Source organism: Afipia sp. MLSD5-FHT05B12 (genome assembly GCF_058793355.1).
The window spans coordinates 281,524-387,728 of record NZ_JBXAFS010000004.1 but is presented as its reverse complement, the minus strand read 5'-3'; the positions used below and the strand labels follow the sequence as shown (position 1 = coordinate 387,728).

Below are 106,205 nucleotides of genomic sequence, written 5' to 3'. Positions count from 1 at the left end.
TCTGCGCAAGCTGGGCCTCAGAAGTTTTTTCCGAGCATCTCCTTCAGTGTCGACACGTCCAGCATCGACTCCGCCAGGAGCTTCTTCAGCTTGCGGTTCTCCTCCTCCAGCGCCTTCAACTTGCGCGCCTCGGAGACCTCCATCCCGCCGTAGCGCGAACGCCACTTGTAGAATGTCGCATCGCTAATGCCGTACTTCCGGCACAGATCGCCGGCCGACAACCCGGCGGCGTGCTCCTTCAGCATCTTGATGATCTGCTCTTCCGTGAACCTGCTCTTACGCATCGTCCGTCTCCTCGATTGGAGAACAGAACCCTAACTTATAATCGGGGGCGATTCAGGGGAGCAGGTCATCACCATTAAAAAAACCGATTGAGTTATTCCATCAATACAACCTTCTAAAGCTAGAGCAGTTCTTGCAACAGAGTCAAAGGCGATCTTGTTCTTAACAACCGGCGCATTCGACGAAATTTGAGTTACCCATTCTCCGGTGCCTACTTCCCCTTCGCCCCGTTTTTCGCGGCCTTCCTTGCATCCGCGATCGCCAGCTTGAACTGCTCGGCGGTCAGCCCGCCCGGCACGCGGAAGGTGCCGACCACGAACGCGGGCGTGCCGCGAAAGCCGAACGCTTCGGCCTGCGCGTTGTTGCGTTTGAGCAGCGCATCGATCGACGCCCTGTTGGCCGCGAGATCGGCCTTGGCCCTGGCGAGATCGACGCCGGCCTGCGCCAGCGTGTCGTCGATCACCGCCTCGGTGAGGCGGCCGACCTTGACGATCAGCGCACGGTGCGCGGCCTCATACTTGTTCTGATATTTCGCGGCCAGCACCAGACGCGCGGCGTATCCCGACGGATCGCCGAGGATCGGCCAGTCCTTCAGCACCAGCCGCACCTTCTTGTCCTCGTTGACCACCTGGTCGAGCACCGGCGAGATTTTCTTGCAGTAGGGGCACTGGTAGTCGAAATACTCGACAATGGTGATGTCGCCTTGCGGATTTCCCAGCACGGGATTGTCCGCGTCGCGCAGCACGGCATCCTTGCTCAGCACATCGGAGGCAGTGCCCTGCTCCTGCGCCGGCGCGGTCTGCGCGGACTCGAAGGCCAGCAACGTCACCGCGAGCATCGCGGCAACGAGGCCGGCAAAATATCGCTTCGCGAAACTCATCATGTTCAGCTTTCAAAAAACGGCTGCGTCGAGACCGGCGCCGTCCCCGCCAAGGCGGGGACCCATAGTCCCTGGATTTCCGGTAAGCAGAGGTCTGTCATCAAGCCCATTTCGGCCAAACGCCAGGTCAGGTGGTTATGGATCTCCGCTTTCGCGGGGGTGACACCCTGTGTGTCGCGGCGCAGGCACGCACTCAAGACATCACGCCTTCTTGAGGAATTCCGTGCGCAGCACGAGGCCCTTGATCTTGTCGGTGCGGCCTTCGATCTCGTCTTCATTGTCGGTGAGGTGGATGTTCTTCACCACCGTGCCGCGCTTGAGGCCGCTGGATGCGCCCTTCACTTTCAGATCCTTGATGACGACGACAGTGTCGCCTTCTTTCAGTTCGTTGCCGTTGCTGTCCCGGACCGCCATGCCATTTCTCCATCACGCGCAGCATTCGTGCCGCGCCGCCAGTGTCCCGTCCTTACGAATGTCAGAACCGGATTACCGGACAGCATTAGCGCGGATTGTTGAGCATGTCTTCCGCGAGATTGCGGTGGGAGCGCTCGATCCGCGAATTGCTGCCCGACGCACGGCTGCTCTGGACGTCGCGGTTCTTGCGGCAGGCCACATAACCGGGCGAACCGGGTTCACCCTCGGCGCGGCAAACCGCGTCGTCATCCACAGTGGCCTGTGGCGACGTGTTTCGTTCGAACTGGGCGCAACCTGCCAACAGCAGGGCGGCGGCAAGAGCTGTCGATAGCCGGAGTTTCATCCGCGTCATACCCGCCACGTTATGTTTCCCAAAATTCGTCATGGCCGGGCTCGTCCCGGCCATCCACGTCTTTGACCTCGACAACTGGCAAAAGCAAGGCGTGGATCACCGGGTCATACGCCAGCGAAGCGACGCCGTCCTTCGGACGGCTAGACCCGGTGATGACAACTGTGATTGCCGCCCCTCCCAGAGCCTATCCGAGCTCGATTTCGCCATCGACCGTAAAGGAAAGCGCGACCCCGCCCACGGTGAGCACCATTTTGGCGGGCAGTTTCTCGCTGCCTTTCAGGCCGCCGCCGGCAACCGCGTCGCGCACGGCTTTTTCGATCTCGCGCTGCGAGGTCACGCCGACCTGTTTCAGAAACTTCCGCACACTGGTGTTAAAGACGTCTTCGTTCATGGGAAACTCCTCCTGTCAGGTTCGGCCGCTGAGTGCTGTCTTGATTTCCTCCAGCACCGCCGGGTCTTCGATGGTCGCGGGCATGGTCCATGGTTCGTTGTCGGCGATCTTCTTGATGGTGCCGCGCAGGATTTTCCCCGAGCGGGTTTTCGGCAGCCGCGCCACGGTGATCGCGAGCTTGAACGCCGCGACGGGCCCGATCTTCTCGCGCACCAGCGCGACGATCTCCTTCTCGATCTCCGCCACCGGCCGCGTCACGCCGGCCTTGAGCACGAGGAAGCCGCACGGCACCTCGCCCTTCACCGTGTCCCTGATGCCGAGCACGGCGCATTCGGCGACATCGGGATGCGAGGCCAGCACCTCTTCCATGCCGCCGGTGGAGAGCCGATGCCCGGCGACATTGATGATGTCGTCGGTGCGTCCCATCACGAAGACATAGCCGTCCTCGTCCTTGTAACCGGCGTCGGAGGTTTTGTAGTAGCCGGGAAACTCCGTGAAATAGGCTTCCCTGCAGCGCTCATCCTGCTGCCACAGCGTCGGCAGGTTGCCGGGCGGCAGCGGCAGCTTGATGACGATCGAACCCATGGTGTTCGGCGGCAGCGGCTTCGCCGCCTCATCCACGACATCGACCTGATAGCCCGGCATCGGCACCGTCGGCGAGCCGTGCTTCACCGGCAGCGTGCCGAGGCCGACCGGATTGCCGGCGATGCACCAGCCGGTCTCCGTCTGCCACCAGTGATCGATCACCGGCACCTTCAGTTGCTGCTCGGCCCATTCCACCGTCGGCGGATCGGCGCGCTCGCCCGCGAGAAACAGCGTGCGGAATTTCGACAGGTCATACTTGCGGATGAAGTCGCCGCCCGGATCTTCCTTCTTGATGGCGCGGAACGCGGTCGGCGCCGTGAACAACGCAACGGCACCATGCTGCGAGATCACCCGCCAGAACGCGCCGGCATCCGGCGTGCCGACAGGTTTGCCCTCGTACATGATCGAGGTCGCGCCGTGTAACAACGGCCCGTAGATGATGTAGCTGTGGCCGACCACCCAGCCGATGTCGGAGCCGCACCACCACACCTCGCCCGGCTTCACGCCATAGAGATTGAACATCGACCATTTCAGCGCGACCAGATGCCCGCCGTTGTCGCGCACCACGCCTTTGGGTTTTCCGGTCGTGCCGGACGTATAGAGAATGTAGAGCGGATCGGTCGCCAGCACGGGCACGCAAGGCGCCGACTTCTTCGCCTTGATGGCGGCCTCGCGCAATTCGCTCCAGTCGTGATCGCGGCCCTTGACCAGATCGCAGGTTTCCTGCGGACGTTGCAGGATGATGCAGGCCTGCGGCTTCGCGCTTGAAAGACTGATCGCCTCATCGAGCAGAGGCTTGTACTTGACGATGCGGCCCGGCTCGAGGCCGCAGCTCGCGGAGAGAATGAGTTTCGGCTCGGCGTCCTCGATCCGAGTCGCAAGTTCTTTCGCAGCGAACCCGCCGAACACCACGGAGTGAATAGCTCCAATCCGCGCGCAGGCCAGCATCGCCACCATCGCCTGCGGCACCATCGGCATATAGAGAATGACACGGTCGCCCTTCACCACGCCGAAATCCTGCATCACGGCGGCAAGCGTCTGCACCTCGTGCAGGAGCTCAGCATAGGTGAACCTGGTGACGGTGTTGGTCAGCGGCGAGTCGTGAATCAGCGCGGTCTGGCTGGCACGGCCGCCCGCGACATGACGGTCCAGCGCGTTGTAGCAGGTGTTGACCACGGCGCCCGCGAACCAGCGGCCATAAAGCCCCTGCGAGGGATCGAAGATCTTCTTCGCCGGCTCGATCCAGTCGATCTCGCGCGCCGCTTCGGCCCAGAACCCTTCCGGATCGCGCAGCGAACGCGCGTGGACCTCGGCATAGCGGCTGTTCAATATCGCAGTCATATTTCGTTGCCTCCCGGCGAATGAATTCTTGTTGTCCTCCCGCTTGCGGGAGAGGCAAATGCGTCTCGTATTTTCGTTGAAGCATACAAGAGTTTTTGTCCCTTGAGCTGCGTCAATTTCCCTTTCCCTTCAGCGGCATCTGCGCGCCAAGGCGCTCAATCTCGCTGAACAGGCTTTTGCGGTTGGCCCGCGCGGCCTCATAGTCCGGCTTCAGCTTGAGCGCCGCGTCGAAATCCGAAAGCGCGCGGCGGCGATCGCCCTTGGCGCGCCAGGCCATACCGCGGCTGTTGAGCGCCTCGGCAAGCGCCGGTTCGGCCTTCAGCGCGGCGTCGTAATTGGCGATGGCGCGGTCGAACTCGCCTTTGATGTTGAAGCCGTCGCCGCGTGCGAGCAGCGTTTTGGCGTCCAGCGCCTTTGTGGCCTGATCCGGCTTGCACACGCTCATGGTGGTGACGCTGGTGCCGACCGGCCGCCCGAGAATGGCGGACAGATCCTGGCATGCGCCATCGCGGCACACCCGCCACTCGCCCGCCAGTCCGGAATTTCCCAGCGCGACGTCAGGCAATATCGGGAGCTGCGGCTTCCAGCGAAACCAGCCATCGGCCAGCCGTGCCTCGGACGGCGGCTCCATGCCCGCGCCCGAACCCTTGACGCGGGCCTCGACGATTTCGAGTCCCTGCGGCGTGACGCGCCAGTCCTCCTGCCATTCGATCTTCTCGACCGAATGGGTCCATGACAACGTGAACGCTGCAACCGCCAGCGACTTCACGACGCCGGCGGTGGCAAGACACAGACTCACACCAGCACCTCAGACATTACGCTTAAGCGGCCGCCGTCACCGGACCCGGTTTCTTGCGCCATTGCCAGAGCACGACAAGAATCGCGACCACAAAGCCGACCCCGTCGCTGTAGTGGAATTCACCGAGCAGACAACCTGCCGCGATGAATGCCACGACCCGTTCGGTGACGCTCATCCGCGCGAACAGGAAGCCGATGGCGACCATGCCGAACAGGCCGATAGCGACCAGTGCCTTCACCGCCGCATACGCCACCGCGCCGTAGAAGCCGAGCTGCGCCTGCATCGGATCGCCGTTCTGCAACATCAGCGCGGGCGAATAGACCGCGATGAACGGGATCACGTAGCCGGCGAGCGCGATGCGCATCGCTTCCCAGCCGATCTTGTCGGGATTCTCTTTCGCAATGGGCGCGGCGGCCAGAGCCGCGAGCGCAACCGGGGGCGAGAGGTCGGCCATGATGCCGTAGTAGAATGCGAACATGTGGCTGACGATGAGCGGCACCCCGAGCTTGGCGAGCGCGGGCGCCGCCAGCGCGGCAACAATGATGTAGGTCGGGATTGTCGGAATGCCGGTGCCGAGCAAAATCGATAGCAGCATGGTCATGATGAGCGCGAGGAAGAGACTCTTCTCCCCGAGGCCGATGACCCAGCTTCCGAAAATCGTGCCGACGCCGGTCTGCGTCATCATGCCGATGATGGTGCCGACAATGGCGCAGGCCATGCCGACGGTCAGCGCCGACTTGGCGCTGTCCGCCAGCGAGTCGCGGCAGGCCGTCAGCGTCGCGCGTCCGCCTTGCGTCAGTGCCGCGATAAGAACCAGCGCGCCAACGATGGCGGCGACATAACGGATGTCGACAGAACTGCCGTTGCGGAACAGCGATCCCGCCACCAGCGCGAGGCCGATCCAGAAGACGTAGCGCAGCGCGATGCTGGAAAAGCCGAGTACGATGCTGGCGCCGAGGATCAGCGCAACCGTGAGCGCAAGGCCCATCGAACCGGCATAGAGCGGCGTGAAGCCCTCGAACAGCATGAACACCAGCGCGGCCAGCGGCAGCACCAGGAACCAGCCCTTGGTGAGCGCCCGGATGGCGCTTGGAATTTCGTCCTTCTTCATGCCGGTGAGGCCGTACTTGCCGGCCTCCAGATGCACCATCCAGAACGCGGAGGCGAAATACAGAATCGCTGGAATGACGGCGGCCTTGACGATCACCGAGTAATCGACACCCAGCGTCTCCGCCATGATGAAGGCGACCGCGCCCATCACCGGCGGCATGATCTGGCCGCCCATCGAGGCCGTGGCTTCGACGCCTGCTGCGAACGCGCGGCGATAGCCGAACTTGATCATCAATGGAATGGTGAACTGGCCGACGGTGACGACATTGGCGACGCCCGAGCCCGAGATCGTGCCCATCATGCCGGAGGCAACGACGGCGACCTTCGCCGGACCGCCGCGCGTGCCGCCGAACAGGCCGAGCGACACGTCGGTGAACAGCTTGATCATGCCGGCGCGTTCGAGGAACGAGCCGAACAGAATGAAAAGGAAGATATAGGTCGCCGACACGTAGATCGGCACCCCGTAGAAACCTTCGGTGCCGTAGGACAGATGGGTAACGATCTGGTCGAAATCATAACCGCGATGATTGAGCGGCGACGGCAGATATTGCCCGAAGAACCAGTAGAGCAGACACGCGCCGCACATCAGCGGCAGCGCCAGACCCATCATCCGGCGCACACCCTCGAAGATCAGGATGGCGAGCACGGTGCCCACCACCAGATCGAGCCGCGTCGGATCGCCGTCGCGCTGGATCAGTTCGGCATAGAACAGGTATTGATAGAGACCGCAGAAAAATCCGATGCCGCCGATGATCCATCCCACGGCGCGCTGGAAATTCGTCCGAGCGGTGAAGTTGGCGATCAGGCCGAATGTCAGCAACAGCAGGAATCCGACATGGATGCCGCGCACCGCCTGACTCGGAAGGAAATTCCATGCCGCGATGATGAGCTGGAACACCGCGAAGACAATGCCTATCACATAGGCGAGATGGCCCCACATCCCCGGCCCGAAGCCTTCGGGAAAGCCGTGCTCGAAATTGTCGAGTTCGACTTTGATTTTTTCTTCGGTGCCATGCTCGTAAATCATTGGCTTAAATCCCCGCGCGCCTGGTCGCGTTCATGTCCCAATATTCAAACTTGTCATGGCCGGGCCTGTCCCGGCCATCCACGCCTTGCCTGACCGTCGATTAAAGACGTGGATGCCCGGGACAAGCCCGGGCATGACGTCTCTTTCAAATCCCAAACAAAAGTCCTGACCGCTTACTTGATCAGGCCTTTTTCCTTGTAATAGCGGATCGCGCCCGGATGCAGCGGCGCCGGACTGCCGGCCGCAGCGGTCTCAAGCTTGATGTCCTTGCCGGCGATATGCGAATTGGCCAGTTCCGGCAGCGACTCGAAGATCAGCCTGGTCATCTGATAGGCAAGATCATCGGACACCGCCGAACTGGTGACGAGATAGTTCACCACCGCCGCGGTCGGCACGTCTTCCTTCTGGCCGGTATAGGTGCTGGCCGGAATGACGACCGAGACAAACGGAGGTCCGATCTTGTCCACCGTGGCCTTCGGGACCGACACGACGTTGATCTGTGTCGAGCTGGAAAGATCCTTCAGCGACGCGACGCCGAGGCCCGCTGACTGCAACGTCGCGTTGAGCTGGCGGTTCTTCATCAGGTCGACGGATTCGGCGAACGGCAGGTATTCGACCTTGCCGAGATCCTTGTACGCCATGCCCGCGGCTTTCAGGATCGCGCGCGCGTTGAGTTCGGTGCCGGATTTCGGCGCACCGACAGAGAGCGTCTTGCCCTTGAGATCGGCCAGCGTCTTGATGCCGCTGTCGGCAGTGGCGACGATCTGGATATAGTTCGGATAGATCGCGCCGATGGTGCGCAGCTTGCCCAGCGGCTTCTTGAAGCCGGCCTCCTCGTCGCCATCGACCGCCGCCTTCAGCGAGTCACCCAGGGTGAACGCGAGTTCGCCGCGCCCCTGCTCGATCAGATTGAGATTTTCGACCGACGCCTTGGTGGCCTGCACCTGGGTCTTCACGCCGGAAATCTTGTCGCCGTAGATTTTTCCGATCGCAACGCCGAGCGGATAATAAACGCCAGACGTTCCGCCGGTCAGGATATTGATGAATTGCTGGGCACGAGCAGCGGGAGCGGACAGCGACATCGCAGCAACGGCCGCGGCAACGAACAGTTTCTTTTTCATTGGAGTCCTCGTTTGAATTCGCGGGAAAGTGGACGGATGAGCGGTCGCGGTCAACCCGCCCGATCGGCCAGGCGCCGCGTTCAGCCTCTCAGTTAGACGTAGGTATGAGGAACCTTCCGCCGTCGCGCAGGCGGCGCTACCGCCCGTCACATAATTTGCTGCACTGCGATAAGAAGAAGGGCGGCGCTTGCAGACCAACCTCCTCGCGACGGGTATGGAATAGTCAACGCGCTGAGCTTGCTCTAGAACCCTGGCACTAGCCGGCCAGCGGCGATCAAAAACAAGGCCCGCAGAGCGGGTAAACCTGGGAGATTTTACCGATATGACGAAACGACCTGCTTCCACGCCCGCAGCCGCGCACCTTACCCGCCGCACTCTTCTTGCCGGCGCAGCAGCATTCGGCGCGACGCCATTCCTGAGCCAGACCTCGAAGGCCGCCGCCTGGCCGGATCGCCCGGTCAAGTTCGTTGTGCCTTTCGCCGCCGGCGGCACCACCGACATTCTGGGACGTCTCGTCGCGCAGAAGCTCTCGGAAGAATACGGCCAGCAGGTCGTGGTCGAGAACAAGCCGGGCGCCGGCGGCAACATCGCCGCCGATTTCGTCGCGAAGTCCGATCCCGACGGATACACCTTCATCGTCGGTACGCCGGGCACCCACGCGATCAACAAGTATGTTCAGAAGAACATGCCCTACGATCCGATCAAGGACATCCAGCCGGTCACCATCATCGCCCGCGTTCCCAACCTGATGTCGGTCTACCCCGAGGTCCCGGTAAAATCAGTCGCCGAATTCATCGCGCTGGCGAAGTCGAAGCCGGGGCAACTGTTCTACGGAACGCCAGGGCTCGGCAGCACGGCGCATCTGTCGACGGAGCTGTTCAAGTCGATGACCGGCATCGATATCGTGCATGTTCCCTACAAGGGCAGCGCGCCGGCGCTCACCGATCTGGTGGCAGGCCGGGTTCATGTCATGATCGACAACCTGCCGGCGGTGCTTCCCTTTGCCGAGAACAACAATGTGCGCTCGCTGGCGGTGAGCACCGCGAATCGCTGGCCGCTGTTGCCGAACATCCCGACGATCGGCGAAACCGTGAAGGGTTACGACGCGGCGTCGTGGTTCACCGTCGCCGCCCCGGCGAAGGTATCGAAGGACATCGTGATGAAGCTCAACGCGAGCATCATCAAGTACATCAAGTCGCCCGACGGGGTCGATCGCATCCGCAAGCTCGGCGGCGAGCCGATCGGCAATACGCCCGAGGACATGCAGGCGTTCGTCGTCGCGGAGACAGAAAAGTGGGGCAAGGTGGCCGAGTTCGCGAAGATCAAGCCTGAGTAAACCCATTGTGCCCTGTCGCCGAGGCGGATGTCTGATCCGCCGCGGCGTCAGGGAACATTTCCGTCGGCAATGCGAGTGATCCGGTTCTGACATTCGTATCACATCTACCGCAGGCACTTTTACGAATGTCAGAACCAAAGGATCACTCGAGTAATAATTTGCTAGTGTCCTTTCGTATCCGACGTTCGCTCAAAGGGTGCTGCAAAGTAAAGCGAACGTCGGATACGGGACACTAGTATTAAGTTCATGTCGCAGGCGAACCGAGCAGAAGCTGTCAGGCGTCCCCGGCTGATCTGGCCGGTTATAACCGGCGTTGTCCTTGCCGCGCTGCTCGCAGCGGCTGCGATCTTGCTGTCCTATAAAATCGAACCGCCGCCGGATAACGCCAAGGTCATCGCGGATGAGCAGCGAATGACCTACGCCAGCACGCCATGCGTGGTGTTCAACACGCTGGACCGGGAACTGATCGCCAATCGCACTGAGATCAGCGACCCGTCAAAGCCGCTTCAGCTCTACTCCTACGCGAGCGAGAAAACCTTTGCCGATGTCAGGGCCGAGGCGAAGTGGACGCGCGACAAGGCCTGCGACTACGTGACCGGGTTCGACCAGATCGTCACCCGCTGGATGCGCCTGATCGGCTACCGGTCCCGCTGGACCGCCGACGGCCAGTGGCGCTGGTAGCAAATCCCTGTTCAAGCCGCCTCATTGGAACACATTCCCGCTTCATATCGTTTGCCTGCCGGTTCATTAATAGCGAAGCAATCTCGGGGATTCCTGTCTTGAACACGACGACCGACAAGCCCGCCAAACGATCGCTGCTGTCGGCCGACGGTATCGCAGCGCCCTTGAGGCACGCGGTGTTCCGCAGAATCTGGCTGGCAAGCCTGCTCACCAATCTCGGCCTGATGATCAACGGCGTCGGCGCGGCCTGGGCCATGACCCAGATGACGTCATCGGCCAGCATGGTGGCGCTGGTGCAGACCGCATTGATGCTGCCGATCATGCTGCTGTCGCTGGCGGCGGGTGCCATCGCCGACATGTACGACCGCCGCATTGTCGGGCTTGTCGCGCTGTCGCTTGGTTTTCTGGGCGGGGTGACGCTGGCCGTGCTCGCCTATCTCAATGCGATCACGCCCAACAGCCTGCTGCTGTTCTGTTTCATGATCGGCAGCGGCATGGCGCTGTTCGGCCCGGCATGGCAGGCCTCCGTCAGCGAGCAGGTGCCCGCCGAAACGCTTCCCTCGGCGGTGGCGCTGAACGGCATCAGCTACAATATCGCACGCAGTTTCGGCCCGGCGCTGGGCGGCATCATCGTCGCGGCGGCGGGCGCGGTGGCCGCGTTCATTTGCAACGTGCTGCTTTATATCCCGCTGATCGTCGTGCTCTATCTCTGGCAGCGCACGCTGGAACCGTCGCGGCTGCCGCCGGAGCGGCTGCGCCGTGCCGTCGTCTCGGGCGTGCGCTATATCGTTCACTCACCACCGATCCGCATCGTGCTCTACCGCACACTGGCGACCGGCATCGCGGGCGGTTCGGTGCTGGCGTTGCTGCCGCTGGTGGCCCGCGACATCCTGCACGGCGGCGCCCAAACCTACGGCATCATGCTGGGCTGTTTCGGCATGGGCGGTGTGCTCGGCGCGCTCAACATCTCAAGCGTGCGCGCGCATCTCAGCGGTGAATACGCGGTTCGCCTGTGCGCGCTGACCATGGGCCTTGCGATCGGCGTTCTTGCGCTCAGCCGCTGGCCGGCGCTGACCGGCGCCGCGCTGGTCGTGGCCGGCGCGTCATGGATGATCGCGGTGACACTGTTCAACATCGGCGTGCAGCTCTCGACGCCGCGCTGGGTCGCGGGACGCGCGCTGGCGGCGTATCAGGCTGCGATCGCGGGCGGCGTCGCGATCGGAAGCTGGCTGTGGGGCTATGTCGCCAACGGCGTCGGCCTGGACAAGGCGCTGCTGATTGCTGCCGCTGTGATGTTCGTCTCGCCGGTTCTCGCGATCTGGCTGCGCATGCCCTCGACCGAAGGCGCCAACAACGACGCGGTCGATGCGCTTGAAGAGCCGGAAGTCAATCTTTCGATCTCGCAGCGAAGCGGGCCGATCGTTGTCGAGATCGAGTATCGCGTCAGCCAGCAGAAAGCCCGTGCGTTCTACACCACGATGCTGCAACTCCAGGCCATCCGCCAGCGCAACGGCGCCTATGACTGGTCGATCGCGCGCGACATCGCGGACCCCGAACTGTGGATCGAGCGTTATCACTGCCCGACCTGGCTCGATTATCTGCGTCAGCGCAACCGCTCGACCCAGTCGGAGCGCGAGATCCAGCTCAAGGCCATCGCGTTTCATCTCGGGCCCGAGCCGATCAAGGTTCATCGCATGCTGGAACGGCCGCTGGGATCGGTGCGGTGGAAGGACGAGACGCCGGACCGCACCAAGGCAACCGACGTGCCGATCGAAACGCCGGCCAGCAGCGGCGTTTGAGCGCGCCTAGTCACACTCCTGCAATGACAGGCAGAATGTCAGTCCCTCGATGGGGACGACTTGGTTTCGTGCCAACGGTTGGCGCGTTCGAACATGCGCCAGTGAATGGCTTCGGTCTCAGCGAATTTTTCCGGACTGAGCCAGGGCTTGAGCGCCTTGAGTGTCTTCTCCCACTCGGCGCGGTCCGGCTTCGGTACATCGCCGAACAACTTCGACAACTCGCTTGAAACAAGACCCTTCGGCGAAACAATTTTGTTCATGATCGTCGCCCCGCACGCGAACGCTACAGTCACGCAAGCGTCACATTTGAAACCAACTCGTATCGCGAAGCGAGAATGATTCGAAAGAGTCGCTCAAACGCCTGTTGATAACTTGATTCGGTCAGCTTTACTGACAGATTGAGTCTGCGGTGAGTCCGCGCGAAGTTCCACGGCGCGAGCAGCACGAGCTGCGATCATCCACAGTCATGGCAGCCATGATTGTTGTTCTTGTGCATCGCACAGATAAAGCTGCGGAAACGGATTTCAGGAGCAGGCACTGCACGATGATCGAATTCACCGCACTGATGGAAAGCATGACAGCCGATGGCGAGACCTGTTCGGTCACGGCGACGGAGGACTGGCTTCAGGGCCGCACCATCTACGGCGGTCTTTCCGCCGCCTTCTGCCTCGAAAGCGTGGCGCGCCGGTTCGGCGAGCTGCCGCCGTTGCGTTCCGCACAATTCGGCTTCGTCGCTCCGGCGGCCGGTACGGTGACGATCAAGCCGACCGTTCTGCGCAAGGGTAAATCGACGGTGTTCGTCGGCGTCGACCTTTTCGGCGAAGCCGGTCTCGCGACGCGGGCCACGCTTTGCTACGGCATGGCGCGCGCCTCTTCCGCCCTGTACGGCGCCCTGCCCGCACCCGCGGTGCCGGAACCGGAGACGTGTCCGCCGTTTTTCCGCAAGATTCCCGGACTGAATTTCATCCAGCATTTCGACGGGCGGTTCGCGCGCGGCCACGCACCGTTCAGCGAGGGCCAGGATCCGGAGTTTGGGATGTGGCTGCGCCATGCCGACCCGGCGCGACCGGCATCGACGGCCGCCCTGGTCGCGCTGACCGACGCGCCGCCGCCCGCGGCACTTGTGCTGTTCAAGACGCCCGGACCGATCAGCACGATGACCTGGGCCATCGACCTGTTGACCGACAGGCTTGAGACCAAAGACGGCTGGTGGCTTATGCAAACCAGGGCCGAGAACGTCGCAAGCGGCTATTCCAGCCAGGCGACGACTCTCTGGAATGCTGATAGACAGCCGGTATTGGTCAGCCGTCAGAACGTCGCGGTGTTTATGTGAGATCTCTTCGATGGACGATGTCGTTGATATCTGCCGCCGCGCTGGCGGCGACGCTGTCGTCCATATCCTTGTCGTCCATGTCCGTCGCGCAGACACCGCAGGCGATGGCGGAGTATCGCCGCAAGCTCGCCGAATACAACGCCGTCCGCCAGCCATTCGATGAAAAGGCGTCGGCCTACTGGACATCGATTAGCGACAAGCGGCGGGCGCGGAACGCCAAGCGGCGCAGCGGCGAGACCATCGCCGCCGAGGATTATGTGCTCACCCACCCGCCGGTCTATAGCGGGCCGCCAAAACCCGTCGATCCGTCCGCGCCCGCCAAGCCGCCGTCGGAACGCAAGCCGCTCCCCGTGGTGGCGGACTTTCTGAGCAATGCGCAGGAGCATTTCCAGTTCACGCCCCGCAAGCCCGCCTCCGAGATCGACTACAAGCGCGCCTATGCGCAGGTGGCTGCGAGTTTCGGCCTGACCCGGGATCAGGCGGTGCGGATCTACAGTTTCGAATCCGGCGGCAACGGCAAATACGATGTGCAGGCCGGACTGGAAGGCACCCGCCCCGGTGCCCGCGCGATCTCCACCGCGCTCGGCTACAACCAGCTTCTGACCACCAACACCATCGATCTGCTCGCCGAACACGGCGGTCTCATCTTGAAGACCCTCGGCGAAAAGATTCGTCAGGCGCCGGGACCGCAGAAGGCCGCGCTGGAGCGCAAGACCGCCATCGTCCAGCAGATGATTACGTTCTGCAAAACCGTGCCCAATGAATGGAGCGCCCATGAAAAGCTCGGCGTCACGCCGCGCGGCATCGCCGTTCATGCGCTCAATCTCGACATCGATGTCGGGCCGTTGTTGCAGACGCTGAAGCTGATGGACTCGGTCAACTTCGCCAGGCGCAAGGGATACACGAGGCCGCTCAGCGCCGCCGAGCTCGAGATGATGAACCTGACCGGCGACGGCAACGGATTCGACATGGTGTCGATGCCGCAGGCGATGCGCACAGTGGTGCCGACCTCGAATTTCTTCCAGCGCAACGGCTACGAGCGCAATCCGGTGGCGATCCGCAACAACACCGTCGCCAAGCTGCTGGCGGCGACGGATGCGCGGATGGACAACCAGGTCAATCTTCAGGGCGCCAAGGATCTGGCCGCGGCGTTCTAGGTAGGCCCGTCGCCCTTCGAGGCGCGGCAAGCCGCGCACCTCAGGGTGACGAAACAACAAAGACTTCATCCTGAGGTGCGAGCCGCTTTCGGCGAGCCTCGAAGGATGGAAACCTCAAACCCCATCCAGAATAATCACCGTCGGCTTTTTCGGCAGCGTGTCGCGCGAGACCGAGAGCGATCGCTCGGGCCGGATGTCCATCTCGAACTGTCCGTTCATGCGCGCGATAAAGTCGCTCAGCGGCGTCGCGAAACGATGCATCGGCAGCACGATCGAGGAGCGCAGCCGCCGCGTAATCTCCGACATGCCGTCAAGCGACAGCGTGTACGTGCCGTCGATCGGCACCATCACGATGTCGAGGCGGCCGATCGCGGCATAATGCGTCTCATCAAGCGGATGATGCAGATGGCCGAGATGGCCGATGCAGAGACCCGCCACCTCGAAAATGAAAATCGAATTGCCGTCCTTCTGCATCACCGTGTCGGGCCCGGAGCGCCAGCCGCCGCGAATATCCGTCGGCACGTTGCGGATCAGGGTATCGCCGACGGTCAGCGCATGACGCGCCGGACCTTCGCCGTCGTTCCAGCCGCGCAGCACGTGAGCGATGCGCGGATCGGGATTGAGCGAATAGTGTGTCGAGTGCGCTCGGTTCATTGTCACAACGTTGGGCGATTTACCCGCAGTGTAGGCGCCACTGAAATCGGTGGCGATGGTGACATTGCCAGGGGTCTCGATGATGTAGGTCGAGTGACCGGCATAGGTGATGGTCACCTCGCCCTTCTCCGCCGCGACGGTGGACAGGCTCGCGAACATCACGCGCGGGATCGATTGCGCGATCGCAAGACACTCGCTCGGCGGCGGCTTGACCTGCGCGGTGCCGGCATCGATTGGCAGAACGATACCAATGAATGCGAAGATCAGGCGCAATCGAACCATCGAAAGGCTCCCGTCGAGACCCGGAGATTCCGCCGATCTTTTCAGGAAGCCGCCATCATCGCAATAACGACGGATTGGTCCGGTGCCGCCGGCCGGGCTGGCTGACAGGCAAGGCCTCCTAACCGTCTCGTGCCGGGTTCAATGATCCTCAATATGCTGTCCGTGTGGTTTGCGGTGTCAGGGATAGGGCTTATTGTCCTGATGGCCGGGGCGCGGAAGCGCGATGCGCAGATGTCTTGACGGAGGCCCGCATGCGAACGTTCGTTACGCAAGCAATAGCGATCGCACTGTCCGTTGCGCCGGTCCATGCCCTGCCTCCCGACAACGCGGATCCGGCATTGGCCCCCTGGTTCAAGAGTTTGAAACAGCCGGGAACGGGCGCGGAATGTTGCTCAATCGCGGATTGCCGCACCGCCGAGGTGCGGCGGGATGGCCAAGGCTATGAGGTCAAGGTTGACCACAAGTGGCACGTCTTTTCGACTTTCTGGCTCCGGGTGCCAACGGAGAGAATTCTCGACGAGCGCCGCAATCCGACCGGAGGCGCGGTTTTGTGCTACACGCCGGAGGCTGGCATCCTCTGCTTCGTTCCCCCTCCCGAAAGCTAGGAATCCCTGGAGCGCGGCATAATCCTCGCAAACGAGGTCGCGTCCAAACCCTCAAGCCACGCGCGCAAGCAACATTGCCTGCTGTCTCCGCCTCGAAATGAAACTGGCAGGCAAGCACGTTCGCGCCAGGAGCGCGACGCGCGGTGCGCGTTTCAAACGCATGGTGCGATGTCCGTGAATGGCGAACGCCGTTTGGCGCTCCTTCGCCAGCGCAACTCTGCTCACACCTATCAAGCAGCTCGTTCGTGCTTTATGAGTTTCAGCGAAGGAAACACCCACGGGAGAAACTTTGTATGAAACAAGCTTACGCTTACGTGCCGCGCGCGACCAGTTACGGCCTCAATCCGGGCGATGATCTGAATGATCTGCGCATGTCGGATCAGGTGCGGCCGCTTTATGAGCACGTCAAGAAGTTCATCCGGGAAACCGTCGATCCGACACTGGTTGAATACATCCGGCATGGTGAGGGCAACAAGGATCGCTGGAGCTTCACGCCGGGCCAGATCGACGTGCTGGAAAAGGCCAAGGCAAAGGCCAAGGAAGAAGGCCTGTGGAACTTCTTCCTGCCCGACAGCGAAACCGGCGAAGGCCTGAAGAATCTCGATTACGCCTATATCGCGGTGGAGCTCGCGAAAAATCCGCTGGCATCTGAAGCCATGAACTGCTCCGCGCCGGACACCGGCAACATGGAGGTGCTGGAGCGCGTCGGCACCAAGGAGCAGAAGGAAAAGTGGCTGAAGCCGCTGCTGAACGGCGAAATCCGCTCGGCCTACGCCATGACCGAACCGAATGTTGCATCTTCCGATGCCAAGAACATCGCGACCACGGCGAAGCTCGACGGCAACGAATGGGTGATCAATGGCGAGAAGTATTACATCTCCGGTCTCGGCGATCCGCGCTGCAAGATCATGATCGCGATGGTGCTGACCAATCCCGACGCGCCGCGGGGCAAGCAGCAGTCTCAGATCCTGGTGCCGAAAGACACGCCCGGCGTCGAAATCATCGGCCCGATGCATGTGTTCGGTGCTGACCATGCCCCACGCGGGCACATGCATATGCGCTTCAACAATGTCCGCGTGCCGAAGGAGAATATCCTGCTCGGCGAAGGCCGTGGTTTCGAGATTTCACAGGTCCGCCTTGGGCCCGGACGAATCCATCACTGCATGCGCACGATCGGCAAAGCCGAAAAGGCGCTCGACCTGATGGTGTCGCGCGGCCTGACACGGGAAGCCTTCGGCAAGCAGATCGCGCATCTCGGCGGCAACCTCCAGATCATCGCTCAGGCGCGCTGCGAGATCGAGGCGATGCGGCTGATGGTGCTGAAGGCAGCCAAAGCCATGGATGTACTCGGCAACAAGGAAGCCCGCATCTGGGTCAGCATGGTCAAGGCCATGGTGCCGGAGCGGACCTGCAAGATCATCGACCAGGCGATCCAGATGCATGGCGCAACCGGCATTTCCGAATGGACGCCGCTCGCCGACATGTACGCCGACGTCCGGCATCTGCGGTTCGCCGATGGTCCCGATGAGGTGCATTGGATGGTGGTTGGCCGGCACGAACTGAGCATGTCGTAGTCCGGCGCCGGAGCGCGGTGATGCTACCGTCGCCGCGCTCCGGTGTTGCTTGAGGAAACAAAGCAGCCTTTAGACTGGGCGGCACGTCCGCCACTGTTTCACGCAGTCCCCGGCCAGCGATAACTTTTCTGTGATGCCGTAACAAAACGCATTCTTGCTCCGAACCGGGGGTTGATGGCGGGTGCCTGCTTGCTGCCGGCATCCGAGCCAGGAGTGCTTCAGTCGGATCAGAGAGGATCGTCCTATGACTAAATCTGCCTTCACCGCCGCAACGCTCGCCGGTTCCCTCGCTACCGCCCTGACGTTGATCGCCTCGCAGGCGACAGCGCAACCTGCCCCGGTGCAGGCCAACGCCGAGAAATGCTACGGTGTATCGCTCGCAGGAAAGAACGACTGCGCCGCCGGCCCAGGCACCACCTGCGCCGGAACATCCAAGGCCGACTATCAAGGCAATGCCTGGAAGTATGTCCCCAAGGGCACCTGCGTTTCGATGAAGACACCCAAGGGCACGGGCGCGCTTTCGGCGATCAAGTCCTGATTGTCCTGGGGGTGCGCCTTCAAGGCGCATCCCCGTTCCCCTTGGGGGGCGTCTGTCATGTCAGCTCTTACCCGGCTTCCCGTCTCTTCGGGCATTGGGTTCAAACCGCAACATTTCCCTGCGATCATGGCTTCTGATCCGCCGGTCGGATTCTTTGAGATTCACGCAGAGAACTACATGGGTGATGGCGGCGTTCCGCATGCGCAGCTTCACGCGCTGCGCGGGCGATATGCCCTTTCGCTTCATGGCGTCGGCCTCTCGATCGGCTCCATGAGATCACTTGACCGCGATCATCTTGCGCGCCTCAAACACCTCTGCGAGCGTTACCAGCCGCACAGCTTCTCGGAGCATCTTGCATGGTCATCGCACGGCGGCGTTTACCTCAACGACCTGCTGCCCTTGCCCTATACGGAAGAGACGCTTGAGCGCGTTGTGGAGCATGTCGATCTCGTTCAATCCACGCTTGGACGGCGAATGCTATTGGAGAATCCATCGACCTATCTGGTATTTTCCGAAAGCGTTATTCCCGAGACGGAATTTCTCGACGCAGTCGCACGCCGCACCGATTGTGGCCTGCTGCTCGACATCAACAATGTTTTCGTATCGGCACGTAATCACGGCACGGATCCTCTCGCCTACCTCGCACGATTTCCGATGCACCGCGTCGGCGAGATTCATCTTGGCGGCCACGATGAGCAAACCGACGAACATGGCGACCAACTCCTGATCGACGCGCACGGCGCACCAGTAGCGGAGCCGGTCTGGCGCTTGTACGAGTATGTGATCGAGAAGACCGGCCCGCCGCCTACATTGATCGAATGGGACAACGAGGTGCCGGAATGGCCTGTCCTTGCCGCCGAGGCGCAGCGCGTAAATACAATCCTCGCCCGCCAGCGTCTGGCCGTCACGGTCTGAGAGCGAACATGTTTGCCGATATGCAAGCCATTTTTGTCGAAGCGCTGCTAGACCCCGACAAGCCGGTCCCCGCTTCGGTCACGTCCTATCGGACTGGCGTGCCCGTGAAGCGTTTTGCGGTTTACCGCAACAATGTCGTTGCGGGCCTCGCCGAAGCTATGCGCGCGGGATTTCCGATCGTGGAGCGCATCGTCGGCGCAGATTTTTTCGCGGCGACGGCGCGGCTCTATGCGATCAGCCACCCACCGCGTTCACCAATGATGCTGCGCTATGGCGACGATTTCCCGGAATTCCTGTCGCACTTTCCGCCGGCAGCAGAACTTCCCTACCTCGCTGACGTAGCGCGACTGGAACTGGCGCGTCGGCATGCCTATCACGCAGCTGACGCAGAACCGCTGCGGATAGAACCTATAGTGGCACTTACCCCGGATGAGCTCGCCGAATCCCGGCTAACGATTCACCCCTCCGTATCAATCATCAGATCACGGCACCCCATTTTCACTATCTGGGCGATGAACAGCGGTGACATGGAACTCACGCCGATCGATGAAGGCCTCGCCGAAGATACGCTCATCACGCGCGTCAATCTCGAAGTCACTGTTCACAGGATGTTTTCTGGCGGCGCGGCGTTTCTTCAATGTCTTATGGCTGGAAATTCATTCAGTGCCGCAGCCAGCGCGGCTCACAAGAATGACGCCGGCTTCGACTTGACTGCCAGTCTCGCAATGCTGATCGGCTGCGGCGCGATCATCGACGTTCAGCGCACGATGGAAGGGACTCCGAATGACCAGAGCACTTAATGGTCGAGCTCTCTGTGCCCGCTCTTCTGATTTAGTGGAAAAGTTCGTCGGATTGCTGGATCAGATTCCCAACTGGCTCATCGCGCTGATTGCGCGACTGTCAATTGCCGGCGTTTTCTGGCGGTCAGGGGCGACAAAAGTCGAAGGGTTTCGCGTCACCGAAAGCGCGATCGAACTGTTTCGCAGTGAATATCGACTGCCGCTGATTGATCCAGCACTTGCGACTCATCTCGCCGCGATCAGCGAACACCTTTTTTCGATTCTGCTGGTCATCGGCCTCGCGACGCGACTGTCGGCACTGGCTTTACTCGGCATGACGCTCGTGATCCAGGTTTTTGTTTACCCCGACGCCTGGCCAACGCATGGTACATGGGCGGCGTGCCTGCTGATTTTAGTTGCTCGCGGCGCCGGATGCCTTTCACTGGATCACCTGATCTCTCGCCGTCAACGGGCGACGTAGACGCCGCTCGCCGACATATACGCCGACGTCCGGCACCTGCGCTTCGCCGATGGTCCCGATGAGGTGCATTGGATGGTGGTTGGCCGGCATGAGCTGAGCATGTCGTAGTCCGGCGCCGGAGCGCGGTGATGCTACCATCGCCGCGCTCCGGTGTTGCTTGAGGAAACACAACGCGCCTCTGGGCCGGACTTGTATTGGCGCGGCGGTGACAATGGCTGTCACCTGCCGGCACCGTGTTATCAGATTTCCCCTGTACTGGATTCGACGTGGAAACCTTTCGACGTGATCAGCCACTTGCCATCGATTCGATGCCACGTCAGGTAATCCACGAACACCATCGTGTTGACCCTGACCCGCACCTTCGTGAAAGCCTGGGTCGTGGACGCAAAATCAATCAAAAGGATCTCATCCGCCCGCACTGCATTCAGTGATTTCGGCGATTGACGCTTGTCGAGGATGTCCCGGTATTCTTGAGCGGGCCACGCAACCATCTGCCCCTCGCGAAATCCATGTAGCTGGACGGTCGATCGGAAAACCTGATCAAAGTGCGAAGTATCGCAATCGTATATGATGTCGAAATATTTCTGAACAGCTTCGATCAGGCCAACAGCACAAGCACGGTCGAGGGATGCGGATTCATTGCGAGTCGCGATCATCAAAAATTCCTTGGCGGTTGAGAAGTAAGTTGAGGCACCTCTAACGCATCATATAGCTGTGATGCCTATCAATCGTGAAACAGCATATGGACTCAGTCTCGAGAGAAAAATGCACATCGATTGAAAAAAATCACCAACGGGCGGAGACGCGGGACTGCATTTCACGCGGAGCACGCCAGCACATTTTGGCTGAGAACGCTTTCGCCGCACACGCCGGCCGATGTGACCCGCTCGGGGACCAAAAATCCCGGTGGGACACAGGATGCCGATTTAGCGGCGGATTTTACTGATGAAAATAATGAAATGGTGCCCAGGGGCGGGATCGAACCACCGACACTGCGATTTTCAGTCGCATGCTCTACCAACTGAGCTACCTGGGCGCCGCCCCGAACGCTGCCAAAACAGCTTGGAGGGAGAGCGCCGGTTTATAGTGAGACGCGGCGGCGCTGTCCAGCCACCGGGCGAATTTTGCGAGGACCGGCGCGCCGCCCGGCAACCGCTCGAAATCCTTCCGAATTCAAGGGCTTCCTCCCGGCCATAAAATGCCCAAACGGCCTATTTCGGCTCGTCCGGGTCATCCTCGGCGTCGCTCTCGCGCGCCGGGATGGCGTAGGACCCTGACAGCCAGCGATTCAGGTCGACGTCGCGGCAGCGTTCCGAACAGAACGGCCTGGACGCCTCGACCGGCGGCTTGCCGCAGATCGGACAGGGCCGCGCGGCGCGCGCGGATTTCGCGCCATCAACTGGCATTCAGCCAGCCGAAACGGATCGGAAAACCTTCGCCGCCGAGAAGCGCGGTCGATTCATAAAGCGGCAGGCCGACCACATTGGAGTAGGAGCCGACCATCTTCACCACGAACGAACCCGCGATGCCCTGCACCGCGTAACCGCCGGCCTTGCCGCGCCATTCGCCGGAGCCGATATACGCCTGGATGTCGTCCTCGCTGAGCCGCTTGAACCGGACCCGCGTTTCCACCAGCCGCTGACGGAACGACTCTTTCGGAGTCACAAGGCAGATCGCGGTGTAGACGCGGTGATTGCGGCCCGACAGCAGCCGCAAACATTGCGAGGCCTCGTCCACCAGTTCCGCCTTCGGCAGAATGCGGCGGCCGACCGCGACCACGGTGTCGGCGGCAAGAATGTAGGACCCGCGAAGATCGTCATCGAGCTGCACGGACTTGAGCGCCGCGTCGGCCTTGGCGCGGGCCAGACGATTGGCGCAGGCGCGCGGCAGCTCGCCGCGCTTCGGCGTCTCGTCGACATCGGCGGGGCGCAGCGCATCGGGTTCGATACCGGCCTGATTGAGCAGGCTGAGGCGCCGCGGCGAGCCGGAGGCGAGAACAAATTTGGGACGGCCTAACATGCGAGATTTATCGTTCGGTCAGGGGTCAATGGGCGCGGAAACTATCCGAACGGCGTGGCTCCGACAACAGCGCGGCGGCTGCAATCTTCACTTCCCTCTCCCCTTGTGGGAGAGGGTGCTGAGCGGCAAAGCCGCGAAGCGGGTGAGGGGTCAGGCTCACCGTGGAGCAACCCCTCACCCGGTTTCTCGCTGCGCTCGAAACCACCCTCTCCCACAAGGGGAGCGGGGAAAGCGGCGCTCCAACGTCCCTCGCATTCTTCATTCGTTCCTGATGGCCGCGGGCGCGAAACGCTCGCGGATGCGCTTCTGCAAACTGTCCCGGACATGCCGGTAGGCATCGAGCTGCAACTCGCGGCGGCCCTCGACGCCGACCGGATCGGGCGTCGGCCAGTATTCGACCTCGGTCGCCGAGGTCGCGGTCAACTGAAGCGCCTTGTGATGCGCCTCCGGCGACAGCGTCACGATCAGATCGAAGTTCAGGCCTTCCCAGTCTTCCAGATCGGCGACCGTCCATGGCTTGTGATTGGAAATATCGAGGCCGATCTCCTTCATCACCGCGACCGCGAAGGGATCGAGGTCGGCCTTGCTGACGCCCGCCGACTGCACATACAGCCCGCGCGGAACGAGATGGCGCAGCAGACAGGCCGCTGTTGGAGAGCGAACGCTGTTCTGCCCGCACATGAACAGAACCGCTTGCGGAGAACGCGCGGCCATTCGTCAGGCTCGCCCGCAAATTTTGCGCATGACACATTTCGGGGTCATGGGTTTTATTTGGCACATGATCTGATCCGAAAACCGGTTCCCACTTTTCGGGATCATGTGCCCCCCTCGCCCTTCCAGTGCAGCACCGAGATCAGCGTGAACAGCCGGCGCGAGGTTTCGAAGTCGATGCGCACTTTGCCCTCAAGGCGCTCCATCAAGGTCCGCGAGCCTTCGTCATGGACGCCCTTGCGGCCCATGTCGATGGCTTCGATCTTGTCCGGCGTCGCGGTGCGGATCGCCTGATAGTAGCTGTCGCAGATCATGAAATAGTCCTTCACGATCCTGCGGAACGGCGTCAGCGACAACAGATGCACGACGCAGGGCGTGCCGTCCGCGCGCTTGATGTCGAACATCAGGCGATTGCCGGTGATGCCGATATGCAGCGTGAACGGCCCGGTATGGCCGCCTTCCGGCGCGAACAGGTTCTGCTCCACGAGATCGTAGATCGCGATCGCGCGTTCATGCTCGATGTCCGGCCCAGACCGCCCGATCGATTCCTCATCGAGCGTGACCGCGACAACGCGGTTGTTTGGATCCTCACCTTGCGGGGACTTGGTCATGTGAGGTTGAGCCGCAATCCGACCGAGCGCGCATGGGCATCCAGCCCTTCGGCCTTGCCGAGCGTCATCGCCGCCGGTCCAAGGGCGCGGAGCTGATCCGGCCCGCACTTCAGGATCGAGGTCCGCTTCATGAAATCGAGCACGCCAAGGCCCGACGAGAACCGCGCCGAACGCGCCGTCGGCAAAACGTGATTCGAGCCGCCGACATAATCGCCGATCGCTTCCGGCGTATGGCTACCCAAGAAAATCGCGCCGGCATTGCGGATGCGCGCGCTCAAGGCTTCGGGATCGGCGGTGATGATTTCCAGATGCTCGGCGGCAATCGCGTCGGCGAGCGCGACCGATTCATCGAGCGACTTCACCAGAATGATCGCGCTGAAGTCGTTCCACGAGGCGCGCGCGATCCCGGCGCGCGGCAGAGTCGTCAGTTGGGCTTCGACTGCACGCGCGACATCGTCCGCAAGCATCTCGTCATCGGTAATCAGGATTGATTGCGCATTGGCGTCGTGTTCGGCCTGCGCCAGGAGATCGGCGGCGATCCAGTCGGGATTCGCAGTGCGATCCGCGATCACCAGCACTTCCGACGGCCCGGCTATCATGTCGATGCCGACCTTGCCGAACACCAACCGCTTGGCGGCGGCGACATAGGCGTTGCCGGGGCCGACGATCTTCGCCACCGGCCTGATGGTGGCGGTGCCATAGGCCAGCGCCGCCACGGCCTGCGCGCCGCCGACGCGATAGATTTCCGACACGCCGCCGAGCTGCGCTGCCGCCAGCACCAGCGGATTGAGCTTGCCGTCCGGCGACGGCACCACCATCACCACGCGCCCGACACCGGCGACCTTCGCCGGCACCGCGTTCATCAGCACCGATGACGGATACGCCGCCGTGCCGCCGGGCACATAAAGCCCGACCGCCTCGATGGCGCTCCAGCGCCAGCCGAGTTCAACACCCGCAGCATCGGTGAAGCGCTCGTCCTTCGGCAACTGCCGCTTGTGAAAAACCTCGATCCGGTCGCGCGCGAACTTCAGGGCATCGAGCGTCGCGGTGTCGCAGGCGTTCACCGCTGCCTCGATTTCGGCCGGTGTGATCCGCAATCCGCTTGCCGTCACATCCAGCCGGTCGAACTTCTTCGTCGCCGCGATCAGCGCCGAATCGCCGTGCTTCGCCACATCGTCGACGATGGCACGCGCGGACGCATCGATATCGGCGGAAACCTCCCGCTTCATGTCGAGAAAGGCGTTGAAGCGCTCAGTAAAGTCGGCGCTGTGGCTGATGAGGCGGATCGGCATTCCAGGGTCCGGCAGGGATCAATTGAAGGCGTGGTGATTGGCGCGATGCTAGCGTCCTGAATCCGAAGTTCGCCTCATTTTGCGGCACACTCCATAGCGAATTTCGGATTCAAAAGGACACTAGAAATTATAGTTTCTAGTGTGGTTTTGGTTCGCAAGTCCGCAAATGGACGTGCTGAGAAAATATTGCGGACTTGCGAACCACCACACTCGTCACCGTCAACCCATAACATTCCCGGAATGAAACCGCGAGCGGGACCGCCCGGATTGGTTGCTAAATGTCTGTGGCCGCAGGCAGATTAGGTGGCTGCGGCCTGGTCGACCGGATCGGCGTCAAGATTGTCCGGACCGAGGTCGGCCAGTTCGCATTCGAGGCACTCAACCTCGAGCCGGAGCACCCCTCCGCTGGCGAACAGCAACATCACCTGACCGCCCGGTTTCTTGCCCGGATGGAATTCAAGTCCGAGCAGGGTCAGCGGGAGTTCCGGGGCGGTCATGTCGATCTCGCGCGACTGGCACGACAGCACACGGTCAAAACGGAGCGCGGAAATCAGGCGGCGCGGAACGCAATCGCCGGCGAGAATGTCCTCGCAGTCCATCCGCCGCATGGCGACGACCAGACGCTTCTCGTTCTGCCGCCAGAGAATGTCCCCCGCGACCACCGCCGCATCCTGGATATGGGCGGAAATCACCGCGAGATCGTCTTCATCCAGCGCGGCCAGCTTGCGCCGGGATGTATTTTGCTGAGCCGTTTTGCTCTGAGACATGGCCCCCGCCGTTGTTTCAATCGGGCATGATCTTTTCCGAAAACCGGCTTCCACTTTTCGGGATCATGCCCTGCATTACCCGCTGATCCGTTCGATGGTCGCGCCGCAGGCCGAGAGTTTTTCCTCGAGCCGCTCGAAGCCGCGATCGAGATGATAGACGCGATTGACGGTGGTTTCGCCTTCCGCCGCCAGCGCCGCGATCACCAGCGACACCGAGGCGCGCAAATCCGTCGCCATCACCGGCGCGCCCTTGAGTTTGGAGATGCCGTCGATGATCGCGGTCTCGCCATCGAGGGAAATACGCGCACCGAACCGCGCCAGTTCCTGAACATGCATGAAACGGTTTTCAAAAATTGTTTCGGTGATGTGCGACGAGCCCTTGGCGCAGGCCATTAGCGCCATGAGCTGCGCCTGAAGGTCGGTCGGAAAACCCGGGAACGGCGCGGTCGTGACCTTGACCGGGCTGATGCCCGCGCCGTTGCGCGCAACGCGGATGCCTTCGTTATTCGGCGTGATGGTCGCGCCGGCTTCCGTCAGCACATCGAGCGCCGATTGCAGCAGTTCAGGCCGGGCACCCGCGAGCTGGACATCGCCGCCGGTCATCGCCACCGCCATGGCATAGGTGCCGGTCTCGATCCGGTCCGGCAGCACGGTGTGACGCGCGCCGTGCAGCTTCTTGACGCCCTCGACCACGATGCGCGTCGTGCCTGCGCCGGAAATCTTCGCACCCATCTTGTTGAGGCAGTCGGCAACATCGACGATCTCGGGCTCGCACGCCGCGTTGGTGATGACCGTCGTGCCCTTGGCGAGCGTCGCGGCCATCAGCGCCACGTGGGTGCCGCTGACGGTGACCTTGGGGAAATCGATCTCCGCGCCGACAAGTCCGTTCGGCGCGCGCGCGATCACGTAGCCGCCGTCGATCTGCAATTCCGCGCCGAGCTTCTCCAGCGCCATGATGAGCAGGTCCACCGGACGGGTGCCGATGGCGCAGCCGCCCGGCAGCGAGACCTTGGCTTCCTTCATGCGCGCGAGCAGCGGCGCGATCACCCAGAAGCTGGCGCGCATCTTCGAGACCAGTTCATAAGGCGCCGTGGTGTCGATGATGTTGGCAGCGGAAATATGCAGCGTCTGGCCCTGATACTCATGGTCGCCCGGGCGCTTGCCCGCCGACATGATGTCGAGGCCATGATTGCCGAGAATGCGCTGAAGCTGCGCGACGTCGGCCAGGCGCGGCACATTGTCGAGAATCAGGGTCTCGTCGGTGAGCAGGCTTGCGATCATCAGCGGCAGAGCCGCGTTCTTCGCGCCGGAAATCGGAATGGTGCCGTTGAGTTTATTGCCGCCGACAATGCGAATGCGATCCATGCCAAACCTGCCCTGTTGCGGATTAAAATGGCTTTTAGCGTGTTTCGGAGGGGGTGGAAACCGCGCGCCGGACGCCCTGGAACCCCGGCGCTCCAGCTTAATACCGCAAAAATCGCTCGAATTGTGTCACGAAGGCCGCCGGAGCTTGCTGTTTTTCACCTCTCCCCGCCGGGAGAGGGAGCACATTGCGGCTGATGTTCAATCTCAGACCGGACAAATCGTTGGACTGCCGGGTTGCGCTTCAGTCGGTCTCAGGCTCCAGCCTTGTGGATGTCTTCCATTTCAAGGATCGGTTTCGGATAGCCGCGCTTGGCGACACTCAGCATGGCGCGGCCAACCTCCTCGGTGGTCGTGACATAGTTCGGGGCGACCCGATGCAGGAAACTCAGCAGCGGACCGGTCGCAACATAGAGCGCCTGAACCCACGGCGTTTTCGACCGGACGCCGTGCAGCGGCTGGATCGCACCGGGACGGAACATGAAGGCCGCCTTGAACGGCAACTTGAGCAGATCGTTCTCGGTCTTGCCCTTGACCCGCGCCCACATCACGCGGCCCTGCCCGGTGCTGTCGGTGCTTGCGCCCGTGACATAGACGAAGGTCATGCCGGGATTGAGCCGCGCCAGCGGCCGCGCCGCCGCCAGCGTGATGTCGTAAGTCAGATGGCGGTAACGCTCTGCGTCCATTCCGATCGAAGACACGCCGAGACAGAAAAAGCAGGCGTCATAGCCCGTGATGTCGTTTTCAACGGCGGAGAAATCGAGAAAGTCCTTATGCGCGATCTCGCGCAGCTTCGGATGCTGCTGACCGGTGGCGCTGCGGCCCACGGTCAGCACCTGCGTCACATCGGGATCGCGCAGGCATTCGCGCAGAACGCCCTGCCCCACCATGCCGGTCGCGCCGAAGACAATGACTTTCATCGACGCTCCAGTCCTCCTGGTAGAATCGGACCACTGGCGTGTGTCACGCCGCCCTGAAACGCTTGATGCCGAGGATGATCAAGCCGATGAAAAAGAGCAGCACGATGCCTTGGGTGATCGCAAACGGCGGCTCGGCGCCGGTCGGCGCATAGACGTTCAGCAACGCGACCTTCTGGAACGACTGCGCGATCAGGACAAAGACATTGAACCAGAGCGCCAGCATCGCGGTGACGACGTAGACCGTGCGCCAGATCCCCGCGAGACCCTTGCCGTACACCGCATAGACCGCGATCGCCAGCAGCACCAGCGAGATGATCGCGACCATGTGCGACGGCAGCAGCTTTGTGAAGGGAAACAGAAAGCCGGTCGCGCTGGTAAGGATGGTCAGGACCAGAAACCAGAGCGTCCAGCCGGGCAGCCTGTTCGAAGCAAGCATCCCGCCCGCCACCACGAAGCCAAGGCCGATGGCGATCATGCTGATGATGAGATGGAAAACCGTGAAACCCGCTGACGACATGCCTAAAATCATGATGCACCCCCGTTCAGAATGAATCCAACGCTACATCATACGCATGTCCGTGCAACAGAAGCTCCATTTCGCACGCTGCGCGCTCACAAATTTTCGCGCTGATCAGCGATTGAGAAAATCCACCAGCTTCGGAATCACCTGTCCGGGCGCTTCCTCCATCAGCCAGTGCCCCGAGCCCTTGACGATCACCCCCTCGACACTGGTCGCGACCAGCTTGCCCTGTTCGATCAGGAAGACACCTCCCGCCTTCTCGCCGGAGAGAACGAGCATCGGCATCGGCAGCTTGGTCTTTGCAAAATCCGAAAAGTCGTCGGCGTCTTTCTCGAAGGCGCGGAAGACCTCCATTCCCGCCTTTATGTGGCCCCGCTGCGCATAGGCCTTGGCATAGATTTTCCGGTCCTTCTGTGAAATGGACCTGGCCGGATCGGCGGCAAAATCATTCCAGAAGTGCTCGAGATAAATGCGCTCGCGGCCCTGAACCAGCGCCAGCGGCGTTTTGCCGTAGAAATGGAAGTGCCAGAGATCGCGCAGCAGCCAGACGCTCTTCCAGTCGCCGACGCCGGGCAGGAAGGCATCCATCAGCACGATGCGATCGACCTCGGCCGGATACTGTGCCGCGTAGGCATAGGCGACCATCAGCCCGATATCGTGGCCGACGATCTTGACCTTGGTGTATCCGAGGCTTTTCACCAGCCCGTGGATGTCCTGCGCCATTTCCTTCTTGGTGTAGCCGCCCTCGGGCGCACTGGATTTGCCGAATCCGCGCAGATCCGGCGCGATCACGGTGTGCTTGTTGACGAGCCCTGGAAACAGCGGCCGCCACATGTGGCTGGTTTCGGCATAGCCATGCAACAGCACGATGGGATCGCCCTTGCCGGCAATCAGGTAGTTCAGTTTCACGCCGTTCACGTCAGCCGAGCGGCTCTGCGGTGCCGACTGCGCAACCGCATGGCCGAACGACGCGAGAAAGATGGATGCCGCCACTATGCCGGCGCAGATCGCGCTCCGAGTGACTTGTCGAAAACATTGCATGCTGAAATTCCTTTTGGGGATCGGCACGATCCTGACAACACAAGGAGGCCTGATAACAAGAAGACCTAACAACAAGAATATTTGGCAAGCTCAGATCATCGGCTGGCGCGGTTCAACCATACCGCGGGATCGGACCGTTATGCGGGGTCTTGCGTTTCGACAGGTCGAACATGACTTCGTCGACATAACACCAGCCCCACCCTTCCGGCGGATCATACCCTTCGATAACGGGATGCTGCGTGGCGTGGAAATGTTTCGTGGCGTGCCGGTTCGGCGAATCGTCGCAGCAGCCGACATGGCCGCAGGTCCGGCAGATCCGCAGGTGCAGCCAGACGCTGCCGGTCTTCAGGCATTCCTCACATCCGAGCGCGCTCGGCGTCACGTCCTGAATCTGCGCGATGTGCTTGCAGGGCATGGTCGCAGCCTCTCAACGGGCGCGTGGTCCGGTGCCACGCAGGCTAGTGCGCCGATGCCGGTTTGTCGCCAAGAAAACCATGCAGCGCGGCCACGACCTGCGCACCTTCGCCGATCGCCCCGCCCATGCGCTTGACCGAACCCGAACGTACATCGCCAACGGCGAAGACGCCCGGCACCGATGTCTCCAGCCCCGAGACCGGCTTGCCTTCCTCACACTGCGAGCCGGTCACCACGAATCCGGTGCGATCGAGCTCAACGCCGCATCCTGACAGCCAATCTGTCGCCGGATCGGCGCCAATGAACAGAAACACGTTGCGGATATCGCCCGCCGTCTCGATGCCGGTCCGGCGATTGCGCCAGTATACGCGCTCGAGCCCGCCTTCCGCGCCCTCCAGCCCGACGATCTCGGTGTGGATCATCAGCTCGATGTTCGGCGTCGCCATGATGCGGTCGATCAGGTAGCGCGACATGCTGTCGGCGAGACCGCCGCTGCGGATCATCATCCGCACCTTGCTGGCATGACCTGACAGAAACACGGCGGCCTGCCCCGCGGAATTTCCGCCGCCGACCAGAATGATCTCCTGCTGCGCACAAAGCTTTCCCTCGATCGGCGACGCCCAGTACCAGACGCCGCGTCCCTCGAACTTGTCGAGATTTTCGATGGCGGGACGCCGGTAGCGCGCACCGCTGGCAACGACGATGGATTTCGCCTTCAGAAAATGACCACACTCGGTCGTCAGCCCGAATGCGCCGCCGCTTTTCGAGCAGTCCAGCGACTTGGCCTCGACCGGAATCATCAGGTCCGCGCCGAACTTCTGCGCCTGATTGTAAGCACGCCCCGCGAGAGCCTGACCTGAGATGCCGGTCGGGAATCCGAGATAATTCTCGATGCGGGCGCTGGCGCCGGCCTGTCCGCCGAAATGCCGCGCGTCGAGCACCGCCACCGACAATCCTTCGGATGCCGCATACACCGCGGTCGCAAGACCGGCGGGGCCGCCGCCAACGACGGCGACGTCATAGAGCTTGTCCCGTATCGGCCCGCCGATCATGCCCATCGCATAGGCGAGATCGACTTCGCTGGGATTGCGCAGCACAGTGCCGTCCGGGGCGACCACCAGAGGCAAATCAGCGGGCGATGGCGAATAGCGCGCAATCAGATCCGCTGCGTCCGTATCAAGAGCGGGATCGAGCAGGTGGTGGGGAACGCCGTTGCGTGACAAAAAGCCCTGCAGCCGCACGACACCACCCAGCGACGGCGAGCCGATCAGCACCGGGCCTCCGACGCCAGCCTGGATCAGGGCAACGCGGCGCAGAATCAGCGCGCGCATGATGCGCTCGCCAAGATCGGCTTCGGCCACAAGCAGCGCGCGCAGGCTCTGGGACGGGATGAGCAGCGTTTCGACATCACCCTCGGCGGTGCCGTCCACCAGCGCATGACGGCCGGACAACTGCCCGACCTCGGCCAGAAACTGACCCGGTCCCTGCTCGATCACCGGAGTAATGTGGCCCATGCCGTCGCGCTGGGTGATGGCGACATGGCCTGAAAGAATGACAAACATCCCGGGGCCGACCTTGCCGGTCTCGAACAGCCGTTCGCCGTCCTTGTACTGACGCACTTCGCCAAACCGGCGCATACGGTCGATCTCCGTCTCCGACAATTTCGGAAACGTCTGCTCGAACCGGGGAAATGCTGCACGTACAGCGTCCGATTGCAGGGCGTCCGTCCCATTTGCTGCTGCCTGGTCCGCCGCCATCTCACGTATCCTTATGTTGTTCGAACAGATCAGCGATCGCCCTCGTTGGAGATTGCTTTCAAGCTAGATTGTGTCTGTCCGCCAAACAATCAAGCGATGGTTGAATGGCAGTAAGTTAGTGGTCGCTGTCGTGTCTGTGCGGACCCATGCCCGGTGCATCGTCCCGCACCCTGGCATCGTCATCGGGCGTGACGATCGCCATTCCGGCGCGGCCGCGCGCCTGCGTCTTCCGGCGTTTCAAATTGTCGCGCAGCGCCGATTTCAGCCGCTCGTTGCGGGCCGATTTGGCGTTGCTCTCATTTGTGACGTCGTCCGTCATGACAGGCCTGCTTGCAGGTTTCCTTGACCGGGTATCGCCGGTGTGAAGAACTATTTTATATCGGATACGGCAGGCGATGTGGCGGGGAGAATGTGATGATGGCTGACGCACCGGGACTGGCGCCCTCGGCGCAGGAGACGCTCAAGGGCTGGCATCGTTTCGTGGAGACCAAAAGCGAGGACGTGCTGCGGCCGTTGTTCGCCGAAACCACCGTGTTCCGTTCGCCGTTCGTCCATCTGCCGATTCCGGGGCGTCCGGCCAGCCTGCTGATTCTCGGCGCGGTCGTGCAGATTTTCGAGAATTTCCGCTATCACCGCACCTTCGCGGCCGGGACGCACGACGTGGCGCTGGAATTCAGCGCCAATATCGGCGACCTGCGCCTGAAAGGGGTCGATCTGGTGAAATTCGATTCCGCCGGAAAAATCATCGAGTTCGAGGTGATGATCCGTCCCTTCAAGGCCCTGGAGGCGTTGAGCACCCAGATGAGCGCCCGGATCGGCCCCGAACTGGCAAAATACAAGCCCGCCAAGGCTGTTTCAGCCTGAGTTCCGGCGGCTCGGGACAAGAACGGGCCGCTCGGTGCTTGCACCGCCAGTTGCCTTATGGCAAAGGAACGCGCGCCTTTAGAGGCTCTTTAGCTGATTCACGTACATGGTACGGTTCTGGCTCTTTCTTGTCTGGCGTTCGCTGCCGTAGCTCAGTGGTAGAGCACTCCATTGGTAATGGAGAGGTCGACAGTTCAATCCTGTCTGGCAGCACCAGCCCTCTTAAAAGCCTCGCATTGCAGCTCTGCACGAAATTTTTGGCAGAAACGCCCCCAGTTCCCGAAATTTTTAACCAGGCATCCGGATACTCCGCCCGCGCGTGGTTTTACGGGGAATCGGGGGATTCGGGTTATGGCTTTGCGGTTCAAGGTCGGAAAAAATCAGTTTCGTTTTAAATTGCCAAGCCTGAAGCTTGGCGTCCGGGGAAGTCTCTTCCTGGCCTTCGCGGTCATCGCCGGCATGGCGATCGTCATCAGCATTAGTGCGAGCGTCCTGCTCAGCCAGCTCGGCGGCATCATGAATGCCCTCAGCGGCAACGATATCCCGCGGCTTGCTGCAAGCCTCCAGCTCTCGGCGCAAAGCGCCAGCCTGTCCAATCAAGGCCAGGCCTTGCTCGCATCCGACAGCGACGCCACGCTGAAGGAGCGCGCGGCCGAAATGCAGAACACGCAGCGGATCGTTGCGGAGAAACTCGCAGAGATTGCCCGGCTCGGGGCCGACAAGCCCGTCATGGACGCGATGAACGAGATCAGCAAAAGCATCGGCGACATGGTCGGCAGCATCGGAGCCGCCGCCAAGGAACGGCTCGAAGTCGCGGCCATGCGCGAGACGCAGGCCGCGGCGCTGCGCAAAGCCCATAACGAATTTCTCTCCGCCGCGGCGCTCGCCATGCTCGACGCCCAGACCCAGATGAACGCCATTCTGGGGTCCGCCAATTTCTCGCAAAACGATGCGCTGGATGCCGCCCGCGCCGTCGACCTGCTTGGCAATATCATTACCGACGGCAACCTGATGGCGTCCGACATGACCGCGGCACTGGCCGCGCAAAGCAGCGATGCCTTGTCCACGCTTCAGGAGTCGTTTGACTCCAAAAAGAAGAATGCACTCTACAAACTCGACAGCATAAAGAAGGGCGATGCCGGCGAAACGATTCGCGAGCCGCTGCTCAAGGTCGTCGCGCTGGCGGACGGCAAAACCGGCACTTTCAAGGTTCGCCAGAAGGAAATGGACGCGAACGAATACGGCCAGCTTATTGTCGACGAAACCCGCAAGCTCAATCGCGGCCTCGAAATGAGCGTCAAGAAGCTCGTGGAGGACGTGCAATCCCACACCACCGCCGTCACCACGATGGCAGGCAGCAAGATCACCCTGGCGACAATGGTGATGCTCGCGCTCGGCGCACTGACGCTGATCGGATCGGCCCTGTTCGTCTGGCTTTATGTCGGCCGCAACATCCTTGGCCGCATCGGCAACCTGCAAGACGTGATGCACCGGCTGTCCGAAGGCGATCTCGACGCCGAGGTGAAGCGCGGCCGTCAGCAGGACGAAATCGCCGTGATGGCCGGTTCGCTGGAGGTGTTCCGCGACAGCATGATCCGCTCGCGCACGCTGAGCAGCGAACAGGACCAGGACCGCCTCGCCAAGGCCGAACGTGCATCGCGAATCGAAAAGCAGATCGTGAACTTCGAGGACAAGGTCCGCGCCGCGCTCGAAAGCCTGATGACCTCCGCCAACGTGATGCAAGCGACGGCGGAGAGCATGTCGACCTCCGCCGAACATTCCAGCGCGCTGGTGAACACCGTCGCGTCGGCCGCCGAGGAAACCTCGGTCAACGTGCAGACGGTTTCCGCCGGCACCGAGGAGTTGTCATCGTCGATCCAGGAGATCAGCCGACAGGTTACGAGTTCGACCAGGATCGCCGCCAACGCCGTGACCGAGGCCGGCAAGACCGACACCACCATGCAGGGCCTCGCCGACAATGCAAACCGCATCAGCAGCGTCGTCGATCTCATTCAGGAGATCGCATCGCAGACCAACCTGCTCGCGCTCAACGCCACCATCGAGGCCGCGCGCGCCGGCGAAGCCGGGCGCGGTTTCGCCGTCGTGGCGTCGGAAGTGAAAAGCCTCGCCGAGCAGACCGCGAAGGCGACGGACGAAATCCGCACCCAGATCGCAAGCATGCAGAACGTCACGGCATCGGCGGTCAGCGCCATCCGCAACATCGGCTCCACCATCGGCGAGATCAACGAGGTCACCACGGCCATCGCCGCGGCCGTCGAGGAGCAGGGTGCGGCGACCCGCGAGATCGCGCGCAACATCCAGCATGCCGCGAGCGGCACTTCGGAAGTGTCGAGCAACATCGTCGGCGTGAGCCGCGCCTCGAGCGAGGCTGGAACCGCGGCCGGCGAAGTGCTGAACGCTTCGAGCGAACTTCGCCGCGAAGCCGATACGCTGCGCGCTGAGGTCGACGCCTTCCTGCTCAACATCCGGGCGGCGTAACCGCATTATTGCGTTTACGCGCTATGCCGTGAGGCATAGCTGCGTTCGCCCGGCGGCCCGGGTCCAGATTGACTCTTCCTGGTCCCCATGGTCCTTGTTTATCTCTCAGGACATCAAAATGCGGGTTGCCTCAGGGCATCTCGTGCTGTCCGCCAGAACGAGACTTAGGGTTTCGCACGCAAGGGGTTAGCGCATGAGCATGGTGCCGGGTTCGGATGTGAAGGGCGGAGTTTCGGTTGGGCGCGATGCGTTGATCGAGCCGCGCAACGACTGGACCCGCGCCGAAGCGCAGGCGCTTTACGATCTCCCCTTCGCGGATCTGATCTTCCAGGCGCAGAGCATTCACCGCCGCAACTTCGATCCCAATCACGTCGAAACCGCGAGCCTGCTCAGCATCAAGACCGGCGGCTGTCCGGAGGACTGCGGCTACTGTTCGCAGAGCGCCAAGTACGACACCGGCCTCAAGGCCACGAAGCTGATGGATCACGACAGCGTCGTCGAGACCGCAAGGCGCGCCAAGGAAGCCGGAGCGGAACGCTTCTGCATGGCGGCGGCGTGGCGCAATCCAAAGGACAAGGATCTCGACACGGTCTGCGACATGGTCAGCGCCGTGAAGGATCTCGGCATGGAGACCTGCGTCACGCTCGGCATGCTGACCGACAAGCAGGCGAAGCGGCTGCACGATGCCGGCCTCGACTTCTACAATCACAACGTCGACACCTCGCCGGAGTTCTACGGCAAGATCATCACCACGCGCACGATGCAGGACCGCATCGACACACTGGCGTCCGCGCGCGAAGCCGGCCTCAAGGTCTGCTGCGGCGGCATCATCGGCATGGGCGAGCAGGTCGATGACCGTCTCGGCATGCTGGCGCTGCTGGCCAATCTTCCCGAGCATCCGGAGAGCGTTCCGATCAACATGTGGAACGAGGTCAAGGGTGTGCCGGTTAACGACACCGCCGAGCGTCCCGATCCGATCGCGCTGGTGCGCATGATCGCGGTTGCGCGCATCATGATGCCGTGCAGCGTCGTTCGCCTGTCGGCCGGCCGCCAGTACATGACCGACGAATTGCAGGCGCTTTGCTTCGTGGCCGGTGCGAATTCGATCTTCATCGGCGACGTACTGCTGACCACGAAGAACCCGCAGACCGAACGCGACGCCAATCTATTGGATCGCCTCGGCATCAAGTCGAAGCTCGACGATGCGAAGCAGCACGGCCATGCCCGCGTGGACGCCAAGCCCGCCGCAGCCACCGTGTCTGGCGCAGCCGCCTCCTGACGCTGTTTCAAACGCCAAGGAAACGCGAAGGAAACGCCAAGGCATGGCTGCCTGCATGGCAACCATGCCGGCGCGCCTCGTAAAACGAGAGTTTTGGCTGGCCGGAACACTAGCGCAGCGAGGTTTGCCGCGTTAAGCCGGGCCTGAAAAACACGATTGCGAGACGATGCATACCAAAACCGCCCCATTGACCGCAGCTCCGGATGGCCTTCGCTATCCGATCGAGACGCCGCCCAGGCCAGATGAAGCGATCGAGATCGCGCCTGGCTTGATGTGGGTGCGGCTCACCCTGCCGTTCCGCCTCAACCATGTGAACATCTACCTGCTCGCGGACGGCGACGGCTGGACCATGATCGATACCGGCATCGGCAACGAAGCCACGATCGCGGCATGGACAGTGCTGTTCGAGGGCCCGTTGAAGGGTTTCAGGATCACGAAGCTGATCGTGACGCATGCGCATCCCGATCACGTGGGACTCGCGGGCTGGGTCGTCGAGCGCTTCAACTGTGAGCTTCACATGTCGCAGGTCGAATACCTGCAAGCTGCGTATCACCAGCACCGCGGCTCACCCGAGCGCAAGATGGCGCAGCGGCTGTTCTTCCGCCGCCACGGCATGGATGAGGAAATCACCGAAGCGCTGCTCGGCCGGGGCATGGATTACCTCGCGCGCGTGTCGATCCTTCCGGCCTCCTTTCACCGCCTGTCGAAGGGCGACGAGATCACCATCGGTTCGCGAAAGTTCAGGGTCATCACCGGCGGCGGCCATGCGCTCGATCAGGTCATGCTCTATTGCGCCGCCGACAACATCTTCCTGTCGGCGGATCAGGTGCTGAGCAAGATTTCTCCGAATGTCAGCGTGTGGGCGGTCGAGCCTGAGGCAAATTCACTCGGCGAGTACCTCACCTCGCTCGCGGAGCTTACAGGCCTGCTGCGCGACGACGTTCTCGTTCTGCCCGGTCACGGTGTTCCGTTCTACGGGGTGAAGACCCGGATCAAGCAGCTTGCGGATCATCATGAAGAGCGCTGCCAGCTGATCGCCGATGCCTGCCGCGCGTCGCCGAAGACCTCGGCGGAACTCGTGCCCGTGGTGTTTCACAAGCATGTTCTGGACGCCCACCAGACCGGCTTTGCCGCCGGCGAACTGATCGCGCATGTCAATCACATGCTGGCCCACGGCCGTCTGAAATCCAATCTCGGCGCGGACGGCGTGCTGCGCTTCACGGCGGCCTGATCTCGGTACCGGCGCACCGGACTGGCTGGATGATCCCGATCAACTCCTCGCCAGCCGCATACAAGACCGGCGAAAACAGCCTCGACATTAAACCTGGAAAAGCTCTAAAAAGACCCTGCGCGCGACAGAAGACCCCTTGGTAAACCCCCGGGCCGGCTGCCGTAATCCGGGTCCCTATCCAGGGTTTTTGTGATGGATTACAACAAGTTCTTCGATGACGCCCTCAGCCGCCTCCATGACGAGCGGCGTTATCGTGTGTTCGCCGATCTGGAGCGGATCGCCGGCCGTTTTCCGCATGCCGTGTGGCACTCGCCCAAGGGCCAGCGCAACATCGTGATGTGGTGTTCCAACGACTATCTCGGCATGGGCCAGCATCCCAAGGTGGTGGGCGCGATGGTCGAGACCGCCACCCGCACCGGGACCGGCGCCGGCGGCACCCGCAACATCGCGGGCAACAACCATTCCCTGATCCAGCTTGAGCAGGAGCTCGCCGATCTGCACGGCAAGGAAGCGGCGCTGGTTTTCACCTCGGGCTATGTTTCCAACCAGACCGGCATCGCGACGCTGGCGAAGCTGATTCCGAATTGCCTGATCCTGTCGGACGCGCTGAACCACAATTCGATGATCGAGGGCATCCGCCAGTCGGGCACCGAATACATCGTGTTCCGTCACAACGACGTTGCGCATCTCGAGGAATTGCTGCGCGCCCATCCGGGCCGACCGACGCTGATCGTGTGCGAAAGCCTTTACTCGATGGACGGCGACGTGGCGCCGCTGGCGAAAATCTGCGACCTCGCCGAGCGCTATGGCGCGATGACTTATGTCGATGAGGTTCATGCGGTCGGCATGTACGGCCCGCGTGGCGGCGGTATCGCGGAGCGCGACGGCGTGATGCACCGGATCGATATTCTGGAGGGCACGCTGGCCAAGGCGTTCGGCTGCCTCGGCGGCTACATTGCCGGCAGCGCCAAGCTCGTCGACGCCGTCCGCTCCTATGCGCCGGGCTTCATTTTCACCACCGCACTTCCGCCTGCGATCTGCTCGGCCGCGACCGCCGCGATCAAGCATCTGAAATCATCGAGCTGGGAGCGCGAGCGTCATCAGGACCGCGCGGCGCGGCTCAAGGCCATTCTGACTGCGGCCGGTTTGCCGGTGATGTCGAGCGACACGCATATCGTGCCGCTGTTCGTGGGCGATCCGGAACGCTGCAAGAAAGCGTGCGACATCCTGCTCGAGGAGCACGGCATCTACATTCAGCCGATCAACTACCCGACCGTGCCCAAGGGGTCGGAGCGGCTGCGCATCACGCCGTCGCCGTATCATGACGACGTGCTGATCGATCAGCTCGCGGAAGCGCTGGTCCAGGTCTGGGAGCAGCTCGGTCTGCCGCTGCACGCCAAGCCCATGGCTGCTGAATAGTGGCCGCTGAATGGTGGCCGCGGAATAAGACGGCGGCTCAAGAGACCACGCCCTTTTGACGCTAACCGGCCTTGACGAGCTGCCGTGCCATTGCCGGCGCGTTCGACAATACGATCCGCATCAGGTCGGCCGCATTCCGCGCGCCCAGCTTGTCCATGATGCGCGCGCGGTGAACCTCGATGGTACGCGGACTGATGCCCAGCCGCCGACCCGCCTCCTTGTTCGATGCCCCGTGGGCGACCTGCCCCAGCACGTCCCGCTCGCGCCGGGTGAGAAGCTCGATCCCCGGGAAGTCGGCGAGACCATCGATGTGACCGGCAGCCGACCGGCGATAAAGCAGGACAGCCTCGCGAACGCGTTCGATCATGGCGCCGGCGGAAAACGGCTTTTCAAGAAAATCCATCGCGCCGAGCTTCATGGCTTCCACAGCCATCGCGACATCAGACTGGCCGGAGATCACGAAGACCGGCGGCGCAAACCGTATGTCGGCAAGCTGCCTCAGCACCGCGAGGCCGGAACGGCCCGGAAGCTGAAGATCGAGGATGACGCAAGACGGCGCGGACGATTGCAGCCACCCGAGAAACGACTCTCCGTCTACGAACGCCTCCGGGGCAAAGCCTTCGATTTTCAGCAACAGCGACAGCGCGTCACGAACCGAAGGGTCGGCGTCGATAATGGCGATCGGAGCATCCCGGATAGGTAGCATCTGGCCCATGACCCGCGAGTGCGTTACATTGGTAACACAACCATTACGTGTAGTACCTGATTCGGCCTGAGGCGCCAATATTTTTATCCGCTCAGCGGGACCAAGCCTCACTCCGGATGCGTGCGGCAGCGGACCGGGTTAAGGTCCACCGGCGTTGCCAGGCATGATCCCGAAAAGCCGGAACCGGCTTTCGGAGAAGGTCATGCCCTGATGTCAGGGATCAATTCGATGCTGCATGACTGGGGCGTGATCGCTGCCGCTTTCGGCTACATCGGCCTGCTGTTCGTCGTCGCGAGTTACGGCGAGCGGCTGACGCAGGTTCAGCGCGGCCGCCTCGGCACCTTCATCTACCCGCTGTCGCTTGCGATCTACTGCACGTCCTGGACGTTCTTCGGCTCGGTGGGCCTCGCGACCCGGACCAACGTCGAGTTTCTCGCGATCTATGTCGGCCCGATCCTGATGATCGCGTTCTGCACGCCGCTCCTGATGCGCATCATCCAGCTGGCGAAGTCGCAGCACATCACCTCGATCGCCGACTTCATCGCCGCGCGCTACGGCAAGAGCCAGGCCGTCGCCGCCACCGCCGCCGCCATCGCCATCATCGGCTCGGTGCCCTACATCGCGCTTCAATTGAAGGCCGTCGCGTCGTCGCTGGAAACAATCCTCAATCAGGATCAGGACGTCTCCAGCATTCCCTATATCGGCGACATCGCCTTCATCGTCACCGTTACACTCGCCGCTTTCGCGGTGCTATTCGGGACGCGTCAGACCGACGCCACCGAGCACCAGCACGGCCTGATGCTGGCGGTCGCGACGGAATCGCTGGTCAAGCTGGTGGCCTTCATCGCGGCGGGCGCGTTCGTGACCTTCGTCATGTTCGGGCCATCCGATCTTTGGGATCGCGCCATGAAGACGCCGGAGGCGGTGCGCGCCATCGAAGCCGTGCCGTCGATCGGCAACTTCCTCGCCATGACGCTGCTGTCGTTTCTGGCGATCATGCTGCTGCCGCGTCAGTTCCATGTCAGCGTCGTCGAGAACTCGACCGAGGCCGAGGTTCGCCGCGCACGCTGGCTGTTTCCGCTGTATCTCGTCGCGATCAACCTGTTCGTGATCCCCATCGCCATTGCCGGCCTTGTCACCTTTCCGTTCGGCTCATCCGACAGCGACATGTACGTGCTGGCGCTGCCGATCCATGCCGGCGCGACATGGCTCAGCGTGATCGTGTTCATCGGTGGCCTGTCCGCCGCGACCGCCATGGTGATCGTGGAATGCGTGGCGCTCGCCATCATGGTGTCGAACGACATCGTGGTGCCGCTGGTGCTGAAGCGGCGCCCCGCCGCGCAGGCCGGCAAGGCAAACTTCGGCGGCTTTCTGCTTAAAGTACGCCGCGCCGCCATCTTCGCCATCATGGCGATGGCGTATCTCTATTACCACGCGCTCGGCAATGCGCAGCTCGCCGCCATCGGCCTGCTGTCGTTCGCCGCCGTCGCCCAACTGGCGCCGGCCTTTCTCGGCGGACTGTTCTGGCGGCGCGCCACTGCGCGCGGCGCGATGGGCGGCATGCTGATCGGCTTCGCGGTGTGGGCCTACACGCTGTTCCTGCCGAGCTTCGCCGACGTCGATCCGCGCGGCGTGATCTGGCTGAATGAAGGACTGTTCGGCATAGCGGCGCTGCGGCCCCGGGCGTTGCTCGGCACCGAAATGGCGCCGCTGATTCACGGCGTGCTGTGGAGCCTGTCACTCAACCTGCTGACCTATGTCGTGCTGTCGCTGGTGCGCGAGCCGACATCGATCGAACGGGTTCAGGCCGATCTGTTCGTGCCCAACGAACTGGCGCCGATCGCACCGAACTTCAGACGCTGGCGCACGACGGTGACGGTCCAGGATCTGCTCACCACCGTCGCCCAGTATCTCGGCCCGGAACGCGCGCAGCAATCGTTCGAAACTTTCGCGGCCAGTCACCACATCAACATTGATCGCGCGGCGCCCGCGGATTTCCGCCTGCTGCGCCACGCCGAACATCTGATCGCCTCGTCAATCGGCGCGGCATCGTCGCGGCTTGTGCTGTCGCTGCTGCTGCGCAAGCGCGCGGTGTCCGCCAAGGCCGCGCTCAAACTGCTCGACGATGCCCACACCGCGCTGCATTTCAACCGCGAGATGCTGCAAACCGCGCTCAACCACGTCCGCCAGGGCATCGCGGTGTTCAATCCGGAGCTGCAGCTCATCACATCAAACCAGCAGTTCGGCGAGATTCTCGACCTGCCCGCGCAGTATTCGCAAATCGGCATTCCGCTCGCCGAGATTCTTGAATTTATCGGCAGCAACGGACAGGGCGCGAATGCCGATCCGGCCATGCTGCAACACAGGCTCGCCGCCTACACCACCGAGGGCGAGCCGTATCTGGAGCGGCTGACCGATCGCAACATGGTTGTGGAGGTCCGTGCCAACCGCATGCCGGGCGGCGCACTGGTCATCACCTTCACCGATATCACACCAAGCTTTGAGGCGGCGGAAGCGCTGGAACGCGCCAACGCGACGCTGGAAAAGCGCGTCCGTGAACGCACCGAGGAACTGACGCGGCTCAACAGCGAACTGGCGCGGGCCAAGAGCACCGCCGAGGAAGCCAACATTTCCAAGACCCGCTTTCTTGCCGCGGCCAGCCACGACATTCTGCAACCGCTCAATGCGGCACGGCTTTACGTCACCAGCCTGGTCGAGCGGCAGGACGGCGGCGAAGACGCGCGTCTTGTCGGCAATATCGACGACTCGCTGGAAGCCATCGAGGAGATCCTGGGCGCGCTGCTCGATATCTCGCGGCTCGATTCCGGCGCCATGACGCCATCGATCTCAAGCTTCCGCATGAGCGACCTGATGCGATCGCTGGAAGTCGAGTTCACCCCGATCGCGAAGGCAAGAAAGCTGAAGCTCACCTTCGTGCCCTGCTCGCTGCCGGTTTCTTCCGACCGTGTGCTGCTGCGGCGGCTGCTGCAAAACCTGATTTCGAACGCGATCAAGTACACGCCCAAAGGCCGGGTTCTGGTCGGGTGCCGCCGGAGAGGCAAGTCGCTGGAAATCGGGATCTACGATACCGGCCTCGGAATTCCGGTTCCCAAGCGCGCCGAGATCTTCAAGGAGTTTCACCGGCTCGATCAGGGCGCCCGGATCGCACGCGGCCTCGGGCTCGGACTGTCCATCGTCGAACGGCTGGCGCGGGTTCTGAACCACCGCATCGTGGTCGATTCGAACCGCGATGGCGGGTCGCGTTTCTCCGTGACAATGCCGATTGCGAAAACCGTCACGCATACGGCAACGCTGTCCGGCACCAGCATATCGTCCAAGACGCCGATAAGCGGTACCCTCATCGTCTGCATCGAGAACGACCGCGCCATTCTCGATGGCATGAAGACGCTGCTGACCGGGTGGGACGCCAAGGTGATCGCCGCTGTCGATCCGGTGACCGCAGCGGAGGCCATTGCCGTGACCGGTGAGCGGGTGACAGGACTGCTGGTCGACTATCATCTCGACCGCGGCAACGGCATCGCCGCGATCCGCGATATCCGCCAGCGATTTGGCGAGGGAATCCCGGCCATTCTGATTACCGCGGACCGCAGCCCGCATGTGCGCGACGCCGCGCGCGAGGACGGAATCGTCGTACTCAACAAGCCGGTCAAGCCCGCGGCCCTGCGGGCGCTGCTCGCACAGTGGCGCGCGCAGCAGACGGTGGCGGCGGAGTAGGTCATGTCATTTGATGAAAGCATCGCGGCATCCCCGACCTACACCTCTCCCGTTAGGGAGAGGTGTAGCGAAGTCATCTCAAGGCGATGCGTCTACCGCTACCCAGCCCTAACGTCTTAAAATGATTCGGTCTCGCGCAACGCCAATCCGGTCGCAACTTCCAGTTCCGCGATCGCCTGCGGGCCGTCGATCACCTTGATGGTGGTCATGCCCATTTCCCGCGCGGGCTTCAGATTGACGCCGAGATCGTCGAGATAGACGCAATTGTCCGGATCGACGCCAAGCGCTTCGGCCATCATCCGATAGATACGCGGATCGGGTTTGCGCAAGCCGATCTTCGCCGACTCGATGACATGATCGAACAGCGCCATCGTCTCCGCGACATAGAGCGCACGGCCGCCGGAACTGCCGATGGCGTTCGCGGGAAGATTGTTGGTGATGCAGCCGGTCTTGAAATGCCGTTTCACGCGCCGCAACGCCTCGACCATCTCGGGCCGGGGATCGCCCGACAGCAGCGGCACGACATCGCGTCCCCGCACTTCGGCCCCGAGCGCCAGCGATTCGGCGGCGAACAGTTCATCGAAGGTTGCAAGGTCCACTTCGGCGCGCTCGAATTTCGCCCATGCATTCTCGAAGTGGTTCGCGGCGTTGGTCCGCCGGATGATATCGAGGGGAAGACCGCGCTCTTTTTCAAACCGCGCAAAGGCCTCGAACGGCGACGTGGTGAGCACCCCGCCAAAATCCCAAATCACTGCCTCAATCATGATCCATCGCTTTACAGAAGCTGTTTCGCGCACGGCCAATCTGTGCCGCGCTACTTCGCGGGGTCGGGCTGTTTCCATTCTCCGCCCGCGATTTTCGCGGCGGCGATCACCGCCTGGGTCCGGCTTTCAACGCCAAGCTTTTGCAGAATGGCGGAGACGTGCGCCTTGATGGTCGCTTCCGACACCCCAAGCTCGTAGGCGATCTGCTTGTTGAGCAGGCCCTCCGACAGCATCATCAGCACCCGGACCTGCTGCGGCGTCAGCGTCACCAGGCGATCGCGCAACCTGGTCATCTCGGGATCAGCCGCGGCGGAGAGATCGACATCGGCCGGAACCCAGACATCGCCGTTCATCACCCTGCCGATCGCGTCGCGCAATGTCTCGACGCCAAATCGCTTGGGAATGAACCCTGACGCGCCGAAATCCATCGACCGGCGAATGGTGCCGGCATCGTCGCTGGCCGACACGATGACGACAGGAATCGCCGGGAATTGCGCGCGCAGATAAATCAGTCCGGAGAAGCCGCTGATCCCCGGCATCGACAGATCGAGCAGGATCAGGTCGACATCGGATTCGCGATCGAGCAGCGCCGTCAGCTCCTCAAACGACCCCGCTTCATCGACCCGCGCCGATGCGACAACGGTCGCGACGGCTTGCCGCAAGGCGTCGCGAAAGAGCGGATGATCGTCGGCGACAACAAGATGCGTACTGGAAGCGATGGTCATCTATCCCGCTTGCGACAACTGAGTGAGCCGGATGGCTAGGTTGGATTCTAGTGTTCACCTTAGTCTTTAGTCTTGCAACCCGCCGCGCGAAACGACAAGTGCCTGATCGCGAAATACTGCGATTGTGCATTGCAAGGACCCGCGCCGTCCAAGCTGGGCCGAAAGTCTTATGGGTGAACTTTCACGCCGATGTTACCTTGCGGCCAACTTCACGCTTATGAGCCGGCGAAAAGAACCGGCGCGAGAAGAGTTTTTCAGCAAAAAATCTGGGAGCATCGGAATGTCCATTACAACTTCGACTACGACCTCGCCGCGGGCGGGCGGCATGACGAAGGACGAGCGTTTCGTCATCTTCGCATCGTCACTCGGCACCGTCTTCGAATGGTATGACTTTTACCTTTACGGTTCGCTCGCCGCGATCATTGGCGCGCAGTTCTTCAGTGCCTATCCGCCGGCGACCCGCGACATCTTCGCGCTGCTGGCTTTCGCCGCCGGCTTCCTTGTGCGTCCGTTCGGCGCCATCGTATTCGGCCGCATCGGCGACATCGTCGGCCGCAAGTATACCTTCCTTGTCACGATTCTCATCATGGGCCTGTCGACCTTTATCGTCGGCCTGCTTCCGAACGCTGCCACCATCGGCATCGCGGCTCCGATCATCCTGATCGGCCTTCGCCTGCTGCAGGGCCTCGCGCTCGGCGGCGAGTACGGCGGCGCCGCGACCTACGTCGCGGAACATTCGCCTCCCGGCAAGCGCGGTTACTACACCTCGTTCATTCAGACGACCGCCACCCTTGGCCTGTTCCTGTCGCTGCTGGTCATTCTCTTCACCCGAACGATCCTCGGCGAGCCTGAGTTCGCGGCCTGGGGCTGGCGTATTCCGTTCCTGCTCTCGGTCGTGCTGCTCGGCGTCTCCGTCGTCATCCGCCTGAGGCTGAACGAGTCCCCGATCTTCCAGAAAATGAAGGAAGAAGGCAAAGGCTCGAAAGCGCCTTTAACCGAAGCCTTCGCGAACTGGAGCAATGCCAAGATCGTGCTGATCGCGCTGATCGGCGGCACCATGGGTCAGGGCGTGGTCTGGTACACCGGACAGTTCTACGCGCTGTTCTTTCTGCAATCGATCCTCAAGGTCGACGGCTACACTGCGAATCTCTTGATCGCATGGTCGCTCGTGTTCGGCACCGGATTCTTCATCGTGTTCGGCGCGCTGTCGGACAAGATCGGCCGCAAGCCTATCATCCTTGCGGGGTGCCTGATCGCGGCACTCACTTTCTTCCCGATCTTCCGCATGATCACGACCAACGCGAATCCTGCGCTGGAAAAGGCCATCGAGACGATCAAGGTCGAAGTTGTGGCGGATCCAAAGGGCTGCGGCGACTTGTTCAACCCAGTCGGTACCCGCGTGTTCACGGCCCCATGCGATACGGCACGTGCCTTCCTTTCCCAGTCGTCGGTCAAGTATTCGACCGTTCCTGGTCCCGCAGGTTCGGGGGTCAAGGTCACGGTGAACGGCAAGGACGTGCCTTACACTGACGCCAAGGCCTCGAACCCGCTGGTGTTGGCAGCGGTAACGGACGCCGGCTACCCGAAGGCTGGCAATCCGGGAATCGTGAAAATGTCGAACCCGTTCGATATTTTCCGTCCGCAGGTTGCGGCCCTTATCGGGCTCCTGTTCATCCTCGTGATCTTCGTCACGATGGTGTACGGCCCGATCGCGGCGCTGCTGGTCGAACTGTTCCCGACCAAGATCCGCTACACGTCGATGTCGCTGCCCTATCACATCGGCAACGGCTGGTTCGGCGGCCTCTTGCCCGCGACATCGTTCGCGATCGTGGCCTCGACCGGCGACATCTACGCAGGTCTCTGGTATCCGATCATCTTCGCGTTGATTACGGCCGTGATCGGCTTCTTCTTCCTGCCGGAAACCAAGGACGTCGATATCAGCAAGTAACGATTGAAGGTCAGGCGGCTCGCTCCGCCTGACCTTTCAAACACAACGGCCGCAGAGCAATCCGCGGCCGCTTTCTTTTGAAAGTGGTGTCAGATTTTCTCGGACAACCGTTTCTGAAAACGGATCGCCATCTCGATCAGCCGATCCCAGACCCGGTCGATCAGCGCCAGCAGCTTCTCGTGCTCGGGCGGCAGTTGCAGTTCGATCTTTTTGTCGGGCGCGGCTTTATTGTCAGGCGAAGCCTGCGCGCTCTTCTTCGAATCTTCCTTGGCGAGTGGCGCGTCGGTCTTGCCGGTGACCGTGTCGCGCTGGGCCAATTGCTCGCGCAGCTTCTTGTTGTCGGTCTGAAGCCGGCCGATTTCAGTATCGAGCGCCGCACGCTCGTCCGGCACCAGCCGGCACGTCCAGCCGCTCTTGTTGATGCAGATCGAGACCACGCCGTTGCGGGTGTCGAGCCGCAGGAATCCGTCCGTCACAGGCGACAGTGTGAACCGGCCGTTCTCGGTATCTGGCGCCGTCTGCGCGGGCGCCTCCTGGCCGGACATCAGCGCCGCCGCCAATACCATCGCGGCAAGCCCCGCTCGGTGCAGCCTCATTGCAGATGACGCCTCGGCAATCATGTGATCTGGACGCATCGGCACCTCCTCGCCGCGAACCCGGCCGCCTGACCTCAAACGTCTGAGGTGTAGGCCTTACGGCCTGATTTCAACGCATCGGCCAGCAATTCGATCCGGTCTTGGCCCCAGAAAACCTCACCGTCGAGCACCCAGCAGGGCGACCCAAAGACGCCGGCTGCAATGGCATCCTGGCGGTTCTGCTCATAAGTCGCACTGATCTCATCCGAGAGCGCATGCGCGACAAGCTTCTCGCCCGGCAGACCTGCCTCGTCGGCGAGCCGGGCCACGGTCACCGGGTCCGCAAGATTGAGTTCCTGCTCCCAGAGGCCCGCGAAGGCGCGGCGCATAAACGGCTCTGGATTAAGTCCTGCGACCACCGCGGCAACAGCCACGCCATCGGCGAGCCGGGGATCGCCCGGAAAAAACTTCGGCCTGCAATTGAACTTGAGACCGCGCTTCTCCCGCCAGCGCTGCAACTCCATCATCCGATAACGCTGCCGCGCCGGATGACGCTTCACCAGCGGCAAGCCGCCCGTCTCGGAAAAGACCTCGATCAGAAGAACGGGCTTGTAGTTGACCTTCAGCTGATGCCTGGCTGCGAGGTCCTGAAACAGCGCATGCCCGATATAGGCCCATGGCGACTGGATGGAAAAATAGTAGTCAATCTCGCGCGCCATTAGCCCTCCCGGCTGCATGATTTCGGCAAGCTTCGCTCATATCACAACAAGCGAAACCACGCCGACAGGCACGACATTGTGCATTTCACTTATCGCAGTGCGGCGAGTGCGCGCATAGATCCGATTTTTTCTCCGAATTTCCAAGCTATTTCAAAGCGATACATGTCAACCAGGCAATCTTGACTTGACCGTAGGCCGTCAGTATGGTCCGCGCGGTTTCCGTGGGTGGCGGGGCGTTTTTCTCTGAAATCGCGCGACGGGGCATGGGGTGTCGACAGCAATGGCGAACGGCACGCACAGCAACGGTCGCGGCGAAGGGGAACGAGACAAACCGCCTGCCGACGAAGCTGCGCTCTCCGCAAGGCTCGACCGTCTGAAACATCGGCTTTCCGAAGTCCGGAATAACCGCAAAGACCAGACAGATCAGTCAGGAAGTGGGGCAGCCTCCGCCAACGCGTCCGCGATGGCACGGGGTTTTCGCCTCTCCTCCGAATTGATTGCAGGCGTCCTTGTCGGAGCGGTCATTGGCTGGGGCATCGACCGTCTCTTGTCGACATCCCCCTGGGGTCTCATCGTGTTTTTTCTGCTTGGCTTCACCGCCGGCGTGATCAACGTGATGCGGGCAGCCGGCGTCGCGAACCGCGACGCATCGGATCGCTCCTGACGGGATCCACCGGGATCGCTCTTGGAATTTCAAGCCAGCTTGCTGGCGGGTATGACTGTCCGGCACGCCGGCAAAGATGAAAGACGAACGTGGATGGCCGATCCGATCCATCAATTTGAGATCCACAAGATCTTCTCGCTGGGCCACATCGGCGGCCAGGAGATCGCGTTCACCAATTCATCCGCCTATATGTTCGGCGCAGTGGCCGTTGTTTCGCTGCTGATGATCGGCGGCAGCGCCGCGCGCGCCCTCGTTCCGGGCCGCTTCCAGTCCATCGCCGAACTCTCCTACGAATTCGTCGGTGACACGCTGAGAGAGAGCGTCGGCGACGAAGGCATGAAGTTCTTCCCGTTCGTGTTCTCGCTGTTCATGTTCATCCTCACCGCGAACATGATCGGCATCATTCCCTACACCTTCACCGTCACCAGCCATCTCATCGTGACGCTGGCGCTGGCGCTGATGGTGTTCCTGACCGTGCTGCTCTACGGGCTCTACAAGAACGGCTTCAAGTTCTTCAAGCTGTTCGTCCCGTCAGGCATTCCGCTTTATATCCTGCCGCTCATCATGCTGATCGAGGTGATCTCGTTCCTGTCGCGGCCGGTGTCGCATTCCGTGCGTCTGTTCGCAAACATGCTGGCGGGTCATATCACCCTCAAGGTGTTCGCGGGCTTCGTCACGTCGCTGAGCGCGCTCGGCGCTCTCGGCATTTTCGGTTCGATATTGCCGTTGGCGATGACAACCGCGCTGACCGGCCTCGAACTTCTCGTGGCTTTCCTGCAGGCCTATGTCTTCACGATCCTGACCTGCATCTACCTCAACGACGCACTTCATCCCGGACACTGAATTCAGACACTGGCCGGACTTCACTCAATCCACTGACACCAACATCCCAAGAAGGAGTTTCACCATGGATCCAGTTGCAGCAAAGTACATCGGCGCCGGCATCGCTTGTCTCGGCATGGGCGGCGCAGGTATCGGCGTCGGCATGATCTTCAGCCAGTTCCTCAACGGCGCGCTTCGCAACCCGTCGGCTTCGCAGGGCCAGTTCGCAAACCTGATCTTCGGCTTCGCCGTGACGGAAGCGCTCGGCATCTTCTCGCTGCTGATCGCGCTGCTGCTGCTGTTCGCCGTCTAAGTCAGGCCGGATGATGCGTTCGCCGCGGACTCGATCGAGCCGCGGCTGACGCCAACAGGAGACGCTCATGGCGACGGGTCAGGGCACTGCAAAGGGCACGACCGCCCACACCGAGGCAGACGGTCATGGCAAGGCGGGCTTCCCGCCTTTCCAGAAAGAGACGTTTGCCTCGCAGCTGGTGTCGTTCGCGATTGCCTTTGCGCTGCTGTACTTCATCGTGTCGAAGTTCGCGCTCCCGCGCGTCGGCAGCATCATAGCGAACCGCGAAGGCGTGATCGAAAATGATCTTGCCGAAGCGCAGAAGCTGAAGGACGAGTCCGATCAGGCTCTGAAAGCCTATGAAACCGAGCTCGCCGATGCGCGGGCGCGGGCTCAGGCCATCGGATCCGAGACTCGCGACAAGCTGAACGCACAGGCCGAAAGCGACCGCAAGGCGCTCGAAACCAGCCTTGCCGCCAAGCTTGCCGACGCCGAAAAGACCATCGCTGCGACACGCGCGACCGCGATGGGCAATGTCCGCTCGATCGCGTCCGATGCGGCCACCGCGATCGTTCAGCGCCTCACCGGCGTTGCGCCCGACAGCAAGACTGTCGATAGCGCAGTCGATGCGTCCTTGAAGGGATAACGACGATGTTCCAAGCAGAATTCTGGGTCGCCGTCGCTTTTGTCATCCTGATGGGTGTGTTCGGCTATTTCGGCGTTCACCGCACGATCCTGCAAGCGCTCGATAACCGCCGCGATCGCATCCAGAAAGAACTCGACGACGCCCGCCGCCTCAAGGAAGAAGCGAACAAGCTGGTCGCCGAATATCGTGCCCGCCGCGCCAGCGCCGAGCGTGAAGCGCAAGACATCATCACCAGCGCCAAGGCCGATGCCGAGCGCATCGCGTCCGAAGCCAAGACAAAGATGGAAGATTTCGTCGCCCGCCGCACCAAGACCGCGGAAAACAAGATCGCCCAGGCCGAAAGCCAGGCCATCGCGGATGTCCGCGCGGCCGCTGCTGAGGCCGCCGTCAACGCAGCATCGTCGATCATGACGCAATCGGTCAAAGGTCAGGTCGCCAGCGACCTGATCGCCAAGGGCATCCAGGACGTTCGCAGCAAGCTGAACTAAAAGTTCACATCGTCAGACACAAAAACCGGCCTCGTTGATTCGAGGCCGGCTTTTTCTTTGGCCATGAACACCGTGCGTTACTTCTTACGCTTGCGCGCCGCGGGCTCTGGCTTCAGCGCAGCCGGATCGAAGCCTACATAGAAGATGTACTTGTCGTTCGCCGCTTCGGTCGGCGTCGGATAGACGACGTCCTCGGCGACGAGGCTGAATTCGGTGTTGTCGCCTTCCATCGCCACGGCGGTCCGGAACGCCTTGGTGACAATGACCTTCTCCGGCGCACCTTCCTGCACGACGGCGACGCGCATCGGCACGTCAACGGTCGCAGGCGCGCCCGCAGGCCCGGCGATAATGCGCCCCATGATGCCGATCCGCGCTGTGATCTGACCGCCTTGCAGATTGCAGTCGCGCGCGGTGCGCGTGATCGATCCCTGATAGCGCAGATCGTTGCCGGAAGCCGGTTTGCCCGGAGTCCCGACCGCAAGCGTGGACGCACCGAAACGGATCGCAACGCTGGGGCAGGACAGTTCGCTGTTCTCGGTCGCCTGCGACGATGGCGTGGACGACGTGCTGGCTTCTTGCGATTTCGAGCCGAACAGCTGGCTGAACCTGCTGCCGATCGACGAGCCGGTGGATGAACTGCCGGACGATGAGCCGAACATGCTGCCGCCGCCGCAACCCGACAGCGCGGCGCCTGCTGCCACAGCCAGCGCAGCCATTGCCGCGCGATTCAAACGCCTGCCATCCGCCATCATTGCTTCCAGTCGGCCCCGAAGATCGTAAAGGTTCGGAAAAGGAAAAGGATCAGACGGACTTATAGCAGGGCAAAGACGGCGAACCAAAGGCGCAAGACGGCCATGGACGGGGCTGGTTAACCGCGAAAATCCTCGTCCAGCAGGCCATACAGGTAATGATCCTGCCAGACCCCGTTGATGCACAGATAGCGCCGCGCCAGGCCCTCGCGGGCAAAGCCGCACTTCTCCAGCACCCGGATCGAGGACTGGTTGGTGGGAATGCAGGCCGCCTCGATGCGGTGCAGATTGAGTTCGCCGAACAGGGTCGGCAGCAATACCCGCAGCGCCGCCGTCATATACCCCTTGCCCGCATACGGCTGCCCCACCCAGTAGCCAAGAGTGCCCGCCTGCACGATGCCGCGACGCACATTGGCCAGCGTCACGCCGCCGACGAGTACGCCGTCGCTCTCGCGAAACACCAGAAACGGATAGGCCCTGTCTTCGGCAACATCTTCGGCGTATCGGCGGAGCCGGCGGCGGAAGCCTGAACGGGTCAGGTCATCGGACGGCCAGATCGGTTCCCACGGCGTCAGGAATGGCCGGCTTATTTCGCGCAGCTCGCTCCACTGCACGTAATCCGGCATTTGCGGCGCGCGCAGCAGGAGCCCGTGTCCCCGCGGGGCGAGCGCCGGAGCCGTCGTCGTGGGCAAGCGAAACAGGGCCATCCCAGAAAACCCCTTCCCGTGTCCGGATGCAGAGGACGCATCCGCGTACCTTTTCTAGCACAGTTTTCCGGCTATTCCGATCCGGCCAGCGGTGCGGTTGAACGCTACGACGGCCTCGAAAACACGTAAGCAAGGCCCGCCAGCATCAACCCGGCGACAGCAAGCGTGAGCGGCGGGCCGGGAGCGGCAATGATCCAGAACAGGGTGAAGCCGGCGATCATTCCGGCAAGCGCCGCCATCTTCGCCTGGCGCGGAATCGCGCCGCGCGCGCGCCAAGCGCGCAGGACCGGCCCGAAGCGCTCATGCTCCAGAAGCCAGGCCTCGAACCGCGGAGAGGACCGCGCGAAGCATGCCGCCGCCAGGATCAGAAAAGGCGTTGTCGGCAGCACCGGCAAAAAAGCGCCGATAACGCCAAGCCCGACGAAGACGAATCCAAGGCCGAGGAAGAGCGCCCGCACGAGACGAGGAAAGCGCGGATCCTTTACAGGATCGCCGCTCACCCCATCACATGCGGGGTCCCGCGTCAGTGCAGCAGCGCCTTGGCCTTCGGCCGCGCCAGGCCTTCGGCGAGGCTGACCGCGGTGTCGAGCCCACGGCCGCTGCCGAGTGCAACCACCGCTGGACGGCTGCGGCTCAGCAATCCGCGCGCGGCATTGCGGGTCGATTCCACGCTGACCGCATCAATCCGGGCCACCAGTTCGTCCACGGTCAGCGGGCGTCCATATGCCAGAATGTGCCGCGCCATCTGTTCGGCGCGGGTGCTGCAACTTTCCAGCCCCATCAGCAGGCCGGCTTTCATTTGCGCCTTCGAGCGGGCGATTTCCTTTTCGGTCAGGGTTTCGACCGCATCGTTGATCTCGTCGACGATGACCTCCACCATTTCAGGCGCATCGGCGGGATCGGTGCCGGTATAGAGCCCGAAGAAGCCAGTGTCGGAATAAGCGGCGTGGAAGGTGTAGATCGAATAGCAAAGCCCGCGCTTCTCGCGCACTTCCTGGAACAGCCGCGAAGACATGCCGCCGCCGAGAATGTTGGTGAACACCTGCAGGCTGAACAGCGAGAGATCCGATTGCGGCAGACCTTCAAGCGCCAGCGTCAGGTGGGCCTGTTCGAGATCGCGGTGAATGACGCGCGAGCCGCCCTTGCCGAACATCGCAGGCACCGGCTTCGGCGCCGGTGTCCCAACGAAGCTCCCGAAACGCTGCTCGGCCTCTGCAACAACCTGCTTGTGATCGACCGCGCCGGCGGCGGCCACGACCATGTCGGGGCCGCGATAATGCGTCGACAGGTAATTGTGCAGATTGCCGCGATCGAAACTGGCAAGGGTCTGCGGCGTGCCGAGCAGCGAGCGGCCCATCGGCTGATCCGGATAGCTGAGCTCGCTGAGGTGTTCGAAGATCACATCGTCCGGTGTATCCTGCGCGGCGCCGATCTCCTGTTCGATGACGCTTTTCTCGCGCTCCAGTTCCTCGGCGTCGAAGGAAGGATTGGCGAGAATATCGGACAGCACGTCGAGCGCCAGCGGCACATCGGCCTTCAGCACGCGCGCATAATACGCGGTCGTCTCGTTGCTGGTGGCGGCATTGAGATCGCCTCCGACGGCCTCGATTTCCTCGGCGATCTGCTGCGACGTTCGCCGCGTCGTGCCCTTGAACGCCATATGCTCGAGAAGATGCGACATGCCGTGTTCGTCAGGCTTTTCATCGCGGCCGCCGACGCCGGTCCATACGCCGAGCGCCGCCGTCTCGAGGTGCGCCATGGTATCGGTGATGACCGTCAGACCCGAAGGCAGCTTGGTGATGTTGACGCTCATCCGGCAACTCCCTGCTTGGCAGCACGGCTCACCGAGAGAATGAACCGTTCGACTTCGGTCTGGTCGTTCTTCATGACCTTGATGTGTTCGGACCTTGTCATCAGGCCGTCGAGCCATGCCGGAAGCGGCGGCCGGACACCGCACGCGGCCTCGACGGCATCGGGGAACTTGGCAGCATGCGCGGTCGAGAGCACGATGTTCGGCACGGTCGAGACCGGCTTGTCCTGATCGGCGACCGCGAGCGCCACCGCCGTGTGCGGATCGACCAGTTCACCCGCTTCCTTCCAGGCAGCGCGGATCGCAGCACTGGTTTCCGTCTCATCAGCGCGGCCCGCATCGAAGTCTTCGCGGACCTGCTTCAACACCGCATCGCTCAGCACGAAGCGTCCCGACTGCGCCAGCGAGCCCATCAGCGCGCGGATCACCGCGCTGTCGCGGCCGGTGGCCTCGAACAGCAGCCGCTCGAAGTTCGACGAGATCTGGATGTCCATCGACGGCGATGTGGTGGCGTGGACCTGCTTCACTTCATAGATGCCGGTCTTGAGCGTGCGCGCCAGAATGTCGTTGACGTTGGCGGCGATGCGCAGACGGCGAACCGGAAGCCCCATCCGCTTGGCAACATAGCCTGCGAAGATGTCGCCGAAATTTCCGGTCGGCACGGTGAAGTCGACCTCACGCGCGGGCGCGCCGAGCGCAACAGCGGACGTGAAATAGTAAACCACCTGCGCGACGATACGCGCCCAGTTGATCGAGTTGACGCCCGACAGTGAAACGGAATCGCGGAACTTGTGATGATTGAACAGGCCCTTCACGATTCCCTGACAGTCATCGAAGGTGCCTTCGATCGCCAGCGCATGAACGTTCGCCGCGCCGCTGGTGGTCATCATACGCCGCTGCACGTCGGAAATGCGCCCGTTCGGAAACAACACAATGAGATCGGCGTTATCGCGGCCGGCGAAGGCATCGACCGCGGCGCCGCCGGTGTCGCCCGATGTCGCGACCACGATGGTCGTGCGCAGGCCGCGCTTGGCCAGCACATGGTCCATCAGCCGCGACAGCAACTGCATCGCCACGTCCTTGAAGGCGAGCGTCGGACCGTGAAACAGCTCAAGCACGAAGCGATCCGGCGCGATCTGATTGAGCGGCACCACCGCCGGATGACGGAACGTCGCGTAAGCCTCAACGGCCATGCGGCCGAGATCGGCTTCGGAAATTTCATCCGCGACGAACGGACGGATCACCTCCACCGCGACTTCCCAGTACGGGCGGCCGAAAAACCCAGCGATGGTCTCAGCGCTGAGCTGCGGCCAGACCTCCGGCACGTAGAGGCCGCCGTCGCGGGCCAGCCCGGTCAGCATCACATCGCAGAAGCCCAGCCGGGGAGCTTCGCCCCGTGTCGAAATATAGCTCGTCAAGCGATCCTCCAAAGGCTCAAGCCTGAAGCAAGCCTTTGATAAAATTGGATTATTAACTTCGCCTCGGGCGAAATCGAAACGCACCATATCGGCTGCGATCCGGCTTCACAAGGAAAGCGGCGGCCAGGAAGCCAGCGCCCTGGGTGGCAGGCTCCCGGTGGCCGGATATTCTTGTCCCGGACGCGTTGCAGCGCGAAGCGGTGCATCGCAGAGCCGGGACCGTTACGGTTTGCGCGGTCCCGGTTCAGCAACGCATCACTGCATGCTGCGTTGCGCCCGGGACAAATAACATCAATGAGCGGGGCGGCCTCATGCCCGGCGGTGCTGGATCACCCAGGCTACAAAGGCTCCCGCAACCACCAGCGCGAGGCCGAACCAGGTAATGGCGTATTGCAGGTGGTCGTCCTTGAGATGGACGCGCAGCGGCCCCGGCTTCGGAATGCCCGACGCCGGCGTTGGCGATTCGAGATCGATATAGAACGGCGCGACCTGATCCCCTTGGCCCCAGCCGAACGCTTTCGCCATGGTGCGATGATCGCGCACGAACCACAGCCGTTTGGCGATATCATCGGCCGGCGTCAGCGTTCCGGCGGCTTCGGGAAAACGCAGATAACCGGTCAGTGTCACCGGCGCGCCGGTGACGAGCGGCTTTACCGCGCGATCCTGCTGCGCACGATCCTGCATCGTGTTCTGCACAAAGCCGGCATTGATGACGACGCTGCGGCCATCGGCCAGCCGCGCCGGTACAAAGGCCCATGTGCCCGGCCCGTTGATATCGTCGCGCACGGCGGAGCCGGAACTGTAGACCATGACGTCCGGCCTGGACTCGAAGGTCGCGCTGAAACTGACGCGGCGGAATTCATCACGCGCCGCTGTCAGCGCCGGCCACTGCGTTGCCTCCGGCAAGGTACCTGGCGCACCGGCGAGCCGCTCGGTCAAAGCCGAAATCAGCGCGCGCTTCTCATCCTTGCGGCGAAGCTGCCAGACGCCGAGACTCGCGAGTACCGACACCATGATCAGCGCGATCACAGCAAGACCAAAAATGCCCCGCCGGCGAGGCAGAGTTGTCTGCATCAGGTTCATTTCGGCTTGCGTTCGACGAGCTGACCTTCGGCGGCCTTATGGTGATATTGCAGGGCGATCAGCAATGCCTTCATCGACCGCAGCGGCAGCAAGGTTGTCGCAAGGATCAGCGGCCCCCACAGCGCGGCATGCACCCAGAACGGCGGCTGGTACTTCATCTCCACAACCAGTGCGGCCCCGACCACGATGAAGCCCGCGATCATGATGATGAACACGGCCGGACCGTCACCCGCATCGATGAAAGCGTAGTCGAGGCCGCAGGCGTCGCATCGCGGACGCAGCGTGAGGAATCCCGTATAGAGCTTGCCCTCGCCGCAGCGCGGGCATTTACAGGCAAGGCCGCGCAACGCGGTTTGCGACAATGTCGCCGGAGTAAAATCTTTCGTCATGACATCGTCCTCATGTGCCGCCCTCGCTACGCCCGCAGCGGCGCGCTCGCAAGAGCCAAACCACGATCCGTTCAGGTTGATTCGTATCGTGCGCCGGAAGTCTTGTTTGGCCGTGTTTTCTATGGCGAACCGGTTCCCATCTCGCCGGGAAACACTCCAGCTTCACGAAAAAGGGCGGCCCGAAGGCCGCCCTGATTGATCAAGCCGGTGCGCGATCAATGCGCGCCGTGGGCAATGGCCGATGCGCCGTGCCCCCAGACATAGATGCAGATGAACAGGAACAGCCAGACCACGTCGACGAAATGCCAGTACCAGGCGGCGAATTCGAAGCCGAGATGCTGCTTCGGGGTGAAATGACCCGCGTAAGCGCGGAGCAAACACACCAGCAGGAAAATGGTGCCGACCAGCACGTGGAAGCCATGGAAGCCGGTCGCCATGAAGAAGGTCGCGCCGTAGACGTTGCCGGCGAAGCTGAACGCAGCGTGGCTGTATTCAAACGCCTGCACACAGGTGAACAGCGCGCCGAGCAGCACGGTCAGGATCAGACCCCACTTCAGGCCCTTGCGGTCGCCTTCGAGCAGCGCGTGATGCGCCCAGGTGACGGTCGTGCCGGAGGTCAGCAGGATCAGCGTGTTGAGCAACGGCAGATGCCACGGATCGAAGGTCTCGATGCCCTTCGGCGGCCAAACGCCCGGCACCTTGCAATCCGCCGGAGAGACACCGGCGCCGCATCCAAACAGAGCATCGCGGACATAATGCACCGAGTCCGCCGGAAACAGCGCGGCGTTGAAGTAGGCCCAGAACCACGCCACGAAGAACATGACTTCGGAGGCGATGAACAGGATCATGCCGTAACGGTGATGCAACTGCACGACACGGGTGTGATCGCCCTTGTGCTGCGCCTCGCGGATCACGTCGCCCCACCAGCTCGCCATGGTGTAGAGAACGCCGATGGTGCCGACGCCGAACACGATCGGCGCGCCGGCGAACATCTTGTGCATCCATGCCACGGCGCCCACGGCCATGATGAAGGCCGAGATCGAGCCGACGACCGGCCACGGGCTCGGATCGACGAGATGATAGTCGTGGTGTTTGGCTTGGCCCGTTGCCATGTGTCTCTCCGTGATGCCGGTGTGATCCGGCGCGTGTCGCAGTTAAAGCCGAAAACTCAAAGATTGCCCTTGCGCTTGTCCGTCTCCGTCGCCGCGAGCGGCTTCGGTGCCGGATCTTTCACAGGGTAGAACGTATAGGACAGCGTGATGGTGTTGAGGTCGTCGTATTCGCGGTCGGCGGCGAGCGCCGGATCGACATAGAACACAACGGCCATCTCGCGCTTCTCGCCGGGACCGAACGTCTGCTCGGTAAAGCAGAAGCAATTGATCTTTTGAAAGAACGCCCCGACGGTCAGCGGCGCGACGTTGTAGGCGGCAACGCCCGTGGTCGCGCGCGCGGACTGGTTGGTGACGGTGTAATAAACGGTGACGACTTCACCGATCTTGACGGTGATTTCGTTCTGCTCCGGCTGGAACTTCCATGGCAGGCCACCGCTGACATTGGAGTCGAAGCGAACCGCGATGCGGCGCTCCAGCGACTGTTCCGGCGCGGAGGTTGCAACCTGCGTGGTGCCGTTGAAGCCGGTGGCGCGGCAGAACCAGTCATAGAACGGCACCGCAGCGTAGGACGCGCCGACCATGAATGCGACGACAAAGCCGCAGATCGATGCCACCATGACATCGCGGCTGATGCGTGGCTTTGCCTTGCTGGCGGGTTGCTGCGTCATGTCGCTCGCATCCCCTGTCAGATCGGCCGATGAAGGACGGCGGGGCCCTTCACCAGAGTGACCGCGAAGAACAGGATCACCAGAATGCCCAATGCCAGAGCAATGGCGATCGACCGCTCGCGCTGGCGCTTCTTCTGCTCCGGCGTGAGGACGATACCCTGCTGTGGCTTCTTGTTGCTGTCCATAACGAGGCCCGCGCTCATGACCAGAGGATCCGCGCGGCTGCGGAGACGACAGCTTCGGACAGCAGCACGGCGAACAGCGCAAACAGATACAGGATCGAGAACTTGAACAGCCCGCGGGTCGCGCGCAGCGCGGCGCTCCCGGTGCGCTTGCGGTAGACGCGAATGGCGAGCCACAGCATGCCTGCACCGAGCACCAGCGAGGTCACACCATAGACCGCGGAGAAATACCCCAGGGGCCACGGCGCAAGCGCAACCGCCACCAGCAGGATCGTATAAAGCAGGATTTGCAGCCGCGTCGCATCAGGACCTGCCACATTCGGCAGCATCGGGACGTTGGCGCGGGCGTAATCGTCGGTGCGGAACAGCGCCAGCGCCCAGAAGTGCGGCGGCGTCCACAGGAAGATGATCAGGAACAGCAGAATCGGCTCGGGCGAGAGGGAGCCCGTGGCGGCAGCCCAGCCAACCACCGGCGGCAGCGCACCAGCGGCGCCGCCGATCACGATGTTCTGCGCGGTCCAGCGCTTCAGCCACATCGTGTAGATGATGACGTAGAAGAAGATGGTGAAAGCGAGCAGCCCGCCGGCCAGCCAGTTCACCAGAATGCCGAGCGTCATCACCGAGAAGAACGCCAGCGTCAGGCCGAAGGCCAGTGCCTCGCCGGGCAGGATGCGCCCGCGCGGAATCGGACGGTTGGCGGTGCGCGACATCAACGCATCGATATCGGCGTCGTACCACATGTTCAGCGCACCGGACGCGCCCGCGCCGACGGCGATGCAGAGGATCGACGTGACGGCCAGCACCGGATGAAAATGACCGGGCGCGATAACGAGTCCGACCAGCGCAGTGAACACCACCAGTGACATCACGCGCGGCTTCAGCAGCGCGACATAGTCAGCGACGCCCGCCTCGGAGATACGAGGCGACAGATCGATCGCGTGATGGTCGACAATCGACAAGATCTAACTCACTTCCTGATCGTTTCATCCGCCGTGACCGCGCGGCCGCGGCGGATGTCTCCCTGCCGCGTTACTGAACGCGCGGCAGAACCTCGAACTGGTGGAACGGCGGCGGCGACGACAGCGTCCATTCCAGCGTCGTTGCACCCGCGCCCCACGGATTGTCAGCAGCCTGTTCCTTGCGGACGAACGCCTGGATCACGCCATAGATGAAGATCAGCACGCCGAAGGCTGAGATGTACGAGCCGATCGACGACACCAGATTCCATCCCGCGAAAGCGTCCGGATAGTCGATGTAGCGGCGCGGCATGCCGGACAGGCCGAGGAAGTGCTGCGGGAAGAAGATCAGGTTGACGCCAACGAAGGTCACCCAGAAGTGCAGCTTGGCGATGGTCTCGCTGTACATGTAGCCGAACATCTTCGGGAACCAGTAGTACCAGCCTGCGAAGATCGCGAACACGGCGCCCAGCGACAGCACGTAGTGGAAGTGCGCGACGACGTAGTACGTATCCTGAAGCACGCGATCGACGCCCGCATTCGCCAGCACGACGCCGGTGACGCCGCCAAGGGTGAACAGGAAGATGAAGCCCATCGCCCAGATCATCGGCGCGCGGAATTCGATCGAGCCGCCCCACATGGTGGCGACCCACGAGAAGATCTTCACGCCGGTCGGCACCGCGATGACCATGGTGGCCGCCACGAAGTAGGCCTGCGTCGCCGACGACATGCCCACCGTGTACATGTGATGCGCCCAGACCACGAAGCCGATGCCGCCGATGGCGACCATCGCGTAGGCCATGCCGAGATAGCCGAACACCGGCTTGCGCGAGAAGGTCGAGACGATCTGCGAGATCATGCCGAAGCCGGGCAGGATCAGGATGTACACTTCGGGGTGGCCGAAGAACCAGAACAGATGCTGGAACAGCACCGGATCGCCGCCGCCCTCAGCCGAGAAGAAGGTGGTGCCGAAATTGCGGTCGGTCAGCAGCATGGTGATGGCGCCGGCCAGGACCGGCAGCGACAGCAGCAGCAGGAACACGGTGACCAGGATCGACCACACGAACAGCGGCATCTTGTGCAGGGTCATGCCCGGCGCGCGCATGTTGAAGATCGTGGTGATGAAGTTGATGGCGCCGAGAATCGACGACGCGCCCGCGATGTGCAGCGACAGGATCGCGAAGTCCACCGCCGGGCCGGGATGACCCGAGGTCGACAGCGGCGCGTACATCGTCCAGCCCGCGCCGACGCCGTTGGCGCCCGGCTCGCCCTCGACGAAGGTCGAGATCAGCAGCAGCGCGAATGAGGCCGGCAGCAGCCAGAACGAAATGTTGTTCATGCGCGGGAAGGCCATGTCCGGCGCGCCGATCATCAGCGGCACGAACCAGTTGCCGAACCCGCCGATCATCGCCGGCATCACCATGAAAAAGATCATGATCAGGCCGTGCGAGGTCACGAACACATTGTAGGTGTGGGCTTCGTGGAAGAGCTGGACGCCGGGATACATCAGCTCGATGCGGATCGCGATCGACATCGCAGCGCCGATGACACCCGCGACGATCGCGAAGATAAGGTACATCGTGCCGATGTCCTTATGGTTCGTCGAATAAAGGTAACGACGCCACCCGGTCGGGTGATCGTGCGCATGGTCGTCATGAGCGTGATCATGTGTTGCAGCGGATGTGGCCATTTTCAAATCCCTTAAGCCTTGCAGTCCCGTCAGCCTTGCGGTGCGAGCGCCGCGCGCCCGGCCCGCCCGTGTCCGTCGATGCGCTTACTGCGCGGCAGTCCCGATCGACGCATACGAATTCGCCGGGTTGCCCGCATACTTCTTCTTCGCCGCCTCGACCCACTTGGTGAATTCCTGGTCGTTCACAACACGAATCGCGATCGGCATGTAGGCGTGATCCTTGCCGCACAGTTCGGAGCACTGACCGTAGTACATGCCTTCCTTGGTCGCCTTGAACCAGGTCTCGTTGAGACGGCCGGGGACCGCGTCGATCTTGATGCCGAACGCCGGAATGGCGAAGGAGTGGATCACGTCAGCGCCCGTGGTCTGAACGCGGATCACCTTGTTCACCGGCACGACAACCTCGTTGTCCACCGCCAGCAGACGTGGCGCCTTGTCGGCGACCATCAGCGAATCGAACTCGAACTTGCCGTTATCGGGATAAGCGTAGGTCCAGTACCACTGCTTGCCGGTGGCCTTGATGGTCAAGTCGGCCTTCGGAATGTCGAGCTGCTGAAACAGCAGGCGAAACGACGGCACGGCGATACCGACCAGGATCAGGACCGGCACGATGGTCCAGACCACTTCGATCAGCGTGTTGTGCGTGGTCCTGGAGGGAACCGGGTTCGCCCTGGCATTGAATTTGATCGCGACGATCGCCAGCAGGATCGCGACGAAAAGCGTGATCGCGGTGATGATCCAGAGCAGGAAATTGTGGAACCAGGTGATGTTGTCCATCACCGGCGAGGCGGATGGCTGGAGCGTATATTCCCATGGCGACGGCTGACCCACGGTCCCGCCTGCTGCGAAAGCTGCCCCGGCCGCGGCAAGCACGGTGGCAGCCACCGCAAAACCCAGTACTCGGCGGCCATTTTGGCCCTTCGACATCTTCATGCCGCTCTCGCTCCTGCTCTCGTCACCCCAGCGATCCCACCGGGCGGCGAGATCTGCCTTAAGCCTGTTTGTCAGCCGCGGTCATGATTTCGGCCGATGGCCAAAGGTTAGAACGCGTCGAATTTCCCGCTTCTCAAACCATAATTCCATGACTACCGCAATGCACGTAATAAGGTGCGCGCACAGCCTGAATCCCATTGGCAAATGGGCCAAAACCGGCGATCCGGCGACGGGAGAATGCTTGACACTTGGATTGTCCGTTGTACCCACGGGCAGATATGCGGCGAAAACCCGATTCGCGGCTGTGCGGCGGTGCATCCCGGCGATAGGCGCTGCCCTCAACGGGCTTGCCCTCAAGACGCCGTCATTGCGCTGTCAATCCAGCTATCAGGCGGGCCACACTGCGGGAAACCGCCGGAATCGTCGGGAAATTGCCGGGATCATTGCCAAGGAATCGAGCCTGATGGGCATGCGAAACCAACCTTTCTCAATCCGCAGCCTTGCGATTGCGCCGATTTGGCTTGCGATCGTCGCAGGGGTGTCCGTTCTGGCCGCGCCGGCCGCCGCTCAGGCGCAGGGAGCCGTCAAATCGGTCCACGGCGACTGGCAGATCCGCTGCGACACCCCCGCCGGTGCGCAGGCCGAACAATGCGCCCTGATTCAAAGCGTGGTGGCCGAGGACCGCTCCAATGCGGGGCTGACTGTCATCATCCTCAAGACCGCCGACCAGAAGAGCAAGTTGATGCGGGTGGTCGCCCCACTGGGCGTGCTGCTGCCGTCCGGCCTTGGCCTCAAGCTCGATGACAAGGACGTGGGACGGGCCGGTTTCGTGCGCTGCCTGCCCAACGGCTGCGTGGCCGAGGTCGTGATGGAAGATACGCTGCTCAACCAGCTCAAGACCGCCAAGACCGCGACCTTCATTATCTTCGAGACGCCGGAAGAAGGTATCGGCTTCCCGCTCAGCCTGAAGGGCCTCGGCGAGGGCTACGACAAGCTGCCGTGAACGGCGGCCGTGGCGCGATCAGCCCGCGGCGGGCGTCGAATAGTAATCGAGAAGAGCCCTGGCCGCGTCCGACAACCAGTCGGCTTCTCCGGTCACATATCCTTCGATGCGTCCGGTCGGACCAATAACATACGAGATCGGCATTCCATAAATCGGGAACGGGGCCGCGGCATTGTCGTTGCCAACGCTCCCGACGCGCCCATCCGGGTCGAGGTAAACGTCGAGATGCCGAAGCTTGAGCTTCTGCACGAACGGCACGACCGCCGGGCGGCCGTTGCGATCGAGCGATATCGCGACGACCTTCAGATTCTTCTGGCCCGCGGTTTCCTGCAACCGATCGAGAATCGGCAATTCGAGCCGGCATGCCGCGCACCAGGTCGCCCAGAAGTTCACCAGAACCGTCTTGCCCCGAAACGCCGCGAAGTTCGCAGTCACGCCGTCCAGCCGGGTCAGCGGGAGGGGCGGCACTGTCTTCACCGGGGCAAGAAGCGTGAACTGGCTGCGGGCCGTTCCGAACGGCGGCGGCCCGTTCGTCCGCGCCTGCGCGTGGCCGGACGGCGCCATGATCGACGCAACCGCACCGAGCATGCCGCCGAGTACGGCACGCCGCGCAACACCATGGCGCGCCGGATCGGCAGCTTCATCATTCGGTATCATGCAACTGTCTCACGCATGCGGGCTCACGAGCGGATATAGGACCATCCGGCCTCCTGTAGTCCGATCATGTAGGCCGGCCCGTTTGGCGCGGAGGTCGTGCCTTCGACGAACGACAGCGGATGACCTTCGTTACGCTCCATGCCCATCTTTGTCGCTTCACAAATGACGAAGCGAATGTCGGGATTGGTGGCCCGCAGAACTCTCAGCAGATCCTGCACCGGCGAGGTATCGGCGCGAAACATGTGCAGCCCGGCATTGTAGGCAACGATCTCGACGGTGAACCCTTCATTGACCGCCTTGTAATACTTCGTCAGATGAACCGACGTCGAAATCACGGCGCGCATCGTCGTCGGATCGTCCGAGTTGATTTGCAGAACGAGGCGATGCGAACGGGGCGCCGCCTTCTGGTCTTTCGGCGCGGCAGTGACCGCCAGTGTCGCGCCGAGCGGCACTGCGAATGCGAGGCCGTATCCGGCAAAGGTGAACCATCGTCTGCGATTGAGATGCATCGTTTTCATCCGCGCGGCAAACTAGGCGTCGTATCGATCGAAGAGGCTGTCGATCTGGCCGCGATGCGCGATGACGACGATGGCGCTCAGGGCCAGAAGAACGAGCGCCGGTATAGCCGAGCCTCCGACGAGAAGCAGGTGCGTCGCGATGGCTCCCACCATGATGCAGCTCAGAAGCACCGCACCGAACGCGGCAAGGCCGGGCGTCAGGATCATGACCGCGCCAATGACTTCCAGCCCGCCGGTGAGATAACGGAACCACTGCCCAAACCCGATGTGCTGGAAATTCTCGACCATCATCGGCACGCCGTAGAGTTTCGCGCCTCCCGCCGACAAAAAGGCCGCTGCGAGCAGCCCCTTCAGGGTCCATAAAGCAGCTGATTTCCAGCGCGGCGGCCTTTGAGCATCCGTCATCGACATCATCATTTTTCCTGGTTGAGCACAGATCACTTTCGTCAGGCACAATTCAGAACTAAGATGACAGAGACAAGTAGGATGTTTTTTCTGGTGTAGTATGAAATTTGAGACCAATACGGAAAGTCCTGACGAAATTTGCTCCGGCGAAGAGGCCGTGGGCCAATTCCACCGCGCATTGGGAATGCTGACCGGAAAGTGGAAAGGCGAAATTCTCTGGCTGCTTGGTCAGGGCAAACACCGCTTCGGCGAATTGCGCCGCGCCATTCCCGGCGTGACCCAGCACATGCTGACGCTGCAACTGCGCGATCTGGAAGCCGACGGGCTGGTCAAGCGCACGGTCTTTCCCGAAGTGCCGCCTCGGGTCGAATATGAAATCACGCCCTCTGCCCTGGCGCTCCGCCCGGTGTTCGATGAGCTGTTCAAATGGTCGCAAGAGCATGGCTTTCCGAACGCACGGCCCGAAACCTCATCTCCCGGCAAATCCGATCAGCAACCGAAACCGCCACGCTGAAGCCCGCTTTGAATTCCAGATTGTGACCGGCTGGTTCTAAGGCTTCGCCGTACCTATCTTTGATAAGCCTGCCCAAGCCAGATTCCCGAAAGCCAGATTCCCGGAGTTTCCATGAGCCATCCGTCCGACGCCGCGCCTGTCACCACTTCGCTGATCGATCGCGCGGGGCTCGACCGCGATGCCGTCCGCAAGGAAATCGTTCGGGGGCTGGCTGGCGCCGACGACGGCGAACTGTTTCTTGAATACCGCCAGTCCGAGGGACTCGGTTTCGACAACGGCCGTCTCAAGCAGGCGACCTACGACACCGCCCAGGGCTTTGGCCTCCGCGCGGTGAAAGATGACGCGGTCGGCTACGCCCATTCCTCCGACGTGTCGCTGCCTGCCCTGATCCGCGCCGCCGACACCGTCAGCGCCGTGCGCGGCGGGTATTCGGGGACATTCGCGGCCGCGCCCGGCCACACCAACATCCGCCTCTATGGCGATGAAAATCCGCTCGACGGCCAGAGCTTCGAAACCAAGGTGAAGCTGCTCGCCGAGATCGACGCCTATGTCCGCGACAAGGACCCGCGCGTGCGGCAGGTCTCCGTGTCACTCGGCGCGACCTGGCAGGTGGTGGAAATCGTGCGCCCCGACGGCGAGAGCTACCGCGATATCCGGCCGCTGGTGCGTGTGAATATTTCGGTGGTGGCGGGTTCCGGCGACCGGCAGGAAAGCGGCAGCCATGGTTACGGCGGACGCGAAGGCTATGCGCGCTTTATTGAGACCAAGGCGTGGCGCTCGGCCGCCGACGGCGCGATCCGTCAGGCGCTGGTCAATCTGGAATCGGTGCCGGCGCCGGCCGGTGAAATGGATGTGGTGCTTGGTCCCGGCTGGCCCGGCGTGATGCTGCATGAAGCCGTCGGCCACGGGCTTGAGGGCGATTTCAACCGCAAGCAGACCTCGGCCTTTTCAGGCCTGATGGGCCAGCAGGTCGCGGCCAAGGGTGTCACCGTGGTGGACGACGGCACCATTTCGTCGAAGCGCGGCTCGCTCTCCATCGACGATGAAGGCACGCCAACCAACCGCACCGTGTTGATCGAGGATGGCATCCTGGTCGGCTACATGCAGGACCGCCAGAACGCGCGGCTGATGAACATGAAGCCGACCGGCAACGGACGCCGTGAAAGTTACGCGCACGTTCCCATGCCGCGCATGACCAACACCTACATGCTGGCCGGCGGCCGCGATCCGGCGGAAATTCTCAGCTCGGTGAAAAACGGAATCTTCGCCGCGAATTTCGGCGGCGGTCAGGTCGACATCGTGTCGGGCAAGTACGTGTTCCAATGCACCGAGGCCTACAGGATCGAGAACGGCAAGCTCGGCGCGCCGCTGAAGGGCGCCATGCTGATCGGCAATGGCCCGACAGATTTGCACCGCATCTCGATGGTCGGCAACGATCTGCAACTCGATGACGGCATCGGCACCTGCGGCAAGCAGGGTCAGGGCGTCCCGGTCGGCGTCGGCCAGCCGACGTTGCGCATGGATCGCATCACCGTCGGCGGCACGGGCTAGCGCACACGGAGACGATCATGTCCGATCATCAAGACATCGCCTCGGCCACGCAAAAGCCGTCCCGCTCGTGGACGCGCGCGTTGGTCGAGATCGCCACGGCATTCCTCGTTATAATGGCGGCCAAGGGCGCGCTGGCCGAGCCGTTCTATGTGCCGTCGGGCTCGATGGAGCCGACGCTGCTGATCGGCGACGCGCTGCTGGCGTCGAAGTATCCTTACGGCTACAGCGCGGCGTCGCTGCCGGTGAACGTGGCGCTGCCCGCGACGGGACGCGTGTTCGGCGCCCTGCCCGGCCGCGGCGACGTTGTCGTGTTCCGCTGGCCCGGCGACACGTCGCAGGTCTGGGTCAAGCGCGTGGTCGGATTGCCGGGCGATCGCGTGCAGATGCGCGAAGGCCGGCTGTGGATCAACGGCGCGCCGGTGGCGTTGCGGCCCGACGGCCGCGGCCAGGCCGAAGATGAGAGCGGCCAGGTCACGCCCGCGGCACGCTTCGCCGAAACACTGCCGGGCGGCCGCGAACATATTCTGTTCAAGCTGAAAGAGCATGGCTTCCTCGACAATACGCGCGAGGTCACGGTGCCGCCCGGCCATCTGTTCGTCATGGGCGACAACCGCGACAACTCCGCCGACAGCCGCGTCTCGGTCGCCGACGGCGGCGTTGGACTGCTGCCGGTCGAAAATCTGGTTGGACGCGTCGATGCCATTGTCGGCTCGTGGGATCTCGGCATGAAAAGCCAGCCGGTCTGGACCTGGCTGTCCGGCTTGCGGATCGCACGGTCGTTCACGTCGGTGCATTGAAGCCAGGCCCGCGGATCGCAACAGACCCTGATCGCGGATCGCATTGCTGCCGGTGGAACAGGCGAGCGTGATCCGCCACGCGGATCAGAATCGCGTCGTCAAATCGGTCAGCCAGGCGGGCGAGGCGTTGACGAGCGCGGTCTCGATCCATTTGTCGGCGCCGGTGATGATGCCCACTCCGATCAGGAGCAACGCTATCCCCAGCAACGCCTTGCCGAACTGTCCCGCAGACAACATACGCCCGCGCATACGCATGAGAGCGGAGCGGGACAGAAGCCCCAGAATGGCCAGCGGCAAGGCAGCGCCGAGACCGAAGACCGCCATCGTGAGCGCCACCTGGGCAAGATCGCGCCCCTGCGACGCGAGCAGCGAGGCGGCGCCCAGCGTCGGACCGACGCACGGCGACCAGACCGCGCCCAGCAACAGTCCCATCGCGAACTGGCCGCCAAGACCGGAGTCCGAAAATCCGCCAAACGTCCGATCGGTCCAGTCGGAAACGGGGCCGCCCGCAGTGGCCAGACGGATTTGCCAGGCAGGCATCAGCAGAACCAGCCCGATCGCAATCATGATAGTGGCTGCGGCCAGACGAAACACATTGCCGTCCAGCCCGAGAGAGAAACCAGCAACAGCGATCAGCAATCCCAAAACCGTGAACGAGATGGCAAGGCCCGTTGCGAGCGCGAGCGGACCCCATCGATGCTGTGTTACCGCCGCGCCCAGCACGATGGGCAGCAGCGGCAGCACGCATGGCGACAGAATCGATAGCAGCCCCGCAGCGAACGCCAATGCAATGACGGTCGTCACGGCGGATCAAAGGCCCTTGTCGAGCAGGGATGCGATCGAGTCTTGTTTGGTGTCGCCAACCGAACGGCCCATTTCCGAATTGCCCTTGTAGACAATCAGTGTCGATTGCATGTTGGCGCCGAATTTCTGCACGTCGGATTTCTGGCTGTCGAAATCGACACGGAAGATCTTGAGGTTCTTGAATTTCGGCTGAGCCACCAAGGCGTCGATGATCGGCGTCTGTGCCTTGCAGACCGGGCACCAGCCGGCGTGAATCTCCACGAGAATGGGAACGCCCGTGGCTTGAGCGGATTTGAACGCGCTCTCCGAATAAGGTGTGGACGCCAAAGCAGCCTGAATCAGACCGGCAACGGCAAAAGCCGCCGCGAACAAGGCGATGCAAAGTCCCCTGGAAACGTGTCGCATTTTGGATATTTCTCCCGGTTTGCGCGAAGGGCGCGTGCGCACGTCTTGTGCCGCCCTTTGGGGGTTACGGGAGCAAACTGCCGGATGTTACGTACCGCCGGAAAAAAACTCAAAAATATGCGCTCGAGCGCGCGTCATCGGAGGCGCATTCACCGTCATCAGCGCAACTCGTAGGTCTTGCCGTCCAGCGAAATTCGCTCGGCGCGCATTTCATTCATCTCGATTTTCGATGGATATCCGTAAGCCGACACTTTCTTGCCGACCGCGACGAGGTCGGCCTTCACGCCGCGCTCGATCATCTGCGAGACGGGCGCCAGCGTGACAGTCCAGATCTTGTCAGCGCCTTTGACTGAAATCGTCGCCTGCGGGTCCTCAAACGTGCTGACCAGTATGGACCCTTCCACGGTGACGGGATGGCCGGCGTCATAGCTTTCCCAGCCACGCTGCGCGAACGCCGCTGCGCTCGTGAGCGCCATGATCGAAACGATAGCGAGTGCGGCGCGAACGGGGATCATCGGGACGCTCCTGACGTGGTTCGGTCCCAGCCTTAACGCGCAAATCGGAGTATTGTTTGGCTATGGAACCGGCTATCGCACCACGCCGGAAATGAACCCCGGCTTGCGGCGCGGCGGCTTGATGTGATCTTTCAGGAAACAGCGCGCTGATTTCCCGATATAGCCGGGCCGCGCATAGGTCCACGCCCGGCATTTCTGATCCTCGTCGCACACCGCCTTGCAGGTCTCACCTTTGGGATCGACCGCCACATCGACACTGCGATAATCGCCGCCGAGCCGGTCGGTCTCGACCTCAACGGCGCTGTTGCGCGGCTCGACGACGCCCGCGCCCCGCACGCCGGAGACGCAGCAATTGCTCGGCACCCGCGGCGGCACCGCATTCTTGAGCCAGCAGATCGCGCTTTCGTCGCTGACGGCCGGATAGTTGAAACTCCATGCGCGGCAGCGGCGGTCACGTTCACATTGCAGGGCACACAGGGCCGGATCGCCCGACGGGACCGGCGTCCGCAAATAATCGTTGCCGGGGCGGTCGAAGCCGGCCTGCGCACTCGCCTGCTGGATATTTACAAGACACGACAGCACCAGCGCGGCGATCAACGCGGCGCAAAAGCTGATGCATGATCTGAAATTGCAGATTGGGAGCATGCTATCGCTTTCGGCGGAGAACGGACGTGATGAGTTGTTGACGCCTATTCAATCGCCGTGCGGATGTATGGCAGATGAACGGCAGATAAATGCCGGAACAACATTCGCGTGATGACGATAACTTTCTGAATTAGAAAGCGTATTCGCTGTACACCGGATCGACGGAATGCCGCCAGGCGCCGTTGAATTTTTCGAGCATCCGCTCCGCGGGGGTCAATCCCGTGTCCATGATGTGATCGAGCGGCTCCAGATACCGCGTCTCATCGCGGCCGAGGTGATCGATCTTGCCGCGCCGGGCGAGTCCCTTGTGGGCCAGCACCATGCAATCCCTGGCGACCTCGAACAGATAGCGATTGCCGATTTTCGCCTTGAAGCCGAGCCGCGGCACGTCGTCGCGCAAAGCCTGCCGCTCCTGCGCGGTCCAGCGCCTGGCGATCTCCCATGCGGCGTCGAGGCTTTCGTCATCATACAGCAACCCGACCCAGAACGCCGGCAGCGATGGAAGCTGCTGCCATGGCACGTTGTCGGAGCCGCGCATTTCAAGATAGCGCTTCAGCCGCACTTCGGGGAAAATCGTCGAGAGATGATTGGCCCAGTCGGACAATGTCGGCTTCTCGCCCGGCATCATCTTGTTCTTGCCATCGAAGAAATCGCGAAACGACGAACCGGAGACGTCGATGTAGTCGTCGCCGCGCTTGACGAAATACATCGGCACGTCGAGCGCATAGTCGACCCAGCGCTCAAACCCCATGCCGTCCTCGAATGCCCACGGAATCATCCCGGCGCGCGCGTTGTCGGTGTCGCGCCAGATTTCGGAGCGGAACGACAGGAAGCCGTTCGGCTTGCCTTCGGTGAACGGCGAGTTCGCGAACAGCGCGGTCGCCACCGGCTGCAACGCCACCGAGACGCGCAGCTTCTTCACCATGTCGGCTTCGGAACTGAAATCGAGATTGGTCTGCACCGTGCAGGTCCGGTACATCATGTCGAGGCCGTACTGACCGACCTTCGGCATGTAGCTGGTCATGATCCGGTAGCGGCCCTTCGGCATCACCGGCATCTCCTTGCGCGACCACGACGGTGTCATGCCGAGACCAAGAAACCCGATCCCGAGCGGTGTCGCGACCTCGCGCACCTGCGCCAGATGCGCCATCAGTTCGGACGAGGTCTGATGCACGTTCTCGACCGGCGCGCCGGACAGTTCAAACTGGCCGCCGGGCTCAAGCGAGATCGCGCCGCCGCCGGTGACGTCATGCAGTCCGATGATTTTGCCATTCTCCATGATCGGATCCCAGCCGAGCAGGAGCTGCATGCCTTCGAGCAGAGCGCCGATGCCGCGCGCACCCTCATAAGGGACGGGCCTGTGGCCCTCCAGGGTGAACGGCGTCTTTTCATGCTCGGTGCCGATGCGGAAGTCGGACTTCGGCTTTACGCCGTCCTCCAGCCACGCGACCAGTTCATCCCGCGAATGCAGCGGTGTCATATCGATCTGATCACGCGCCATGAGACATCCAGGTAAGAGGCTTCGGTTTGAGTGTCAGCGCACGATGCAGGCGGATGCCACGGACGCGGGCATCCGTAACCGCGAGAGGTAAAGAAAGGATCATCGCGCGGACGTGGTTTCTTTGGCAGATTCTTTGACGGCGTCTCTGGAGACAGAGACAGCCTGCGGCGCGCCCGCGCAACATCCGAGGCGATCGAGCAATCCGCTCAGCTTGACGGCGTCGGCGTCGGAGAGTTTCGAGCCGATATGCCGCTCGATCGCAGCGGAGTACGAATTCCACATCTTCTTTTGCAGGTCGCGCCCGGCGTCCGTGATCTCGACGAACAGGCCGCGCTTGTCCATCTTGCATTCGCGGCGCGCGGCAAGACCTTCCTCGACCAGACGATCGATCAGCCGCGATGTCGAATACTGCGGCAGCAGCATCTGCTTCTCGAGTTCGACAGGACGCAATTCGCCGCTCGGCGCGCGCGACAGTTCGAGCAGCGCGTCGTACCAGGCCAGCGGCGGGAAGCCGGCCTTCTTGAGATCCTGCTCGACCGCGCCGAGCACCTTGCCCTGAACCCGCATCAAGCGGATCCAGACCTCTGTCGCTTCGGTGGATGGTTTGCGCTTCATGGTGTCGTCCGTGCCTTGGGGCTTTTCCGATCCTACCCCAATAAATGCAGTTGCATCAATCTTGACATACCTGCATTTAGGGGCCGGTCATAGGTCTTGCCAATGCCCCAATGTTCAAATTTTCAAAAGGGATACCTCCCATGAAACTGTATTATTCGCCCGGCGCCTGCTCGCTGTCCCCCCATATCGCCCTGAAAGAAGCCGGTCTCCCCTTCGATCTGGTCAGAGTCGACCTCAAGGCGAAGAAACTCGAGGACGGGAGCGACTACACCCAGGTCAATCCGAAGGGCCAGGTCCCGGCGCTCGGTCTCGCCAATGGCGACTTGCTGACCGAAGGCGCGGTGATCGTCCAGGTGATCGCCGACAAGGCGCCGCAGAAGAACCTCGCGCCCGCCGCCGGCTCGAGCGAGCGTTACAAGCTCCAGGAATGGCTGAATTTCATCGCCAGCGAATTGCACAAGAACTTCAGCCCGCTGTTCCAGCCGGTTCTGTCCGACGACACCAAGGCGTTCTTCAAGGACCGCCTGATGGGCAAGTTCAAATACATCGATCAGGCCCTGAAGGGCCGGGATTACATGATGGGCAACCAGTTCACCGTGCCGGACGCCTATCTCTTCACGATGCTCGCCTGGGCGGATCGCGTGGGGCTGGATACTTCGGGTCTTCCAAATCTTGTTGCCTACAAGGCGCGCGTGGCCGCGCGGCCGAAGGTGCAGGAAGCCCTCACCGCCGAGGGACTGCTGAAGGCGTCATAAGCGCGGTCACATTGTTGAGACTGAAAAAGGCGGGATCATCGATCCCGCCTTTTTTGTTTCCCCTCTCCCCTTGTGGGAGAGGGTGGCGAAGTGAGCGAAGCGAACTGAGCCGGGTGAGGGGTATAACCTCATGAGGGAACGAACCCCTCACCCGCCCTCACTTCGTTCGGGCTCCCTCTCCCCGCATGCGGGGAGAGGTGAACTCCGTTACGCCGCCGCCTTCTTCGGCGCGAAGCGGCCGTAGAACGTCTCACCCTTGGCTGCCATGTCGACCAGCAGCTTCGGCGGCGTGAAGCGCGAGCCATGCTTTTTCTCGAGCTTGTGACACAGTTCGACGAAGTTCTTGGTGCCCATGAAGTCGATGTAGGACAGCGTGCCGCCAGTGAACGGCGCGAAGCCGAATCCGAGGATCGAGCCGACGTCAGCTTCACGCGGATCGGTGATGACGCGATCCTCGACCGTGCGCGCGGCTTCCACCGCCTGCACCACCAGGAAACGCTGCTTCAACTCTTCAATGTCGAGTGTATCCGGATCGAGATGCTTCGACTGCAAGGTGGTCAGTTCAGGCCACAGCTTCTTCTGGCCCTTGCCCTTCTCGGGATAGTCGTAGAAACCCTTGCCGTTCTTGCGGCCGAAGCGTCCGCGCTTCTCCACCATCTCGACCAGAAGCGCCTTCTGCTCCGGATCGACAGCCTGCGGACCCATGTCGGCCTCGGTGGCCTTGAGGATCTTCAGCGACAGGTCGATGGCGACCTCGTCGTTGAGCGAGAGCGGGCCGACCGGCATGCCGGCCATCTTGCCGACATTCTCAATCATCGCAGGCGGCACGCCTTCCTTGAACATCTCGTAGCCTTCGGAGACGTAGCGCAGCACGCAACGATTGGCGAAGAAGCCGCGCGAGTCATTGACTACGATCGGCGTCTTGTTGATCTGCCGCACGTAGTCCAGCGCGGTCGCCAGCGCCACGTCGCCGGTGTTCTTGCCGACGATGATCTCCACCAGCATCATCTTCTCGACCGGCGAGAAGAAATGGATGCCGATGAACTTCGACTGGTCCTTCCACTCCTCGGCCAGCGAATTGATCGGCAGCGTCGAGGTGTTGGACGCGAAGATCGCGCCGTCGCGCAGCAGCGGCTGCGCCTTCGCGTAGGTCTCGGCCTTGACCTTGCGGTCCTCGAACACAGCCTCGATCACGAGATCGCAATCCTTGATCGCATTGTAGTCCGGCGTGGCGGTGATGCGGGCGAGGATGGCATCGGCCTTGTCCTGCTTCATGCGGCCCTTGGCGATCTGGCTGTCGAGCATGGTCTTGGCGTGACCCTTGCCCTTGTCGGCGCTGTCCTGATCGCGGTCGATCAGCACCACGTCGATGCCGGCCTGCGCCGACACAAAGCCGACGCTGGCGCCCATGAAGCCGGCGCCGATCACGGCGAGCTTCTTGACCTTGGTCGGCGGGACGTTTTGCGGACGACGCGCACCCTTGTTGAGTTCCTGCATCGACACGAACAGCGAACGGATCATCGCCGCCGCTTCCTTCGAGCGCAGGATCTTGGAGAAGTAGCGCGACTCGACACGCAGCGCCGCATCCATCGGCAACTGCAAGCCTTCGTAGACGCACTGCATGACCGCGCGCGCGGCCGGATAGTTGTCGTAGGTCTCGCGGCGCAGGATCGCGTTCGCCGGCGGGAAGAACTGCATGCCCGCTTTCGAATAGACCGGCCCTCCGGGCAGCTTGAAGCCCTTCTCGTCCCAGGGCGCGACGGCCTTGCCGCCGGCCTTGATCCAGTCCTTCGCGGTCTTGATGAGATCAGCCGCGGGAACCACCGCACCGACAATGCCCGAGGCCTGAGCCTTCTTGAGATCGATGGCGTCGCCCTTGAGCAGCATCTGCAAGGCGTCCATTGGCTGGATCATGCGCGGAAGCCGCTGTGTGCCACCGCCGCCGGGGAACAGGCCAACCTTGATCTCGGGCAGACCGAGACGGGTCTTCGGATTATCCGAGGCAACGCGATAGTGACACGCCAGCGCCAGCTCGAATGCGCCGCCGAAAGCGAGGCCGTTGATCGCTGCAACCCACGGCTTGCCGGAGGTTTCGATCTTGCGCAGGTTCTGCGAGAGCTTGGAGACTTCGTCGAAGACGTACTTGTTGGCGACGTCCTCACCCTTGCTCTTGAGCAATTCGAGATAGGCGCGGTTCATGCCTTCCAGCATGGTCAGGTCGGCGCCGCCGGAGAACGCCTCCTTGCCGGAGGTGATGACGACACCCTTGACCGCCGCATCCTTGGTGGTCGCATCGACGATGGCGGCGAGTTCGGTGCCGGTGGTTTCGTCCAGCACGTTCATCGACTTGCCGGGAATATCCCACGTCACCAGCGCAATGCCGTCGGCGTCGGTCTCAACCTTGAAGTTCTTGTAGGACATGTGATCGCTCCCAATTCCTTGCCGTCATCCTGAGGTGGCCTCGCCTCTTGCGAGGCCCTCGAAGGATGACCTGATGAAACTCTCCGTCATCCTTCGAGGCTCGGGCATTGCCCTCGCACCTCAGGATGACGTGCTGCGGTTGCCTCAAACGCGCTCGATGATGGTCGCGGTGCCCATGCCGCCGCCGATGCACAGCGTGACGAGAGCAGTGGACTTGTTGGTGCGCTCGAGTTCGTCGAGCACAGTGCCAAGGATCATCGCGCCGGTCGCGCCGAGCGGATGGCCCATGGCGATCGCGCCGCCATTGACGTTGATCTTGTCATTGTCGATCTCGAACGCCTGGATGTAGCGCAGCACCACCGAGGCGAACGCCTCGTTGAGTTCGAACAGATCGATGTCCGACAATTTCATGCCGGAACGCGCCAGCACCTTCTTGGTGACATCGACCGGGCCCGTCAGCATCATCGCGGGCTCGGAGCCGATATTGGCGAAGGCGCGGATCTTGGCGCGAGGCTTCAGGCCACGCTTCTTGCCGGCTTCGGCATTGCCGAGCAGGACAGCGCCCGCGCCATCGACGATGCCCGACGAATTACCGGCATGATGCACGTAGTTCACCGCCTCGATTTCCGGATGCGACTGCACGGCCACCGCATCGAAGCCGCCCATCGCGCCCATCGCCGCGAACGATGCCTGCAACTGGCCAAGCGACTGCATCGTCGTGCCCGGACGCATGTGCTCGTCCTTGTCGAGGATGGTGATGCCGTTGACATCCTTCACCGGGATCACGGAGTTCTTGAAGCGGCCCTCCTCCCAGGCCTTTGCCGCGCGCTGCTGACTCTGCACCGCGTAGGCATCGACGTTGTCACGGGAGAAGCCGTATTTGGTGGCGATCAGGTCCGCCGACACGCCCTGCGGCATGAAATAGCTCGGCACCGCGATCGACGGGTCCATCGGCCATGATGCGCCCGAGGAGAGGATGCCGACGCGGCTCATGGATTCCGCGCCGCCGCCGATGGTCATCTCGTGCTGGCCGGACATGACCTGCGCAGCCGCGAAATTCACCGCGTCGAGGCCCGACGCGCAGAAGCGGCTGATCTGGATGCCCGGAACCGATTCACCAAGGCCCGCGTTCAGCGCCGCGAAACGCGCGATATCGCCGCCGGCCTCACCGATCGGATCGACCACACCGAGGATCACATCGTCGATGGTATCGGGTGCGATGTTGTTGCGTTCCTTGAGCGCCTTCAGCGGCGCGGTCGCCAGCGCCAGCGCTGTGACTTCGTGCAGAGAGCCGTCGGACTTGCCTTTGCCGCGCGGCGTGCGGACATGATCGTAGATAAATGCCTCAGGCATAACGCCCTCCTTGGAGTCCCGGTGGTTGATGAATTTGCATAGGAACTCGCGCCGGTCCCCGGCGCGAGGAAACCAAAAAACTCAGAACGCTTCGGCGGGCAGTTCCATCATCGAGCCCGCGCCGGTCTGGATGCGCGCAAGACGCAGCGCGGTTTCGGGCAGCATCCGCTCCATGAAGAACTTGCCCGTCACGAGCTTGGACGTCAGGTAAGGCTGCTCGCCGGATTCCGCCAGCTTGTCCTGCGCAACTTTCGCCATGCGCGCCCACATGTAGCCGATCGCGACCAGACCGAAGAGATGCATGTAGTCGGTGGACGCCGCTCCGGCATTGTCCGGCTTGGCCATCGCATTCTGCATCAGCCACATGGTCGCCTGCTGGAGATCCTTCACCGCCGCGCCCAGCGGCGCGATGTAGGGCTTCATCGCCTCATTGGCGGCGTTGTCCTTGGAGAAGGCAGCGACCTCGTTGAAGAACGTGGTGATCGCGCGTCCGCCGGCGCGGCCGAGCTTGCGGCCAACCAGATCCAACGCCTGGATGCCGTTGGCGCCTTCATACAGCATCGTGATGCGCGCATCGCGCACGAACTGCTCCACGCCGGTCTCGACGATGAAGCCGTGACCGCCGAACATCTGCTGGGCGGCGACCGCATTGGCAAAACCCTGATCGGTCAGCACGCCTTTGATGACCGGCGTCAGAAGGCCCATGTGGTCGTCGGCGGCCTCGCGCTCTTTCGGATCGTCGGAACGATGCGCAACGTCGCTTTTCAGCGAGGTCCACACCACAAGCGCGCGCGCCCCCTCGTTGAACGCGCGGATCGACATCAGCGTGCGCCGCACGTCGGGGTGAACGATGATCGGATCGGCAGGCTTGTCGGGAGCCTTCACGCCGCTGATGGAGCGGCCCTGCAAGCGGTCCTTCGCGTAGGCGACGGCGTTCTGGTATGCGACTTCGGACTGCGACAGGCCCTGAACGCCGACGCCGAGGCGCGCCTCGTTCATCATCACGAACATCGCCTCCATGCCCTTGTTCTCGGCGCCGACCAGGTTGCCGACCGCGTTGTCGAAATTCAGCACGCAGGTCGAATTGCCGTGAATGCCCATCTTGTGTTCGATCGAACCGCACGACACACCGTTCGTCTCGCCGCTGAGCGAGCCGTCGGCCTTGAGCTTCATTTTCGGAACCACGAACAGCGAGACGCCCTTGATGCCGGCCGGCGCGCCTTCGATGCGCGCAAGGACAAGGTGAACGATGTTTTCGGTGAGATCCTGCTCACCACCCGAGATGAAAATCTTGGTGCCGGTGATCTTGTAGGTGCCGTCGGCCTGCTTGACCGCCTTGGTGCGCATCAGGCCGAGGTCGGTGCCGCACTGAGGTTCGGTGAGGTTCATGGTGCCGGTCCATTTGCCGGTCACCATGTTCGGCACAAAGGTCTGCTTCTGTTCCGGCGTGCCATGCACCAGAAGCGCCGCCATCGCGCCCTGCGTCAGACCGCCATACATGCCGAAGGCCATGTTGGCCGACGACATGAATTCGCTGACCGTTTCCGACAGCGACGCCGGCAAGCCCTGCCCGCCGAATTCCTGCGGAGCCGCCAGACCGATCCAGCCGCCATCGGCGAACTGCCTGAATGCTTCCTTGAATCCCTTGGGCGTCGAGACGCTGCCATCGTCGTGGCGTGTGCAGCCTTCGAGGTCGCCGCTATGGTTCAGCGGATGAAGCACTTGCTCGGCGAGCTTGGCGGCCTCGTCGAAAATCGCTGCGCGGACATCCGCCGTCGCGTCGCTGAAGCCGGGAAGATTGTTGTAGCGGTCGATCTGAAAGACGTCGTTGAGAAGGAAGGTCACGTCTTCGACGGGTGCTTTGTAGATCGTCATGGAATGTCTCTCAGTTCACAATTGGACGTGGATTGCGCGAATTGTTGGCGATGCGCCGCTTCAGCAAATGGACTGCCTTCGATGACCTCACCATGACATGGAAATGCGCGCGACGCGCCGTCATCAGCGAGCGCGAGGATATCGACACCATTCATACCGACGCCAGTTCAAGTGCCATATTCTGGCATCCGTACACATCTGTACGGAACCTAGCGCGCGGCGCCATTTTGTGTCAATACACATGTGCATGGTTGAAGTTGCCGAATCTTCACTCTCGAAAGACCGCCTCACCCGTGAGCAATGGATTGCCCATGGGCTGCGGACACTTGCCCGGCAAGGCGCCGCCGCCCTGAAAACCGGCATGCTGGCCGAAGGGCTGCAGGTTTCAAGAGGCAGCTTCTACTGGCATTTCGAGAGCATTGCCGATTTTCGCACCCAGCTTCTGGCGACCTGGCAAGAACGCGCGACGGATGGCGTGGTCCGCGAGATCGATTCGTCGATCATGGGACCTGCGCGGCTGACTTATTTGATGAAATTGGCCTTCAAGGAAGACAGAAGCCTCGATCGCGCCTTCCGCTCATGGGCCGCCACGGATGCCGATGCCGCCAAGGTCGTCTCAACAGTCGATGCCAAACGAGTCGCCTATATCGCCAAACTTCTTCGCGAATCCGGCGTTGATGCCAAGGCGTCGATCCCCCGCGCGGAGTTCATTTACTGGGCCTATATCGGGCAGTCGTCTGTGATGAATTCCGCTCACGGAACAATAACCGAAGCGGATCTCGGCGATCTCAGCGGCCTGTTTACCCGGCCGTCCTCAAGCTGACGCCTCAGGCCACAAAGTCATAAGGCCGAATTAATAATCAGGCCGCTACCGTTTCATTAACCCGGTATTTACCGTAACGCGAAAAAGTCGGGACTGGAAACAGACGTCTCGCGTCGAAATTTGATTGTCTCTTCAATGGGACGCGGGGGTCTGAAGCGCACTGGCAGGAGCCAGCGCCAAGACGGACCAAGGCATGACAGCGCGCGTATCGTGGAGTGTTGACGGAATCGAGCCATCGGTCCGCGAAAGGGCCGAAGCTTCCGCGCGACGTGCCGGTATGTCCTTGGGAGATTGGCTGAATTCGGCAATTGGCACCCCGGCAGCCGGGTCCCGCGAAGCCCAGGATGTCGCCGAAATTCACAAGCGGCTGGATTCGATCAGCCGCCAGGTCGAGCACATGTCGCGTGCTCCGGGTGCCCCAAAAAACGATCCTGCCGTGGCCCGGCAATTGAACGACGCCATTTCGCGGCTGGATGCGCGGCTGTCGCAGATTTCAGGCAGTAACCCGTCTCCCAACCCGCCTTACCAGGCTGCTCCGGCCGTCCACACTGCCACGGTTACGTCGCCCGCCATGTCGCCCGGCATGTCTCCGATGGATTTCTCCATCGCGGAAATCGTTGCGCGGCAGGGCGAACTCGACGGCGCGCCGCGCGCCATGCCGCAGCCATCCATGCGGATGCCGCCGCCGTCATTCGTGAACCACGCGCCACCGATCCAGCCGCAGGCCGACTTCTCCGGTCTCGAGCGGCAACTCTCCCAGATCACCAGCCAGATCGAACTGCTGCGCCGGCCCGATGGCATCGAGCAGTCGATCGCCTCGTTCCGCAGCGAGCTGAGTGAAATCCGGCAGGCCATCACCGAGGCGATGCCGCGCCGCGCGATCGAATCCCTCGAAGGTGAAATCCGCTCGCTCGGACGGCGCATCGATGAAACGCGCTCCAGCGGCACCGACAGCACGGCGCTGGCCGGGATCGAACGCGCGCTGTCGGACATCTACAGCGAACTGCGCGCCCTCAAGCCTGCCGAACAGCTCGCCGGCTTTGACGATGCGATCCGCAATCTCGGCGGCAAGATCGACACCATCGTGCGATCCAGCCACGATCCGGCAACGGTTCGTCAGCTTGAGGATGCCATTGCCGCGCTCAAGGTGATCGTCTCGAACGTCGCCTCGAATGACGCGCTGAACGAGCTCGCCGAACACGTCCAGTCACTGTCGATCAAGGTCGATCAGCTTGCACGCGCGGGCGGCAGCGGCGGCGCCGATATTCTGTCGGCGCTCGAACAGCGTATCGCCGTGCTGACCACCGCGCTTGAGCAACGCGACCGTCCGCCCGCGGGCGACACCGTCTACTTCGACAATGCAGTCCGCACGATTTCGGACCGGCTCGACAACCTTCAGGTCGGCAATGACAGCGCCGCCTCGCTGAGCCATGTCGAGCAGCGCGTCCATCACCTGCTCGAACGGCTTGAAGCCTCCGAGACGCGCGGCGGCAATCTCGCGCGGGTCGAGGAAGGCCTGTCGGACATTCTCCGTCATCTTGAAACCCAGCGCACCAGCGGCGCAGCCGCCGATCCCGGCGTCCGCGCGGTCGCGCCGATGGACAGCGAGCTTGTCGACACCATCAAGCGCGAGCTGACCGATATCCGTTTCAGCCAGTCGGAAACCAACCGGCATACGCAGGATTCGCTCGAAGCTGTTCACAATACGCTCGGCCACGTCGTCGACCGGCTGGCGCAGATCGAGGGCGATCTGCGCAGCGCGCGGACGGCTCCCGCCATGCGCGAGATGCCGCGCGATCAGGCGCTGCCCGAACCCCGTGCGCGCGAAACCCATGCGCCGGAGCCGCCGCGCCCGGCGATATCCTTCGCGCCGGTGCCGCGCCCCGAAATGCCAAATCCGGCTGCGGCACAGGCTCCAATTGCACGCCCGCAAGTGGCGCAATCTGCCGCGCCCGCGCTCGACATCGCGTTGCCCTCCAGTGTGGAGATGCCTTCCGCCGCACCCGCATCGGTGCGCCCGCCGCCGAGCCCGCGCGGTCCGATCGATCCCAGCCTTCCGCCGGATCATCCGCTGGAGCCGGGAACCCGCATGCAAGCGTCGCGCGGCGGGTCCAGCCCGTCCGAGCGCATTGCCGCGTCGGAAGTCGTTCTGAACGAGATTTCCGCAAGCAAGCAGGAACCCGTCAGTTCGACCAATTTCATTCAGGCCGCGCGCCGTGCCGCGCAGGCCGCCGCGGCTGCGCCTCCCGCGGCAACGGGACCGAAGCCAAATCGCGTGACCGCGCTCAACGATGCCGCCCGCAACGCAGCCAAGGCTGCGGCGATCGGAGATTCCGGCATCTCCTCGAAGATTCGCGCGTTGCTGGTAGGCGCGAGCGTGGTCGTGATCGTGCTCGGCACCGTCAAGATGGGCATGAACCTGCTCAGCGGACACGACAGCTCGAACTCGTCGCTCCCTGCCGAAACCAGCGTGACCCCGCCGGCACCGCCGCCTGCGCCGGAAAACGGACCGCGCTCCGATGCGTCGCCAGCAATCACGCCATCGATGACGTCGCCGACATTGCTGACACGTCAGTCGCCAATGAGCGGGCCGCAGATTATTTCAGTCCCTCAGATGCCTGCGATCCCCGCCGCGGCACCGGCTGAACCTGTCGCCGCGCCTGCTGCCACGCCTGTTGCACCCGACGTCACCGGCTCGATCGCCACGCCGGCGGAACGGGTTTCCGTGACCATCCCATCGGGTGCGAAGACCAAGACGAAAATCAAGCTGACCCCGGTCGCGGACAAATTGCCCGAGACCATTGGCAACGCCGCGCTTCGCAACGCAGCCAACAGGGGCGAGCCGGGCGCGGCCTTTGAAATCGGCGTGCGCTACGCCGAAGGCCGTGGCGTTGCATCTGACTATGCCACAGCCGCGAAATGGTATGAACGCGCCGCGGAGGGCGGCATTGTCCCGGCGACGTTCCGTCTGGGCACGCTTCACGAGAAGGGGCTCGGTCTCAAGAAGGATATCGAGACCGCACGCGGTTACTATCTGCAAGCTGCCGAGAAGGGCAGCGCCAAGGCGATGCACAATCTCGCGGTGCTCGACGCGGACGGCGGCGGCATGGGGCCGAACTACAAGAGCGCGTCGCAATGGTTCCGCAAGGCGGCCGAACGCGGCGTCGCGGACAGCCAGTACAATCTCGCGATCCTCTATGCCCGCGGCATCGGCGTGGAACAGAATCTCGCCGAATCCTTCAAATGGTTCAGCCTGGCCGCGGCCCAGGGCGACGCGGATTCCGGCCGCAAGCGGGACGACATCGCCAAACGCCTCGATGCCCAGTCGCTCGCCGCTGCGAAGCTCGCGGTCCAGACCTTCGCCCCCGAAGCACAGCCGGACGAAGCCACCGCCGTTGGCGCGCCGGCCGGCGGATGGGACGTTGCCGCGCCCGCCACACCGGCGGCGAAGCCTGCCGCCAAGGCGGCCGCTAAAAGCGCGAGCCGCTGATCCTGTAGAATCCCCGGATTTGCAGCGCTGAAGGCTGGCGTCCGCGTTAAGATTAACGCGGCGCAATCCCGAAACCACACCGCGCATTTTTCGGACCGCTATCCGGATTCTTTAACGCCCCCGCAGACGATTTCGGCTAAGCAGGGGCGCGGCGCGTGACCCGCGTCGCGGCACACTCACTGCTGCGAGGTCCCGGCCCCGCGCCAAAATTCAAGCGAACGCGCGTGCAACTTTTCCTCCCCATCGCGGACATTCCGGTCAATGTCTTTCTCATCCTCGCGATGGGCGCGGCGGTCGGTTTTGTGTCCGGCATGTTCGGCATCGGCGGCGGCTTCCTGATGACGCCGCTATTGATCTTCGTCGGCATTTCCCCCGCTGTCGCCGTCGCCTCGGTGTCCAGCCACATGGCGGCATCGTCCTTCTCCGGCGCATTATCCTACTGGCGCAAGCGCGCGATCGACCCCGCGCTGTCGATGGTCCTGCTCTGCGGCGGCGTCACCGGCACCGCGCTGGGTGTCTGGATTTTCGCGCTGCTGCGATCGGTCGGGCAGCTCGACCTCATCATCGCGCTGTCTTACGTGGTGCTGCTGACCGCCGTCGGCACCCTGATGTTCCTCGAAGGCTTGCGCGCCATCTTGCGCGCGCGGCGCGGCAACACGGCCATCACCCGGCGCGCGCGGGCGCAGGGCTGGATTCTCGGCCTGCCGCTGAAGATGCGCTTCAAGCGCTCCAAGATTTATCTCTCCGTGATCCCGGTGGTTGCTGTCGGACTGCTGGTCGGCTTTCTCGGCGCCATCATGGGCATCGGCGGCAGCTTCCTGCTGATCCCGATCATGATCTATGTCCTGCGGGTGCCCACCGCGACCGTGATCGGCACCTCGATGGCGCTCACGCTGGTGACGATGGTGGTCGCAACCATCCTGCATGCCGTGACCAATCATCTGGTCGATGCGGTGCTGGCATTGGTGCTGATGGTGGGCGGCGTGATCGGCGCGCAGTTCGGCGCGCGCGCCGGGCAGCGAATCCGCGGCGAACATCTGCGCCTGCTGCTGGGGCTTCTGATCCTGTCGGTCGGCGTCCGCTTCGCGGTCGAACTGGTGATCCGTCCGCAGGAGCTCTATTCCATTCGCGATCTGGGGATTGGCGGATGAGACACCGCGCACTCCCCATATGCACCGCGTTATTGCTCGCCCTTGCCGCGAGCAGCATGACCGCGAGCGCGGAGAATCTGATCGTCTCGGTCTCCAACCATCGCATCACGGTGACACCGAATTATTCCGGCGAGGAACTCGTGCTGTTCGGCTCGATCGAGCGCGACGCCAAATCCAGGCCTCCCGGCACGGCTTACGATATTGTCGTGACCGTGAGCGGGCCGCGCGCCGACATGGTCACCCGGCGCAAGGAGCGTAAGCTCGGCATCTGGATCAATGTCGATTCCCGCCAGTTCATTCAGGTCCCGGCCTATCTCGGCATTTTCGCCGACCGCCCGATCGACAACATCGCCTCACCCGACGTGCAGCGCCGGCAGCAGATCGGCATGAACAGCTTCCCCTTGCCGCAACGCGTGGGTCCCGACGTCGCCAACACGGTCGCGAGCGATCCGTTCCGGACAGCGTTTGTGCGGCTGCGCACCGACCACGGGCTCTACCGCGAGCAGACCAACGCCGTGACATTCCTGACGCCGACGCTGTTTCGCACCGGCATTCCGCTGCCCGCGGAGGTGCCGACCGGAACCTATACCGTCGATATCAAGCTGTTCGCCGATGGCGCAGCCCTCGCCAGAACCGAAACCGCATTTGAAATCGTCAAGGTCGGCTTCGAACAGTTCGTCGCCAACTCCGCGCGCCAGCACGGGCTGCTCTATGGTCTCGCCACCGCGATGATGGCGATCATGACCGGTTGGCTCGCATCTGTGGTCTTCCGCAGGGATTAGAGAAGGAAGCCGGCGATCATCGCGACCACGCAGATCGCCATTGCCGCCGTCGACAGCCACCCCAGCCAGTACAGCGGGCCGGTAATCACAAACGTGCTCATCACATCGCGGCGGCGCGCGATGACCATCAGCAACAAAGGTACACGCTGGCTCCAGTTTCAGGGATGAGGGGGCCGAGGCGCAAGTCTAATAGCAGCGCGACGCCGCGATGGTGTGTACACGGCGATCGCCGAGTACATGCGCGGTGAAGGCCAGTGTCTGGAAGATCGCGGCAAAGGCAACATCGCGAATGCTCAGGCCGCCGGTGTAGGCGCCGAACGCCGGCATCACCGCGCGTTCTCCATCGCTGGCGAAACATCGCCGCTCGAGGGAACGCCCGCGTGTCGAGACCCGCGCCTTGGGATGAAGATGGCCTGCGATTTCGCCCACCGCGCCGGTCGGCTCATGGCGAAACACGATCGGCCCGATGGCAACCTCATCCGCGACCGTGCCGCCAAGATCGCGCGGCAGCGCCGGATCGTGATTGCCGGAAATCCAGATCCAGTCGCGGGATGACTGCAACGCCGACAGCGCATCGCGGTCATCCGGCGACAACCGCTCATGCGCCTCGCGGTCGTGGAAGCTGTCGCCGAGCGCAATCACCGTGCGTGGATCGTGGCGCGCAATCACGGCGCTGAGCCGCGCCAAGGTCGCCGCGGTGTCGAACGGCGGCAGCAACACGCCGCGCTGCGCGAAGCTGGAACCCTTTTCCAGATGCAGGTCCGAAACGATGAGAAGGCGCTCGTCTTCCCAGAACAGCGCGCCCGCGAGGTCCGCGGAAAAGGTAATGCCGGCGACGGTAACGGCCTGTTCCCCTCCCCCTTGCGGGGAGGGGTTAGGGGTGGGGGTTGAGCCGAGCCATTGCATCAGCTTTTCTGAATTCCGCATTCACCCCCCTCCCCGACCCTCCCCCGCAAGGGGGGAGGGAGTGCGCACGGCACATAACGCCTCCGCTGAGAAAATTTATCCGGCCGCCTCTTTCACCAGTTGCTCGGCAGCCTCCGCCAGCAACTCATCGGAAGCTTCGCCATAAACCGCTTCACGGCCGATTTCCAGCATCACCGGCACCGCCAGCGGCGACACCCGGTCGAGTTCCTTATGTGTGATTCGGCCCTTGATCCGGATCAGCATATCGCTGAGGCGGCGAATATCCAAAAGGCCTGTCGCGGCATCGGCCCGCGCCGCGCGCAGCAGCACGTGATCGGGCTGGTGCTTGCGCAACACGTCGTAGACGAGATCGGTCGAGAACAGCACCTGGCGCCGCGATTTCTCCTCGCCGGTGAATCGCCGCGCGATCAGCCCCGAAATCACCGCGCAGGTGCGGAACGTGCGCTTCATGAGCGCGGACTCCGCGAGCCACGCTTCCAGATCGTCGCCGAGCATGTCCGCATCGAACAGCGCATCGAGGTTGAGGCTGCCATTGCGGACCATCGACGACATATCGCCGAGCGACCACACCGCCAGCGCATATTCATTGGCGACAAAGCCGAGCGGCCTGGCGCGCCCGCGTTCCAGCCGACGCGTCAGCAGCATGCCGAGAGTCTGATGCGCAAGGCGCCCTTCGAACGGATAGCAGACGAGATAATGCTTGTCGGCGCGCGGGAATGTTTCGACGATCAGTTCACGCGGACCCGGCACACGGGAAAACGCGGCCTGCAATGACAGCCACTCGCGCACCTGATCGGGCAGGCCTTTCCACGCGCGCGGGTCTGCGAGCAGGAGACGCACGCGCTCCGCGAGATATGTCGAGAGCGGAAACTTGCCGCCCGCGTAGGACGGCACCTTCGCGTTGGCGTCGTTGCTGCGCGAAACATAGACCTCATCTTCCATCAAGGCTTCGTAGCGCACGACCTCGCCGCCGAACACGAAGGTGTCGCCCGGCACGAGGCCTTCGATGAAATACTCCTCGATCTGGCCGAGCATCCGCCCGCCCCGCGTGATCGCGCCGGTGGCGCCTGAGCCCTTGCCACGGCCGCGCACCAGCTTCACTTTCAGCATCGGCTCTTCGACAATGGTGCCGACATTGAGCCGATAACCCTGCCGCACGCGCGGATTGGTGACCCGCCATTTCCCGGCCTTGTCCTGCTTGATGCGCGCAAAGCGTTCATAGCTCTTTAGTGCATAGCCGCCGGAGGCGACGAAATCGATCACGTCGTCGAAATCCTTGCGCGGCAGGTCCATATACGGCGCGGCACTTCGCACCTCGTCGTAAAGCGCGTCGGCGAGAAACGGCTCGCCGCAAGCGCAGCCAAGAACATGTTGCGCCAGCACATCGAGCGAGCCGGTGCGCTGCGGCGGCGTATCCTGCGCATTCTCCGCGACCGCATCGATGGCGGCGCGGCACTCCAGCACCTCGAACCGGTTGGCCGGGACCATGACGGCGCGCGACGGCTCGTCGAGACGATGATTGGCGCGGCCGATTCGCTGCATCAGCCGCGACGCTCCCTTCGGCGCGCCGACATTGATGACCAGATCGATGTCGCCCCAGTCGATGCCGAGATCGAGCGACGAGGTGCAGACAACGCCGCGCAACTTGCCCGCCGCCATCGCATCCTCGACCTTGCGGCGCTGCGCCACATCGAGCGAGCCATGATGCAGCGCGATGGCAAGACCGTCGTCATTGATGCGCCACAGATCCTGAAACAGCATCTCGGCCTGGGCGCGGGTGTTGACGAACATCAGCGAGGTCTTGTTGGCCTTGACCAGATCATAAATCTCGCCGAGCGCGTGACGCGCCATGTGGCCCGCCCACGGCAGCCGCTCCCTGGTGTCGAGCATCTCGACGATGGGCGCGGCGCCGGCATCCGCGATGACAAGATCGGCCATGTTCTGCGCACCACTCACCTGCGGCATCAGATAACGCCGCAGGTCGTCCGGCTCCGCCACCGTCGCCGACAGGCCGACGGCCGTCGCCCGCGGCGCAAGCCGCCACAGCCGCGCGAGGCCGAGCGACAGAAGATCGCCGCGCTTCGATGTCACCAGCGCATGCAGTTCATCGAGCACGATCCGTTTCAGCGACGAAAACAGATACGGCGCGTCGTCGGACGACAGCAGCAGCGCAAGCTGTTCTGGCGTCGTCAGCAAAATATCCGGCGGATACTTGCGCTGGCGCTGCCGCCGCGAGACCGGCGTGTCGCCGGTGCGGGTTTCGACCCGGACCGGCAGGTTCATATCCGCAATCGGGCGTTCGAGGTTGCGGGCGATATCCACCGCCAGCGCTTTCAGCGGAGAAATATAAAGTGTATGCAGGCCGCCGCTGCGCGCGACGCTGCGGCCGGTCGATATTGTCTTCGCGGATTTCGGCTGAGGCGTGCCCAGTTCAACCAGCGTCGGCAGAAATCCCGCCAGCGTCTTGCCCGCGCCGGTCGGTGCGATCAGCAGCGCCGAGCGATTGTCCTGCGCCTTTGCCAGGAGATCGAGTTGATGCGCGCGCGGCGACCAGCCCCGCGCCGCGAACCAGCGCTGGAAAATTTCGGGCAACAGATCTGGCGATGTCGGGGCCTTGGTGTCCACGCCGTAGAATTAAGGCGTCGCAGGCGTCCGGTCGAGGGCGGAGACGGACGATCCGCCTCCGCCAGAAAGATTCATTGGCTGACCGGCTTATCGGACAGATCCCAGTCCTTGCCGTTGAAGACGCCGATGAACAGCGTTTTGATGGGCGAGTAATCATCAGGCGACGTGGCGTAGGTGATGCCGGGCAGGAAGATCGGCGCCTTGTATCCGGCCAGCGACGTCGCCTGCTTCAGCACGTTCTCGTGGGTCAGTTCATCGCCGCACTTTTCGAGAATGCGCGCCATGGTCACCGCCTGAGAATAACCCTGGAACGCGATCGTATTGTCCTGATCGACGTTCGGCAGGTATTTCGTGCGCAGTTCCTGAAAGCCCATCACGTCGGGATCGCTGGTCCATTTCGGGCTGCCGACTTCCTTGGTGTAACTCGCGGCCACGATGCCGATGGCGTTCTCGGTGCCGGCCGCGTTGAGAATCGAGCGGCCGCTCGACGTACTGACCAGAAGGTGCAGCGGCTTCCAGCCCAGTTCCGCCACCTTGCGGATCGATTGCGAGGTCGCCTTGCCGGTGGAGATATTGAAGAACACATCCGCGCCGGATTTCGACAGATTGATCATCTGCGAATCGATGGTCGGATCGGTGAGATCGTAGGAGGCTTCCGCGATCACCTTGGCCTTGCCGCCAGCCTCCGCCAGAATCTCCTTGAAGGAGTTCATATAGTCGCGGCCAAACTCGTCGTTCTGATAGAGGACGGCGACCTTGGCGTTCGGCTTCTTTTGCAACAGGTATCGCGCGAGGATGCGCCCTTCGGTGGGATAGAGCGGCAGGCCCGGCGTGGTCCACCTGAAATTCTTCGGATCGTTCCAGCGTCCGGCGCCGGTGTTCAGAAGAAGCTGAGGGATTTTCTTGCTGTTGAGATACTTCTGCACGGCGGTCTGCGGGCCGGTGCCGAGCGAACCGAACAGCGCGAGAACCTCTTCCTGCTCGACCAGCCGGCGCGTCGCCTCGACGGTCTTCGGCGCACTGTAGGAATCGTCCAGCGTCAAAAACGTGATCTTGCGCCCATTGATGCCGCCTTTTTCATTGAGCATCTGGAAGTAGGCCGCCTGGGTGCGGCCGATCACGCCATAAAGCGAACCCGCTCCGCTATGGGGTACGGTCTGGCCGAGCTTGATTTCGGTATCGCTGGCGCCCGGATCGTATTTCTTCTCGGCATGCGCTACGGATGCGGCCATCAGGACAGCAGCCGTGAACGCAGTGGCGATCGATGTCGTCGTCGTTTTCATTTTCTTGTTGTCTCCCTGAATTGGCCCAGCGGCATTCTGCGGTGCCTTTTATTTTTCCCGGCGATTCATCGCGGATCGGACGCAGATCGCGCATCGTGACGGGCTCAGGACCGCCGTCTTGCGTTTTGAGGTCATGCGCGATGCTTTTTTGCGGCCGCGCGGGTCATCTCGTTCGCCGCGCCGTAACCGCCTTTGATTCCAGCCAGATTTCACCAAACCGCCCTGCGACATTTTGGCTCATGTGTGGCCCGAGAGGTACAGCGGAGCCGCCCGGCAACCGCTAAACAGCACCGGGCTTTGAATTGGAATCGCATGCAGAAGTTTTTGATCGCGGCCACGCTCGTCACAACGACGGTAAGCGCCCAGGCCGCGGACCTTCCCGCCAAAATTGCCTTCAAGAAAGCGCCTGTCGCATCGACGGCCTATGACTGGACCGGATTCTATGCCGGCGTGAACGCCGGGCTCGCCGTCGGCGGCGAAGGCCGCTCGGGCCTCAATGTGCTCGGCTTCGGCGGTTCGTTCGAGACATTCAATCTCGCCTCGCTGGGCGTCGTTGGCGGCGGTCAGGCCGGATACAATTATCAGTCCGGCAACTGGGTGATCGGCGCGGAAGCCGACATCCAGGGCATCGGCAACGACAAGCATTCCAACTGCGTCCTGACCTGCAATGCGCTGAACGCCGCCATGCTTCAGCAGGACATGACCTGGTTCGGCACCGTGCGCGGACGGGTCGGCTACGCCAGCGGTCCGATCCTGAACTATTTTACTGCCGGGTTTGCTTATGGCGGCGTCAAGGTGAGCGATACGCAGCGCTTCTTCGGCGTCAACGCTGGCACCTTCGCCGTTGAGCAGACCAGAACCGGTTTCGCCCTGGGCAGCGGCATCGAAGCTGCCGTCGCAGGCAACTGGACCGCGAAGATCGAATATCTCTATGTCGATCTCGGCACGATCAACCAGGCCTTCGTACTCGGCGGAATTCCTCATGCGATCGGCACCGAGGTGCGCGAAAGCATTTTCCGCGCCGGCGTGAACTACCGTATCGGCGGCAATGGCAGCCTGTTTGCGCTGACGCCTGCCGCGAACTGGACCGGCTTCTACGCCGGCGGCAACGGCGGTTCAGGCATCGCGCGCGATGCCACGACCCACAGCGTGCTATCCGGCGCGACAGCCAGCAACAGCTTCGACCTCGCGCCGCGCGGTTACAACGGCGGCTTGCAGGCCGGGTACAACTGGCAGCGCGGCAACATTGTCTACGGCCTTGAGAGCGACATCCAGTATTCGACTCAGGAGACCGATCGAAGCTGCCTGTTCACTTGCACGCCAGCCGCCTCGGCTTCCTACCGTCAGAAGCTGGACTGGTTCGGCACCGTGCGTGCGCGCATCGGATACGGCGTCGGCCCGACGCTGTTCTACGCCACCGGCGGTCTCGCCTATGGCGAGGTCAAGACCCGCGTGACTGAAAACATCACCACGCTTGGAATCAACGGTACCGCGAGTTTCAAGGATGTGCGTGCCGGCTGGGCGCTGGGTGCCGGCGTCGAGACGCCGCTTGAATTGTTCGACTGGTTCAAGCCCGGCCAGTGGAGCGTCAAGACCGAGTATCTCTACATCGATCTCGGCAGCGCATCGAACAGCTACAATCTCAACGGCGTTCAGCACAACCTGACCACCGAAGAGACCAATCACATCTTCCGCACCGGCGTGAACTATCACTTCGACGCGCCGGTGACCGCGACATACTGATCGCAGCGCTCAGGCCTTGCTCGCGGTGACGGCCAGTCCCGGCACCGGCTCGCCGGCCTCGATGCGGGTCGATGCCGCCGTGATCGCGCAAAGCATCAATCCGGCACCGGCGATCGCCCCGCGCAGATAGGCCTCGCTGTGGGCGTAGCGCAGCCCGGGACCGAGGATCACACCTTTGCCGACGTGCGTCTCCACTGTGAACGCCAGCAGCCCCTGCGGCTTCAGCACGCGCGCCGCCTCAACCAGCAATGCCTCCAGCTCCGGCACGTAAACGAAAGCATCCGCCGCGATGACCAGGTCTGCACTGGCGTTGTCCTCGGCCTGCAAGCCTTGCAGCATGTCCGTGACATCCAGACGTGCGTAAAGGCCGGTGGCGCGCGCGCGCTCGATCATGCCGGACGAGAGGTCGACGCCGATAAATTCGTCGGCGAGTGAGGCGAACTCCCGGGCGACAAGGCCGGTCCCGCATCCCAGATCGATCGCGCGCCTGAAATGCGCCGGCAATTTTGCCGCGTGACGCGCCGCCAGCACCGCCTTCAGCAACACCGCCGGTCCGCAATAGTCCAGATCGTTCACCAGCGTCTTGTCGAACCGCGGCGCGTACTGGTCGAACAGCGCGCGCACATAACCAGGCGGCATGGTGGAGAGGTCTTCGATCCCGAGGCGCATCAGCCGCAGCTTGGCGCCATGGCGATCGTCCGGGTCGGCGTCGCGGGCGCGGAGATAGGCGTTCACGGCGTCGTCGCGCTGGCCCATCTGCTCGCGCAGGTCGCCGAGCGCGAACCATGCCGAGGCAAAGCCGGGCTCAAGCTCCGCCGCCTGCGCCATCAGATCGGCGGCGGCGGCCAGATCGCCGCGCAATTGCAGGTCACGTCCGAAATCATAGCGCCGGTCGGCGATGAGATTTCCCGATGACAGGAACAAGGACGCGGGCATGGACTTGATCTGAACCTTCATGAAGCGACGCGCAAAAATATCAGACTCCAGCGCACATCCGAAGTGACCATATAACGCATATGACAGCATCCGTTTCAGCCGTGGATTGGTGCCGACAAATGATGCCGCGGCGGCGCTAATCCTTGCCTATCCGCCTTTCATCCGGCCCTGCAGGACCTGATTCGGCAGCAGAACTGGACTTGACAGACCCGGATATAGGAATATAATCTTATGATATATTTCATCGGTTCGATGTGTTTGATCAGCGCTCCGGAACGATGAAACGGCCGATGACACGGTGGAGCGCCGGGAGGCGCAGCGCCCTGCGTCATTGGGCGCGCGCGGCTCTCGCAAAGCTGCGCAAGGCGGCCCGATCACAAGGTCCGCCTCAAGGCGTCTCGCCAACGCCTGGCGCCTCCCGCCGCTCCATCGCGTCGACGCATTTGCGCCGGCGGCGGACTTCAGGACAAAGCTCGGACGCATCGCGCCGCGAGCGTGACTACGCGTGGCTGCTGGCCGCGCGGCTTGAATCGGATCGCGTGACGCCGACCAGTTGGAGGCACTTGAACGAATGTTAATCTCCGAGAGCAGGATTTCCTCTCCGGCAGCCGCCGGCGGCCATTGACGCAGCCGAGACAGTTCCCCATGTGGCGTGCTAGTGTCCTGAATCCGAAGTTCGCGCGACACTCGTGCGATGGCGCACCCACCGAGGAGACGACAATGCCGGACGACGTGAGAGAAATTCCAGCCAGAAACGACGACAGTCTGTCGCGTTTTCTCGGCGGCTCGCCGTTGGCGGTGCTGCTGCGGCTGGTGTTGCTGTCGCTGCTGGTCGGCGTCGTGCTGGCTGCGATCGGCTTCGATCCGTGGAACATCATTTACAGCATCCGCCGCCTGATCGACTGGATCTGGAATCTGGGCTTCGATTTCATCAACGGCGTGTGGCGCTACTTCCTGCTGGGCGCGGTGATCGTGATCCCGGTCTGGCTGATCTCGCGGCTGTTCAGCACCCAGCGGCCGCGATAGTTGCTGTGTCATTGCGACAATCGCCCGCAACGAAGAAACCTATCCACTTTCGTCATGGCCGGGCTTGTCCCGGCCATCCAAGTCTTTCATCGCGGCGTCCTTAAAACGTGGATGCCCGGCACCGCAGGCAAGTTTGCGCAGTCTGCGACTGCTATGGCCGGGCATGACGGGTTGATGGATCAATTCCTCATTCAACAGAGGACTTTCAATCCGGCCACGGCTCCGCGGTAATCGTCGCCGCATCGGCACCGACGATTTCGGTGAGACTGTCGCGGCTGGTCCGCCGCAGCGTCGACACGAGATCGGCCTTGATATCTTCGACCAGTCCGAGACCCTTGTAGATCAGCGACGAGTAGAGCTGAATCAGAGTGGCGCCGGCGCGGATCTTCATCAGCGCGGCGCCGCCGGAATCGATGCCGCCGACGCCGATCAGCGGAAACGCGCCCTCGGCGCGCACATAGGTTTCGGCCACCATGCGCGTGGACAGCCTCAGCAGCGGACGCCCCGATAATCCGCCCTGCTCTTTTGCCCGCGCGGTTTCGCGCAGGGACGCAGGCCGCGACAGCGTCGTGTTCGCGACGATCATGCCGTCGACCCGGCGCGAGCGGGCGATATGCACGACATCGTCGAGTTCCTGCAACGTCAGATCGGGTGCGATTTTCAACAGCAGCGGCGAATCGCCGGCATTCTTGCGCACGCGCTCGCGCGCATCGACCACCCGCGCCAGAAGATCGTCCAGCGCCGCCGCCTGTTGCAGATTGCGCAGGCCCGGCGTGTTGGGCGACGAGATGTTGATCGTGAAATAACTCGCCACCGGCGCGAACAGTTCGATCAGCCGGACGTAGTCCGCCGTGCGATCCACTGAATCCTTGTTGGCGCCGACATTGACACCGACGATGCCGCCGAGACGCGCCCGCGCGGCGAGCCGCCGAAGCACGATTTCCGCGCCATCGTTGTTGAAACCCATCCGGTTGATGACGCCGGAATCCTGTTCGAGGCGAAACAGCCGCGGGCGCGGATTGCCTTCCTGCGGCCGTGGCGTCACCGATCCGATCTCCACAAAACCGAAACCCAGCCGCAGCAGCGCGTCCGGCGCCTCGGCGTTCTTGTCGAAGCCCGCCGCCATGCCGACCGGATTGGGGAAATTCAGGCCGAAGGCGCGCACCGCGAGTTTGGGATCGCTGGGACGCGGCTTGGCTGGCGGCAGCAGCCGCAATCCGCCAATCGCCAGCCGATGGGCGTCCTCCGGATCGAGCCGGCGCAGCAACGGCAGTGTGAGAGCATCGAAGGCGCGGATCACGACGCAAGCTCCGGAATATCGTGCGTGCCGTCGGATCGGGCGCGCAGGTCGAGAATCTCCGTCACCGCGCCGATGTCGAGTTCGCCATAAAGATGCGGAAACAGTTCGCCGCCACGTGACGGCTCCCACTTCAAGCTCTCACCGAGCGCGTCGGCATCGACGGCGATCAGAAACAGGCCGGTCTGCCCCGCGAAATGCCTGGCGGCGGTCCCCGCAACCTGGGACGCCGTGGAAAAATGGATGAATCCGTCGCGCTTGTCGTCGGCACTGCCGCGAAAGGCGCCCTGCCGCTCGGCCTCGCGCCAGGCCGACGCGGGACAAATCTTGTAGATCGTGGACACGGCGGGCGGACTCTCGTGAGTTATTGAATTCATTCGGGATTTTTCGGAGCTCTGCCGAATGCCCCGCTGACCGTATCGGCGCGCTCCGGCCACTTCAAGGGCAGCGTTGACTTGATCGTTATGCATTGCGGAGACGCCGGTTTCGAGGTAATAATTCCTAGCTCCTGATAAAATTCACTGCCCGGTCCTGGTCGGCTGGGCCAGACATCCGGCCACCCCATGTTGACCCACGATCAAATCTGGAATGCGCTCGACCGCCTCGCCGAACGAGCAGGCCTGTCGGCATCCGCATTGGCCAAACGCGCGGGCCTCGACCCCACCACCTTCAACAAATCGAAGCGCATCACGCCGGACGGACGCGAACGCTGGCCCTCGACCGAATCGGTGGCGAAAGCATTGTCCGCGACCGGCACCACCGTCGACACCTTCGTGCAATTCATCGAGGACACCGCACGATCGGTGCAGGCGGTGCCGCTGCTCGGCTTTGCCGAAGCCGGCGCCGGCGGCTATTTCGACGACGGCGGTTTTCCCGTCGGCAAGGGCTGGGATGAAGTCGGGCTTCCTTCGGTCAACGACGAGCATGCCTACGCGCTGGAAATTTCCGGCGACTCGATGAAACCGGCTTATCGCGACGGCGACGTCATCATCGTCTCGCCCGGCTCACCGATCCGGCGCGGCGACCGCGTCGTGGTGAAAACCAAGGACGGCGAGGTCACGGTCAAGGAACTGAAACGGCGAACCGCAAAAGTCATCGAGCTGCAATCGCTCAATCCGGCGCACAAGGATCGCGTCATCGACGCCAAAAACGTCGAATGGATCGCGCGCATCGTCTGGGCAAGCCAGTAAACCTCGCGTCACGCCACCAGCGGCGCAACGATTGCATTCAACACCTTGGCCGCGTCGCGCGGAGCGAGCCGCACCTGCAATCCGCGCTGCCCGCCATTGATATAGACGAGATCCTGCGCCATCACCTGCTCCTCGATGGCCGCGCGGGGCGGACGCATTTGCCCGAACGGACTGATGCCGCCGACCTTGTATCCGGACAGGCGTTCCGCATCGGCGGGCTTCATCATCTGAGCGGATTTTCCGCCGAACGCAGCCGCGAGTTTCTTCATCGACACTTCGCGATCCGAAGGAACGATCACACAAACCGGCTTGCCATCGACCAGCGCCATCAGCGACTTGAGCACGCGCGACGGCGCTTCGCCGAGCGCCTCGGCCGCCTGCAATCCAATGCGGTCAGCATCGCTATCGTAATCGTAAATATGAACGGTGAAGACGACGCCCGCCTGTTCCAGCATCTTGGTCGCGCGCGTCACCTTCGACATGCATTACTCCGAGGCCGCCGCTCGCTTCAGCGCCGCGTCGATCATCGCGATCGCGTTCGTCAAGCCATAGACCGCGACGAACGATCCGAAGCGCGGGCCTTTCTCCTGGCCGAGCAACACCTGATAGAGCATGTTGAACCAGTCGAGCGACACGCCCGGACGGCCATCCTTGCCCTTCTTGACCTGATCCAGAAACGGCTCGCGGCGGCCGATTTCATAGACCACGTTCTGGATGTCTTCCGCCGACGCCTCAGGCGGCAACCGCGCCAGCGCATTGCGCAGATCGGTCAGCGCGTCGCACTCGCTCTCGGTCGGCTCGCGGAATTTTTTCGTCGGGGCGACGAAGTCGCGATAGTAGTTGATGGCGTAGCCGACCATGTCGTCGAGCTTCGGATGCGTCTTCGGCGTCACGCCCGGACGATAGCGGCCGATGAAGCCCCACAGCGTTTCGGCATTCTCCGCGTTCGATGATGACACCAGCGTCAGCAGCAACTGGAACGTCACCGGCATATCGGCCAACGGCGGATTGCCCGCATGGATGTGCCAGACCGGATTGCTCAAACGCTGCTTGCCGTCCTGACGCGGATAGCTATCGATGAACTGCTGGTAGTCGTCGACGTTGCGCGGGATGACGTCGAAATACAGCCGCTTCGCCGCCTTCGGCTCGCGGTACATGAACAGCGACAGCGATTCCGGCGAGGCATAGCGCAGCCACTCGTCGATGGTGAGGCCGTTGCCCTTCGACTTGGAAATCTTCTGGCCCTTGTCGTCAAGAAACAGCTCGTAGTTGAAGCCTTCGGGCGGCGTGCCGCCGAGCGCCGCGCATATCTTTCCGGACAGCTTGACCGAATCGATCAGGTCCTTGCCTGCCATTTCATAATCGACGCCGAGCGCCACCCAGCGCATCGCCCAGTCGGGTTTCCACTGCAACTTGCAATGCCCGCCGGTGACCGGAACAGTGACGCGCTCCCTGGTGTCGGGATCGTCATAGGACACCGTGCCGGCCTTGGCGTCATGCGCGACAATCGGCACCTGAAGCACAATGCCGGTGCGCGGCGAGACGGGTAAGAACGGCGAATAGCTCGCGGCGCGCTCCTCACGCAGCGACGGCAGCATGATCGCCATCACCTTGTCGATGTTCTCCAGCATCTTCAGCAGCGTCGCGTCGAAGCGGCCCGACTTGTAGTACTGCGTCGATGAGGCGAATTCGTAATCGAAGCCAAAGGTGTCGAGGAACGCGCGCAGCCGCGCGTTGTTGTGCTCGCCGAAACTCGGATGCGTGCCGAACGGATCGCGGACTTGCGTCAGCGGCTTGCCGAGGTCCTGCTCCAGCATCTCCTTGTTGGGGACGTTGTCCGGCACCTTGCGCAGGCCGTCCATGTCGTCGGAGAACGCCAGCAGTTTCGTTTTGATCTTGTCTTCGGTCAGCACGCGAAACGCATGGCGCACCATGGTGGTGCGCGCGACCTCGCCGAAGGTGCCGATATGCGGCAGCCCCGAGGGACCGTAGCCGGTCTCGAACAGCACTTCGTCCTTCGGCTTTTTCTTCAGCCGCGCGACAATCTGTTTCGCCTGCTCGAACGGCCAGGCGTTGGATTGTTCGGCAAGCGCCCGCAGGTCGCTCGCGGTTGAAGGCATTTCAGTCGACATCAAGGATCTCCGCGCAAAAATCAAACCGGCTGCCGGCGCGCGAGCCACCAGCCGGTCATCACCAGACACATGCCGATCGCAGCGCAGACGATCAGCAATCCGGCTGTATTAGCCGCAACCCCTGCATAACCCAAGGTCTTGGCGTCGATAAAGGGGTACGGATAAAAGCCGGACATCTTTCCGCGCACCAGAACGAAGCCCAGATAGAACAGCGGGTAGATCACCCACAGCAGCGGATCGTACCAGCGCAGCCCCGCCTTGCGCACACATGTCAGCCAGAACAGCAAATAGGCGACCGGCATCACCGTATGCAGCGCCGTGTCCGCGAACCATTGCGCGCCTTTCGGCTCCCAGAGATGGCGCAGCAACGCGTGATAGATGATCCCGACCATCGCGATATAGACCGCGACGGCGGAACGCACGAACGGATGCACCAGCCATTCGTCGATGCCTGCCTTAATCGCAAAAGCGGTCAGCACCAGCGCCGCCAGGATGTTCGTCTGGATTGTGAAATAGGAGAAGAAGCGGATCAAAGCCTCTGCAAGCGAGAGACCAAGCCCGTTCGCGACCTGAATGTGCAGGATCAACTGGAGCACCAGCGAGAACCAGCAGAACGCCGCCAGCAGCGCGGCGCCCGTTCGCTTGAGTCTTGCCGATCCGATTGCCATCGCTATCGTGCCCCGCGCCGGATCAAAACGGGCTGACTGAGAAATAGCGCAGCCACAAATCGGTGTAGCGGCCCTTCTCCCAAAGCCGGAACATCGCCCAGTTCAACGCCTGCCGCAGCACGTCGTTGCCGCGCTTGACCCCGATTCCGACACCCTCGCCGAAATACCGGCTCTCCGTGAAGGGACCGCCACTGAATGCGCAGCAGTCTGCGGAATCGGTTCCGTTGATCCAGAACGCCAGCGAAATCGCATCACCGAAAATGAAATCGACTTCACCCCGGCGCAAGGCCAGGCGAAGCGCGTCGTCATTCGGAAAGCTGACGATCTGCGCGTCGGTGAACAGCGTCTTCAGATACGCCTCGTGGGATGAACCTGCGATGGCGCCGACTTTCTTGCCCTCGAGATACTCCGGCCGGATCTCCGCCATCACTGCGTCCCGCCGCGAGACGAACCGCGCCGGCGAGCGGTAGTAGGGATCGCTGAAGTCGAGCTTGGCGCGAAGCTGCGGCGTCACGGCCAGCGACGCGATGATCGCATCGCCCCGGTTGCCGTTGATCGCGTCCACCAGCGTCTCGAACCGGCGCATCTGAATGGTGCATGCCACCTTGATTTCGTCGCAGATCAGCCGGGCCAGATCGACATTGAAGCCGGCCGGATTGCCGTCGGGACCGGTGAAGTTGAAGGGCGGATAGTCCGTCTCGGTCAGGAACCGGATGACGGTCAATCGCGTGAGATCGGGCCGGTCGGGGCGTCGCCGTGGATCCCAGAATCCCGGCACGGCCTGTGGCGCGGCCGGCTGCGGAATGACGGCAGGGGACGGCAACTGAGAGGTTGCCGGTGTACCTTGGGCGAATACCGGCGGCGCGAAGCACGCCAAAGCGCTCCAGACAGCGAACCCGGCGGCTGCATGGACAGCTCTGCGCAATCGGACATTGAAGGAAAATACCATCTGTGGTTGCATTGACCCGGGGTTCCGCGTGTCGGGTCTTATAGACCATTCACAGGCGGATTCGAGTGCGTTTGTGGCGTGGGGTAGCGGTCTGATGGCCGTGGCTGGGCGGGCAAGCGAATTGGACGGGACCAGCCCGCGGCGTTTCGCGAGCCTGACAGCGTCCGCCCGGAATCTGACCTCATTCATCGCCGGACTTCTCGGACCGCCGCCATCACAGAACGACAACCGGCCGGGGTTTCGCGAGCCGGGCCCTGCGGTGGAGCTCGATTGCCTGCGCCACCTGTTCGCCCCTTCGCTGATCGCAGCGGCAGAGCAACGCAGCGACGAAATCGGCGTCGGCGCCGACCGGGTTCTGATCCAGTGGGGTGTCATCGGCGAGGACGCGTATCTCCACCAGCTTGCTGCCCATACGGGACTGCAGATCGAAACGCTCGACGACCTCAGCCGTGCCGACTGTCTCCTGCCCGACGATGGCCTTCATCTCTGCGCACGGCACGGCATCCTTCCCGTCCGGCGAGGAGGAGACCTGGCATACGTGGCGGCTCCACACGGATACACCACACGACGCATCGTCCGGCTGATCTCGGAATATCCATCGCTTCTCCCGCGTGTTCGGCTCACGTCGACCGCACGGTTCAATGCGTTTCTCGAAAATCAGTCCGGCGATATCCTGGCCGATACCGCGGCGGAAAATCTCGCCACACGTCTTCCCGCACTGTCCGCCGCGCCGGTTCTGGCCTCGCGCAGCCGCCTGCTTCGTTTTTGCCGCTATCTTCTGCGGCTTGCGACTCTCGTTGCGCTGCTGACGCTGGCACCCGTGATGGTGTTCGACGCCTGCGGCGTGATCCTCGCCATATGGTTTCTGCTGTTTACCAGTCTGCGGCTGGCGGGATGTTTTTCGCCGCCCAAACGGCGTCCGCGGCGGCCCCGGCTGCATGACAGCCAGTTGCCCGTCTACACCGTGGTCGCGGCGCTGTACCGCGAGGCATCATCCGTCGCGCCGCTGATGCGGCACATCGATGCCCTGGACTATCCCCGCGAAAAACTCGACATCAAGCTCGTGATCGAGACCGACGATCTCGGAACCCGCGCTGCGATCGCCAGGCTCGGACCGATGCCTCATGTTCAGGTCATCATCACACCCAATGTGGGACCGCGCACAAAACCCAAAGCGCTCAACTACGCGCTGAACTTCGCACGCGGCACCTTCATTACGGTCTTCGATGCAGAGGACCGGCCGGAACCCGGGCAGCTTCGCGAAGCGCTCGATGTGTTCCGGGCCTACGGACCAGAGGTTGCCTGCGCGCAGGCAAGTCTTTGCATCGACAACACCGCGGACGGCTGGATACCACGGATGTTTACCGCCGAGTATGCCGGCCAATTCGATGTGTTCCTGCAAGGTTTCTCCAACTTCGAGATGCCGCTGCCGCTCGGCGGATCGTCCAACCATTTCCGCACCAGCGTGCTGCGCGAGGTGGGCGGCTGGGATCCCTACAACGTCACCGAGGACGCCGATCTTGGCTTTCGGCTCGCACGTTTCAAGTATCGCTGCGTGATGTTCCCATCCACGACCTATGAGGAGGCGCCTGCACGGTTCGGGGCCTGGCTGCGGCAGCGCTCGCGATGGATGAAGGGCTGGATGCAAACGTGGAGCGTTCACATGCGCTCGCCGCGCAAGCTCTGGCACGATGCCGGCGCCGGCGGATTCTTTACGCTCAATATCATTGTCGGCGGAAACGTCCTGACCGCGCTGGCGCATCCGTTCCTGCTTGGCGAATTGCTCATTCGCAGCCTCCTGAGCGCATTCGACGACAGCATTTCGTCGTTCTTCGCAAAGCCGTTCATCGAACTTTATCTGGCGACGATCGCGGCAGGCTATCTCACCACCATCGTGATCGGATTGATCGGACTTGCGAAGCGCAATTTGCTGCGCGAAGCATGGGTGCTTACTCTTACTCCGATCTACTGGATTTTCCTCTCCATCGCGGCCTGGCGCGCGCTTTATCAGTTGCTGACCGAGCCCTATCACTGGGAAAAGACCGAGCATGGTCTCGCGCGGACGTCACGCATGTCTCCCAGGCAGGCTGGACCGGACCGGATGCGGGATCGGAAAAGCTATCGAAACCCGGATCAGAGATAGCGCTTGAGATCCGCCGCAGCGTCCTCGGGCTTGCGCTTCAGATCGAACGGACGGATGAAATTTCCATTCTTGTCCATCAGATAGATCAGCGCGGTGTGATCCATCGTATAGTCACCGTCCTTCAGGGGAATCTTCTTGGCATAGACCCTGTAGACCGAGATCATGCGCGCAATTTCATCCGGGCTGCCGGTCAACCCCTTGAGATGCGGATCGAAACTCGAAATGTAATCCTTCATCACCGCCGACGTGTCGCGCTCGGGATCGACCGATACAAAATACGCGTTCAGCTTGCCGGCATCGGGGCCCATGGCGCGCAAGACCTCGGACATTTCGAACAGCGCGGTCGGGCAAACATCCGGACAATGCGTAAAGCCGAAGAAGATGATAGTCGGGCGGCCGATCAGGTTTTTTTCGGTGACTGTTTGCCCGGCCTGATCGGTCAAACGAAACGGTCCCCCGATCGAAGCCGGCGCGGTGACGCCGCGCAGGCCGCCCAGCAGCCACAGCGTAACCAAGAGGCCCATCGCAAGGCTGCCGGCAAACGCCGCGATAATCACCAGCGGCCGGGTCGTCCTGTCCATCGCAATCCGTTCCTTGACCTTAAGCAAGCAGCGCCAGGCTGGCCGCTTTGTTCCGCGTTGGGCATGGGATAGAGCGCGCGGCTATGGCGAGCAAGTGTCGCACGCGCATGCCCGATCACATGACCGGGAGCAAGCGTCTGCCTGATCTGGGTTTTTCGCGTCAGCGCACGTGTGCGGAGGCCTGGGCGTCCATGTAGCACGGACGATACATGCTTGTCAGTTCGCGGCCACGAAGGAAAATCATCCGGGGCTTCAGGCCGCCGCGCCGTGAAATCCAGCTCCGGATCGACGTCGGATACATATCGTACAGCATCCGCGTCGCTTCGCGGTTCGTCACCGGCCGGCCGCTGGCCCCAAAATCCCAGGCGGCATGAAATCCAAGGCTGGCGCGCGAGGTCACGCAAATCTTGTCGTGGGGAACGGCGCCGAGCACAATGGTGCAGGCCGAGGCGCATAGCCCGTCGATCACAACGGTCTCACCGGAACCCTTCAGGCTTTGATACTTGTCGACATAGGTGCCGATCCGGCCGCCGCGGTCTTCCGCAATCCGAACCACGGCATGACTTGCGCCAACTCCGGCCAGGAGAAGCACCGCCGCCAGAAACCCCGTCACAATCTTCATTGCCGGCCCCGCCGCCCCCTGTCTGTATCGATCGGGGCAACATCAGCGTGTTGCGAGTCTGGAATTTTGTCCAGATCGCCCATCAGCGTGGAGACGGATTCTGCCGCAGTGTTGCTGGCTTGCTGCACCTGCGCTGGCCGATCCCGAATTGGAACATGGCGAGCGTGGTCCAGTGAACGACTCGGGATGGATGCTGCCATTTTTGGCCGCAATTTCCGTTGACCCGGCTTCACGCACCGCGCTTCAATCCAGAAGCTGGGGAGAAATCAAAAATGGCGAATGATGCGGACGTTATTGTCGTCGGCGCCGGGCTGGCGGGCCTCGTGGCCGCGACCGAACTGGCCGACGCAGGCAGGCGCGTGATCGTGGTCGATCAGGAAGGCGAGCAGAATCTCGGCGGACAGGCGTTCTGGTCGCTCGGCGGATTGTTTCTTGTCGATACACCCGAGCAGCGCCGGCTCGGCATCAAGGATTCCCACGACCTGGCTTTACAGGACTGGATGGGAACAGCCGGTTTCGACCGCGACGAAGATCACTGGCCAAGGAAATGGGCCGAAGCCTACGTCGCCTTCGCGGCCGGCGAGAAGCGCGGCTGGCTTCAGGCGATGGGACACCGCATTTTTCCCGTGGTCGGCTGGGCCGAACGCGGCGGCTACGACGCCATGGGCCACGGTAATTCGGTGCCTCGGTTTCACATCACATGGGGTACCGGCCCCGGCATGGTGGAACCGTTCGAACGGCGCGCACGCGAGCATGCCAAAACCGGCCGCATCGTCTTCAAGTTCCGTCATCGCGTGGATGCCCTCGACATGGCGGGCGGCGCAGCCACCGGCGTCAGCGGCAGGACACTCGAACCGTCGCCGGAACCACGCGGCGTCAGTTCGTCGCGCACCGAGACCGGCGATTTCTCGTTCAGCGCGCAGGCCGTGATCGTCGCCTCAGGCGGTATCGGCGGCAACCATGACCTCGTGCGTCAGAACTGGCCGAAGCGTCTCGGCACGCCGCCAAAGCATATGGTGAGCGGTGTTCCGGCTCACGTCGACGGCCGCATGATCGGCATTACCGAAGCCGCCGGCGCACGCCTCATCAACCGCGACCGCATGTGGCATTACGTCGAAGGGGTTCATAACTGGAGCCCGATCTGGCCGGGTCACGGCATTCGTATTCTGCCAGGGCCATCGTCAATGTGGTTCGATGCAACCGGCAGGCGCCTGCCCTCGCCGCTGTATCCCGGCTACGACACGCTCGGCCAACTCGAATACATCATGAAGACAGGCCACGAGTATTCGTGGTTCATCCTCACGCAGGCCATCATCAAGAAGGAGTTCGCACTGTCGGGATCGGAACAGAATCCGGATCTCACCGGCAAGAGCTGGCGCATGACCCTCCGCCGCGCCTTCAACAAGGGCGCACCTGACCCCGTCGAAGCCTTCAAGGCGAAAGGCGCCGACTTCATCGTGCGCGACAACCTCGACGAACTCGTCGCGGCCATGAACAAGCTGAGCGGCGCGAACCTGCTCGACACAGCCTCGATCAGACAACAAATCGAAGCGCGGGATCGCGAGATCGACAATCCTTACGTCAAGGACACCCAGGTCATGGGTATCCATAACGCGCGGCGCTATCTCGGCGACAAGCTCATTCGAACCGCGAAACCGCACAAGATTCTCGATCCCGCTTTCGGGCCGCTGATCGCGGTGAAACTCAACATCCTGACGCGCAAGACCCTGGGCGGCTTCGAGACCGATCTCGACTCGCGCGTGTTCGGCAACGACGGACAGATCATCCAGGGACTGTACGCGGCGGGTGAAGCGGCGGGCTTCGGAGGCGGCGGTGTGCATGGCTATCGGGCGCTGGAGGGCACATTCCTCGGCGGCTGTCTGTTCTCCGGCCGCAATGCTGGACGCGCGGCGGCAAAGGCAGTCCTTTAGTCAGCGCGGCACCTGAGGCGAGACGGGCCGAACCATCTCGCCGGCCTGATCTGTCTCCCTGAAACCCAGAGCGCTTCAGGGAGCAACGGCAGCAGCCACCTGCGAGCATTCACGGCCTGCGTCAGAAGCCGATCCAGTAGGCGTCGACCTCGCGCACCCGGTTGCCCCAGTCGAATTCCTTGTCAGTTCCGAAGGACGGCGCCTTCGCCAGTTCCTCCTGGGTCATCAATGTCAGGAGTTCGTAACCTTCGATCGCGGGATTGTACTTCATGCTCGCCCACGGAAGCGGGCGATAGTCTTCGCCGACTCCGAGAAAACCGCCGAAGCACAGGACCGCGTAGGCGACATTGCCGCTGGTCTTGTCGATCATCAATCGCTTGATGCTTCCAATTTTCCTGCCGTCAGCATTGAAGACCCGCGTTCCCTCCACCCTGTCACTGGCGACAAGGCGATGTGATGTCAGATTGATTGTGTCCGCATGCATGAGAGCCTCCAGACGTGGAAGCCTGTCTCGCAGGGGTGGTCCGCCATGAACACGCGGCATACGCCACGAACACGACCTGACCGCTCTTTCGAGCAAGGCCTGTAAACCGGGCTCGCGGGCAAGGCAGTTGCGGGCGTTACCCGGCGCTTGCATCAACACAGATAA

The 106,205-nt window shown here is 62.4% G+C and carries 104 protein-coding genes, 2 tRNA genes and 2 pseudogenes; 38 read left to right on the top strand and 70 right to left on the bottom strand.

All coding sequences use genetic code 11. From position 1 onward, the window contains the following. Positions 1–26 precede the first annotated feature (26 nt). The 9 genes and pseudogenes from AC1Q6J_RS08975 to AC1Q6J_RS08935 all read right to left on the bottom strand — a co-directional run. Positions 27–284 (bottom strand): annotated as a pseudogene (locus tag AC1Q6J_RS08975) (transposase); the annotation flags it as partial. 209 nt (positions 285–493) lie between these two features. Beyond that, positions 494–1,162, bottom strand: a complete 669-nt coding sequence (locus AC1Q6J_RS08970) for a DsbA family protein (protein WP_492278978.1) — start codon at positions 1,160–1,162, stop codon at positions 494–496. A gap of 201 nt (positions 1,163–1,363) precedes the next feature. After that, positions 1,364–1,576: an alkylphosphonate utilization protein gene (locus AC1Q6J_RS08965; protein ID WP_492278954.1), complete on the bottom strand. Its 213-nt coding sequence runs from the start codon at positions 1,574–1,576 to the stop codon at positions 1,364–1,366. Between the two features lie 85 nt (positions 1,577–1,661). Beyond that, complete coding sequence (locus AC1Q6J_RS08960; protein ID WP_492278977.1) at positions 1,662–1,928, bottom strand: hypothetical protein; 267 nt, start codon at positions 1,926–1,928, stop codon at positions 1,662–1,664. A gap of 184 nt (positions 1,929–2,112) precedes the next feature. Further along, positions 2,113–2,319, bottom strand: a complete 207-nt coding sequence (locus AC1Q6J_RS08955) for a DUF6494 family protein (protein ID WP_492278953.1) — start codon at positions 2,317–2,319, stop codon at positions 2,113–2,115. Between the two features lie 15 nt (positions 2,320–2,334). Beyond that, a complete protein-coding gene (locus tag AC1Q6J_RS08950; RefSeq protein WP_492278952.1) occupies positions 2,335–4,245 on the bottom strand; it encodes a propionyl-CoA synthetase in 1,911 nt (636 codons plus the stop codon). A gap of 112 nt (positions 4,246–4,357) precedes the next feature. Next, positions 4,358–5,044: a DUF1850 domain-containing protein gene (locus AC1Q6J_RS08945; protein WP_492278951.1), complete on the bottom strand. Its 687-nt coding sequence runs from the start codon at positions 5,042–5,044 to the stop codon at positions 4,358–4,360. A 22-nt stretch (positions 5,045–5,066) separates the two neighbouring features. Next, positions 5,067–7,181 carry a TRAP transporter permease gene (locus tag AC1Q6J_RS08940; RefSeq protein ID WP_492278950.1) on the bottom strand — a complete coding sequence of 705 codons (2,115 nt, stop codon included), beginning with the start codon at positions 7,179–7,181 and terminating at the stop codon, positions 5,067–5,069. 173 nt (positions 7,182–7,354) lie between these two features. After that, positions 7,355–8,302 carry a TAXI family TRAP transporter solute-binding subunit gene (locus AC1Q6J_RS08935; RefSeq protein WP_492278949.1) on the bottom strand — a complete coding sequence of 316 codons (948 nt, stop codon included), beginning with the start codon at positions 8,300–8,302 and terminating at the stop codon, positions 7,355–7,357. A 322-nt stretch (positions 8,303–8,624) separates the two neighbouring features. Here AC1Q6J_RS08935 and AC1Q6J_RS08930 point away from each other — a divergent pair, with 322 nt between their 5' ends. The 3 genes from AC1Q6J_RS08930 to AC1Q6J_RS08920 all read left to right on the top strand — a co-directional run bounded on the left by AC1Q6J_RS08930 (position 8,625) and on the right by AC1Q6J_RS08920 (position 12,118). Next, the gene (locus tag AC1Q6J_RS08930; protein ID WP_492278948.1) at positions 8,625–9,638 is read left to right on the top strand and encodes a Bug family tripartite tricarboxylate transporter substrate binding protein; all 1,014 of its coding nucleotides are present in this window, start codon (positions 8,625–8,627) and stop codon (positions 9,636–9,638) included. Positions 9,639–9,884: 246 nt separating this feature from the next. Beyond that, on the top strand, positions 9,885–10,319 hold the full coding sequence (locus AC1Q6J_RS08925; protein WP_492278947.1) for a hypothetical protein: 435 nt from the start codon (positions 9,885–9,887) through the stop codon (positions 10,317–10,319). A gap of 98 nt (positions 10,320–10,417) precedes the next feature. After that, entirely contained in the window at positions 10,418–12,118 is a 1,701-nt protein-coding gene (locus AC1Q6J_RS08920) for an MFS transporter (RefSeq protein WP_492278946.1), read from the top strand. A 38-nt stretch (positions 12,119–12,156) separates the two neighbouring features. Here AC1Q6J_RS08920 and AC1Q6J_RS08915 read toward each other — a convergent pair whose 3' ends face one another. Then, positions 12,157–12,378, bottom strand: coding sequence for a hypothetical protein (locus tag AC1Q6J_RS08915; RefSeq protein WP_492278945.1), 222 nt, complete (start codon positions 12,376–12,378; stop codon positions 12,157–12,159). A gap of 284 nt (positions 12,379–12,662) precedes the next feature. Between AC1Q6J_RS08915 and AC1Q6J_RS08910 the strand changes: the two genes are divergently transcribed. Beyond that, positions 12,663–13,451 carry a thioesterase family protein gene (locus AC1Q6J_RS08910; protein ID WP_492278944.1) on the top strand — a complete coding sequence of 263 codons (789 nt, stop codon included), beginning with the start codon at positions 12,663–12,665 and terminating at the stop codon, positions 13,449–13,451. Positions 13,452–13,468: 17 nt separating this feature from the next. Beyond that, positions 13,469–14,608 carry a hypothetical protein gene (locus AC1Q6J_RS08905; RefSeq protein ID WP_492278943.1) on the top strand — a complete coding sequence of 380 codons (1,140 nt, stop codon included), beginning with the start codon at positions 13,469–13,471 and terminating at the stop codon, positions 14,606–14,608. A gap of 114 nt (positions 14,609–14,722) precedes the next feature. On the opposite strand, the gene AC1Q6J_RS08900 is transcribed toward AC1Q6J_RS08905, so the two are convergent. Then, complete coding sequence (locus AC1Q6J_RS08900; protein WP_492278942.1) at positions 14,723–15,544, bottom strand: MBL fold metallo-hydrolase; 822 nt, start codon at positions 15,542–15,544, stop codon at positions 14,723–14,725. Between the two features lie 251 nt (positions 15,545–15,795). Here AC1Q6J_RS08900 and AC1Q6J_RS08895 point away from each other — a divergent pair, with 251 nt between their 5' ends. From AC1Q6J_RS08895 to AC1Q6J_RS08870, 6 genes are all read left to right on the top strand, one after another. Next, entirely contained in the window at positions 15,796–16,149 is a 354-nt protein-coding gene (locus tag AC1Q6J_RS08895) for a hypothetical protein (protein ID WP_492278941.1), read from the top strand. A 293-nt stretch (positions 16,150–16,442) separates the two neighbouring features. Continuing rightward, on the top strand, positions 16,443–17,723 hold the full coding sequence (locus AC1Q6J_RS08890; RefSeq protein ID WP_492278940.1) for an acyl-CoA dehydrogenase family protein: 1,281 nt from the start codon (positions 16,443–16,445) through the stop codon (positions 17,721–17,723). Positions 17,724–17,967: 244 nt separating this feature from the next. Further along, complete coding sequence (locus AC1Q6J_RS08885) at positions 17,968–18,261, top strand: BufA1 family periplasmic bufferin-type metallophore (RefSeq protein ID WP_492278939.1); 294 nt, start codon at positions 17,968–17,970, stop codon at positions 18,259–18,261. A gap of 57 nt (positions 18,262–18,318) precedes the next feature. After that, on the top strand, positions 18,319–19,176 hold the full coding sequence (gene bufB, locus AC1Q6J_RS08880; protein ID WP_492278938.1) for an MNIO family bufferin maturase: 858 nt from the start codon (positions 18,319–18,321) through the stop codon (positions 19,174–19,176). 8 nt (positions 19,177–19,184) lie between these two features. After that, positions 19,185–19,976 carry an HvfC/BufC N-terminal domain-containing protein gene (locus tag AC1Q6J_RS08875; RefSeq protein ID WP_492278937.1) on the top strand — a complete coding sequence of 264 codons (792 nt, stop codon included), beginning with the start codon at positions 19,185–19,187 and terminating at the stop codon, positions 19,974–19,976. Then, positions 19,960–20,436 (top strand): DoxX family protein, encoded by a 477-nt coding sequence (locus AC1Q6J_RS08870; protein WP_492278936.1) that lies wholly within the window; start codon positions 19,960–19,962, stop codon positions 20,434–20,436. Before AC1Q6J_RS08875 ends, AC1Q6J_RS08870 begins: the two co-directional genes overlap by 17 nt. A 239-nt stretch (positions 20,437–20,675) precedes the next feature. Here the strand turns inward: AC1Q6J_RS08870 and AC1Q6J_RS08865 are convergent, their stop codons facing one another. The 15 genes from AC1Q6J_RS08865 to AC1Q6J_RS08795 form a co-directional block, all read right to left on the bottom strand. Next, a complete protein-coding gene (locus tag AC1Q6J_RS08865; RefSeq protein ID WP_492278935.1) occupies positions 20,676–21,092 on the bottom strand; it encodes a nuclear transport factor 2 family protein in 417 nt (138 codons plus the stop codon). A gap of 304 nt (positions 21,093–21,396) precedes the next feature. Further along, a tRNA-Phe gene (locus AC1Q6J_RS08860) sits at positions 21,397–21,472 on the bottom strand. Positions 21,473–21,647: 175 nt separating this feature from the next. Further along, on the bottom strand, positions 21,648–21,842 hold the full coding sequence (yacG, locus tag AC1Q6J_RS08855) for a DNA gyrase inhibitor YacG (RefSeq protein ID WP_492278934.1): 195 nt from the start codon (positions 21,840–21,842) through the stop codon (positions 21,648–21,650). Continuing rightward, on the bottom strand, positions 21,832–22,455 hold the full coding sequence (locus tag AC1Q6J_RS08850) for a Maf-like protein (protein WP_492278933.1): 624 nt from the start codon (positions 22,453–22,455) through the stop codon (positions 21,832–21,834). Before AC1Q6J_RS08850 ends, yacG begins: the two co-directional genes overlap by 11 nt. Positions 22,456–22,713: 258 nt before the next feature. Further along, on the bottom strand, positions 22,714–23,169 hold the full coding sequence (locus AC1Q6J_RS08845; protein WP_492278932.1) for an arsenate-mycothiol transferase ArsC: 456 nt from the start codon (positions 23,167–23,169) through the stop codon (positions 22,714–22,716). 101 nt (positions 23,170–23,270) lie between these two features. Further along, positions 23,271–23,777 (bottom strand): UPF0262 family protein, encoded by a 507-nt coding sequence (locus AC1Q6J_RS08840; protein WP_492278931.1) that lies wholly within the window; start codon positions 23,775–23,777, stop codon positions 23,271–23,273. After that, positions 23,774–25,069, bottom strand: a complete 1,296-nt coding sequence (gene hisD / locus AC1Q6J_RS08835) for a histidinol dehydrogenase (RefSeq protein WP_492278930.1) — start codon at positions 25,067–25,069, stop codon at positions 23,774–23,776. The genes AC1Q6J_RS08840 and hisD overlap by 4 nt, the downstream gene beginning before the upstream one ends. A 299-nt stretch (positions 25,070–25,368) precedes the next feature. Continuing rightward, entirely contained in the window at positions 25,369–25,836 is a 468-nt protein-coding gene (locus AC1Q6J_RS08830; RefSeq protein WP_492278929.1) for a DUF2948 family protein, read from the bottom strand. Positions 25,837–25,911: 75 nt separating this feature from the next. Beyond that, on the bottom strand, positions 25,912–27,201 hold the full coding sequence (gene murA / locus AC1Q6J_RS08825; RefSeq protein ID WP_492278928.1) for a UDP-N-acetylglucosamine 1-carboxyvinyltransferase: 1,290 nt from the start codon (positions 27,199–27,201) through the stop codon (positions 25,912–25,914). 251 nt (positions 27,202–27,452) lie between these two features. Further along, a complete protein-coding gene (locus tag AC1Q6J_RS08820) occupies positions 27,453–28,118 on the bottom strand; it encodes an NAD-dependent epimerase/dehydratase family protein (RefSeq protein WP_492278927.1) in 666 nt (221 codons plus the stop codon). A gap of 43 nt (positions 28,119–28,161) precedes the next feature. After that, the gene (locus tag AC1Q6J_RS08815; RefSeq protein WP_492278926.1) at positions 28,162–28,647 is read right to left on the bottom strand and encodes a hypothetical protein; all 486 of its coding nucleotides are present in this window, start codon (positions 28,645–28,647) and stop codon (positions 28,162–28,164) included. A gap of 102 nt (positions 28,648–28,749) precedes the next feature. Further along, a complete protein-coding gene (locus AC1Q6J_RS08810) occupies positions 28,750–29,631 on the bottom strand; it encodes an alpha/beta fold hydrolase (protein WP_492278925.1) in 882 nt (293 codons plus the stop codon). A gap of 160 nt (positions 29,632–29,791) precedes the next feature. Next, positions 29,792–30,094, bottom strand: a complete 303-nt coding sequence (locus AC1Q6J_RS08805) for a UBP-type zinc finger domain-containing protein (RefSeq protein ID WP_492278924.1) — start codon at positions 30,092–30,094, stop codon at positions 29,792–29,794. A 43-nt stretch (positions 30,095–30,137) separates the two neighbouring features. Next, positions 30,138–31,850: an FAD-dependent oxidoreductase gene (locus AC1Q6J_RS08800; protein WP_492278923.1), complete on the bottom strand. Its 1,713-nt coding sequence runs from the start codon at positions 31,848–31,850 to the stop codon at positions 30,138–30,140. A 115-nt stretch (positions 31,851–31,965) separates the two neighbouring features. After that, the gene (locus tag AC1Q6J_RS08795) at positions 31,966–32,169 is read right to left on the bottom strand and encodes a hypothetical protein (RefSeq protein ID WP_492278922.1); all 204 of its coding nucleotides are present in this window, start codon (positions 32,167–32,169) and stop codon (positions 31,966–31,968) included. A gap of 95 nt (positions 32,170–32,264) precedes the next feature. Between AC1Q6J_RS08795 and AC1Q6J_RS08790 the strand changes: the two genes are divergently transcribed. The 6 genes from AC1Q6J_RS08790 to hemA all read left to right on the top strand — a co-directional run bounded on the left by AC1Q6J_RS08790 (position 32,265) and on the right by hemA (position 39,142). Next, a complete protein-coding gene (locus tag AC1Q6J_RS08790; RefSeq protein ID WP_492278921.1) occupies positions 32,265–32,714 on the top strand; it encodes a nuclear transport factor 2-like protein in 450 nt (149 codons plus the stop codon). 141 nt (positions 32,715–32,855) lie between these two features. Next, positions 32,856–32,930, top strand: a tRNA-Thr gene (locus AC1Q6J_RS08785). Positions 32,931–33,065: 135 nt separating this feature from the next. Further along, positions 33,066–35,213: a methyl-accepting chemotaxis protein gene (locus AC1Q6J_RS08780; protein WP_492278920.1), complete on the top strand. Its 2,148-nt coding sequence runs from the start codon at positions 33,066–33,068 to the stop codon at positions 35,211–35,213. A gap of 199 nt (positions 35,214–35,412) precedes the next feature. Beyond that, positions 35,413–36,492, top strand: a complete 1,080-nt coding sequence (gene bioB, locus AC1Q6J_RS08775) for a biotin synthase BioB (RefSeq protein WP_492278976.1) — start codon at positions 35,413–35,415, stop codon at positions 36,490–36,492. 166 nt (positions 36,493–36,658) lie between these two features. Then, positions 36,659–37,723 (top strand): MBL fold metallo-hydrolase, encoded by a 1,065-nt coding sequence (locus AC1Q6J_RS08770; protein ID WP_492278919.1) that lies wholly within the window; start codon positions 36,659–36,661, stop codon positions 37,721–37,723. Between the two features lie 192 nt (positions 37,724–37,915). Next, on the top strand, positions 37,916–39,142 hold the full coding sequence (gene hemA / locus AC1Q6J_RS08765) for a 5-aminolevulinate synthase (RefSeq protein ID WP_492278918.1): 1,227 nt from the start codon (positions 37,916–37,918) through the stop codon (positions 39,140–39,142). 61 nt (positions 39,143–39,203) lie between these two features. Here hemA and AC1Q6J_RS08760 read toward each other — a convergent pair whose 3' ends face one another. Beyond that, positions 39,204–39,857: a response regulator transcription factor gene (locus AC1Q6J_RS08760; protein WP_492278917.1), complete on the bottom strand. Its 654-nt coding sequence runs from the start codon at positions 39,855–39,857 to the stop codon at positions 39,204–39,206. Positions 39,858–40,076: 219 nt separating this feature from the next. On the opposite strand from AC1Q6J_RS08760, the gene AC1Q6J_RS08755 reads away from it, so the two are divergent. Continuing rightward, the gene (locus tag AC1Q6J_RS08755) at positions 40,077–43,583 is read left to right on the top strand and encodes a PAS domain-containing hybrid sensor histidine kinase/response regulator (protein WP_492278975.1); all 3,507 of its coding nucleotides are present in this window, start codon (positions 40,077–40,079) and stop codon (positions 43,581–43,583) included. 116 nt (positions 43,584–43,699) lie between these two features. Here AC1Q6J_RS08755 and AC1Q6J_RS08750 read toward each other — a convergent pair whose 3' ends face one another. Next, positions 43,700–44,347, bottom strand: coding sequence for an HAD-IA family hydrolase (locus AC1Q6J_RS08750; protein ID WP_492278916.1), 648 nt, complete (start codon positions 44,345–44,347; stop codon positions 43,700–43,702). 50 nt (positions 44,348–44,397) lie between these two features. Further along, positions 44,398–45,072 (bottom strand): response regulator, encoded by a 675-nt coding sequence (locus tag AC1Q6J_RS08745; RefSeq protein ID WP_492278915.1) that lies wholly within the window; start codon positions 45,070–45,072, stop codon positions 44,398–44,400. Between the two features lie 280 nt (positions 45,073–45,352). On the opposite strand from AC1Q6J_RS08745, the gene AC1Q6J_RS08740 reads away from it, so the two are divergent. Then, positions 45,353–47,020 (top strand): MFS transporter, encoded by a 1,668-nt coding sequence (locus AC1Q6J_RS08740; protein ID WP_492278914.1) that lies wholly within the window; start codon positions 45,353–45,355, stop codon positions 47,018–47,020. Positions 47,021–47,109: 89 nt separating this feature from the next. On the opposite strand, the gene AC1Q6J_RS08735 is transcribed toward AC1Q6J_RS08740, so the two are convergent. Beyond that, positions 47,110–47,616: a hypothetical protein gene (locus AC1Q6J_RS08735; RefSeq protein ID WP_492278974.1), complete on the bottom strand. Its 507-nt coding sequence runs from the start codon at positions 47,614–47,616 to the stop codon at positions 47,110–47,112. 74 nt (positions 47,617–47,690) lie between these two features. Continuing rightward, entirely contained in the window at positions 47,691–48,314 is a 624-nt protein-coding gene (locus AC1Q6J_RS08730; RefSeq protein ID WP_492278913.1) for a 2-hydroxychromene-2-carboxylate isomerase, read from the bottom strand. Positions 48,315–48,594: 280 nt separating this feature from the next. Here AC1Q6J_RS08730 and AC1Q6J_RS08725 point away from each other — a divergent pair, with 280 nt between their 5' ends. The 5 genes from AC1Q6J_RS08725 to AC1Q6J_RS08705 all read left to right on the top strand — a co-directional run bounded on the left by AC1Q6J_RS08725 (position 48,595) and on the right by AC1Q6J_RS08705 (position 51,226). Then, entirely contained in the window at positions 48,595–48,978 is a 384-nt protein-coding gene (locus AC1Q6J_RS08725; RefSeq protein WP_492278973.1) for an AtpZ/AtpI family protein, read from the top strand. Positions 48,979–49,071: 93 nt separating this feature from the next. Beyond that, positions 49,072–49,821, top strand: a complete 750-nt coding sequence (locus AC1Q6J_RS08720) for a F0F1 ATP synthase subunit A (RefSeq protein ID WP_492278912.1) — start codon at positions 49,072–49,074, stop codon at positions 49,819–49,821. A 64-nt stretch (positions 49,822–49,885) separates the two neighbouring features. Next, positions 49,886–50,113: a F0F1 ATP synthase subunit C gene (locus tag AC1Q6J_RS08715; protein ID WP_006022884.1), complete on the top strand. Its 228-nt coding sequence runs from the start codon at positions 49,886–49,888 to the stop codon at positions 50,111–50,113. A 67-nt stretch (positions 50,114–50,180) separates the two neighbouring features. Beyond that, a complete protein-coding gene (locus AC1Q6J_RS08710) occupies positions 50,181–50,738 on the top strand; it encodes a F0F1 ATP synthase subunit B family protein (RefSeq protein WP_492278911.1) in 558 nt (185 codons plus the stop codon). Positions 50,739–50,743: 5 nt separating this feature from the next. Beyond that, positions 50,744–51,226 carry a F0F1 ATP synthase subunit B family protein gene (locus AC1Q6J_RS08705; protein ID WP_492278910.1) on the top strand — a complete coding sequence of 161 codons (483 nt, stop codon included), beginning with the start codon at positions 50,744–50,746 and terminating at the stop codon, positions 51,224–51,226. Between the two features lie 77 nt (positions 51,227–51,303). Here the strand turns inward: AC1Q6J_RS08705 and AC1Q6J_RS08700 are convergent, their stop codons facing one another. The 13 genes from AC1Q6J_RS08700 to coxB all read right to left on the bottom strand — a co-directional run bounded on the left by AC1Q6J_RS08700 (position 51,304) and on the right by coxB (position 62,923). Beyond that, positions 51,304–51,975: a hypothetical protein gene (locus tag AC1Q6J_RS08700; protein ID WP_492278909.1), complete on the bottom strand. Its 672-nt coding sequence runs from the start codon at positions 51,973–51,975 to the stop codon at positions 51,304–51,306. Between the two features lie 119 nt (positions 51,976–52,094). After that, entirely contained in the window at positions 52,095–52,682 is a 588-nt protein-coding gene (locus AC1Q6J_RS08695; RefSeq protein WP_492278908.1) for a GNAT family N-acetyltransferase, read from the bottom strand. 104 nt (positions 52,683–52,786) lie between these two features. Further along, on the bottom strand, positions 52,787–53,182 hold the full coding sequence (locus tag AC1Q6J_RS08690) for a YbaN family protein (protein WP_492278907.1): 396 nt from the start codon (positions 53,180–53,182) through the stop codon (positions 52,787–52,789). 23 nt (positions 53,183–53,205) lie between these two features. After that, entirely contained in the window at positions 53,206–54,495 is a 1,290-nt protein-coding gene (locus AC1Q6J_RS08685; protein ID WP_492278906.1) for a M16 family metallopeptidase, read from the bottom strand. Then, positions 54,492–55,910, bottom strand: a complete 1,419-nt coding sequence (gene thrC / locus AC1Q6J_RS08680) for a threonine synthase (RefSeq protein WP_492278905.1) — start codon at positions 55,908–55,910, stop codon at positions 54,492–54,494. The genes AC1Q6J_RS08685 and thrC overlap by 4 nt, the downstream gene beginning before the upstream one ends. 309 nt (positions 55,911–56,219) lie before the next feature. Then, positions 56,220–56,984 carry an SURF1 family protein gene (locus AC1Q6J_RS08675; RefSeq protein WP_492278904.1) on the bottom strand — a complete coding sequence of 255 codons (765 nt, stop codon included), beginning with the start codon at positions 56,982–56,984 and terminating at the stop codon, positions 56,220–56,222. A gap of 5 nt (positions 56,985–56,989) precedes the next feature. Then, on the bottom strand, positions 56,990–57,382 hold the full coding sequence (locus AC1Q6J_RS08670) for a DUF983 domain-containing protein (protein ID WP_492278903.1): 393 nt from the start codon (positions 57,380–57,382) through the stop codon (positions 56,990–56,992). A 215-nt stretch (positions 57,383–57,597) separates the two neighbouring features. After that, complete coding sequence (locus tag AC1Q6J_RS08665) at positions 57,598–58,494, bottom strand: cytochrome c oxidase subunit 3 (RefSeq protein ID WP_492278902.1); 897 nt, start codon at positions 58,492–58,494, stop codon at positions 57,598–57,600. Between the two features lie 56 nt (positions 58,495–58,550). Next, positions 58,551–59,162, bottom strand: coding sequence for a cytochrome c oxidase assembly protein (locus AC1Q6J_RS08660; protein WP_492278901.1), 612 nt, complete (start codon positions 59,160–59,162; stop codon positions 58,551–58,553). Between the two features lie 17 nt (positions 59,163–59,179). Then, positions 59,180–59,365: a cytochrome c oxidase system small membrane protein gene (locus AC1Q6J_RS08655; RefSeq protein ID WP_492278900.1), complete on the bottom strand. Its 186-nt coding sequence runs from the start codon at positions 59,363–59,365 to the stop codon at positions 59,180–59,182. Next, positions 59,362–60,303, bottom strand: a complete 942-nt coding sequence (locus AC1Q6J_RS08650; RefSeq protein WP_492278899.1) for a heme o synthase — start codon at positions 60,301–60,303, stop codon at positions 59,362–59,364. The genes AC1Q6J_RS08655 and AC1Q6J_RS08650 overlap by 4 nt, the downstream gene beginning before the upstream one ends. Before the next feature lie 70 nt (positions 60,304–60,373). Further along, complete coding sequence (gene ctaD, locus AC1Q6J_RS08645) at positions 60,374–61,990, bottom strand: cytochrome c oxidase subunit I (protein WP_492278898.1); 1,617 nt, start codon at positions 61,988–61,990, stop codon at positions 60,374–60,376. Positions 61,991–62,074: 84 nt separating this feature from the next. Next, positions 62,075–62,923, bottom strand: coding sequence for a cytochrome c oxidase subunit II (gene coxB / locus AC1Q6J_RS08640; protein WP_492278897.1), 849 nt, complete (start codon positions 62,921–62,923; stop codon positions 62,075–62,077). A 469-nt stretch (positions 62,924–63,392) separates the two neighbouring features. On the opposite strand from coxB, the gene AC1Q6J_RS08635 reads away from it, so the two are divergent. Beyond that, positions 63,393–63,926 carry an invasion associated locus B family protein gene (locus AC1Q6J_RS08635; protein ID WP_492278972.1) on the top strand — a complete coding sequence of 178 codons (534 nt, stop codon included), beginning with the start codon at positions 63,393–63,395 and terminating at the stop codon, positions 63,924–63,926. Positions 63,927–63,944: 18 nt separating this feature from the next. On the opposite strand, the gene AC1Q6J_RS08630 is transcribed toward AC1Q6J_RS08635, so the two are convergent. The 3 genes from AC1Q6J_RS08630 to AC1Q6J_RS08620 are packed head-to-tail and all read right to left on the bottom strand — an operon-like array spanning position 63,945 to position 65,506. Continuing rightward, positions 63,945–64,583: a TlpA family protein disulfide reductase gene (locus AC1Q6J_RS08630; RefSeq protein ID WP_492278896.1), complete on the bottom strand. Its 639-nt coding sequence runs from the start codon at positions 64,581–64,583 to the stop codon at positions 63,945–63,947. A gap of 23 nt (positions 64,584–64,606) precedes the next feature. Then, positions 64,607–65,092: a DsrE family protein gene (locus tag AC1Q6J_RS08625; protein WP_492278895.1), complete on the bottom strand. Its 486-nt coding sequence runs from the start codon at positions 65,090–65,092 to the stop codon at positions 64,607–64,609. 21 nt (positions 65,093–65,113) lie between these two features. Then, positions 65,114–65,506: a DoxX family protein gene (locus AC1Q6J_RS08620; RefSeq protein ID WP_492278894.1), complete on the bottom strand. Its 393-nt coding sequence runs from the start codon at positions 65,504–65,506 to the stop codon at positions 65,114–65,116. Positions 65,507–65,690: 184 nt separating this feature from the next. Between AC1Q6J_RS08620 and AC1Q6J_RS08615 the strand changes: the two genes are divergently transcribed. From AC1Q6J_RS08615 to lepB, 3 genes are all read left to right on the top strand, one after another. Beyond that, positions 65,691–66,020 carry a winged helix-turn-helix transcriptional regulator gene (locus tag AC1Q6J_RS08615; protein ID WP_492278971.1) on the top strand — a complete coding sequence of 110 codons (330 nt, stop codon included), beginning with the start codon at positions 65,691–65,693 and terminating at the stop codon, positions 66,018–66,020. 111 nt (positions 66,021–66,131) lie between these two features. Next, the gene (tldD, locus tag AC1Q6J_RS08610) at positions 66,132–67,571 is read left to right on the top strand and encodes a metalloprotease TldD (protein WP_492278893.1); all 1,440 of its coding nucleotides are present in this window, start codon (positions 66,132–66,134) and stop codon (positions 67,569–67,571) included. 17 nt (positions 67,572–67,588) lie between these two features. Further along, positions 67,589–68,368, top strand: a complete 780-nt coding sequence (gene lepB / locus AC1Q6J_RS08605; RefSeq protein WP_492278892.1) for a signal peptidase I — start codon at positions 67,589–67,591, stop codon at positions 68,366–68,368. Between the two features lie 84 nt (positions 68,369–68,452). Here the strand turns inward: lepB and AC1Q6J_RS08600 are convergent, their stop codons facing one another. From AC1Q6J_RS08600 to AC1Q6J_RS08575, 6 genes are all read right to left on the bottom strand, one after another. After that, entirely contained in the window at positions 68,453–69,172 is a 720-nt protein-coding gene (locus tag AC1Q6J_RS08600; protein WP_492278891.1) for a cytochrome c biogenesis CcdA family protein, read from the bottom strand. 6 nt (positions 69,173–69,178) lie between these two features. Then, positions 69,179–69,577, bottom strand: coding sequence for a thioredoxin family protein (locus tag AC1Q6J_RS08595; RefSeq protein ID WP_492278890.1), 399 nt, complete (start codon positions 69,575–69,577; stop codon positions 69,179–69,181). A 158-nt stretch (positions 69,578–69,735) separates the two neighbouring features. Beyond that, positions 69,736–70,092: a hypothetical protein gene (locus tag AC1Q6J_RS08590; RefSeq protein ID WP_492278889.1), complete on the bottom strand. Its 357-nt coding sequence runs from the start codon at positions 70,090–70,092 to the stop codon at positions 69,736–69,738. Positions 70,093–70,164: 72 nt separating this feature from the next. Then, positions 70,165–70,737: a PAN domain-containing protein gene (locus tag AC1Q6J_RS08585; RefSeq protein WP_492278888.1), complete on the bottom strand. Its 573-nt coding sequence runs from the start codon at positions 70,735–70,737 to the stop codon at positions 70,165–70,167. 130 nt (positions 70,738–70,867) lie between these two features. Further along, positions 70,868–72,238 carry a glutamate--cysteine ligase gene (locus AC1Q6J_RS08580; RefSeq protein WP_492278887.1) on the bottom strand — a complete coding sequence of 457 codons (1,371 nt, stop codon included), beginning with the start codon at positions 72,236–72,238 and terminating at the stop codon, positions 70,868–70,870. A gap of 99 nt (positions 72,239–72,337) precedes the next feature. Next, positions 72,338–72,853, bottom strand: coding sequence for a MarR family winged helix-turn-helix transcriptional regulator (locus AC1Q6J_RS08575; RefSeq protein ID WP_492278886.1), 516 nt, complete (start codon positions 72,851–72,853; stop codon positions 72,338–72,340). Positions 72,854–72,993: 140 nt separating this feature from the next. Between AC1Q6J_RS08575 and gstA the strand changes: the two genes are divergently transcribed. Further along, on the top strand, positions 72,994–73,608 hold the full coding sequence (gstA, locus tag AC1Q6J_RS08570) for a glutathione transferase GstA (RefSeq protein WP_492278885.1): 615 nt from the start codon (positions 72,994–72,996) through the stop codon (positions 73,606–73,608). A gap of 207 nt (positions 73,609–73,815) precedes the next feature. Here the strand turns inward: gstA and AC1Q6J_RS08565 are convergent, their stop codons facing one another. The 3 genes from AC1Q6J_RS08565 to AC1Q6J_RS08555 all read right to left on the bottom strand — a co-directional run bounded on the left by AC1Q6J_RS08565 (position 73,816) and on the right by AC1Q6J_RS08555 (position 79,257). Next, complete coding sequence (locus AC1Q6J_RS08565) at positions 73,816–76,029, bottom strand: 3-hydroxyacyl-CoA dehydrogenase NAD-binding domain-containing protein (RefSeq protein ID WP_492278884.1); 2,214 nt, start codon at positions 76,027–76,029, stop codon at positions 73,816–73,818. Between the two features lie 144 nt (positions 76,030–76,173). Beyond that, positions 76,174–77,382, bottom strand: a complete 1,209-nt coding sequence (locus tag AC1Q6J_RS08560) for an acetyl-CoA C-acetyltransferase (protein ID WP_492278883.1) — start codon at positions 77,380–77,382, stop codon at positions 76,174–76,176. Positions 77,383–77,463: 81 nt separating this feature from the next. Next, positions 77,464–79,257, bottom strand: a complete 1,794-nt coding sequence (locus tag AC1Q6J_RS08555; protein ID WP_492278882.1) for an acyl-CoA dehydrogenase C-terminal domain-containing protein — start codon at positions 79,255–79,257, stop codon at positions 77,464–77,466. 103 nt (positions 79,258–79,360) lie between these two features. Between AC1Q6J_RS08555 and AC1Q6J_RS08550 the strand changes: the two genes are divergently transcribed. From AC1Q6J_RS08550 to AC1Q6J_RS08535, 4 genes are all read left to right on the top strand, one after another. Then, a complete protein-coding gene (locus AC1Q6J_RS08550) occupies positions 79,361–80,080 on the top strand; it encodes a TetR/AcrR family transcriptional regulator (RefSeq protein WP_492278881.1) in 720 nt (239 codons plus the stop codon). Between the two features lie 193 nt (positions 80,081–80,273). Then, positions 80,274–83,570: a hypothetical protein gene (locus AC1Q6J_RS08545; protein WP_492278880.1), complete on the top strand. Its 3,297-nt coding sequence runs from the start codon at positions 80,274–80,276 to the stop codon at positions 83,568–83,570. A gap of 224 nt (positions 83,571–83,794) precedes the next feature. Continuing rightward, positions 83,795–84,721, top strand: coding sequence for a sulfite exporter TauE/SafE family protein (locus AC1Q6J_RS08540; protein WP_492278879.1), 927 nt, complete (start codon positions 83,795–83,797; stop codon positions 84,719–84,721). Further along, positions 84,718–85,503, top strand: coding sequence for a TIGR02186 family protein (locus tag AC1Q6J_RS08535; protein ID WP_492278878.1), 786 nt, complete (start codon positions 84,718–84,720; stop codon positions 85,501–85,503). The genes AC1Q6J_RS08540 and AC1Q6J_RS08535 overlap by 4 nt, the downstream gene beginning before the upstream one ends. On the opposite strand, the pseudogene AC1Q6J_RS08530 reads toward AC1Q6J_RS08535, so the two are convergent. From AC1Q6J_RS08530 to AC1Q6J_RS08515, 4 genes and pseudogenes are all read right to left on the bottom strand, one after another. Further along, a pseudogene (locus AC1Q6J_RS08530) lies at positions 85,500–85,646 on the bottom strand (divalent metal cation transporter); the annotation flags it as partial. The gene AC1Q6J_RS08535 and the pseudogene AC1Q6J_RS08530 sit on opposite strands and share 4 nt — an antisense overlap. Before the next feature lie 43 nt (positions 85,647–85,689). Then, positions 85,690–86,430, bottom strand: coding sequence for a ligase-associated DNA damage response endonuclease PdeM (gene pdeM, locus AC1Q6J_RS08525; RefSeq protein WP_492278877.1), 741 nt, complete (start codon positions 86,428–86,430; stop codon positions 85,690–85,692). A gap of 75 nt (positions 86,431–86,505) precedes the next feature. Next, a complete protein-coding gene (locus AC1Q6J_RS08520; RefSeq protein WP_492278876.1) occupies positions 86,506–89,055 on the bottom strand; it encodes a ligase-associated DNA damage response DEXH box helicase in 2,550 nt (849 codons plus the stop codon). Between the two features lie 71 nt (positions 89,056–89,126). Further along, complete coding sequence (locus AC1Q6J_RS08515; protein ID WP_492278875.1) at positions 89,127–90,338, bottom strand: ABC transporter substrate-binding protein; 1,212 nt, start codon at positions 90,336–90,338, stop codon at positions 89,127–89,129. 312 nt (positions 90,339–90,650) lie between these two features. Between AC1Q6J_RS08515 and AC1Q6J_RS08510 the strand changes: the two genes are divergently transcribed. Further along, positions 90,651–92,081: an outer membrane protein gene (locus AC1Q6J_RS08510; protein ID WP_492278874.1), complete on the top strand. Its 1,431-nt coding sequence runs from the start codon at positions 90,651–90,653 to the stop codon at positions 92,079–92,081. Between the two features lie 9 nt (positions 92,082–92,090). On the opposite strand, the gene AC1Q6J_RS08505 is transcribed toward AC1Q6J_RS08510, so the two are convergent. Further along, the gene (locus tag AC1Q6J_RS08505) at positions 92,091–93,017 is read right to left on the bottom strand and encodes a class I SAM-dependent DNA methyltransferase (RefSeq protein WP_492278970.1); all 927 of its coding nucleotides are present in this window, start codon (positions 93,015–93,017) and stop codon (positions 92,091–92,093) included. A gap of 720 nt (positions 93,018–93,737) precedes the next feature. On the opposite strand from AC1Q6J_RS08505, the gene AC1Q6J_RS08500 reads away from it, so the two are divergent. Beyond that, positions 93,738–94,043, top strand: coding sequence for a DUF6460 domain-containing protein (locus AC1Q6J_RS08500; protein ID WP_024920325.1), 306 nt, complete (start codon positions 93,738–93,740; stop codon positions 94,041–94,043). A 205-nt stretch (positions 94,044–94,248) separates the two neighbouring features. Here the strand turns inward: AC1Q6J_RS08500 and AC1Q6J_RS08495 are convergent, their stop codons facing one another. Beyond that, complete coding sequence (locus tag AC1Q6J_RS08495) at positions 94,249–95,343, bottom strand: quinone-dependent dihydroorotate dehydrogenase (RefSeq protein WP_492278873.1); 1,095 nt, start codon at positions 95,341–95,343, stop codon at positions 94,249–94,251. After that, positions 95,340–95,684 (bottom strand): DUF952 domain-containing protein, encoded by a 345-nt coding sequence (locus AC1Q6J_RS08490; RefSeq protein ID WP_492278969.1) that lies wholly within the window; start codon positions 95,682–95,684, stop codon positions 95,340–95,342. Before AC1Q6J_RS08490 ends, AC1Q6J_RS08495 begins: the two co-directional genes overlap by 4 nt. Before the next feature lie 219 nt (positions 95,685–95,903). Here AC1Q6J_RS08490 and AC1Q6J_RS08485 point away from each other — a divergent pair, with 219 nt between their 5' ends. Then, positions 95,904–96,530 carry a S24 family peptidase gene (locus AC1Q6J_RS08485; RefSeq protein WP_492278872.1) on the top strand — a complete coding sequence of 209 codons (627 nt, stop codon included), beginning with the start codon at positions 95,904–95,906 and terminating at the stop codon, positions 96,528–96,530. Between the two features lie 8 nt (positions 96,531–96,538). Here AC1Q6J_RS08485 and ybaK read toward each other — a convergent pair whose 3' ends face one another. From ybaK to AC1Q6J_RS08465, 4 genes are read right to left on the bottom strand one after another with little or no spacing between them, the layout of a single operon-like run. Continuing rightward, positions 96,539–97,012 (bottom strand): Cys-tRNA(Pro) deacylase, encoded by a 474-nt coding sequence (gene ybaK, locus AC1Q6J_RS08480; protein WP_492278871.1) that lies wholly within the window; start codon positions 97,010–97,012, stop codon positions 96,539–96,541. A 3-nt stretch (positions 97,013–97,015) separates the two neighbouring features. Beyond that, entirely contained in the window at positions 97,016–98,662 is a 1,647-nt protein-coding gene (locus AC1Q6J_RS08475; protein WP_492278870.1) for a lysine--tRNA ligase, read from the bottom strand. A gap of 20 nt (positions 98,663–98,682) precedes the next feature. Then, positions 98,683–99,330 (bottom strand): Pr6Pr family membrane protein, encoded by a 648-nt coding sequence (locus AC1Q6J_RS08470; protein WP_492278869.1) that lies wholly within the window; start codon positions 99,328–99,330, stop codon positions 98,683–98,685. Positions 99,331–99,352: 22 nt separating this feature from the next. Beyond that, entirely contained in the window at positions 99,353–100,291 is a 939-nt protein-coding gene (locus AC1Q6J_RS08465) for a transporter substrate-binding domain-containing protein (RefSeq protein WP_492278868.1), read from the bottom strand. An 82-nt stretch (positions 100,292–100,373) separates the two neighbouring features. Between AC1Q6J_RS08465 and AC1Q6J_RS08460 the strand changes: the two genes are divergently transcribed. Beyond that, the gene (locus AC1Q6J_RS08460; RefSeq protein WP_492278968.1) at positions 100,374–102,422 is read left to right on the top strand and encodes a glycosyltransferase family 2 protein; all 2,049 of its coding nucleotides are present in this window, start codon (positions 100,374–100,376) and stop codon (positions 102,420–102,422) included. Here the strand turns inward: AC1Q6J_RS08460 and AC1Q6J_RS08455 are convergent. Continuing rightward, positions 102,413–103,003: an SCO family protein gene (locus AC1Q6J_RS08455; protein WP_492278867.1), complete on the bottom strand. Its 591-nt coding sequence runs from the start codon at positions 103,001–103,003 to the stop codon at positions 102,413–102,415. The two genes, AC1Q6J_RS08460 and AC1Q6J_RS08455, sit on opposite strands and share 10 nt — an antisense overlap. Positions 103,004–103,163: 160 nt before the next feature. Further along, positions 103,164–103,625 (bottom strand): hypothetical protein, encoded by a 462-nt coding sequence (locus tag AC1Q6J_RS08450; protein WP_492278866.1) that lies wholly within the window; start codon positions 103,623–103,625, stop codon positions 103,164–103,166. A gap of 272 nt (positions 103,626–103,897) precedes the next feature. Between AC1Q6J_RS08450 and AC1Q6J_RS08445 the strand changes: the two genes are divergently transcribed. Next, a complete protein-coding gene (locus tag AC1Q6J_RS08445; RefSeq protein ID WP_492278865.1) occupies positions 103,898–105,556 on the top strand; it encodes an FAD-binding dehydrogenase in 1,659 nt (552 codons plus the stop codon). Between the two features lie 121 nt (positions 105,557–105,677). On the opposite strand, the gene AC1Q6J_RS08440 is transcribed toward AC1Q6J_RS08445, so the two are convergent. After that, complete coding sequence (locus AC1Q6J_RS08440; RefSeq protein ID WP_492278864.1) at positions 105,678–106,040, bottom strand: PRC-barrel domain-containing protein; 363 nt, start codon at positions 106,038–106,040, stop codon at positions 105,678–105,680. Positions 106,041–106,205 lie beyond the last annotated feature (165 nt).

Bases quoted from the DNA above. Each gene is read 5' to 3' on its own strand.
- AC1Q6J_RS08970 (WP_492278978.1), bottom strand. From the start codon at position 1,162: ATGAGTTTCGCGAAGCGATATTTTGCCGGCCTCGTTGCCGCGATGCTC.
- AC1Q6J_RS08965 (WP_492278954.1), bottom strand. From the start codon at position 1,576: ATGGCGGTCCGGGACAGCAACGGCAACGAACTGAAAGAAGGCGACACT.
- AC1Q6J_RS08960 (WP_492278977.1), bottom strand. From the start codon at position 1,928: ATGACGCGGATGAAACTCCGGCTATCGACAGCTCTTGCCGCCGCCCTG.
- AC1Q6J_RS08955 (WP_492278953.1), bottom strand. From the start codon at position 2,319: ATGAACGAAGACGTCTTTAACACCAGTGTGCGGAAGTTTCTGAAACAG.
- AC1Q6J_RS08950 (WP_492278952.1), bottom strand. From the start codon at position 4,245: ATGACTGCGATATTGAACAGCCGCTATGCCGAGGTCCACGCGCGTTCG.
- AC1Q6J_RS08940 (WP_492278950.1), bottom strand. From the start codon at position 7,181: ATGATTTACGAGCATGGCACCGAAGAAAAAATCAAAGTCGAACTCGAC.
- AC1Q6J_RS08935 (WP_492278949.1), bottom strand. From the start codon at position 8,302: ATGAAAAAGAAACTGTTCGTTGCCGCGGCCGTTGCTGCGATGTCGCTG.
- AC1Q6J_RS08930 (WP_492278948.1), top strand. From the start codon at position 8,625: ATGACGAAACGACCTGCTTCCACGCCCGCAGCCGCGCACCTTACCCGC.
- AC1Q6J_RS08925 (WP_492278947.1), top strand. From the start codon at position 9,885: ATGTCGCAGGCGAACCGAGCAGAAGCTGTCAGGCGTCCCCGGCTGATC.
- AC1Q6J_RS08915 (WP_492278945.1), bottom strand. From the start codon at position 12,378: ATGAACAAAATTGTTTCGCCGAAGGGTCTTGTTTCAAGCGAGTTGTCG.
- AC1Q6J_RS08910 (WP_492278944.1), top strand. From the start codon at position 12,663: ATGATCGAATTCACCGCACTGATGGAAAGCATGACAGCCGATGGCGAG.
- AC1Q6J_RS08905 (WP_492278943.1), top strand. From the start codon at position 13,469: ATGTCGTTGATATCTGCCGCCGCGCTGGCGGCGACGCTGTCGTCCATA.
- AC1Q6J_RS08900 (WP_492278942.1), bottom strand. From the start codon at position 15,544: ATGGTTCGATTGCGCCTGATCTTCGCATTCATTGGTATCGTTCTGCCA.
- AC1Q6J_RS08895 (WP_492278941.1), top strand. From the start codon at position 15,796: ATGCGAACGTTCGTTACGCAAGCAATAGCGATCGCACTGTCCGTTGCG.
- AC1Q6J_RS08890 (WP_492278940.1), top strand. From the start codon at position 16,443: ATGAAACAAGCTTACGCTTACGTGCCGCGCGCGACCAGTTACGGCCTC.
- AC1Q6J_RS08885 (WP_492278939.1), top strand. From the start codon at position 17,968: ATGACTAAATCTGCCTTCACCGCCGCAACGCTCGCCGGTTCCCTCGCT.
- bufB (WP_492278938.1), top strand. From the start codon at position 18,319: ATGTCAGCTCTTACCCGGCTTCCCGTCTCTTCGGGCATTGGGTTCAAA.
- AC1Q6J_RS08875 (WP_492278937.1), top strand. From the start codon at position 19,185: ATGTTTGCCGATATGCAAGCCATTTTTGTCGAAGCGCTGCTAGACCCC.
- AC1Q6J_RS08870 (WP_492278936.1), top strand. From the start codon at position 19,960: ATGACCAGAGCACTTAATGGTCGAGCTCTCTGTGCCCGCTCTTCTGAT.
- AC1Q6J_RS08865 (WP_492278935.1), bottom strand. From the start codon at position 21,092: ATGATCGCGACTCGCAATGAATCCGCATCCCTCGACCGTGCTTGTGCT.
- yacG (WP_492278934.1), bottom strand. From the start codon at position 21,842: ATGCCAGTTGATGGCGCGAAATCCGCGCGCGCCGCGCGGCCCTGTCCG.
- AC1Q6J_RS08850 (WP_492278933.1), bottom strand. From the start codon at position 22,455: ATGTTAGGCCGTCCCAAATTTGTTCTCGCCTCCGGCTCGCCGCGGCGC.
- AC1Q6J_RS08845 (WP_492278932.1), bottom strand. From the start codon at position 23,169: ATGGCCGCGCGTTCTCCGCAAGCGGTTCTGTTCATGTGCGGGCAGAAC.
- AC1Q6J_RS08840 (WP_492278931.1), bottom strand. From the start codon at position 23,777: ATGACCAAGTCCCCGCAAGGTGAGGATCCAAACAACCGCGTTGTCGCG.
- hisD (WP_492278930.1), bottom strand. From the start codon at position 25,069: ATGCCGATCCGCCTCATCAGCCACAGCGCCGACTTTACTGAGCGCTTC.
- AC1Q6J_RS08830 (WP_492278929.1), bottom strand. From the start codon at position 25,836: ATGTCTCAGAGCAAAACGGCTCAGCAAAATACATCCCGGCGCAAGCTG.
- murA (WP_492278928.1), bottom strand. From the start codon at position 27,201: ATGGATCGCATTCGCATTGTCGGCGGCAATAAACTCAACGGCACCATT.
- AC1Q6J_RS08820 (WP_492278927.1), bottom strand. From the start codon at position 28,118: ATGAAAGTCATTGTCTTCGGCGCGACCGGCATGGTGGGGCAGGGCGTT.
- AC1Q6J_RS08815 (WP_492278926.1), bottom strand. From the start codon at position 28,647: ATGATTTTAGGCATGTCGTCAGCGGGTTTCACGGTTTTCCATCTCATC.
- AC1Q6J_RS08805 (WP_492278924.1), bottom strand. From the start codon at position 30,094: ATGCCCTGCAAGCACATCGCGCAGATTCAGGACGTGACGCCGAGCGCG.
- AC1Q6J_RS08800 (WP_492278923.1), bottom strand. From the start codon at position 31,850: ATGGCGGCGGACCAGGCAGCAGCAAATGGGACGGACGCCCTGCAATCG.
- AC1Q6J_RS08795 (WP_492278922.1), bottom strand. From the start codon at position 32,169: ATGACGGACGACGTCACAAATGAGAGCAACGCCAAATCGGCCCGCAAC.
- AC1Q6J_RS08790 (WP_492278921.1), top strand. From the start codon at position 32,265: ATGATGGCTGACGCACCGGGACTGGCGCCCTCGGCGCAGGAGACGCTC.
- AC1Q6J_RS08780 (WP_492278920.1), top strand. From the start codon at position 33,066: ATGGCTTTGCGGTTCAAGGTCGGAAAAAATCAGTTTCGTTTTAAATTG.
- bioB (WP_492278976.1), top strand. From the start codon at position 35,413: ATGGTGCCGGGTTCGGATGTGAAGGGCGGAGTTTCGGTTGGGCGCGAT.
- AC1Q6J_RS08770 (WP_492278919.1), top strand. From the start codon at position 36,659: ATGCATACCAAAACCGCCCCATTGACCGCAGCTCCGGATGGCCTTCGC.
- hemA (WP_492278918.1), top strand. From the start codon at position 37,916: ATGGATTACAACAAGTTCTTCGATGACGCCCTCAGCCGCCTCCATGAC.
- AC1Q6J_RS08760 (WP_492278917.1), bottom strand. From the start codon at position 39,857: ATGGGCCAGATGCTACCTATCCGGGATGCTCCGATCGCCATTATCGAC.
- AC1Q6J_RS08755 (WP_492278975.1), top strand. From the start codon at position 40,077: ATGCTGCATGACTGGGGCGTGATCGCTGCCGCTTTCGGCTACATCGGC.
- AC1Q6J_RS08750 (WP_492278916.1), bottom strand. From the start codon at position 44,347: ATGATTGAGGCAGTGATTTGGGATTTTGGCGGGGTGCTCACCACGTCG.
- AC1Q6J_RS08745 (WP_492278915.1), bottom strand. From the start codon at position 45,072: ATGACCATCGCTTCCAGTACGCATCTTGTTGTCGCCGACGATCATCCG.
- AC1Q6J_RS08740 (WP_492278914.1), top strand. From the start codon at position 45,353: ATGTCCATTACAACTTCGACTACGACCTCGCCGCGGGCGGGCGGCATG.
- AC1Q6J_RS08735 (WP_492278974.1), bottom strand. From the start codon at position 47,616: ATGAGGCTGCACCGAGCGGGGCTTGCCGCGATGGTATTGGCGGCGGCG.
- AC1Q6J_RS08730 (WP_492278913.1), bottom strand. From the start codon at position 48,314: ATGGCGCGCGAGATTGACTACTATTTTTCCATCCAGTCGCCATGGGCC.
- AC1Q6J_RS08725 (WP_492278973.1), top strand. From the start codon at position 48,595: ATGGCGAACGGCACGCACAGCAACGGTCGCGGCGAAGGGGAACGAGAC.
- AC1Q6J_RS08720 (WP_492278912.1), top strand. From the start codon at position 49,072: ATGGCCGATCCGATCCATCAATTTGAGATCCACAAGATCTTCTCGCTG.
- AC1Q6J_RS08715 (WP_006022884.1), top strand. From the start codon at position 49,886: ATGGATCCAGTTGCAGCAAAGTACATCGGCGCCGGCATCGCTTGTCTC.
- AC1Q6J_RS08710 (WP_492278911.1), top strand. From the start codon at position 50,181: ATGGCGACGGGTCAGGGCACTGCAAAGGGCACGACCGCCCACACCGAG.
- AC1Q6J_RS08705 (WP_492278910.1), top strand. From the start codon at position 50,744: ATGTTCCAAGCAGAATTCTGGGTCGCCGTCGCTTTTGTCATCCTGATG.
- AC1Q6J_RS08700 (WP_492278909.1), bottom strand. From the start codon at position 51,975: ATGGCGGATGGCAGGCGTTTGAATCGCGCGGCAATGGCTGCGCTGGCT.
- AC1Q6J_RS08695 (WP_492278908.1), bottom strand. From the start codon at position 52,682: ATGGCCCTGTTTCGCTTGCCCACGACGACGGCTCCGGCGCTCGCCCCG.
- AC1Q6J_RS08685 (WP_492278906.1), bottom strand. From the start codon at position 54,495: ATGAGCGTCAACATCACCAAGCTGCCTTCGGGTCTGACGGTCATCACC.
- AC1Q6J_RS08675 (WP_492278904.1), bottom strand. From the start codon at position 56,984: ATGCAGACAACTCTGCCTCGCCGGCGGGGCATTTTTGGTCTTGCTGTG.
- AC1Q6J_RS08670 (WP_492278903.1), bottom strand. From the start codon at position 57,382: ATGACGAAAGATTTTACTCCGGCGACATTGTCGCAAACCGCGTTGCGC.
- AC1Q6J_RS08665 (WP_492278902.1), bottom strand. From the start codon at position 58,494: ATGGCAACGGGCCAAGCCAAACACCACGACTATCATCTCGTCGATCCG.
- AC1Q6J_RS08660 (WP_492278901.1), bottom strand. From the start codon at position 59,162: ATGACGCAGCAACCCGCCAGCAAGGCAAAGCCACGCATCAGCCGCGAT.
- AC1Q6J_RS08655 (WP_492278900.1), bottom strand. From the start codon at position 59,365: ATGAGCGCGGGCCTCGTTATGGACAGCAACAAGAAGCCACAGCAGGGT.
- ctaD (WP_492278898.1), bottom strand. From the start codon at position 61,990: ATGGCCACATCCGCTGCAACACATGATCACGCTCATGACGACCATGCG.
- coxB (WP_492278897.1), bottom strand. From the start codon at position 62,923: ATGAAGATGTCGAAGGGCCAAAATGGCCGCCGAGTACTGGGTTTTGCG.
- AC1Q6J_RS08635 (WP_492278972.1), top strand. From the start codon at position 63,393: ATGCGAAACCAACCTTTCTCAATCCGCAGCCTTGCGATTGCGCCGATT.
- AC1Q6J_RS08630 (WP_492278896.1), bottom strand. From the start codon at position 64,583: ATGATACCGAATGATGAAGCTGCCGATCCGGCGCGCCATGGTGTTGCG.
- AC1Q6J_RS08625 (WP_492278895.1), bottom strand. From the start codon at position 65,092: ATGCATCTCAATCGCAGACGATGGTTCACCTTTGCCGGATACGGCCTC.
- AC1Q6J_RS08620 (WP_492278894.1), bottom strand. From the start codon at position 65,506: ATGACGGATGCTCAAAGGCCGCCGCGCTGGAAATCAGCTGCTTTATGG.
- AC1Q6J_RS08615 (WP_492278971.1), top strand. From the start codon at position 65,691: ATGCTGACCGGAAAGTGGAAAGGCGAAATTCTCTGGCTGCTTGGTCAG.
- tldD (WP_492278893.1), top strand. From the start codon at position 66,132: ATGAGCCATCCGTCCGACGCCGCGCCTGTCACCACTTCGCTGATCGAT.
- lepB (WP_492278892.1), top strand. From the start codon at position 67,589: ATGTCCGATCATCAAGACATCGCCTCGGCCACGCAAAAGCCGTCCCGC.
- AC1Q6J_RS08595 (WP_492278890.1), bottom strand. From the start codon at position 69,577: ATGCGACACGTTTCCAGGGGACTTTGCATCGCCTTGTTCGCGGCGGCT.
- AC1Q6J_RS08590 (WP_492278889.1), bottom strand. From the start codon at position 70,092: ATGATCCCCGTTCGCGCCGCACTCGCTATCGTTTCGATCATGGCGCTC.
- AC1Q6J_RS08585 (WP_492278888.1), bottom strand. From the start codon at position 70,737: ATGCTCCCAATCTGCAATTTCAGATCATGCATCAGCTTTTGCGCCGCG.
- AC1Q6J_RS08580 (WP_492278887.1), bottom strand. From the start codon at position 72,238: ATGGCGCGTGATCAGATCGATATGACACCGCTGCATTCGCGGGATGAA.
- AC1Q6J_RS08575 (WP_492278886.1), bottom strand. From the start codon at position 72,853: ATGAAGCGCAAACCATCCACCGAAGCGACAGAGGTCTGGATCCGCTTG.
- gstA (WP_492278885.1), top strand. From the start codon at position 72,994: ATGAAACTGTATTATTCGCCCGGCGCCTGCTCGCTGTCCCCCCATATC.
- AC1Q6J_RS08565 (WP_492278884.1), bottom strand. From the start codon at position 76,029: ATGTCCTACAAGAACTTCAAGGTTGAGACCGACGCCGACGGCATTGCG.
- AC1Q6J_RS08560 (WP_492278883.1), bottom strand. From the start codon at position 77,382: ATGCCTGAGGCATTTATCTACGATCATGTCCGCACGCCGCGCGGCAAA.
- AC1Q6J_RS08555 (WP_492278882.1), bottom strand. From the start codon at position 79,257: ATGACGATCTACAAAGCACCCGTCGAAGACGTGACCTTCCTTCTCAAC.
- AC1Q6J_RS08550 (WP_492278881.1), top strand. From the start codon at position 79,361: ATGCGCGCGACGCGCCGTCATCAGCGAGCGCGAGGATATCGACACCAT.
- AC1Q6J_RS08545 (WP_492278880.1), top strand. From the start codon at position 80,274: ATGACAGCGCGCGTATCGTGGAGTGTTGACGGAATCGAGCCATCGGTC.
- AC1Q6J_RS08535 (WP_492278878.1), top strand. From the start codon at position 84,718: ATGAGACACCGCGCACTCCCCATATGCACCGCGTTATTGCTCGCCCTT.
- pdeM (WP_492278877.1), bottom strand. From the start codon at position 86,430: ATGCGGAATTCAGAAAAGCTGATGCAATGGCTCGGCTCAACCCCCACC.
- AC1Q6J_RS08515 (WP_492278875.1), bottom strand. From the start codon at position 90,338: ATGAAAACGACGACGACATCGATCGCCACTGCGTTCACGGCTGCTGTC.
- AC1Q6J_RS08510 (WP_492278874.1), top strand. From the start codon at position 90,651: ATGCAGAAGTTTTTGATCGCGGCCACGCTCGTCACAACGACGGTAAGC.
- AC1Q6J_RS08505 (WP_492278970.1), bottom strand. From the start codon at position 93,017: ATGCCCGCGTCCTTGTTCCTGTCATCGGGAAATCTCATCGCCGACCGG.
- AC1Q6J_RS08500 (WP_024920325.1), top strand. From the start codon at position 93,738: ATGCCGGACGACGTGAGAGAAATTCCAGCCAGAAACGACGACAGTCTG.
- AC1Q6J_RS08485 (WP_492278872.1), top strand. From the start codon at position 95,904: ATGTTGACCCACGATCAAATCTGGAATGCGCTCGACCGCCTCGCCGAA.
- ybaK (WP_492278871.1), bottom strand. From the start codon at position 97,012: ATGTCGAAGGTGACGCGCGCGACCAAGATGCTGGAACAGGCGGGCGTC.
- AC1Q6J_RS08475 (WP_492278870.1), bottom strand. From the start codon at position 98,662: ATGTCGACTGAAATGCCTTCAACCGCGAGCGACCTGCGGGCGCTTGCC.
- AC1Q6J_RS08470 (WP_492278869.1), bottom strand. From the start codon at position 99,330: ATGGCAATCGGATCGGCAAGACTCAAGCGAACGGGCGCCGCGCTGCTG.
- AC1Q6J_RS08465 (WP_492278868.1), bottom strand. From the start codon at position 100,291: ATGCAACCACAGATGGTATTTTCCTTCAATGTCCGATTGCGCAGAGCT.
- AC1Q6J_RS08460 (WP_492278968.1), top strand. From the start codon at position 100,374: ATGGCCGTGGCTGGGCGGGCAAGCGAATTGGACGGGACCAGCCCGCGG.
- AC1Q6J_RS08455 (WP_492278867.1), bottom strand. From the start codon at position 103,003: ATGGACAGGACGACCCGGCCGCTGGTGATTATCGCGGCGTTTGCCGGC.
- AC1Q6J_RS08450 (WP_492278866.1), bottom strand. From the start codon at position 103,625: ATGAAGATTGTGACGGGGTTTCTGGCGGCGGTGCTTCTCCTGGCCGGA.
- AC1Q6J_RS08445 (WP_492278865.1), top strand. From the start codon at position 103,898: ATGGCGAATGATGCGGACGTTATTGTCGTCGGCGCCGGGCTGGCGGGC.
- AC1Q6J_RS08440 (WP_492278864.1), bottom strand. From the start codon at position 106,040: ATGCATGCGGACACAATCAATCTGACATCACATCGCCTTGTCGCCAGT.